Here is a 114,729-nt window from a genome sequence, read left to right as displayed (position 1 = left end):
ACAAGGCGGGCGCGGCCTCGCCGAAGCCCCCCGCCGCCTCCCCGGTCCCCGACCCCGCCGACGCCCCCGCGCCCTCCGGCGCGGCCGTCGCGCCGGACGCCAAACCCTCGGGCCCCGTCCTGCCGGACGCGAAGCTCACCCCGAAGACGGGCAGCTTCAAGGAGAACGAGAAGAAGTACCTCAGCGGTCGCGTCCCCGAGAAGATGGACCCCGCCGCCGTCCTCCAGACCGGCCAGGAGACCTGCCAGCGGGTGGAGCGCACCGCCAAGCGCGACAAGGACGCCGCGGCCGCCTCGATCGCCTCCGGGGAGATCACCGGGGCGAAGGACGCCATCGAGAACCTGTGCCCGGAGCAGAAGCCCGTCCTCGCGATGGCGCAGAAGGGCTTCGGGGACTCCCCGGCCGCCGCCCCGGCCCCCGGCACCTACCGCGCCGTGACCCAGAACCCGGCCTGCGCCTGGGAGGCCAAGGGCAAGGACGGCAACGTCCTCGCCTCGGGCCCCGAGACCCCGGCCAAGCCCGGCGACCGGATCACCGCCACCGTCCCCGCCGGCACCACCGAGTTCCGCTCGACGTCCTGCTACGCCTGGCTCCCCGCGTAGGGCCCGCCCCGACGCGCGAACGCCGCCGCACCCCACGGGGGTACGGCGGCGTTCGCGCGTCGCGCGGTCGGCGGCTTCGGCGCCGCCGACGCCGTCAGCGGCGCGCGGCCTTCCCGTAGACCTCCAGCAGGGTGTCCAACACGGCGTCCATGGAGTAGGAACGCGCCGCCAGTTCGCGGGCGGCCAGCGACGCGGCGGCGTTGGCGGCGGGCTCCAGGAGGGCCAGGACGGCCTCCGCGACCCCGCCGGGACCCGGGTCGACGGCGTGGCCGGCCCCGGCGGCGGCGATGTCGCGGGCCAGCCCGTTGGAGTGCGTCACCACCGCGGGCACGCCTACGGCCAGGGCCTCCAGCACCGACATCGGGAACGGTTCGTCCACCGAGGGCAGTACGTACACGTGGGCCCGGCGCAGCTCCGACAGCACCCCGTCGCCCGACAGGGCCCCGGGCACCGTGAACCGCGCTCCCAGACCCAGCGCGTCGATCCGCGCCCGCACCGCGGCCGACTCGCCCTCGTCGGGGCCCGCCACCACGAAGTGCGCCTCCGGGTGTGCCGCCAGCACCGCCGGCGCGGCGTCGACGAAGTCCACCGGCCGCTTGCGCGACTGGAGCCGGGCCGAGTAGAGGATCCGCGGCGGCCCGCTCGGCGCCGGCCGCGCCTCCTGCGCCGGAGTGCCGTTGACCAGCCGTACCGCCCGCGCCGACGGGCCGCCCACCACCGCCTCCAGCCCCGCCCGCTCGTGCGGGGTCAGGTACAGCAGCGCGTCGGCCCCGCGCAGCAGTCGGCGTACCGCCACCGCGTCCAGCACCTTGGCCAGCGCCCTCCCGCTCGGGTCCACCATCCCGTGGGTCTGGAGCACGAGCGGCTTGCCCGCCCGCAGCGCGGCCAGCGCCACCGGCAGCGTCACCAGGTCCCGCGCGAGGTGGACGTGGACCAGATCGGCCTCCCGCACCAGCCGGCCCGCCGAGGCCAGCAGCGCCGGCGAGGTCATGCCGCTGAAGCCGAGCGGCAGGATCCGCCGGGCCGGGAACAGCTTCGCCGGGACCCCCTCCACGGAGGTCGGCCACGGGTCGAAGTCCTCGCCCAGCGCGAGCAGTCGCGCCTCGTGGCCGCGCTCCCGCAGCCCCTTGGCCAGGTTCAGCGCGACCCGCACCGGCCCGCCGAAGGCGTGCGAGGGGGAGTGCAGGGTGACGGCGTGCAGGACTCTCACTTGGGCTCCTCGACGGGGCGGCGGCGCCCGTCCTGGGTCTGCAGGGTCAGTTCGGGCAGGTCCTTGTGGACCACGGCCCCGGCGCCCGCCACCGCGCACCGGCCGACCGTCACGCCCGCCAGCACGGTCGCCCGTACGGCCACCCACGCGCCGTCCTCGACGGTGATCGGGGCGTTGCGGTAGCGGAAGTCGGCGGCCCGGTGGTCGTGCGAGCCGGTGCACAGCATCGCCTCCTGCGACAGGCAGACGTTCGCCCCGACGCTCACCGGCTCCAGGTTCAGGATCCAGACGCCCTCGCCGATCCAGGCGTGGTCCCCGACGGTCAGCTTCCACGGCCACAGGACCCGCACCCGGTGCCGGATCAGGACGCCCTCGCCGATCTTCGCGCCGAAGGCCCGCAGCAGTGCCACGCGCAGCCGCGCCGGACAACACCAGGCCATGAAGACGGTGTTCATCACGGCGAACCACAGGGCCTGCGTCAACAGCCCCCGCCCCTTGTCGTATCCGGCCAGCGTGAAGGCAGGAAGATCACGCAACAGTCGCCCCTCATCGTCCACCCCGACGCGCCTCCCAGGGCGCGGAACGCTCAGACTAGACTGCGCCCGGATCGCGCACAGGGGTGGGGGCAACATGGCTACGGACGTACGTGGACCGGCCGTTGCGCCCGCGCCGGCGCCGCCCGAGGACGAAGCGCAGTGGGGTCGCGTCACCACGCCGCGCACGCTGCTCTCGCGGGCCCTGTCCGTGCCCCTCGCCCTCGGGTTCACGATCTTCCTGCCGTTCCTCGTCGCCGTCCAGAGCGGGGCCGGCGCCCGCGACGCGGCCTTCCACCTCCAACTCCTGCTGACGACGTACGCGGGCGCCCGACTCTCGGCGATGGTCCTCACCAGCCGCCGCAAGCTCCTCCAGGGCTCCTTCTGGCTGTTCGTCTACATGGCCATGGGCGTGGCCCCCCTGGCCCAGGCCGTCCTCGGGCAGGTCCCGACCCCCGTCGTCGGCCCCCGCTACGACCTCACCCTCGCCATCGGACTGGTCCTGCTGGGCTGCCTCGCCTTCGACGTCGGCGTGCTCCTCGCCCGCCACCGGCCCGCCGGCCGCGCGGGCGGCTCCCAGAAGGAGCCCCGCCCGGTCATGGCCCACCGCCGCCGCCTCCAACTCCTGACCGTCCTCGCCTTCCTGGGCAGCGCGGCCTTCATCGCGAAGCTCGGCGGCCCGGCCGTCTTCTTCTCCAGCCGCCAGGAGATCATCGCGGGCATCGAGGAGGCCGGCGTCTCCAACGGCGACGGCCAGGCGGGCCAGGCCCTGCTGCGCGGCTTCGGCACCGTCCCGGCGCTGCTCGCGCTGCTGCTCTACACGCGCTGGCTGATCACGTCCCGCTTCGCCCGCCGCAAGGTCTCCGTCATCCTCGTGTGGGCCGGCCTCGCCGCCCTGAACGTGGTGGTCAACAACCCGATCTCCAACCCCCGCTACTGGTTCCTCACCGTCATGTTCGCGCTGCTGTTCACCGTCTTCCCGGTGAGCGCCGCGATGTACCGGGTGGCCCTGTCGATGGCCGTCGTGGTCGCCCTGCTCGTCTTCCCCTTCGCGGACCGCTTCCGCTACGACGAGAAGAACTACAAGCCCGTCGAGACGACCTCGTTCCTGGAGCCGATGGCGCTCAAGGACTACGACCAGATCGGCATGTTCGCGAACACCATCACCTTCTCCAACTCCGGCCCCGGCCACTTCTACGGCCGCCAGCTCGCCGGGTCGATCTTCTTCGCGGTGCCCCGCTCGGTGTGGCCCGGCAAGCCCCGCGACACCGGCGTGATGGTCGGCCAGTGGATGGGCACCGTCAACACCAACCTGTCCTCCCCGATCTGGGCCGAGCTGTGGCTCGACTTCGGCCCCCTCGGCATGGGCGCCGGCCTGATGGGCATCGGGTACGCGGCCGCCCGCGTCGACCGCCGCTACGCCCGGCGCGCCACCCGCCGCTCGCCACCGGGCAGCCTCATCTCGGTCGTGGTCCCGCTGGTGGCCGGCTACTCCTTCATCCTCCTGCGCGGCCCGCTCCTCCAGGCCTCGGGCCGGGTCGCCATCGCCGCCCTGTGCCTCGCGCTCGTGGCCACGTACCGCACCGACGCCAAGACCACCCTGCGCTAGGGCCTGTCGGGGCCCTCAGGAGGGGCGGGGGAGGGGCTCCGCGATGCCGGCCCGCTTGTAGGTCCGCATCAGCAGCGCGGTCTCCGTCGAGGTGACCCCTTCGAGCCCGGCGAAGACCCGGGTCGTGAAGGCGTGCAGGTCCCGGATGTCGCGGTGGCTGGAGTAGCCGAGGAGCGCCGCGCCGCCCGTGGTCACCACCAGGTGCCGGACGGCCGGCTCCCGCGCCAGCCGCCGGATCGCCGCGTCCAGCCGGCTGTGCGCGACCCCGAGCCGGAACCGGGCCTCCACCGGGTAGCCCAGCACCGCCGGATCCGCGTGCAGCCGCAGGTGCAGCACGTGCGAGGACATCAGCCGGGTCAGGCGCCGCCGCGCCGTGCTCTCGCCCACCCGCAGCTCACGGGCCAGCCGGGTGGTGGACATCCGGGCGTCCCGGCCCAGCAGCGCGACCAGGGCCCGGTCCAGCTCGTCCACGACCAGGGGTTCGGGCAGCGGCGCGCCCGCCATGACCAGCCGGCGCACCTCGGTGGGCTCGTCGTCGTACGGGGCCCAGTCCGCCGCCGTGAGCAGCAGCCGCAGCACCACGCCGGAGTGGATGTCCACCACCCCGTCCAGCCGCCCGACCACCGTGTCCACCAGGGCCAGCAGCGCCTCGTGGTCGGGCGCGTTCAGCTCGGCGTACACCTCCAGCGCCCCGGTGGCGACCTCCACGGACCGGGTCTCCGGCCGCCGGGCCAGCGCCAGGGCGGTCTCGTGGATCCGGCCCGGGGCGCAGCGCACGGCCAGCTCGGCGGTGAGGCCCTCGCCCTGGTACTCGGGGACCAGCGCGGCGGTGAAGCGGACGTGCCCGGTGGCCGTCATGCGCTCCAGGCGGCGGGCGACCGTCCGTTCGTGGACCCCGATGGCGGCGGCGAGCGGGGCGAACCCGGCGCGCGGGTCGCGGTGCAGGGCGCGCAGCACCCGGTGGTCGACCTCGTCAAGGACCGGAAGGGATGCGGCGCTCACGGCTGTCTCCGGGGATGGGGTGGACGGGGGAGCCCCGCCGTCCGTACGGGGCGGCCGGGCGGCCGGGCGGCCCGCCCGACGGGGCCGGGCCGGGTGGCGGTGGCGGTGGCCGGGCGACCGTGCGGCCGTACGCCGGGGTGACCGTACGCCGGGGTGACCGTACGGCACGGTCGGAGGGCGCCGGTCGGCGTGCCCGAGGAGGGCCCGTGCGGGGCGCCGGCCGCCGGAATCCACCGCGCGGGGGCGCCCGCATGCCTCGTTCACCCGATTATGGGGCCCGGTATTGCCGGGGGCGCGGCGGGCGCCGGACATTGTGATGCGGATGGCGCCGCGCCCCCGGCCGACGACGGGGGCGCGGCGAACCCCTCCGCTCCCTGCCTCGGCCGCCTCGGCCACTCCCGAACAGGTGGTACGTATGACGTCCACGGACGCCCAGGTCGCCCGCCCCTCCAGACCCACCGTGCGCGCGACCCCCGCCACCGCCGTGATCGCCTCCGTCGTGCTCGTGGAGCTCTCCAGCGGCATCACCCAGGGTTTCCTGTCCCCGCTGCTGCGCGGGCTGACGGAGACCCTGCGGGTATCGGCCGCTGACCTGAACTGGATCAGCATCGCCAACCTGCTGGCCAGCGTCGCCTTCACCCCCGTGCTCTCCCGCATGGGCGACCTGTACGGCCACCGCCGGGTGCTGCGCTGGAACCTGGCGATCGTGCTGCTCGGCTCGGTCCTGGTCGGCCTCAGCCGTTCCTTCGGCACCCTGCTCGTGGGCCAGATCCTCCAGGGCGCCTTCGCCGGCTTCTTCCCGCTGCTCGTGGGCATCCTGCGCAACCGCGCCGGCAAGGCCGGGGCCGACGCGGACGGCGAGAGCCGCCGCGGCATCAGCCTCATGGTCGCCGCCCTCGTTGGCGGCATCGCCTTCGGCCTGGTCGCCAGCGGCTTCGTGGCCAAGGCCGTGGACAGCCCGACCGCCGCCCTGTGGGTGCCCGCCGTCGCCACCGCCGTGGCCCTCGCCGTCACGTGGCCGCTGCTGCCCGAGTCCGAGCACCGACCGGGCGGCCGGGTCGACTGGGCGGGCGGCCTGCTGCTCTGCCTGGGCCTGGTCGCGCTGATGCTCGGCCTCGGCCTCGGTGGCACCCCCGGCTGGGAGTGGACCTCGGCGCGCACCCTCGCCGTCCTGGTGGGCGGGACCCTGGTCACCGCGCTGTGGGTCGCGGTGGAACTGCGCACCCCCGAGCCGATGATCGACGTACGGATGTTCCGCCGCCGCAACGTCGTGGTGGTCTCCCTGGTCACCTTGACCTTCACCTTCGGGATGATCGGCCTCCAGGTCGCCAACCCCGTGTTCCTGGGGACCGACCCCGCCGAGAACGGCTACGGCCTGGGCCTGGACCCCTTCGCCATCGGCCTCGCGATGCTGCCCAACATGCTCGCCCTCGCCCTCGGCGCCCTGCTGGCCCCCGCCCTCGCCGCGGCCGTCTCCGACCGGCTCACCCTCGTCGCGGGCTCGCTGCTGATGGCCGCCGGCTACCTGCTGTCCCTCACCTGCCACTCCGACCAGGCGCTGTTCCTGGCGGGCACCGCCGTCGCGGGACTGGGCACCGGCTTCCTCCAGCACTCCACGCGCACCCTCGCGGTGGAATCCGTACCGCACGACCGGACCTCGGTCGGTTCGGGCATCAACGAACTGCTGATCAACGTCGGGGGCTCCGTCGGCGCCGCCGCCGTCCTCACCGTCTTCGCCGCCCGCACCCCCGCCGGGCACGCCCTGCCCGAGCTGGGCGCCTACACCACCTCGTGGACCCTGTGCACCGTCGTCGCCCTCGCGGGCGCGGGCCTGGGCCTGCTCTACCGCGACCCGCGCGCCGGGGAGGCCCGCCGATGAACACCGTCGAGGCGACGCGCGAACGCGCCCGCGCCATCCTCACCACCCGCCAGGACGAGGTCCTCGACCTGAGCCACGCCCTGCACGCCGACCCCGAACTCGCCTACGAGGAACACCGCGCCGCCCGCCGGATCGCCGACCTCCTGGAACGCGCCGGGTTCGCCGTCACCCGGGGCGCGTACGGGCTGCCCACCGCGCTCGACGCGCGCGTCGGCGGCGGGGACCTGGTCATCGGGATCTGCGCGGAGTACGACGCCCTGCCCGGCATCGGCCACGCCTGCGGCCACAACGTCAACGGCGCGGCCTCGGTGGCCGCCGCCCTCGCGCTGGCCCCGCTCGCCGACGAACTGGGCATCACCGTGCGGCTGCTCGGCACCCCGGCCGAGGAGTCCGGCGGCGGCAAGGTGGACATGCTCCGGGCCGGCGCCTTCGACGACGTGGCCGCCGCGATGATGGTGCACGCGGCGCCATCGGACTCGGTCGGCATGAGCTCGCTCGCCATCAGCAGTTGGAAGGTCGCCTACACCGGCCGCGCCGCGCACGCCGCCGCGATGCCGGAGCGCGGGATCAACGCCGCCGACGCCATGATGATCGCCCAGGTGGCCATCGCCGCCCACCGCCAGCAGATGCGGCCCGGCGCGGTCGTCTCGGGCGTGGTGACCGGCGGCGGCGAGGCCGCGAACGTCATCCCCGCCCGCACGGCCGCCGAGTACGACTGCCGGGCCGTCACCAGCGCGGAACTCGCCGAGCTCCAGACCCGCGTCCGCGCCTGCTTCGAGGCCGGGGCGCTGGCCACCGGGGCCGAACTCCTCCTGGAGACCGTCGGGAACGACTACGCGGACCTGCGCCAGGACTTCGACATCGGCCGCCGCTACCTCGCCGCCGCCCGCGACCTCGGACGCCGGGTCCAGGATTGCGACCCGACCCTGCGCGGAGGCTCCACCGACATGGGCAACGTCTCCCACGTCGTGCCCACCATCCACCCGATGATCGGCTACGACTGCGGGGACGCGATCATGCACAACCCGGAGTTCACCCGCCACGGGGTCTCCGCCGGAGCCGACCGCGCGGTCCTGGACGGCGGCCTGGCCATGGCCTGGACCGCGATCGACCTGGCCCGCGACCCCCTGCACCGCCAAGGCCTGCTCACCCGCCTCGCCTCCCGCGCCTCCGGGGCGGCGAGTGCCTGAGCGGGACCGGGGCGCGCGGCGGCCCCCACGGCCGCCGCGCGCCCGCCCCGCACCCGGCGTACGCGCTCACCCGGCGTACGCGCTCACACGGCGACGGGCGCCCCGGCCGGCTCGGCCGGCACCTTCAGCCGGGCCGCGCGCAGCCAACCGGCGGCGGCCTTCGCGGCGGAGCCCAGGGCCAGGCCCCAGGCGGCGCCGGCCACGCCCCACAGCGCGTACCCGCCCAGCAGCAACGCCACCGACAGCAGCGAGAACACCACCTGGAGGGAGAGCGTCGCCCTCGGGTTGAGCACGCGCAGCGTCAGCAGCGCGCAGGTGCCCAGGCCCATCACCGCGTACTGCGCGCCCGTCGCCGGCAGCAGCGCGGACGCGGCCGTCCAGGTGTCGCCCAGCAGGTGCCGGCCCAGCCGCTCCGGCAGGGCGTACAGCACCGCCGCCCAACCGGCGCCCAGCACCGCGAGGGCCGCGCCCATCAGTGCGGTCAGCCGGATCACGCCCCGCTTGCCGGACGCCCGCCCGACCACCGGCGGCCCGAAGGCGTTCGTCGAGTTGAACAGCACGTTCAGCGGCCCGAAGAGGGTGGTCGCGCCGCGCAGCGCGCCGACGGCGAGCGGGGTGGCGAAGACGCCGAGCCCCAGGACGGCGAGCTGGCTCGATCCGTTGCCCACCGCGAACTCGACGACGAACCGCCGGCCCAGGTGGCCCCGGCCGAGGTACGGCCGCAGTTCGGCGCGGGCACCCCGCACGTACGGGCGCAGCAGCCACAGACCGAGCGCCAGCGCGGGCAGCGCGGACAGCCCCCACACCAGCACCAGCCGGCCCGCGGAGGCCCCGGCCGGCTGCGCGGCCAGCGCCACGACCACGCACACCAGCCGCAGCGCGTCCGCCGCCAACGCCCGCTCGGGCGCCCGCAGCGCGGAGAAGCAGTAGCGCAGCCCGTCCTGGACGAGGACGAGAGGCAGGACCGCGCCCAGCGCGAGGAACGCCCCTCCCGCGCCCCGGGGCAGGGCCAGACCGACGCCGGCGAGCACCAGGGCGGCGACCGTCGAGGCGGCGGCGGAGAACAGCACCGAGGAGCGGCACACGACGCCGAGGCGTTCGCCCTTCTCCAGCACCACGGTCTGGCCGACGTAGGCCATGTTCAGCCCGAGGAGCACGCTGAAGGTCACGTACACCATCGAGAAGTCGGCGAAGCCGGACGCGGACGACAGCCGGGCGGCCAGCACCAGGACCAGGATGTTCGTGGCGCTGGAGGCCGCCTGGTCCAGGATCGAGGAGACCGCGGCGAGACCCCGCCGGCTCACCTCTGGCCCGTGCGGACCGTGCGCAGCGCGACGGTGTCGCCAGCGTCCCCCGACGGGGGCCCGTCGGAGCCGTCGCCGCGCGGCGCCGGCCCGTCGGGAGCGCCGCCCGCCGGGGCGGGCGCGGAGCCGCGGGTCGCGCCGCGCTTGTCGCCCGGCTGCGGGGCGTGGAGCACCGCGCCGAGGACGGTGCCGCCGGCGCCGCTGATCAGTTCGCGGATCCGGGCCAGGTCGCTGCGGTACACGGCGCGCGGGTCGCAGACCACCAGTACCCCGTCGACGCGGTCGACGAGCGCGAGCGCGTCGGCGTAGGACAGGACGGGCGGCGCGAGCACCACGACGGTGGAGTTGGGGGAGTCGGCCTCGGAGATCAGCCGGGTGGCGCGCGGGGAGGTCAGGGAGCGGGCGACGTTGCGCACCCGCTCGCCCGGGATCAGGTCGAAGGAGCCCGATTCCCCGGCGTCCACCACGAGCCGGCGGCCCTCGGGCCAGTCGGAGTCACCGGACCGCCCGTCGCCCTCGCCGCCCGCGCCCTGGCTCCAGCGCGGACGTGCGCCCGCCTCGGTCGGCAGCTGGCCGGCGAGGACGGGGGTGCGCAGGTCGGCCTCGATGAGCAGGACGTCCTTGCCGGTCTCGGCGAAGGAGGCGGCCAGGTTCACGGCCACGGCGGCGGCGGCCTCGCTGCTGCCGCGCGGGGCGACGACCAGGAGCCGGCGCCGGTCGGCGAAGCGGGAGTCGTAGGCGAGCCGGAAGGCCACCGAGCGGTATTCCTCGGCGAGCCGGGGATCGGCCTCGCCGGCCGCGAGGAGCGGTCCGCCGCCGGTGCGGTCCCGGGGCAGGGAGCCGAGCACGGGCGCGCGCAGGGCCCGCGACACGTCGCCCTCGGAGCGCGGGGCCGGGTCGAAGACGAGCCGGACCCAGGCGGCCAGCAGGCCGAGGGCCAGCCCCACGGCGGTGCCGAGCGCGAGCGACATCGGCAGGCCCGGCCCGTCGGCGCCCGAGGGAGGGGTGGCGGAGCTGGTGACCCGGCCGGGGGTCATGTCCAGCGCCTCCAGCTTGGTGATCTTGCCGTTGTAGCCGCCGACCTCGCTCTGGAGGTCGGTCTTGGAGGAGGTGGCGGCGTCGCGCGCGGCCCCGGCCGGCATCCGGGCGATCTCCTTGGCCAGCTCGTCGAGCTCCTTGGCCACCGGGTCGCGCTGGTCCTTGTACCCCTTGACCATGCGGTCGCGGGTGGCGTCGAGGGCCTCCTGCCGCTTCAGCAGGTACGCCTCCGACATGGCGTTGGCGCGCTTGGCGGCCTGCGTGGGGGAGGCGGCGGTGTAGGTGAACCGCAGCACCATGGTCTGGGGCGGGTTGGTCACCTGGAGCCCGGCGCGCAGGGCCTTGAAGTCCTTCTCGGCGACGCCGAGCTTCTGCCTGGCCGCCTCCGCGATGGAGCTGGAGAGCGCGACCTGACGCTCCGAGCCGATGTTGATGGCCTTGTCGGGGGCCAGGCTCGGGTTGAACGGGTCGTCGGTGGGCGCGCGCAGCACGACGTCGGCGGAGGCCACGTAGGTGTCCGCGGTGGATATGCCGAGGTAGACGCCGCCCAGCAGACCGATGCCCACGCCCGCGCCGAGGAGCCGGCGGTAGCGCAGGAGCTGCCTGAACTGGTCCCTCAGGAGGTCGGGTTCGTCCTCGGTGGGGACCGCTGCCGGTCGGTTCGTCTCGCTCACGGCCTGTGGCCCCCCAGTGCTTCTTCCATCAGTGCGTCGATGCGGGCCAGGCCCGCCTCACGGCTCAGGTGGGCCGCCACGTGGGCGGGCCCGGCCGAGCCCAGCGCGTCCGCCCCCTCGGGGTCCTCGGCCAGGGCCCGTACGGCCTTCAGCAGGGCCGCGGGGTCCTCCGGCGGTACGAGGACGCCGGCGCCGGAACGTTCCACCTCCTGGGCGGTCCCGCCCCGCGCCGCCACGGAGGCGACGACGGGACGGCCCGCCTGGAAGTAGGAGGTCAGCTTGGACGGCACGCTCATGTCCATCACGGCCGCGTGCTGCGTGACCGCGAGCACGTCCGCCGCGGCGAGGATATCGGGGAACTCTCCGTCCGCGGCAGGGGGGATGATGTCCAGGTTCGGCACGTCCGCCGCCAGGTCGGCGAGGGCCTGGCGCTGACTGCCGTCGCCCATCAGCACGAACCTGACCTCCGGGTCCAACCGGGCCGCCCCGACGAGTACTTCGAGGCCCTGCTTGAGCCCCATGTTCCCGGAGTGCAGCACGACCGTCTGGCCGGGGGCCCAGCCCAGGTGGTGCCGGGTCTCGCCGCGCGGCCTGCTGGGCTGCGGCACGTGCGACCAGTTCGGCACGATCCGGATCCGGCCGGGGTCCACGCCCATGCCGACGACCCGCTCCACGAAGGTCTCGTGGATGACGCCGACCAGCGTGGCGCGCCGCAGCGCGTACGCCTCCGCCCGCCCGGCCAGCGCCGCCGCCTTGTCGCCGCCGCTGATGCCGCTCTGCGCGGCGGCCGCGCCCATCAGGTCCTGGACGACGGGGACGAAGGGCACCTTCCACTTCGCCGCGAGCCGCGCCGCCAGTACGCCGCCCGCCAGGCTCGGCATCTGCGCGAGGATCGCGTGCGGCTTCGGCATCCGGGGCGGGGCCACCGCGCCGTGCAGCAGAATCGATCCTTCGAACAGGGCCCGCTTCACGGCGGTCTGACGCGGCGGCACCGTGTGCGCACGCCGGTGCACGGTCACCCCGCCACGCCGTTCCGTGCGCCGCAGCGCCCCCTTGTACTCCGCTTCGAGCGACCAGGCCGGATAGTGCGGCATGCCGGCGAGTACGTGCGTGTCGTGGCCGGTACTCGCCCAGTGCTCCGCGATCTGGGTGGCGTACGGGCCGATGCCCGCGTGCTCGGGGGCGTAGTTGGTGGAAACCAGCAGCAGCCGCCGGTGACCGGATGTGGACACTGAACGTCCCCTTCTCCCCTGGATGATGCGCACGTCACCCTATGCGTTCACCGGCCGGGTGCGGAACGTCCACGCTATTGTCTGCTCATCCGCCACACCGGGGGGTGTGGTCGCTGGGGGGTAACTGACAATGGAGCACGACATGTCCGAGCCCGCGCCGGTCGCGCGCAGGCCGTACCGGGTCGGGTACGCGCCGGGCGCCTACGACCTCTTCCACATCGGACACCTGAACATCCTTCGGCACGCCCGCAGCCGGTGCGACTACCTGGTGGCCGGCGTGGTCTCCGACGAGATGGCCGAACTCGCCAAGGGGCGCCGCCCGATGATCCCCCTGGTCGAACGACTGGAGATCGTCCGCAGCGTCAAGTACGTCGACGCCGCCTTCGTGGAGACCGTTCCGGACAAGGTCGAGACCTGGAAGCAGGTCCGCTTCGACGTGATCTTCAAGGGCGACGACTGGCGCGGCACGCCCAAGGGCGACCGGCTGGAGAAGGACTTCGCCGCCCACGGGGTCGACGTCGTCTACTTCCCCTACACGGTGCACACCTCCAGCACCCAGCTGCGCCGCGCCCTGGACGCGCTCGCCGCGCCGCCGCCCGAGCAGCTCACCGCCGAACGGCGCTGAGCTCCCGGAACCACTTCGCGAGGAAGGCCGCCAGGAACAGGGCGGCCACCGCGCCCAGCGCCGCGTACGCCCAGGCGAACACCGGCCCGCCGCCCAGGAGAAGGAACACCAGGCAGAACACCCCGTAGTCCACCGGCAGCAGCGCCACCGCCCGCAGCGTCGAGGGCGCGGCGGCGGGACTGCCCGGCGCGGGCTTCGGCCTGAGCTTCTCCGTCAGCAGCCCGCCGAAGAAGGTGACCACGGCGGCGAACTGGAAGCCGAGCGGCACCAGCAGCCAGCCCGGACCGTGCGTCCCGTAGGCGTCGGGGAAGCGGTAGAAGGCGATCAGGACGCAGGAGTGCAGGGCGGTGAGCTTCGCCGCGTCCACGACGTGGTCGAGCCACTCGCCCGCCGCGCTGCCGCCCCCGCGCAGCCGGGCCAACTGCCCGTCGGCGGAGTCGAACGCGAACCCGACCGCGAGCGCGGCCCACACGGCCGCGCCCAGCCACCAGGACGGCGCCGCCAGCGCCACCACCGCCACCGCGGCGAAGCTGAACGCGGCACTGACCAGCGTGACCCCGTTCGGGGTGAGCCCCACCGCGTACGACCCGGCGGCCAGGTACCGCCCGGCGGGCCGGTTGACGAACCGCGAGTAGAGCGACACCCCCTTCGCCGACTTCTGCGCCCCGCGCAGCTCCCCCAGCGCGGTCCCGACTCTGCCCATGCGTACCCCTGTTCGTGTGTCCGTGCGTTCGATGGTCCCCCGGGAAGCCCACATCATCGCAGGACGAACGAAGCCCTCCGCTCCGGATGCGCCCCGACCTCCCCGGGCGCCCTCGCCCGCGCCGCTACGACACCGCCTGCGCGGGCACCGCCCCTACGACACCGCCCCCGAGGGCACCGCCCCTACGACACCACCCGCAACAGCAGCACCGACCGCGCCGGAACCGTCACCGCCCGCCCGCCCCGGTGCACCACCCCCGGAGCCGTCGCCTGGGACTCCCGCGAGGTGTCCAGCACCAGCTCGTACGCCTCCGCCCACGGCGCCCCCGGCAGGACCCACTCCACGGGCCGGTCCCCGGCGTGCAGCAGCGCGAGGAAGCTGTCGTCGTTCACCTGCCGGCCCCGCTCGTCCCGCCCGGGGATGTCCCGCCCCGACAGGTACAGCCCCAGCGCGGCGGCCGGCGCGTACCAGTCCCGCTCGGTCATCTCCGCTCCCGCCGGGGTGAACCAGGCCAGGTCCCGCAGCCCGTCCGCACCCTGCGAGCGCCCCGAGAAGAAGGCCCGCCGGCGCAGCACCGGATGGTCCCGGCGTAGCGCCACCAGCCGCCGGGCCAGCGCGAACAGCTCGCTCCACGCCGGATCCCCCAGCAGCGACCAGTCCACCCATCCCGTCTCGTTGTCCTGGCAGTACGCGTTGTTGTTGCCGCCCTGCGTCCGGCCGAACTCGTCGCCCGCCACCAGCATCGGCACCCCCGTCGACAGCAGCAGCGTCGTCAACAGGTTGCGCAGTTGCCGCCGCCGCAGCGCCCCGATCCGCGGGTCCTCGCTCTCGCCCTCGACCCCGCAGTTCCACGAGCGGTTGTCGTTGGTCCCGTCCCGGCCCGCCTCCCCGTTGGCGTCGTTGTGCTTGCGCTCGTACGTCACCAGGTCGCGCAGGGTGAAGCCGTCGTGCGCCGTCACGAAGTTCACCGAGGCGTACGGCCTGCGCCCGCCCCACGCGTACAGGTCGCTCGACCCCGACAGCCGGTAGCCGAGGTCCCGCACGTCGGGCAGCGCGCCCCGCCAGAAGTCCCGTACGGCGTCCCGGTAGCGGTCGTTCCACTCGGTCCACAGCGGGGGGAAGGCCCCCACCTGGTAGCCGCCCGAGCCCACGTCCCACGGCTCCGCGATCAGCTTCACCCGCCGCAGCACCGGATCCTGCGCGATCACCGCGAGGAACGGCGACAGCATGTCCACGTCGTGCATCGAGCGGGCCAGCGCCGCCGCCAGGTCGAAGCGGAAGCCGTCCACCCCCATCTCCGTCACCCAGTACCGCAGCGAGTCGGTGATCAGGCGCAGCACGTGCGGCCGGCCCGCGTGCAGGGTGTTCCCGCAGCCCGTGTAGTCGGCGTAGCGGCGCTGGTCGGACTGGAGCCGGTAGTAGCCGCGGTTGTCGATCCCGCGCAGCGACAGGGTCGGACCCAGCTCGCCGGACTCCGCCGTGTGGTTGTAGACCACGTCGAGGATGACCTCGATCCCCGCCGCGTGCAGGGCCCGCACCATCCGCTTGAACTCGCCGACCTGCTCGCCCGCCGTCCCGCTGGAGGAGTAGCCGGCGTGCGGGGCGAAGTAGCCGATCGAGTTGTAGCCCCAGTGGTTGCGCAGCCCGCGGCGCAGCAGGTGGTCCTCGTGCGCGAACTGGTGGACCGGGAGCAGCTCCACCGCCGTCACGCCGAGGGAGGTGAGGTGCTCGATCGCCGCCGGATGGGCCAGCCCCGCGTAGGTGCCGCGCAGCTCCTCGGGAATCCCGGGATGGAGCATCGTGAACCCGCGCACGTGCAGCTCGTAGATCACCGAATCGGCCCACGGCGTCTTCGGCCGCACGTCGTCCGCCCAGTCGTCGTCATCGTGGACGACGACCCCCTTCGGGACGAACGGGGCCGAGTCCCGGTCGTCGCGCACGGTGTCCGCGATGTACTGCTGCGGCCAGTCCCGCACGTGCCCGTACACCTCCGGCGGCAGCGTGAAGTCGCCGTCGACGGCGCGCGCGTACGGGTCCAGGAGCAGCTTGGCCGGGTTGTACCGGGCGCCCGTCCAGGGGTCCCAGCGCCCGTGCACCCGGTACCCGTAGCGCCGGCCGGGGCCCACGCCGGGCACGAAGCCGTGCCAGATCTCGTGCGTCAGCTCGGTCAGCGGAGCCCGGGTCTCGGTGCCGTCCTCGTCGAAGAGGCACAGTTCCACCGCCTCCGCACCCTGGGCCCACAGCGCGAAGTTCGTCCCCGCGACACCGCCGGGGCCGACGTGGTACCGCACGCCCAGGGGGTGCGAGGACCCGGGCCACACGGCCGGCGCCGGTGGGGCGACGGCGCGCGGGACCCGCTCGGGGGCCGGGTCGGGGACCCTCCCGGGGACCCGCACGCGCACCGGGTCCGCGAGGTCCGTCCCGCCCGCCGGGTCCGTTCCGTCCGTCCCGCTGTGCGTGGCCCTGCCGTTCCCGGCGGTCACGGTGGCGGCATCCACCGCCTCTTGCTCGGCTGCGCTCGACACTGCCCGCCTCCACGGCTCCTGGGTACCGGCGGGGCGCGCGGCCCGGCGTCCCTGCCCGGCCCGCCCCCGTCTGGTCCTTCCCACTGTTCTGCCCGGACTGTTCTGCCCGGAACGTGGCCGGCCGTCACGTTTCCCCCGGAGGGGCCCGGTCGTTGGACGGTGCGTGACTCTTCTGACGAGGCGGGCAGGGGCGGGCTTGGCCGCCGTGGCGGTGTGGGCGGGCCTGTGGGCGGGCCTGACCGGCTGCACCAAGGACGGCGGCTCCCCGGTGGAGATCGCGCTGCCCGGCAAACCCCGCTCGCCGGACGAGGCCATCCGGGTCACCCCCGAGGACAACGCCAAGGGGGTCCCGGCGGAGGGCCCGCTGCGGGTGTACGTGCCCGAGGGCCGTCTGGAGCGGGTCGTCGTGACGAAGGTGGAGGACGCCCAGGAGGAGCGGGTCGCGGGCTCGATCGCCGCCGACGGGCTCAGCTGGAGCCCCGACCCCTCCGCAGGCCGGCTCGCGCTCGCCGCCAAGTACACCGTCGACGCGGTCGCCGTCGACGGGCACAACCGGCGCCAGGCCCGGCACACCACCTTCACCACCTACGTCCCCGAGGAGCGGTTCATCGGCTACTTCAAGCCCGAGAACCGCTCCACCGTCGGCACCGGCATGATCGTGTCGTTCAAGTTCAGCCGGGGGATCAAGCAGCGCGCCGACGTGGAACGGGCCATCACCGTCACCTCCGACCCGCCGGTGGAGGTCGTCGGCCACTGGTTCGGCGACGAGCGCCTCGACTTCCGGCCCAAGGAGTACTGGAAGGCCGGCACCGAGGTCACCGTGAGGATGAACCTGCGCGACATCGAGGGGGCGCCCGGCTCCTACGGCGTCCAGGACAAGACGATCCGCTTCACCGTCGGCCGCTCCCAGGTCTCCACGGTGGACGCGGAGGCGCACACCATGGAGGTCCGGCGCGAGGGCCGCCTGCTGTCCACGATCCCGATCAGCGCCGGCGCGCCCGAGAACACCACCTACAACGGGAAGATGGTGGTGATGGAGATGTTCGACGTGACCCGGATGAACGGGGCCACCGTCGGCTTCACCGGCGAGGACGGCAAGGGCGAGTACGACATCCCGGACGTTCCGCACGCGATGCGCCTGACCGCCTCCGGGACCTTCCTGCACGGGAACTACTGGGCCAGCCCCGACACCTTCGGCACCACCAACACCAGCCACGGCTGCGTGGGCCTGCGCGACGACAAGGGCGGCGGCTCGGACACCCCCGCCGGCTGGTTCTTCGACCGCACGCTGATCGGCGACGTGGTGGAGGTCGTGAACTCGCAGGACAAGGTGGTCGCCGCCAACAACGGACTGGGCGGCTGGAACATGTCCTGGGCCGACTGGGTCGCGGGCTCCTCGATCACCTGATTCACCCGTCCGGTCGCGCATCCGAGTGATCGTCGTACCGGAATGCCGTAGCGGAAGAGTGTCGTCCGTCCGCCGCGCCGTACCCGCCCCGCAGCCTGTCAGGGCCATCAGCGCGGAAACGGACGGAGCGTCATGTCAGCAAGGAAATGGACCCCGGTGGTCGCGATCGTGGCCGCCCTGGCCACGGCCGCCCCGGCGGCCCTGGCCGCGGTCCCCGGGGCCCAACCCCCGACGGCCCGCACCCTACGGGCCCCGCTGCCCGGCGGGCTCGGTCCGTGCGACCCGGGCGACTGCCCGAGCCCCTTCCCGCCGATCGGCAGCGACGGCAGCGTCAAGGGCCGGGACAAGGCGATCAACATCTTCGTCGGCTCCGAGTTCCGCGTCCGGGGCCGCGCCTCCGAGGCGGAGGGCCGCTCGGTCGTCCTCGGCGGCTTCGACCAGGACAAGGTGGCCGGCGCCGACGCCCGCTACAACGTCGGCGTCGTCGGCGCCGGCTCCCTGGTCCCCCCGCCCGCCGGCGCCGACTTCCTCACCACCGGCGGCAGCGTGCGCGTCGCCGAGGGCGAGACCCTGATCGCCGACACCGGCGTCGTCCGCCACGCGGGGACCGTCACCGGCACCGTGACCGGCACGCTCGAACAGGACGCCAACGCGGTCGCCCCCTACGCGGGCCTGCGCGAGCGGCTCACCGCCGCCAGCCAGTGCTACGCCAAGGTCGACGGCGCCGCCCGCCCGCCGACCGGGACCGTCGTCAACAGCGGCTTCGAGACCGTCTTCACCGGCGACGGCAGCTCCCCGATCCAGGTCTTCAACGTGCCCGCGGACATGAACCTGACCAGCGCCAACGGCGGCGCGCAGGGCATCCGTTTCGCGGGGATCCCGGCCGGGGCGACCATCCTGGTCAACGTGCAGGGCACCGGCACCCGCACCCTCAACACCTACAGCGGCACCCTCGTCGACCCGCCCGGCGTGGGCAGCGACCCGCTCAACGCCTACCGCGAGCGGCTGCTGTGGAACTTCCCGGACGCCTCGACGGTCAACCTGCTCGGCAGCGGCCAGTTCCAGGGCAGCTTCCTGATCGGCGACAACGCCTCCGAGACCCTGGTCACCCTCCCGGGCGTCAACGGCCGCTTCTTCACCACCGGCTCCGTCACCCACGGCAGCGAGACCATCGGGGGCGGCGGCCAGGAGTTCCACGCCTACCCCTTCAACGGCGACCTCCCCGACTGCGGCACCACCCCGCCCGCCACGGGCACCGTCGCCGTGACGAAGGTGGACGGCCAGGGCAACGCGCTGGCCGGCGCGGTCTTCGAGCTGTGGCGGGAGACCAACGGTCAGGAGGGCCTCCAGACCACGGGGACCACTCCCGACACCAAGGTCTCCGACTGCACCACCCCCGCCGCCGGCGAGTGCGTGCGGGAGGACGTCGCGCCGGGCGCCTACTACTGGCGCGAGACGGCGGCCCCGCCCGGGTACGACCTCCCCGCGAACCCGGTCTTCCCGCTCACGCTGACGGCCGAGGACATCGCGGCCGACCGCACTGTCCGCGTCCGCGCGGTCAACACCTCCACCCCGACCCCCACCGGCGCCGTCGCGGTGACCAAGGTGGACGGCGAGGGCAACGCGCTGGCCGGCGCGGTCTTCGAGCTGTGGCGGGAGACCAACGGTCAGGAGGGCCTCCAGACCACGGGGACCACCCCGGACACCAAGGTCTCCGACTGCACCACCCCGGCGAACGGCCGGTGCGAGCGGGCGGACCTCGTCCCGGCGGCCTACTACTGGCGCGAGACGGCCGCCCCGAGCGGCCACGACCTGCCGGCCAACCCGGTCTTCCCGGTCACGCTGACCACGCAGGACGCCACCGAGGGCCGCACCCCCACGGTCCGCGCGGTCAACACGCGGACCCCGGTGACGGGCACCGTCTCCGTCCTGAAGGTGGACGGCGAGGGCAACGCGCTGGCCGGCGCCGTCTTCGAGCTGTGGCGCGAGACGAACGACGTCCCGGGCCTCCAGACCACGGGGACCACCCCGGACACCAAGGTCTCCGACTGCACCACCCCGGCGAACGGCCGGTGCGAGCGCACCGGGACCGAACCGGACACCTACTACTGGCGCGAGACGGCCGCCCCGCCCGGGTACGACCTGCCCGCGAACCCGGTCTTCCCCCTGACGCTGACCCCCGAGAACGCCTCCGCCGGCGTCCAGGTCCGGGCCGTCAACACCGCCACCCCGACCCCCGGCGCCCGCGTCGTGCTCCGCAAGAGCGACCGGGACACGGGAGCCGCCCTCGCGGGGGCCGTGTTCGAGCTGTGGCGCGAGTCCAACGACGTACCGGGCCTCCAGATCGCCGGCCCCGGCGCCGACGAGCGGCTTCCCGGAGGCTGCGTCACCGACGCCCGCGGCACCTGCACCGTGGAACTGCCCACGGGGGAGTCGTACTACTGGCGCGAGACCACCGCGCCCGCCGGCTACGACCTCCCCGCCGACCCGGTGGTCCCCTTCACCCTGGACGAGGGGGACGTCGCGACCGGCATCGTCCTCAACGTCTCCAACCGCAAGCGGGACGAGGACCCGCACGGCTCCATCCACCTGCTGAAGAAGGACGCCAAGACCCACCGCCCGCTGCGCGGCGCCGTCTTCGAGCTCTGGAAGGAGACCAACCGCACGGCCGGGCTCCAGACCCGGGGCATCAACGCCGACACGAAGATCGGCGAGGGCTGCGCCACCGACCGGATCGGCGTCTGTGACTTCGACGGGCTCTCCGACGGTTCCTACTACCTCCTGGAGACGGACGTCCCCGAGGGTTACGTGCTGCCGGCCGACCGGGTCACCGGGCCGCTGAGGCTGGACGCCTCGACCCCGGGCAGGGTGCTGATCGTGACCCTCGACAACGAGCGCGACGGACACGGCAAGCCGGGCAAGCCCGGTAAGCCCGGTAAGCCCGGTAAGCCCGGTAAGCCCGGCAAGCCGGGCAAGGAGCACGGCAAGGACGGCCGCGGCGGCGCCTGACCGACCCCGCCCCCGTCCCGGTGCGCCGGTGGAGTGACGCCCTCACCCCACCGGCGCACCTGCGGGAGCCGCCGCCGGCGGGCCCGGGTTGGCTGGGCCGGGAGGGCCCGGCCGGCGGGCCCGAGGAGGCGCGCCATGGCCGTACGTCGCACCGCACACCGGACCCGGGGACGGGCGGCGACCGCGGTGACCGCGGCGCTCGCCCTCGCCGGCCTGCTCGCCCTGGCGGGCCCGGCGCCCCGGTCCCACGCGGCGGCCCCGGAGCCCGAGACGGCCTGCACCGCCGGGACCGGCCCGTACCAGCGGGAACTGGAGACCCACCTCGGTCTCCCGGTCGACGGGCGGCAGTCCGCCGCCGACTGCGCGGCCATCCGGAGCTTCCAGCGGGCGCACGGCGTCACCCCCGCCGACGGCCGCCCGGCCCTCGCCACCTTCCGCACCATGACCGCCGTCGCCGCCCGCGCCGATCCCAACGCCGCCGGTCACTGTCCGGTCCGCGACCACCGGGTGACCTGCGTCGACCTGGACCGGCAGTTGCTGTGGGTGCAGCGGGGCCGCCGCGTCGTCCTCGCGCCCGTGCCGATCCGTACGGGCCGCGACGAGCAGGAGACCCGGCCCGGCTGGCACGAGATCTACTGGCGGAGCAAGGACCACGTCTCCACCCTCTACGACGACGCCCCGATGCCGTACTCCCAGTTCTTCGACCGGGGTCAGGCCCTGCACGGCCGTCCCGGTTCGCTCTTCGAGGACGGCGGTTCGGCGGGCTGCGTCAACCTCTCCGTGCCGGACGCCGAACGGCTGTGGAACCTGCTGGGGGAGGGCGACGCCGTCTACGTCTGGGGGGTCAAGCCGGGCACGGAGGACTGAGGCCCGCCCCGCGCCCCCGGCCGCGGCCCGGGACCGGGCGGGGCCCGGCGGGGGCACGCCGGCGCTTGGGACGGAACGGTGACAAGACTGTGCCTATTCGTAATCTGCCCGTGTGATTTCCTGTCGACATGCGCGCGACTGTCCGCGCGCGGGGGACATGGGGAGAACACGAGTGAACCTGCAGCCGATTCGCGGCCGCGTCCGCACCGGCCTGCCGGCCCTCCTGCTGGGGGCGGCCCTGCTGTTCACCAGCGCGTGCAGCGGCGGTGGCGAGACCGCGGGCGGCAAGGGCGGGAGCGACAAGGGGGCCGCCGCCGGCAAGACGGGCAACGAGGCCTCCAAGGCCGTCGTGAGCGTCAAGCCCGACGACGGGTCGAAGGAGGTCGCCACGAGCGGCGTCCTGAAGATAACCAGCACCGGCGGGAAGCTGACCACGGTGACGGTCGCCGACACCAAGGGCAACGCCGTCGAGGGCAAGCTCGCCGCCGACGGGCTGAGTTGGGAGCCCGCCCGCCACCTGGCCGCCGCCACCGAGTACAAGGTGCACGCCGTCGCCAAGGACGAGGCCGGCCGGGAGTCCGCCAAGGACTCCACCTTCACCACCCTGACCCCCCAGAACACCTTCGTGGGCCACTACACGCCCGAGGACGGCGCGACCGTCGGCGTGGGCATGCCGGTCTCCATCAACTTCAGCCGCGGCATCACCAACCCCGAGGCCGTCGAGAAGGCCATCACCGTGACGGCCGAGCCGGCCGTGCAGGTCGAGGGCCACTGGTTCGGCAACGACCGACTCGACTTCCGCCCCGAGAAGTACTGGGCCGCCGGCACCAAGGTCACCGTGAAGCTCGCCCTCGACGGGGTCGAGGGACGGCCGGGCGTCTACGGCAAGCAGACCCGTACGGTCACCTTCACCGTCGGCCGCTCGCAGGTCACCACCGTCGACGCGAGTGCCCACACCATGCAGGTCGTCCGTGACGGCCAGGTCCTCAAGGACGTCCCGATCACCGCCGGGGCGCCCTCCACGACCACCTACAACGGGCAGATGGTCATCAGCGAGAAGTACAAGGTGACCCGGATGAACGGCGCCACCGTCGGCTTCGGCGGCGAGTACGACATCTCCGACGTCCCGCACGCGATGCGACTGTCGACCTCCGGCACCTTCGTCCACGGCAACTACTGGGCCTCGTCGAGCACCTTCGGTTCGGAGAACGTCAGCCACGGCTGCGTCGGCCTCCAGGACAAGCGGGGCGCCGGCGACCCCAACACCCCGGCGGCCTGGTTCTTCAACGAGTCCCTGATCGGCGACGTGATCGTCGTGAAGAACTCCAAGGACAAGAACATCGCCCCGGACAACGGGCTCAACGGCTGGAACATGGACTGGGCGGAGTGGATCAAGTAGTCCCGCGCTCCGCGTGACCCGGTGGCCCGGTGCTGTGACCCACAGCACCGGGCCACTTCGCGTTAACCGCCGCTAACCTGGCCGCATGACCCTCTCTCTCGAAGTCTCCGAAGGCGTCGGCACCCTGCGGCTGGACCGGCCCCCCATGAACGCCCTGGACATCGCCACCCAGGACCGGCTGCGCGAGCTGGCGGTGGAGGCGACGGACCGCGACGACGTGCGCGCCGTGATCCTCTGGGGCGGCGAGAAGGTGTTCGCGGCCGGCGCGGACATCAAGGAGATGCAGAACATGGACCACGCGGCCATGGTCGCCCGGTCCCGCGCCCTCCAGGACGCCTTCACCGCGGTCGCCCGGATCCCCAAGCCGGTCGTCGCCGCCATCACCGGATACGCCCTCGGCGGCGGCTGCGAGCTGGCCCTGTGCGCCGACTACCGCATCGCCGCCGACAACGCGAAGCTCGGCCAGCCCGAGATCCTGCTCGGCCTGATCCCGGGGGCCGGCGGCACCCAGCGGCTGTCCCGGCTGATCGGCCCCTCCCGGGCCAAGGACCTCATCTTCACCGGCCGCATGGTCAAGGCCGACGAGGCCCTCTCCCTCGGCCTGGTGGACCGGGTCGTGCCCGCCGACGAGGTCCACGCGCAGGCGCACGCGTGGGCGACCAAGCTCGCGCAGGGCCCCGCGATGGCGCTGCGCGCCGCCAAGGAGTGCGTGGACGCGGGGCTGGAGGCGGACATCGACACCGGCCTGACCATCGAACGCAACTGGTTCGCGGGCCTGTTCGCCACGGAGGACCGCGAGCGCGGGATGCGCAGCTTCGTCGAAGAGGGCCCGGGCAAGGCGAAGTTCGTCTGAGACCGGTTCGGGGCGCCTCCTTCCTGAGGGTGGATTAGCCAGGCCTTAAGGGAGCCTTAAGGGGAACCGGTGATCCACTCTGGGTGATCGCCGCCGATCGGAGGGTCACCGCAGGTCAAGGTGGTCCCGTAGGTATCCGATTGCCTTGCGCATATGCCGCGACCGCCCCTCGGGATCGATGCTCCCGAGGGGCGTTTTCCCGCGGAACGGCCCGGGCGGAGGCGTCGGCCGTCCATGATGGGTGCATGGCGGGCCTGGAGGGTGTGGAACAGCCGCGGCAGCGCAGCAGTGCTTCTGCTTCTGCCGTACGGCTCACGGCGGCGTTCGAGGAAGAACAGGGCCTCAAGGCGCTGGACTTGTACGGGAACCCGGCCGAGTCGGAGGTGACGTTGCCCTCCATGCCGGAATCCGCGAGCACGGCCCGCCGGTTGACGCAGAGCGTGGTGATCCGCTTCTGGGGGCTGTCCCCGCAGATCTCCGAGCACGCGGTCCTGTTGGTCTCGGAACTCGTCGGCAACGCGGTGCGCCACACCGGGGCCCGGTCGTTCGGGTTGCGGATGGTGCGCAGGCGCGGCTGGATCAGGGTCGAGGTGCGCGACCCCTCGCGCGGACTGCCCTGCCTGATGCCGGTGCACGAGATGGACACCACGGGGCGGGGGCTCTTCCTCGTCGACAAGCTCTCCGACCGGTGGGGGGCGGACCTCTTGCCGCGCGGCAAGATCACCTGGTTCGAGATGCGGGTGGCGGACCGCTGATCCCCGGCTCGGCCGGCCGGCGCCGCGCCCCCGGAAACGCCCGAAGCCCCCGGCTCGCCGTGGTGGGGCGTCGTGGGGGCTTCATGGGTGTGCCGAGGATCGAAGGGGGTGTGATCCTCGGCATCGGTGACTTCGCTCGGGTCAAAGGGAAGCCGTGCTTCCGACTATGGCAGACGAGGGCCCAAACGCCAAAAGTCCCGACTCGGACATAAGTGTGCATATCCTAAGAGTTTCTACCTAAATCCTAGGTGAGGTGGGCCACTCACCTCGCTTTCGATGAATAAGTATCGAACGCTCTGCGTAAATCGTTGATCACAGGGTGAACGAAGCCCCGATCGACCCCGGGGCGTCTAAGGTCCCAAATTGGGTCAATCATTACCTTCTCCTCCATCCACCCCTTAAATGGGCAGGTGCTCTCCCCATCCGGCCGCCGCGCGGCCCTGCGCGCGGGCGCCGCGGCCCTGGTCGGCCTCAGCGGCGCCTGCGCCACCGGACGCACCGTCGCCGGACCGCCCGCCGCCACCGCGACCCCCGCCTCCTCGCCCCGGGCGGGCCGCCCCCCGGGCGCCCCGGCGGGCCCCGCCCCCGCGCCCCGCCGGTTCGCGGGACAACCCGTCGAGATCGGCCACGGCCCCCGCGACCGCCCCGCCGTCTCCCTCACCTTCCACGGCAACGGCGACCCCGCCATCGCCCGCTCCGTCCTCGCCGAGGCCGAACGGGCGGGCGCGCGGGTCACCGTACTGGCCATCGGCGCCTGGCTCGACGCCCACCCCGACATGGCCCGCCGCGTCCTCGACGGCGGGCACGAACTCGGCAACCACACCCAGAACCACGTCGCGATCAACTCCCTGTCCGAGGAGGAGGCCCGGGCCGAGATCACCGCCTGCGCCGGGCGCCTCAAGCGGCTCACCGGCTCCATCGGCACCTGGTTCCGACCGTCCCAGACCCGGTACGCCTCCCCGCTCGTGCGCACCCTCGCCCAGCAGGCGGGCTACCCCCACGTCCTCTCCTACGACGTGGACTCCCTCGACTTCACCTCACCCGGCGCCGCGGCCGTCATCCGCACCGTCACCGGGACGATCCAGGGCGGATCGGTGGTGAGCCTGCACTTCGGCTACGCGGACACGGTCGACGCGATGCCGCCCCTCCTCGAAGAACTCGCGCGCCGCAAGCTGCGCGCGGTGACCACCACGGAGCTGCTGACCCCATGACCAACAACCGCCTGCCCCACCGGGCCACCGTGCTCGCCGCCGGACTGGTCCTCGCCGCCCTGGCGGGCTGCGGATCCGGTGGGAAGGACGCGCCCGAGGCGCAGGGCTCCAAGGGCCCGGCCCGCCCGGCCAAGGTCGCGCCGGCCGTCCCGGCCGCCCCGCCCGGGCTGGCGGGCATGCCGCCGCTCCTCGACCCGAACGACGTGTACGCCGCCGACCGGCCCAACCTGCTCTCGCCCGTGGTGAAGGACTTCCCCTCCCGCGTCTACGTGCCGAACACCAACTCCAACACGGTGTCCGTCATCGACCCGGCCACGTACAAGGTCATCGACACCATTCCGGTCGGCGTCCAGCCCCAGCACGTGGTGCCGTCCTGGGACATGAAGACCCTGTGGGTCAACAACAACCGCGGCCATACGCTCACCCCCATCAACCCCGCCACGGGCGAGGCGGGCGAGCCCGTCGAGGTGCACGACCCGTACAACCTGTACTTCACCCCGAACGGGAAGTACGCGGTCGTGATGGCCTCCATGGACCGGGAACTCGTCTTCCGCGATCCGCACACGATGAACCGCGTGAAAACCGTCCCGGTGACCTGTTTCGGCGTCAATCACGCCGACTTCTCCGCGGACGGCCGCTACTTCATCGTGAGCTGCGAGTTCTCCGGTGAACTGCTGAAGGTCGACACCGAGAAGATGGAGGTCGTCGGCCAGCAGAAACTCCCCTTCGAGGGGGCCATGCCGCAGGACGTGAAGATCTCCCCGGACGGAAAGACCTTCTACGTCGCGGACATGATGGCGCACGGCATGTGGGTGCTCAGCGGGGACAAGTTCGACACCCCCAAACTGCTGCCCACCGGCAAGGGGTGTCACGGGCTGTACGTGAGCCGTGACTCGAAGGAGATGTACGTCTCCAACCGGGGCGAGGGCAGCGTCTCCGTCTTCGACTTCAAGCAGAACCGGCTGACGAAGAAGTGGGAACTGCCCGACGGCGGCAGCCCCGACATGGGCGGGGTCTCGGCCGACGGCAAGGTGCTGTGGCTCTCGGGCCGGTACAACTCCGAGGTCTACGCGATCGACACCACCACCGGCGAGCAGCTCGCGAAGGTCCCGGTGGGCGGCGGCCCCCACGGCCTCGCCGTCTACCCGCAGCCCGGCCGCTACTCGCTCGGCCACACCGGCATCTTCCGCTAGCCGGCCGGGGCCGGGGCCGGTTCCGGGCCCCGGTCCTGGTCCCGCCCCCGGTTCGGCCCCGGACGCGACAGTGCCCCGGGAGCTCGCACAGCTCCCGGGACACCGGTCCGCGGTCGTCGCTACCAGGCGACGGGCAGCCGCTCGGGCAGCCGCTTGATGAAACCCGTCCGCCAGACGAGGTTCTCCGCCGGCACCGCCAGGCGCAGTTCGGGCAGTCGCTCCACCAGCACCCCCAGCGCGATCTCGGCGTGCGCCCGGCCCAGCGCGGAGGCCGGGCAGAAGTGCCGGCCGGCGCCGAAGGCGAGGTGGCTGTTGGCGCTCTCGCGCTCCAGGTCCAGCTCGTCCGGCCTCTCGAAGGCCTCCGGGTCGAAGTTGGCGCCCTCCAGCAGGACGAGCACCAGCTCGCCCTCCTTGATCAGCACGTCCCCCACCCGCACGTCCGCCATGGCGATGCGCGGCAGGCCGTCGCCGACGGACAGGTTCCAGCGCAGCAACTCGTCCACGGCCTTGCCGAGCCGCTCGGGGTGGGCGCGCAGGTAGCCGATCAGCTCCGGCCGTTGCAGCAGGGCCAGCACCGCGAGGACCAGGAAGGCGGAGGTGGAGACCGCGCCCGCCCCGAAGAGGGACACGGCGACCGTCGCGAACATCTCGTCCGTCAGATGGGCCGACTCCGGGTCGGCCTCCCGCAGCTCGGCGAAGCGGCCGAGGAGCCCCGTACGCTCCTCGGGAGCCAGGGCGAGCTGGTCCTTCAGCCGGTCGGCGAACCAGCCGACGTCCTTGTACCAGTTGAGCGCCGAGTCGGCGAAGGGCTCGCGGGCGGTCATGAACGCGACGTCCAGCCCCGACATCAACCGCCGCCAGTCCTCGAACGGCACCCCCAGCACCCGGCAGTGCAGAGCCGCCGAGAACGGGTCCGCGAAACCGGCGCGCAGGTCGGCCGGGCCGCCCTCGGCGACGAGGGCGTCGACGAGCTCGTTCGCCGCGGCCCGCAGGTGGTCCTGGAGCCCCTGCTGACGGGGGTTGAGCGCCTTCATGACCGCGCTGCGCAGGCCCGCGCTGTTGATGTTGCCCATGTTGTTGACGACCTCGGGCGGGATCGTCAGCGCGTACTGCCGCGGCACGCCCGCGTTGGCGGTGTCCTTGAGGCTGAACCGCTCGTCCTCCAGCACCTGCTTGGCCAACGCGTAGCTGCTCACCAACCAGGCCGGGTCCCCGGTGAGGGTGCGGACCCGGGCGACCGGGGCCTTCTCGCGCAGCCAGGCGCACTCCTCGGGCAGCACGTCACCGCGCCGCGAGAGAGGGAAGTCGAGGAGCGGCTCCGGCTCCCGGCCGTCCCGGCCCTCAAGCTGCTCGACGCTCATCGACGGTCCTTTCGGTGGGTGCGGGGACGAGGGAGGCGGCCACCTCGGGGCGCACGACGGCGTACGCCTGGTTGCGGGTCGCGCGCAGGCCGCCGCCCCGCGCGAACAGGACGTCGGTCATCGGCATCTTGACGTGGTAGGCCGCCACCGAGGAGGGCACGTCGAGAATGCTCGGGGTGTCCACGAAGAAGGGCAGCTCCGCCGCCATGTAATCGAAACAGACCTGCAACTGGTCCGTCGTGATGGATTCACCCTCGGGCAACTTCGATCCGACAAAGTGGAGGGCCATTTCCTCGCAGCCCTTGCGGAATACGTCGTCGGTCTCGAGGAAATGCAGCACGCGGCGGTGCAGGAGTTGGTACACGGGGTTCGACTGGAACTCGGAAAGCGCCCTCACGCGTATCTCGGCATGCGAAGGTCCTGATTCTTCGACGCCTTTGAGGATCCTTCTCCGGACCGCCTTGATCTCTTTCGTCGCGCGCTTCTCCGCGTGTTCCCGGGTGTAGCCGAAGGCGGCGAACATCCGGTCGACGTGGAGGTCAGCATAGACGAAGTCGACCTGCGCGAAGCGGGTCGTGGCCCATCGGGCAAGACTGGAGATGCGCTCGGAGCTGAAGTAGCTGTTGCCGGGACTGACTCCGATGAGCACATGGTCGCCGTCTTCCCAGATATGGCGGCAGGTGCGGGTGAAGGGCAGAACTTCGAATGATGCGTCAGCTGTGATCGTCACCTGTGTGATCGCCCTTGTTGCCGCTTGTCCCTGGGAGCCCTGCGCTCCTGGTGTGGCGGCAATGCCGTTACGTTATGCCGCGATGTCGGAGCGTGACAAGTGGCAGGCCGATTTGTTGGCCAGAATTATCGCCTCCGGGTTACGGACCGGTAATTCAATTTCTTTCTGCCGATCGAACGGGACCCGCGGGGGAGGCGGGCCCGGGGTGCCGCTACCCTGAGCCGGTCAACAAGCACCGAGAAGGGGTGGACCCAGTGGCGGACATCGAGAGCGCACGGGCGACGTTCGACAGGTTCGACGTCAACGGCGACGGCTTCATCACGGCCGACGAGTACAGCCAGGCCATGAAGGCGATGGGCGACGCGTTCGTCACGCCCGCGGTCGCGGACTCCATCGTCGCCGCCAAGGACGTCAACCACGACGGCCTGCTGAGCTTCGACGAGTTCTGGGCCGACCTGAACAAGTAGTCGTCGCGCCCGCCTCCGCCCCCGCCCGCCGGGGGCGGGGCCGCGTCAGGCCCCGACCGAGGGGTCCCCGTCCCCCCGCGCGTCCCGCGCGCCGGCCTCCGGGCCCTCCATGTCCTCCACCTCGGCGAGCGCCTCCTCCAGCCAGCTCAGCCAGAAGGTCTCCAGGGCGATGCCGCCGCGCAGCACGAGCCGGCGCAGCCGGTCCTGGTCCCCGTCGCGACCCGGCGGGAAGTCCTTGGCCTCGATCGCCTCGTACGTCCGCAACTGTTCCCGGTGCAACCCCAGGTGGCGGCGCAGCTCGCCGCCCAGCCCCCGCGGCCCCACCACGGCCGCCGCGCGGATCCGCAGCAGCAGCGCGTCCCGCTGGGGCTTGGGGTCCTGGCTCTCGTCCACCCAGCGGGCCAGCTCCGCGCTGCCGTCGGGCAGCACCTCGTACTGCTTCTTCTGCCCGCGCACGGGCACCTCGCTGGGCAGGGCCCGGATCAGCCCCGCCTCCTCCAGCCGTCCCAGCTCCCGGTAGATCTGCTGGTGCGTCGCCGACCAGAAGTACCCGATCGACCGGTCGAACCGCCGGGTCAGCTCCAACCCCGACGAGGGCTTCTCGAGCAGGGCGGTGAGGATGGCGTGCGGGAGCGACATGCCGCCATCCTAGGTTCCGCCCCCGGCCGGCCCCCACGGTCACCGCCAGGCGGCCAGGGCCTCCGGTACGCGCGGGCCCGGGGCGTCGGCGGCCAGCAGGCCCCGCGCGCGCAGCAGCGCCGTCACCGCCGGCGCCCAGGCCTGGCGCAGGCCCGCCGAGGCGAGCAGCTCCGGGTCCGACAGGAGCCCCGGCGCCGGGCCGACGCGGATGCCGTCCGGGGTGAGCACGGCGGCGTCGTCCGCCCACCGGACCGCGAGGTCCACGTCGTGCGTGGCCATGACGACGGTGGTGCCGGCCCCGCGCAGCCCCGCGAGGACGTCCAGGAGGCGCTCCTGCCCGTCCGGGTCCAGGCCGGCCGTCGGCTCGTCGAGGATCAGCACCCGCGGGGCCATCGCCACCGCGCCCGCGATGGCCGCCCGCTTGCGCTGCCCGTACGACAGCAGGTGCGTCGGACGGTCGCGCAGCGCTGTGATGTCCAGGGCGGCGAGCGCCGCGTCCACCCGCGAGCGGACCTCCGGGACGGACAGGCCGAGGTTCATCGGACCGAACGAGACGTCCTGTTCGACGGAGGCGGCGAACAGCTGGTCGTCCGGGTCTTGGACCACCAACTGCACCGCGCCGCGCAGCCGGGTCAGTCCGGCCCGGTCGTACGTCACCGCGGTCCCGTCCAGCCGCAGCGCGCCCGAGCCCGGGCGCAGCCCGCCGCTGAGGAGCCGCATCAGCGTGGTCTTGCCGCTGCCGTTGCGGCCGAGCAGGACGAGGGCGCGGCCCTCGGCGATGGCGAAGTCCACGTCGGACAGGACGGCGGGGCCGTCGTCGTACGCGTAGCCCGCGCCGGCCAGTTCCACCAACGGGCTCACAGGTACAGCTCCTTCAGTACGAGGGTCCCCGCGACCAGGGCGGTCAGCAGGGCGGCGGTGGCCGCGAGGAACCGCCGGGACAGCCGCGCCTCGGGGACGAGCACCCGCAGCGCGCCGTCGTAGCCGCGCCCGGCCAGCCCCTCCTGGAGCCGGGCGGCGCGGTCGAAGGCCCGTACGAACGAGGTGGCGGCGAGCCCGGCCAGCGAACGCCACACCGCGGCCCGGCCGGTGTGCCCCAGCCGCGCGGCCTGGGCCCGGCGCACCCGGTCCATCGAGTCGAGCAGCAGGAAACCGATCCGGTACATGACCAGGGCCACGTCCACCACCGGTGCGGGCACCCCCGCCCGCACCAGTCGCGGCAGCACGTCCGACACCGGGGTGGTGAAGGCGAACAGCAGCACCCCCAGCGAGGCCGCCGACGTGCGCAGCAGCAGCTCGCCCGCGTGCCGGGGCCCGTCGGGCGCCAGGGCGAGGAACCCGTCCGGGCCGCCCACCGACACCAACAGCGGTAGGGCCCCGGTCACGCAGAAGCCCAACGGGACCCGGAAGGCCCGCCACAGCTGCCGCCGGCCCACCCCGGCCGGGCCGAGCAGCACGGCCAGGGTGGCGGCGCCCACCAGCGGTCCGCCCGGCCAGGGGGGCAGGGCGACGGCGGTGACCGTCAGCCCGAGCCCCAACAGGGCCTTCTCCAACGGGTGGCGGCCCCGCCAGCGACTGCTGTGGGCCGCCACGTCGATCGGCAGCACCGGCTACGACTCCCGGGCGGCCGCACCGGCCCCGGAGGCCGTCCCGGCCTCGGCCCGCGCCTCGGCCCGTGCCTGCTCCGCTCCCTGGCGACGCCCCTTGCGGACCCCGAAGTAGTAGGCGAGGACGCCCGCGCCGAGCGCCGCCTGGAGGGCGAACAGCGCCGACTCGACCTCCCCCGACGGGGGTTCGTAGAGCGGCGAGAACCACGGCTCGTAGTCCGGCTTCAGCTCGGTGATGGCGGCCTCGGCCTGCGCGTCGGCGCCGGCGAACGGCTCCTCCTTGTGGTCGCCCATGCCGAAGGCGAGCGGGATCACGGCCAGCGCCGCGACCAGGAGCAGCAGCAGCGTGTTGATCTTCGCGTTGCGGGTCATCGGGCCGTCGCCTCCAGGTCGGTCTGTCCGGCGGTCCGGCCGGTGAGCTTGGCGACGCCGAGCCGGACCAGGTCCGACTTGCTGGACTGCATCAGCAGGCGCATCACGAGCACGGTCAGCAGCCCCTCGCTGACGGCCAGCGGGATCTGGGTGAGCGCGAAGATGCCGGCGAACTTCTCCAGCGAGCCCACGAAGCCGCTCGCCGGGTCCGGGAAGGCCAGCGCGAGCTGGACGGAGGTCACGCAGTAGGTGACCAGGTCCGCGAAGAAGGCGCCGAAGAAGACGCCGACCATGAGCGGGGCCCCGTACTTGCGCAGGAGCCGGTAGACGCCGTAGCCCGCCCAGGGGCCGGCGACGGCCATGGAGAAGACGTTGGCGCCCAGGGTGGTGAGGCCGCCGTGGGCCAGCAGCAGCGCCTGGAAGAGCAGGGTGATCGTACCGAGCACCGCCATGATCGGCGGTCGGAAGAGGATGGCCCCGAGCCCCGTTCCCGTCGGGTGGGAGCAGCTGCCCGTCACCGAGGGGATCTTCAGGGCGGACAGGACGAACGTGAACGCTCCGGAGGCCCCGAGCAACAGCGTGCTCTCCGGGTTGGCCTTCACCTCGCGGGTGAGGGCGCGCACGCCGTGGACGACGAACGGGGCGGACGCGGCGCCCCAGGCGACCGCGTGCAAGGGGGGCAGGAACCCCTCGGCTATATGCATGGGTAGAGAGACCTCTCCAGCACCTCGTGGATGGACGACGCGCCTCGGCCGGTCTCCTGGCTGACGGGTACTGATGCCCTGGCTCCGCCTTCCCGGGGCCGCGCGGTTCCCCGCGTGGACCCAGTGGCTTCCCGCAGGAGTGGAGCCGGACTTCCCGATCACAGTGGCGAGGGCCGCTCCGGTTTCCCACCGGCTTCCCGAACACCAAGGCCCGACGACCCTAGTCGGCCGCGCGTACCGTAACAAGCCGGACCGGACGGTAGCCCCGGCCGCGCTCCCGCGGTGCGCGCGGGCGGGATCCCGACGCACGGCGACCGGCGCCCCCCCCGGGGGGACGCCGGTCGCCGTGTCGTCGTACGGTGCGCCGCGGTGTCAGCAGGTGTTCGGGTGCGCGATGTCCACCACGACCCGCTCCGGCGAGTGCAGCACGGTGGTGCCGTAGGCCGGCTTGGTGTCGAAGGCGGCCCCGAGGGTGACGTACCCCTCGAAGTCGCCGGTCAGGGCGAGGCCCTTGAGCTTGCTGAGGTAGATCTTCTGGAGCCGGGGACCCTGGTAGACGTTCTGTCCGGCGTCGTTGTGCGCGGCGGCCGGGTGCAGGCGGATCTCCAGGAAGTACTTCCCCGCCAGCGGGACGGGCTTGCCGGACCCGTCGTACACGAGCTGCGAGACGGGGCTGACGGTGACCTCGGGGACGTAGCCCTGGAGGTCGACCACGATCCGGTCGAACGTGCAGTGACCGCCCCAACGGGCGTTGACGACGAGCGGGGTCTGGGTGGAGGCGGCGGCCGCGGATGCCGGTGCGGCCAGACCGATGCCGACGGTGAGCAGTGCGCCCGTGGCCAGGGCCACGATCTTGCGACGGCGCGAGCGGGGCAGGTGGCGCATGGCGTCCCCCGATTCCTCTTGAGACGGGGATGGCTGTCACCCGGGTAGACGCGGCGGCGCCCCGCGCGGTTGCGGCTCCGGCGGGCCGGGCGCAGGGCGGATCGAGTGGACGGCGGACGGCGGACCGGGCGGACGGCGGACCGGCTGTGCGGCGGGCCGGGCGGCGTACGGCCGGTCCGCGGTCAGTGCGCCAGCAGCGCGCTCAGCTGCGCGTCCAGGTCGTAGTGCCGCCGCTCCTGGCCGCGCGGCACCAGTTCCGTCATGCGCCGGCACAGGGCCCGTACGTCCTTGGCCCGGGCCGACACCACACAGCTGCGGCCGCCGTTGCCGAAGGCCAGGAACACCCGTGGCTCGGTCCCCGCGCGGACGGGCCAGACCTGTATGTCGCCCTCGCCGGTGGCGACGGTCTCCCCCTCGATCAGCAGGTCGCGGGAGAAGACCCAGCGGGCGAGGTGCGTACCGCCGCCCCGGAAGTCGAGGGCCAGCTCGTAGGGCCGGTCCGTGCGGTAGACGAAGGCGCCCTGGAGCGGGACGGTCGGCGGGGCGACCTCCAGCCGGAGGGGCAGGACACGGTGTTCGGTGGTGGCCATGGGCGGCTGCCTTCCTTCGCGCGGGATGGTGCACGGACCCCCCTTCGGCACGCTAGCCCACCCCCACGACCCGGGGCGGGGCCGAAGGTCCCGAGCCGGGCGGGCCGCTGGACCCCACTTGCCCCGCGCGGGGCCCCGTACGCGCGAGGGCCCGTCCTCCGCGCGGAGGACGGGCCCGAAGGGCGCGGCGGGCGGCCGCGCGCCCGCTACGGCAGCGGGTTGTAGACCAGCGAGTCGTGGTCGTTGGACTGGCCGATCGCGGTGAAGCCGGAGCCGTTGGCCTGGGCACCGTTGTTCTGGTTCGACGCCCCGAAGCCGGACGCGACCTGCTGGGCGGTGGAGGAGTTGCCGAGGTTGCTGCCCCCGACTCCGCTGCCGAGGATGCCGGCGAGGGCCGCGTTCGAGGCGGTGCCCGCGGCGCCGGCCCCGTTGTCCGCCTGCGCCACGCCCGACAGGAGCACGGCGGCGAGGGGGAGCGATGCGACAGCCGCCATCACACGGATGCTGCGGATGCTTGCCATGGTGAAGTCCTCCAGTACGCAAAAACCAAGGGGGTCAGGGCGGTTGGCCGGCCGCCCCGGATGAGCCCGACGTCGTGGGACCAGCCTTGCGTACGTGATCATCGAGAAACCAGCCCAGACCGGGTTCTTCCCTCGCAAGCGTGATCAACCCGATCCAAACCTGAAATCGGTGGTCGATTCATCTTTCTTCGAGTCGTCCCTCGTCGGGTCGTCCGTCGTGGAGGGGCCCGGTCGGGGCCGTGCCGTGCCGGGCGACCTCCCGGCCGCCCGGCCCGCCGTCAGCACTCGATGACGTTGACCGCGAGACCGCCGCGGGCGGTCTCCTTGTACTTGATCTTCATGTCGGCGCCGGTCTCCTTCATGGTCTTGATGACCTTGTCGAGGGAGACCTTGTGGCTGCCGTCGCCGCGCATCGCCATCTTCGCGGCGGTGACGGCCTTGACCGCCGCCATGCCGTTGCGCTCGATGCAGGGGATCTGCACCAGGCCGCCGACGGGGTCGCAGGTCAGGCCGAGGTTGTGCTCCATGCCGATCTCGGCCGCGTTCTCGACCTGCTCCGGGGTGCCGCCCAGCACCTCGGCGAGGGCGCCCGCCGCCATGGAGCAGGCGGAGCCCACCTCGCCCTGGCAGCCGACCTCGGCGCCGGAGATGGAGGCGTTCTCCTTGAACAGCATGCCGATCGCGCCCGCGGCGAGGAGGAAGCGGACCACGCCGTCCTCGTCGGCGCCCGGCACGAAGTTCGTGTAGTAGTGCAGGACGGCCGGCAGCACGCCCGCCGCGCCGTTGGTCGGGGCGGTCACCACGCGCCCGCCCGCGGCGTTCTCCTCGTTGACGGCCATCGCGTAGATGGTGGTCCACTCGCTGCGGTGCATCATCGGGTCGCCCTCGGTGCGCAGCTGGCGGGCCGTGGACGCGGCGCGGCGCTTGACGCGCAGGCCGCCCGGGAGGATGCCCTCGCGGGACATGCCGCGCGAGACGCAGGACTGCATGACCCGCCAGATCTCCAGGAGGCCCTCGCGGATCTCCTCCTCCGTGCGCCAGGCCTTCTCGTTCTCCAGCATCAGGGAGGAGATCGACAGGCCGGTCTCGTTGGCGAGGCGCAGCATCTCGTCGCCCGAGCGGAAGGGGTACTTCAGCACCGTGTCGTCTAGCTTGATCCGGTCCTCGCCGACCGCGTCCTCGTCGACGACGAAGCCGCCGCCGACCGAGTAGTAGGTCTTCTCCAGCAGCGGGGCGCCGGAGGCGTCGTAGGCGAAGAGGGTCATGCCGTTCGCGTGGTACGGCAGCGAGCGGCGGCGGTGCAGGATCAGCTGGTTCGGCTCGTCGAAGGCGATCTCGTGGACATCGCCTATCTCGGTGCCCAGCAGGCGCAGGCGCCCGCTCTTGCGGATCCGCTCCACCTCGTCGTCGGCCGTCTCCACGTCGACCGTGCGAGGGGAGTGGCCCTCCAGGCCGAGCAGGACCGCCTTGGGGGTGCCGTGGCCGTGGCCGGTCGCGCCGAGGGAGCCGAAGAGCTCCGCGCGCACGGACGCGGTCTGGGCGAGGACGCCGTCCTTCTTCAGCCGCGTCACGAACATGCGTGCGGCGCGCATCGGGCCGACCGTGTGGGAGGAGGAGGGGCCGATGCCGATGGAGAAGAGGTCGAAGACGGAGATGGCCACTGGCGGACTCCCTTGTCTGCTCGTGGGTGGTGAGGGGCAGGGGTGGTGGTGCTGGCGGTGCGGGCGGTGCTGGTGGTGCGGGCGGTGGATCTGCGGATTTTGTCCGGCAGACGAGCGTATCGCGTGGAAGTGAACGGTTCGGCTGCCGGACGTGGCGGTCAGGCGTGGGTCAGCTCGCGCTCCGGTGCTCCGGCGGGCCGCGCCGGGCCCTCGACCCCGTCCAGGACCGGGTCGGGGCCGGGCAGACCGGCCCGGTGGGCCCGGACGCCGGCCTCGACGGCCCAGAAGTACGTGACGAGCGCCATGCCCGCGACGAGGAGGATGTCGAGGCCGCCGGGGATGGTGCCCCGGCCGCCGAAGTCGGTGGAGCCGAGGTAGGACAGCAGCGACAGGGCGCCCAGGAAGAAGACGATCCACCACGCGGGGGCGAACTGGCGGGCCAGGTTCCGCTCGCCCTTGCGGGAGAGCACCAGCGCGGCGATCGGGGCGGCCAGCAGGGTCAGGGCGGTGACGATGCCGGTGTTCGGCCACTTCGACCAGTACAGGGCGCAGGCGGCGAAGACGAAGGTCAGCGGGCACAGGACGCGTGCGGCGGGAAGTCGGAACGGGCGGGGCAGGTCGGGCTTGGTGCGGCGGAAGACGCCCACCGCGATCGGGCCGATCAGGTACGAGATCACCATCGCGGCCGAGATGATCGGGGCCAGGGTCTTCCAGCTGTGGCCCACGGTCACCAGGAGCAGGACCGAGAAGCCGAGGTTCATCCACATCGCCGGGCGGGCGGTGCCGTAGACGGGGTGCGTCTCCTTGAGCCGCTTGGGGAAGAAGCCGGTCTCGGAGAGGTTCTGCACCATGTAGGCGGCGGAGGCCACGTTGGCGATGTTGGAGCCGGCGGGGGAGATGAAGGCGCCGAACTGGAGCATCACCACCACCCAGTGGATCATCAGGAGCTTGGCGAGCTCGGCGAACGGGGAGTTGAAGTTCACGCCCGACCAGCCGCCGGCCTGCGCCAGGTGCTCCGGCGGTACGGAACCCAGGAAGGCCGCCTGGAGGGCGAGGTAGATGACCAGGCCCAGGGACAGGGCGCCCACCAGGGCGATCGGGATGGCCCGGCCCGGGTTCTTGGCCGCGCCGCCGAGGTTGACCACGGCCTGGAAGCCGTTGAAGGCGAAGACCACGCCGGAGGTGGTGACGGCGGTCAGCACGGCGGTCCAGCCGTTCGGGGCGAAGCCCCCGTGGGCCTGGAAGTTCTCCGTGTGGAAGCCGGAGGCGACCAGCGCGACCACGGCCAGGACCGGAATGGCGAACTTCACCAGGGTCAGGCCCGCGTTGATCTTCGCGAGGAGCTGGACGGACCAGTAGCAGGACAGCCACAGCAGCACGGTCAGCACGAGCGCCACGCCCATGCCGAAGGGGGTCAGCTGGTGCGACCCCGCGTCCACCAGGTCCTTCGCCCAGCCGAAGCTCCAGGAGGACATGTACTGGGTGGCCGCGATCGACTCGATCGGGATGAGCGAGGCGACCGCGATCCACACCGCCCAGCCCGTGACGAAGCCGAGCACGGGACCGTGCGAGATGGCGCCGTAGCGGGCCATGCCGCCGGGGATCGGGTAGGCCGCGCCCACCTCGGCGTAGGACATGGCGATCATGCCGATGAACACCGCGCCGATGACCCAGGCGACCAGTGCGGCCGGACCCGCGACCTGGGCGGCCGTACCGGCCCCGAAGAGCCAGCCGGATCCGAAGATCGAGCCGATGCCGATCATGATCAGCGCGAAGAGACTGAGTCCCTTCCTGTTCGCCGCGCTCATGTCCATGGGTCCGTGTCCGTCCTGCCAGAGGATGCCTTTTATTCGAAGCCTATTTGCCATTTTTTGGATGAATCAGTGGCAATGGGCCGCATCCGCCTGGGGCTTTGGTCATGAAAAGGGCCCGACCCCGTGCACGGCGACGGACGCCGGCGCACGGCGGGTCGGGCCCTTCCCGAGCCCGCGACTAGAGCGACGGGTACAGCGGGTGCTTCGCGGCGAGCGCGGAGACGCGGGCCTTGAGGTCCTCGCTGTCGTACGAGGGCTTCAGGGCCTGGGCGATGATCTCGGCGACCTCGGTGAAGTCCTCGGCGCCGAAACCGCGCGTGGCCAGGGCCGGCGTGCCGATCCGCAGACCCGAGGTGACCATCGGCGGCCGCGGGTCGTTCGGGATGGCGTTGCGGTTGACCGTGATGCCGACCTCGTGGAGGCGGTCCTCGGCCTGCTGGCCGTCCAGCTCCGAGTTGCGCAGGTCGACGAGGACCAGGTGCACGTCGGTGCCGCCGGACAGGACGGAGACGCCGACCTCGGTGACGTCCGGCTGCACCAGACGCTCGGCGATGATCTTCGCGCCCTCCAGGGTGCGCTCCTGGCGCTCCTTGAACTCGGGCGAGGCCGCCACCTTGAAGGAGACCGCCTTGGCCGCGATCACGTGCTCCAGCGGGCCGCCCTGCTGACCCGGGAAGACCGCGGAGTTGATCTTCTTGGCCAGCTCCTGCGTCGACAGGATGACGCCGCCGCGCGGACCACCGAGGGTCTTGTGCGTGGTGGTGGTGACGACGTGGGCGTGCGGCACCGGGTTCGGGTGCAGACCGGCGGCGACCAGGCCCGCGAAGTGCGCCATGTCGACCATCAGGTACGCGCCGACCTCGTCCGCGATGCGGCGGAAGGCGGCGAAGTCCAGCTGGCGCGGGTAGGCGGACCAGCCCGCGACGATCAGCTGCGGCTTGGACTCCTTGGCGAGGCGCTCGACCTCGGCCATGTCGACCTGGCCGGTCTCGTCCACGTGGTACGGGACCACGTTGTAGAGCTTGCCGGAGAAGTTGATCTTCATGCCGTGGGTCAGGTGACCGCCGTGGGCCAGGTTCAGGCCCATGATCGTGTCGCCCGGCTTGAGCAGCGCGAACATCGCGGCGGCGTTGGCCTGCGCACCGGAGTGCGGCTGGACGTTCGCGGCCTCGGCGCCGAACAGCGCCTTGATGCGGTCGATCGCGATCTGCTCGACCACGTCGACGTGCTCGCAACCGCCGTAGTAGCGGCGGCCCGGGTAGCCCTCGGCGTACTTGTTGGTCAGGACCGAGCCCTGGGCCTCCATGACGGCGACGGGAGCGAAGTTCTCCGACGCGATCATTTCCAGGGTCGACTGCTGGCGTACGAGCTCGGCGTCGACGGCGGCGGCGACGTCCGGGTCGAGCTCGTGGAGGGGGGTGTTCAGGACGGACATCAAGTTCCCCTGGGGTCTCAGTTGTCGGAGTGGGTGAGCGCGGCGTACTCGTCGGCCGTCAGGACGTCCTTCGGCTCCTCCGACAGACGCACCTTGAACAGCCAGCCACCCTCGAACGGAGCCGTGTTGACCAGCGCCGGGTCGTCCACGACGTCCTGGTTGGCCTCGACGACCTCGCCGGAGACGGGGGAGTACAGGTCGCTGACCGACTTGGTCGACTCCAGCTCGCCACAGGTCTCGCCCTCGGTGACGCTCTCGCCGACCTCGGGGAGCTGGGCGTAGACGACGTCACCGAGCGCGTTGGCCGCGAACTCCGTGATGCCGACCGTCGCGACGCCGTCCACGGCGTCCGACAGCCACTCGTGCTCCTTGGTGTAACGCAGCTGCTGGGGGTTGCTCATGACCTGATTCTCCTGGATGCGGGGGAGTGGATACGAACAGTGGTCTCGAGTGGTGAGACGCGTACGGGAGCCCCGCCGCACGGCCTGCGCCGTACGACACGGACCCCGCGGGCTACTTCTGCCGCTTGTAGAACGGCAGGGCCACGACCTCGTACGGCTCATGCGTACCGCGAATGTCGACGCCGACGCCGGAGGTGCCGGGCGCGGCGTGCGCCGCGTCGACGTACGCCATGGCGATCGGCTTGCCCAGCGTCGGGGACGGGGCGCCGGAGGTGACCTCGCCGATGACCTTGCCGTCGGCGACGACCGGGAAGCCGGCGCGCGGGACGCGGCGGCCCTCGGCGATCAGGCCGACCAGCTTGCGCGGCGGGTTCGTGGCGGCGCGCTCGGCGGCGGCCTCCAGGGCGGCGCGACCGACGAAGTCGCCCTCCTTCTCGAACTTCACGACCCGGCCCAGACCCGCGTCGAACGGGGTCAGCGAGGTGGTCAGCTCGTGCCCGTACAGCGGCATGCCCGCCTCCAGGCGCAGCGTGTCGCGGCAGGACAGCCCGCACGGGACCAGGCCCACGCCCTCGCCGGCCTTCGTCAGGGCCTGCCACAGCTCGACCGCGTGCTCGGGGGCCACGAACAGCTCGAAGCCGTCCTCGCCCGTGTAGCCGGTGCGGGCGATCAGCGCGGGCACGCCCGCGACGGTGCCCGGCAGACCGGCGTAGTACTTGAGACCGTCCAGGTCGGCGTCGGTCAGGGAGGCCAGGATGCCGGGGGACTCGGGGCCCTGGACGGCGATCAGCGCGTACGCGTCGCGGTCGTCGCGGACCTCGACGTCGAAGCCCGCCGCGCGCTCGGTCAGCGCGTCCAGCACGACCTGGGCGTTCGAGGCGTTGGCGACGACCATGTACTCCGTCTCGCCCAGGCGGTAGACGATCAGGTCGTCCAGGATGCCGCCGTCCTCCACGCAGATGTGCGTGTAGCGGGCTCGGCCGACGCCGACGGTCGAGATGTTGCCGACCAGCGCGTGGTCCAGGGCCTTGACGGCCTCCGGGCCGGTCAGGGTGATCTCGCCCATGTGGGAGAGGTCGAAGAGGCCGGCCTTGGTGCGTACCGCGGTGTGCTCCTCGCGCTCACTGGCGTAGCGCAGCGGCATGTCCCAGCCCGCGAAGTCGGTCATGGTCGCACCGAGCGAACGGTGCAGCGCGTCGAGCGCGGTCAGGCGGGGGGCAGTGCTCATGGGTGTGGCTCCCGGGTCCCAGGGCATGACATGACGAGGACGATCCTCCCCATCTGTCATCGGAACCTGAGAGGTTCGCCGAGAGTTACCGCGGGTACGCGGCGCGCCCTCGACTTGCACCTTGGGTGGAGCGCGCGCCGTCGCCCGTCGGGGGACGGGCGTGTCGCGGCTCGCTTTTCAGATCTGCCTCATCCACGCGGTACGGGGCCTGAGAGATTCAAGGGAGGTACTTGCTCCTTCGGCGCCCGGGCACGGCCTCGCGGCCTGCCGGGACTCTCCCGCGCGGATTCAAGCGGCCGGTATGCAGTTGGTGTCCAGATGGCGCACATCATTGCACGGGTCGCGCGGGAGTGGGCGGTGGGGCCCGCAAGAACGTACGAGCGGAACCGGGCCCGCCGGATTACCGTCTCTTTACACTCAGTGGGCATGGGGCCTTCACGGCCCGATTTCGGGGGGAGAGCACTGTGCGGAGATTCGAAGTGGTGACACCGTCGGGGACCGTGGACGCGGTCCCCACCCAGCGGGGCGTACCGGCCCGCGCGGCGGGCCGCGTGCGGGACCTGCGGGGCACACCGGCCCGCGGCCCCCACCGGCTCGGCTTCGCCGCCGGTGACATCGTCGTGGTCTCGGGCCTGCCGGGGGGCGGCAAGAGCACCCTGATCAAGCGCGCCGCCGAGGGCGGGGGCATCGACTCCCAGGACGTCCGCGAGCGCTGGGAGCGCCGCATGCCGGGCGCCCTGCCCTACGCCGTCTACCGGCCCGCCGTCCGCGTCGCCCACTACTGGGGCCTGTGGCGCCGGCTGAGCTCCGGCGACTCTGTGGTCGTCCACGACTGCGGCACCCAGAGCTGGGTGCGCGCGACCCTGGCCGCCGTCGCCCGCCGCCGCGGCCGCGCCCTGCACCTGCTGCTGCTGGACACCACCGCCGAGGAGGCCCTCTCCGGGCAGGAGGCCCGCGGCCGGCGCGTCTCCGCGTACGCCTTCGCCCGCCACCGCGGCGCCGTGCGCCGGCTGCTGCGCGAGGCCGAGGCCGGCCGGCCGCCGGCGGGCTGCGCCTCGGCCGTCCTGCTCGACCGCCGCTCGGCCGCCGCGGTGACCCGCATCTCGTTCGAGGGCCGAGGGCGGGGCCGGTAGCCTCGGCACGACACATCGCCGAACCTACGGAGGCAACGGCACATGCAGGGCAGCGGCTGGCCGGCGAACGAGGTGGAGCGGGTGCTCGGGGCGGCGCTCGGGCAGGCGGACGCCGGCGAGCGGATCCTGGAGGCGCTCGGCCGCGGCCACGTCTGGGTGCCGCTGCCCGAGGGCGGCGGGCCCGACGGCGACGGCCTCACCCTGCCCACGATGCTGATCGACGGCGAGGCGTACGTCCCCGTCTACAGCTCCGAGGCCCAGTTCCGGGTCGGCGCCGGCACCGGCATGGACTTCGCCGTCGCCCCCGCCGTCGAGTTCGCCCGCGGGCTGCCCCCGCAGCTCGGCATCGCCCTCAACCCCGAGGGCGCCGTCGGCGTGCCGCTGCCGCCCGCCGCCGTCGCCGCCCTGTGCCGCACCGGCCGGACCCCCCTCGACGGACCGGCCACCGGCGGGCGCGTACGGCTCTACGAGCCCGACTGGCAGGACGACCCGGTCGACTTCCTCGCCGCCGCCTCCGAGGAGTTCCGGGCCACCGGGGTCGTCGCCGCCGCGCACCGCTGCCTGGCCAGCGTCGAGGCCGGGGCGCCCGAGCTGTACATCGGTGTCCGACTGGTGGGATGGGATCCCGAGTTCCGAAACGCCCCGCTGGAGGCCCTCGGCCGGGCCCTGGCCCGCGTACCGGCGCCCTGGCCGGTGCAGTTGATCCTCCTCGACGCCGCCGAGGACCCGGTCACGGACTGGATTCGTGAGCGCGTACGCCCCTTCTACCTCCCGTAGCGCCGCTTAAGCTGGTTGGTACGCGTGGACGACGGGCGGACGAAGAGGGGTACCGGGTGAGTGCGTCAGGCACGGCCGCGGCCGGGCAGGTCGAGCACATGCTGCGCCAGGTGACACCCGGGCGCTATGACAGCTACGAGTCATTCCTGCACGCCCTCGCCGAGGGCCGGCTGTGGATGCTGCTGTGGCAGGGGCAACCGGGCTCACCGGACGCCCAGTACGGCGGCATGGAGGTCGAGGGCCTCGGGTACGCGCCCTGCGTGACCTCCCCGCAGGAGCTGGCCGCCGGTGGCTGGAACCGGGGCTACGAGGTGGTCACCGGCCGGGACATCGCCCGCGCCCTCTACCCGGACCGGTGGGGGCTGTGGATCAACCCGCACGACCGCGGCGGCGGCCTCGGCGTGCCCTGGGCCGACCTGCGCCGCGTCGCCACCGGCCTGGACCGGATGCCGGCCGGGCCGCTGCGGCTGTCCGAGCCCGCCCTGGAACTCCCGCAGTTCTACGGACTGCTGACCCAGCACGCGCACCGCACGCCGGCCGTCAGGTCGCTGCGCCGCGCCTGGGTGCAACCCGCGATCGGGTCGGCGTACCTCGCGGTGGGCCTCGACCTCTACGACGCCTCCCCGCCGGCGCTGGAATCCGTCCGGGAGATGATGCGCCAGTCGGTCGGCGCCGTGCCCGAGGGGGTCCCGGTGTGCACGGTCGCACTGGCCGACGAGCACGACCCCGTGGCGATGTGGCTGCGGTCGCAGACGCGGCCGTTCTACGACCGGGAGGGCCAGGCGGCGGCCTACTGAGCCGCTTCCCCCAGGCGTGCTCGAAGCGCGCCGGAGGGTCGCCGGAGGAGTTTCACCGAGCCTCCTACAGGCTTTGCCCGGGTGTGCCCGGAGCATGAGACGGACGCGTCGAGCGGACAACGGGCCGCCGGGAACCATCGTTCCCGGCGGCCTTCGCGTTGTCCGGATTTCGCCGTACCCGTCTGCCCAATAGGCGCACTGATCCTGCGAGTTGGGCGGCATGTCCGTTTGCGTACCGAACGGACGGTCTTGCTCCGCTGAGCCGTGAGCGGAGTCCGGATAACGGGAATCAGATCGTCAGATCACGGTTGCGCATCCATTCATCTGCGGGTCTGGCGGCTGGTCGAGCGACCGATGAAGACTCCCCACCCAAGAGCCGGTCAGTCCTCCAGGACCCGGTTCGGCACGTGGACTTCGCTTGTCGTTTCACACAGCACTTCCCGCACGTCAGCTGCGCCGCCCGGCACCACCGCGGGCGCCGCCGCCCGGCACGGCGCACGCTCCTTCGCACCGCACCGCTTTCGTACCGCAACGCACCGCACGCACCGCCACGCACCGCACGCACCGCACGCACCACACGCACAGCACCGCACGCACCGCAACGCACCTCCGTACAGCGCAGCACCGCACCGAGCACATCCGCACCTCCCGCACCGCGCACACCCGCACCTCAACGCGTTCACGTGTCCCGAGCACTTCGAGCGCCACTCCGCACCAACGCCGCCACAGCGGCGGGCATGGGCCGGCCACCCGTCGGCCGAGAGGGGTCCCCACCACGATGACGGCACCACTGCACGACACGAGCGCGGAAACACCCGCACCCGTGTCCGTAGCCGACGTCCCAGCCAAGGCCATCGAAGGCCGCTCGCCCGGTCGCATCGCATGGATGCGGCTCAAGCGCGACAAGGTCGCGCTGACCGGCGGCGTGGTCGTGATCCTCCTGATCCTGGTGGCCATCTTCGCGCCGCTGATCGTGAACCTGCTGGGCCACCCGCCCAACGAGTTCCACGAGGACATGATCGACCCGGACCTGGGCACGCCGCTCGGCTCCTTCGGTGGCATCAGCTCCGACTTCCTGCTGGGCGTCGAACCGACCAACGGCCGCGACGTGTTCAGCCGGATCGTCTACGGCGCCCGCATCTCCCTGGTCGTCGCCTTCCTGGCGGCCTTCGTGTCGGTCGTCCTCGGCAGCTTCCTGGGCGCCCTCGCCGGCTTCCTCGGCGGCTGGGTCGACGGCGTCATCAGCCGCACGATGGACCTGCTGCTGGCCTTCCCGCAGCTGCTGTTCACCATCGCCCTGGTCTCCGTCGTCCCCAACTCCCTTTGGGGGTTCGAGGGTTCGGGCGTCCGCATGGGCGTGCTGATCCTGGTCATCGGCTTCTTCGGCTGGCCGTACATCGGCCGCATCGTCCGAGGCCAGACGATCTCCCTGCGGGAACGCGAGTACGTCGAGGCCGCCCGCAGCCTCGGCGCCGGCCGCGGCTACATCCTGATCAAGGAGCTGCTGCCGAACCTGGTCGCGCCGATCCTCGTCTACGCGACGCTGATCATCCCGACCAACATCCTGACCGAGGCGGCCCTCAGCTTCCTGGGCGCCGGCGTCAAGCCACCCACCGCCTCCTGGGGAAAGATGCTCTCCGACGCCGTCCCCATCTACCAGGACGACCCCATGTACATGGTGGTCCCCGGTATGACGATCTTCATCACCGTCCTGGCGTTCAACCTCTTCGGGGACGGGCTGCGTGACGCACTCGACCCCAAGGGCAGCTGAACCGCTTCTTCGCTTCACCACCTATGGAGGTTGGACAACCGTGACCCGCAGAAAGCAGGCTCTCGCGATCACCGCCGTGATCGCCGCCCTGTCGATGACCGCCGCGTGCGGTGGCAACGGCGACAAGAAGGACGAGGCCAAGGGCGAGGCCGACGGCGCCAAGGGCTACAGCGGCGCCGCGACCGCCGTCATCAACCCCTCCGACGCCAAGGGCGGCGAGCTCAAGCTCTGGTCCCCGCAGGACGTCGACTACCTCGACCCGGCGCGCGCCTACTACGGCTTCGTCTGGAACATGCAGCGGCTCTACGTCCGCAGCCTGCTGGCCTACGACAGCAAGCCGGGCAAGGACGGCACCAAGGTGGTCCCGGACCTCGCCGAGGCGCTGCCGGTCATCACCAACGACGGCAAGACCTACACGCTCAAGATCAAGGACGGGGTGAAGTTCGAGGACGGTTCGCCGATCACCTCGAAGGACATCAAGTACGGCGTCGAGCGCGTCTTCGCCCAGGACGTCCTGTCCGGCGGTCCGACCTACCTGATCGACCTCCTCGACCAGGGCCAGAAGTACCCCGGCCCCTACAAGGACACCGACCCGAACAAGATGGGTCTGAAGTCCGTCGAGACGCCGGACGACAAGACGATCGTCTTCAACCTGGCGAGCGCGAACTCCGACTTCAGCTACCTGCTGGCCATGCCGTCCTCCTCGCCGGTCCCGGCGGGCAAGGACTCGGGCGCCACGTACACCAACAAGCCGATCTCCACCGGTCCTTACAAGGTCGAGAGCTTCACCGCCGGCAAGGGCGCGACCTTCGTCCGCAACGAGAACTGGGACCCGAAGACGGACCCGATCCGCAAGGGTCTGCCGGACAAGGTCTCCTTCACGGTCACCACCAACCCGGACGACATGGACCAGCGCCTGCTCTCGGGCGACATCGACATGGCCGTCGACGGCACCGGTGTCCAGCAGGCCGCGAAGAACAAGATCCTCAAGGACGCGAACCTCAAGAAGAACGCGGACAACCCCTTCACGGGCTACATCCGCTACTTCGCCTTCCCGCAGTCGGTCGCGCCGTTCGACAACATCGAGTGCCGCAAGGCCGTCATCTACGCCGCCGACCCGAAGTCCCTCCAGACCGCCCGCGGCGGCCCGACCAGCGGTGACCTCGGCGCGAACATGCTGCCGCCCGGCATCCCCGGCTCGGACAAGGACTACGACCCCTTCGGCCTGACGAAGGGCAAGCCGCAGGAGGCCAAGGCCAAGGAGGCCCTCAAGGCCTGTGGCAAGCCCGAGGGCTTCGAGACCGTCATCGCCGTGCGCAACAACCGCGCCCCCGAGGTGAAGACGGCCGAGTCGCTCCAGGCGGCCCTCGCCAAGGTCGGCATCAAGGCGACGATCGACCAGTACGACGGCAAGCTCTCCTCCTCCACGATCGGTTCGCCCGAGAACGTGAAGAAGAAGGGCTACGGCATCATCGTCATGGGCTGGGGCGCCGACTACAACTCCGGCTCCGGCTTCCTCCAGCCGCTGGTCGACGGCTCGTTCATCGCGCCGAACGCCAACAACAACTACACCGAGCTGAACGACGACGAGGTCAACGGCCTCTTCGACAAGGCCGCGGCCGCCGCCACGCCGGAAGCCGCCGCCCCGTTCTACACGGAGATCAACAAGAAGGTCATGGAGAAGGCGCTCTACCTGCCGATCAACTTCGACAAGGCGCTCGTCTACCACAACCCGCGCCTGACGAACGTCTTCTTCAACGAGTCCTACGGCAAGATCGACCTCGCCACGGTGGGCATCAAGCAGTAACAGCGGCTCCGGCCCGAGTTGTCACGTACCACGTAACACACAGGCAAGTGCCTTCACCGCACATGCGCTAGTCCGAAGGGCAGGTGAAGGCCGCAGGCGGTGGCCGCCGTCCCCACGAGGGGCGGCGGCCACCCGCCCCGGGCGGCCGACTGCAGTGCTCGTCTACCTCATACGGCGGCTGTTCAACGTCGCCGCAACGCTGCTGGTGGTCTCCGTGGTCACCTTCGGCATCTTCTTCGCGGTCCCGAAGCTCACCGGCAGCGACCCCGCGCTCATGTACGCCGGACGCGAGACCAACGAGACCGCCCTGGCGGGCATCCGCGTGAAGATGGGCTTCGACAAGCCCATCTCCGAGCAGTACCTGCTCTTCGTCAAGGGCATCTTCGCCGGCCGCGACTACGACGGCGGTGCCGACGTCACCCACTGTGCGGCGCCCTGCTTCGGCTACTCCTTCAAGACCGAGGCGCCCGTCTGGGAGACCATGCTGGACCGGATGCCGGTCACCCTCTCGCTCGCCCTCGGCGCGGCCGTCATCTGGGTGATCGCCGGTGTGGCCACGGGCGTCGTCTCCGCCCTCAAGCGCCGCACGGCCATCGACCGGACCGTCATGGTCGGCGCGCTCGCCGGCGTCTCCCTGCCGATCTTCTTCACCGGCATGGTGGCCCCCGCACTCTTCGTCTACGGCCTCGGCTGGTTGGAGGTCTCCAACTACCAACCGCTCACCGAGGACCCGCTGGCCTGGCTGAACAGCCTGATCCTGCCCTGGATCACGCTCGCCTTCCTCTTCGCCGCGACCTACGCCCGCATCACCCGCGCCACCATGCTGGAGGTCCTCGGCGAGGACTACATCCGCACGGCCCGCGCCAAGGGGCTCAAGGAGGGCGTGGTCATCCGCAAGCACGCCCTGCGCTCCACCCTCACCCCGGTCGTCACGATGTTCGGCCTCGACCTCGGCGGCCTGCTCGGCGGCGCGGTGCTCACCGAGACGACCTTCAACTTCCAGGGCCTCGGCACGGCGGCCGTCGCCGCCATCGGGGCCGGCGACCTCCCCGTGATCATGGGGGTCACCCTGCTCGCCGCGCTGTTCGTGGTGATGGCCAACCTGATCGTGGACCTGCTGTACGCCGTCATCGACCCGCGCGTGAGGCTGACGTGACCAAGAACGTTTCCGACGAGCCCGCGTTCGTCCCCGAGCAGGGCGGCCCGCGCGACGGGTCCCCCTTCCTCTCCGTGCGCGACCTGAAGGTGCACTTCCCGACCGACGACGGCCTGGTCAAGTCCGTCGACGGGCTCTCCTTCGACCTCGAACGCGGCAAGACCCTCGGCATCGTCGGCGAGTCCGGCTCCGGCAAGTCCGTCACCTCGCTGGCCATCATGGGCCTGCACCGCACCGGCAACGCCCGCAGCCGCCCGCACATCTCCGGCTCGGTTGTGCTCGACGGCGAGGACCTCGTCGCCGCCGACGCCGACCACGTACGACGGCTGCGCGGCCACAAGATGGCGATGGTCTTCCAGGACCCGCTGTCCGCGATGCACCCGTACTACTCCGTCGGCAAGCAGATCATCGAGGCGTACCGGACCCACCACCCCGAGGCCGACAAGAAGAAGGCCCGCGCCCGGGCGGTCGAGATGCTCGACCGCGTCGGCATCCCGGAGCCCCACCGACGGGTGGACGCCTACCCGCACGAGTTCTCCGGCGGCATGCGCCAGCGCGCGATGATCGCGATGGCCCTCGTCAACAACCCCGAGCTGCTCATCGCCGACGAGCCGACCACCGCCCTGGACGTCACCGTCCAGGCGCAGATCCTGGACCTGATCCGGGACCTGCAGAAGGAGTTCGGCTCCGCGGTCATCATGATCACGCACGACCTCGGCGTCGTCGCCGAGATGGCCGACGACATCCTCGTGATGTACGGCGGCCGGTGCGTCGAACGCGGTACCGCCGAGAAGGTCTTCTACGAACCCCGCCACCCCTACACCTGGGGGCTGCTCGGCTCCATGCCGCGCATCGACCGCGAGCAGACCGAGCGCCTCATCCCGGTCAAGGGGTCGCCGCCCAGCCTGATCAACATCCCGTCCGGTTGCGCCTTCAACCCCCGGTGCCCCTACGCCGACGTGCCCAAGGGCGGCATCACCCGCACCCAGCGCCCCGAGCTGACTCAGGACGACGGCCGGCACTGGTCCGCCTGCCACATGTCGCAGGAGGAGCGGACCCGGATCTGGACCGAAGAGATTGCGCCGAAGCTGTGACCGACATGAAGAAGACGGACGCGACCGACCCGGCGCGGGCTGCCGCGGACGGTTCGGCGGACGGCCCGTCCGACACGCTGCTCAAGGTGACGGGCCTGGTCAAGCACTTCCCCATCAACAAGGGGCTGCTGCGCAGGCAGACCGCGGCCGTCAAGGCCGTGGACGGCATCGACTTCGACGTCCGCCGCGGTGAGACCCTCGGCGTCGTCGGCGAGTCCGGCTGCGGCAAGTCGACCATGGGCCGACTGATCACCCGCCTCCTCGAACCGACCGGCGGGAAGATCGAGTTCGAGGGCCGGGACATCACGCACCTGGGCGTCGCGGGCATGCGACCGCTGCGCCGCGACGTGCAGATGATCTTCCAGGACCCGTACGGCTCGCTGAACCCGCGCCACACGGTCGGCACCATCGTCGGCGCCCCCTTCAAGCTCCAGGGGGTCACCCCCGAGGGCGGCCTGAAGGCGGAGGTCCAGCGGCTGCTGTCGCTGGTCGGCCTGAACCCGGAGCACTTCAACCGCTATCCGCACGAGTTCTCCGGCGGTCAGCGCCAGCGCATCGGCATCGCCCGGGCGCTGGCCCTCAAGCCGAAGCTCGTGGTCGCGGACGAGCCGGTGTCGGCGCTGGACGTGTCGATCCAGGCCCAGGTGGTGAACCTGCTGGACGACCTCCAGGAGGAGCTCGGCCTGACGTACGTGATCATCGCGCACGACCTGTCGGTCATCCGGCACGTCTCGGACCGCATCGCGGTGATGTACCTCGGCAAGATCGTGGAGCTGGCCGACCGCAACGCGCTGTACTCGGCGCCCATGCACCCGTACACCAACGCGCTGATGTCGGCGGTGCCGGTGCCCGACCCGCGGCGGCGCGGCGCGAAGAGCGGTCGCATCCTGCTGAAGGGCGACGTGCCCTCGCCGATCTCCCCGCCGAGCGGTTGCCGCTTCCACACCCGCTGCTGGAAGGCGACGGCCCTGTGTGCGACGCAGGACCCGCCCCTGGTGGCGCTGAAGACCGGGCACCAGGTGGCCTGCCACCACCCGGAGAACGCCCCCGACCAGGCCCCCGGGGACCCGGCGCTGCCGGGCGCCTCGGACGCGGTGGCGGCGGTCTCGGAGTAGCGGACGAGACCGCCGCCCGGCCCGGCCGGGTGGTACCCCCCTCGGCGTGGCCGCCTCCGGGCGGCCGCGCCGAGGCGCTTTCCGGGCGCGCCCCGGGCGCGCTCGGAACCCCGCTCCGCCCGCGCGGGCGTCCGGCGGGCCCTCGACCTCGGGTGACAATGGCCGGGTGCTCCACGATCTCTTCCCGCCCGGCATCCAGCACGCCCTGGACCTCGCGGGCATTTTTGTCTTCGCCACCGCGGGCGCGCTGCTCGCCGTCCGCAAGAACTTCGACGTCTTCGGCATCGCCGTGCTCGCCCTCGTCACCGCCCTCGGCGGCGGTCTGCTGCGCGACCTGTGCATCGGCGCCGTGCCGCCCGCGGCCTTCGGGGAGCTGAGCTTCTTCGTCACGCCCCTGATCGCCGCCGCGCTCGTCTTCTTCCTGCACCCCGAGGTCCAGCGGATCAACCGGGCCATCAACGTCTTCGACGCCGCCGGCCTCGGCCTCTTCTGCGTGACCGGCACGACCAAGGCCTACGAGTACGGCCTCGGCCTGACCGCCTCGGCCGCCCTGGGTCTGGCCACGGCCGTCGGGGGCGGCGTCCTGCGCGACGTCCTGGCCAACGAGGTGCCGTCGCTGCTGCGCGACCGCGAGATGTACGCCGTGCCCGCCGTCGTGGGCGCCTCGATGGTGGCCGTCTTCATCGGTCTGCACGCCCTCAACGCGGTGACCACCGCCCTCGCCATCGTCACCACCTTCGTGCTGCGGCTGCTCGCGATGCGCTACCACTGGCGGGCGCCGCTGGCCTGGAACCGCCGTTCGGCGGTGGCCGAGGAGCCGTAGGGGGCCGCCGGGGGTGCGTCCGTCCCTTCCCGCAAGCAAAAGCTACCGCTTAGTAAGTTAGCGGTGTACCGTCGTTCCCATGACGCACGCAGCGGCCCAGGCATCCATCGGCGACAGTGAATTCGACCGCGACACCACCCTCACGCCCCGCGCGGGCGAACCCGGTGCGTACGACGCGGAGCTCTCCGCCGGCTGGACGATCATCGCCGCCGTCAACGGCGGCTACCTGCTGGCCCTGGTCGGCCGAGCCCTGTCCGCGGCCCTGCCGCACCCGGACCCCTTCTCCGTCTCCGCGCACTACCTGACCTCCTCCGTGCCCGGTCCCGCCGTGATCCGGACCCAGGTCGTGCGGGTGGGCCGCACCCTCTCCACCGGCCAGGCCTCCCTGTTCCAGTTCGACGAGAACGGCGCCGAGGTCGAGCGCATCCGCGTCCTCGCCTCCTACGGCGATCTCTCCGCGCTCCCCGACGCCGTCCACACCGTCGCCACCCCGCCCGTCATGCCCCCCTACGCCGACTGCATCGGCGCCGAGGCCGGCCCGGCCCCCATCCCCGGCAGCTCCGCCATCGTGGACCGCCTGCGCCTGCGACTGGACCCGGCGACCGCCGGCTGGGCCGTCGGAGCCCCCTCCGGCAAGGGCGAGATGCGGGCCTGGTTCGAACTCGCCGACGGCCGCGACGCCGACCCGCTGTCGCTGCTCCTCGCCGTGGACGCGCTGCCCCCGACCGCCTTCGACCTCGGTCTGGTCGGCTGGGCCCCGACCGTCGAACTCACCACCCACATCCGCTGCCGCCCGGCCCCCGGCCCGCTGCGCGTGTCCATCGTGACCCGCAACCTCGCCGGCGGGTTCCTGGAGGAGGACGCCGAGGTCTGGGACAGCGCCGACCGCCTCGTGGCCCAGTCCCGCCAGCTGGCCCGCGCCCCGCGCTGACGGACACCGCCGACCGCCCGCCGCCGCCCCGCCGGAGATTCCCGGCGGGGCCGCGCGCCGTCGCCGACGGCGGGGACCGGCCGGCGGGGGGAATCCCGGCACGCGCGGACTCGTAGAATCGGGGGATCATGGCCTACCTCGACCACGCCGCGACCACCCCGATGCTGCCGGAAGCCGCCGCGGCGATGACCGCGCAGTTCGCCGCCACCGGCAACGCCTCCTCCCTCCACGCGGCCGGCCGTCGGGCCCGCCGCACCGTCGAGGAGGCCCGCGAATCCCTCGCCGAGGCACTCGGCGCGCGCCCGAGCGAGGTGGTCTTCACCGCGGGCGGCACCGAGGCCGACAACCTCGCCGTCAAGGGCCTCTACTGGTCCCGCCGCGACGCCGACCCCGCCCGCGACCGCATCCTCGCCAGCCCCGTCGAGCACCACGCCGTCCTCGACGCCGTGCACTGGCTCGCCGAGCACGAGGGCGCCCGGGTCGAGTACCTGCCCGTCGACCGGTACGGCCGCGTGCACCCCGAGGCCTTCCGGGAAGCCGTCGAGCGCGCCCCCGACGAGGTGGCCCTCGCCACCGTCATGTGGGCGAACAACGAGATCGGCACCGTCATGCCGGTGCGCGAACTCGCCGGGATCGCCCGCGAACACGGGATCCCGTTGCACTCCGACGCCGTCCAGGCCTTCGGACAGCTCGACGTCCGCTTCGGCGACAGCGGCCTCGCCGCCATGACCGTCAGCGGCCACAAGGTCGGCGGCCCCTACGGCATCGGCGCCCTGCTGCTGGGCCGCGACCAGATCCCCGTCCCCGTCCTGCACGGCGGGGGCCAGGAACGACACGTCCGCTCCGGCACCCTCGACGTACCGGCCATCGCCGCCTTCGCGGTCGCCGCCGAACTCGCCGCCGCGCGGCGCGAGCGCTTCGCGGCGGAGATCGGCGCCCTGCGCGACGAACTCGTCGCCGCCGTCCTCGCCGCCGTCCCCGACGCCGTCCTCGGCGGCGACCCCGAGGACCGCCTCCCGGCCAACGCCCACTTCAGCTTCCCCGGCTGCGAGGGCGACTCCCTGCTGCTCCTCCTCGACGCCCAGGGCATCGAGTGCTCCACCGGCTCCGCCTGCACCGCCGGCGTGGCCCAGCCCAGCCACGTCCTGCTCGCCACCGGCACCGACCCCCGACTCGCCCGCGGCACCCTGCGCTTCTCCCTCGGCCACACCTCCACCAAGGAGGACGTCGCCGCGGTCGCCGCCGCCATCGGCCCGGCCGTGGAACGCGCCCGCACGGCGGGCCTCAGCTAGACGGGGCCGTCCCCTCGGCCCGCGCCAGTTCCGCGCGCACCAGGCCGAGGTAGCGGTCCCAGTCCCACAGGGGACCCGGGTCGGTGTGGTCGGCGCCCGGGACCTCGGAGTGCCCCACGAAGTGCCGCCGGTCCACGGGTATGCCGTACCGGCGGCAGACGTCGGCGGCGAGCCGGGCCGACGCCGCGTACATCGCGTCCGTGAAGTCCTTGGGCCGGTCGACAAAGCCCACGTGCTCGATGCCCACGCTGCGCTCGTTCATCGAGCGGTTGCCCGAGTGGAAGGCCACGTCCAGCTCGCGCACCATCTGCTCCACATGGCCGTCCTGACGCACGATGTAGTGCGCCGACGCCTTGTGGAAGGGGTTTTGGAAGGCCTCCACCGAGGACTGGAAGCCGCCCTGCGTGACGTGCACCACGATCCGGTCCACCCGGTAGTCGTCCGGACGGTCGGCCAGCCGCCAGTTCGCGGGCGAGGCCGCCGTCCACCCCGCGCCCGCGTGGTCGAGCTCGCCCTCCTTGCGGGGCTTGGACACCCCCGGCAACAGCCACCAGGCCCGCCCGATCTCCTCGCGCCCCGCCACCGCCGCGATCCCGAGCACGCCGAGCCCGCCGAAGAGCACGGCTCTGCGGGTCCTGCCGGGCCGCTTCCCGGCCCCGTCCGTCCGCTCCGTCATGTGATCCACCCCCCAGAGCCGACAACGCGCCGTGACCCCGCACGGTTCCCCGTACCCTGGTTGGTGCTATGACTGAGAACCTGCCGCGCACCGCCCGCCCCCTCCGCGTCCTGGCCGCCATGTCGGGCGGAGTCGACTCCGCCGTCGCCGCCGCCCGCGCCGTCGAAGCCGGGCACGACGTCACCGGCGTCCACCTCGCGCTCTCCGCGAACCCGCAGTCCTTCCGGACCGGGGCCCGCGGCTGCTGCACCATCGAGGACTCCCGCGACGCCCGCCGCGCCGCCGACGTCATCGGCATCCCGTTCTACGTCTGGGACCTCGCCGAACGCTTCCGCGAGGACGTCGTCGAGGACTTCATCTCCGAGTACGAGGCCGGCCGTACCCCGAACCCGTGCCTGCGCTGCAACGAGAAGATCAAGTTCGCGGCGCTGCTCGACAAGGCCCTCGCCCTCGGCTTCGACGCCGTCTGCACCGGCCACTACGCCACCGTCGTCCTGAACGAGGACGGCACCCGCGAGCTGCACCGCGCCTCCGACATGGCCAAGGACCAGTCGTACGTGCTCGGCGTCCTCGACGAGAAGCAGCTGGCCCACGCCCTCTTCCCCCTCGGTGACACCCTCACCACCAAGGAGGAGATCCGGGCCGAGGCCGAGGAGCGCGGCCTCGCCGTCGCGAAGAAGCCCGACAGCCACGACATCTGCTTCATCGCCGACGGCGACACCCAGGGCTTCCTCGCGAACCGCCTCGGCAAGGCCGAAGGCGACATCGTCGACGAGACGGGCGAGAAGGTCGGCAGCCACGACGGCGCCTTCGGCTTCACCATCGGCCAGCGCAAGGGCCTGCGCATCGGCCACCCGGCGCCCGACGGCAAGCCCCGCTACGTCCTCGACATCTCCCCGGTGAACAACACCGTCACCGTCGGCCCCGCCGAGGCCCTCGACGTCGGCGCGCTGACGGCGATCCGCCCCCGCTGGTGCGGCTCCACCCCGGCCGCCGCCGGCACCTACACCGCGCAGCTGCGCGCCCACGGCGGCGAGACCGAGGTGCACGCCGAGGTCGTGGACGGCGAGCTGCGCGTCCGCTTCGCGGAACCGGTCCGCGGCGTGGCCCCCGGCCAGGCGATCGTCCTCTACGACGGCACCCGCGTGGTCGGCTCGGCCACCATCGCCACCACCACGCGGGCCACCGCCGCCACCGTCTGACGGATCCGGCGGCGGGGCCGCGCCCGCGGCCGATCCGCGCCGCCGGCCCGCGCCGCCGGCCCGCGCCGCCGGTCCTAGGCCACCGTCAGGACGATCTTGCCGGTGGTCCGGCCGAGTTCGCCGATCCCGTGGGCCTCGGCGGCCCGCTCCAGCGGCAGAACGGTGTCGATCAGCGGCTTCAGCGATCCCGCCTCCACCAGCGCGGCGATCTCGCGCAGCCCCAGGTGGTCGGGCTCCACCAGCACCCAGTCCGCGCGGACGTCGCCGGGTTCGGCCGGCAGGGCGTCCGGGCCGGGCAGGGTGACCAGTCGGCCGCCGGGGCGCAGCACCTTCAGGGAGCGCTCGGCGGTGTCCCCGCCGAGTCCGTCCAGGACCACGTCCACGGCGGAGACGGCGTCCTCGAACGCGACCTCGCGGTAGTCCACCACCTCGTCCGCGCCCAGCGAGCGCAGCAGCTCGTGCTTGCCCGCGCTCGCCGTCCCGATCACGTACGCGCCCCGGGCCTTGGCGATCTGCACGGCGAGGTGCCCGACGCCGCCGGCCGCCGCGTGCACGAGGACCCGCTCGCCCGGGCGCACGTCGGCGGTGTCCACCAGTGCCTGCCACGCGGTGAGTGCGGCCAGCGGCAGGGCCGCCGCCTCCACGTGGCTCAGCGCGGCGGGCTTGGGGGCCAGGTGCCGGGCGGGGGCGACCACGTACTCGGCGTAGCCGCCGGCCTGGCGGGGGAAGAGGGGCATCCCGTAGACCTCGTCGCCCGGCCGGAAGATCGTCACGCCGCCGCCGACGGCCTCGACGGTGCCGGAGACGTCCCAGCCGACGACGGGGACCGCGCCCCACTCGATCAGGCCGCCGCTCTGGCGGGTCTTCCAGTCCACCGGGTTGACCCCGGCCGCGTGCACCCGGACCAGGACCTCGTTCAGGCCCGGCTCGGGCCGGTCGACCTCGCGCTCGACCATCTTCTCGGAGCCGCCGAATTCGGTCACGACCATCGCGCGCATGCTGTTCCGCCTCATTCCATTCCCAACCGTTCGATACCGGGTTCTCCCCGGCAGTAGACCCAGAATCGGGCACCCGGGGCCTCCGTGGTGTTGGCCGGATGGCCACTATGTGACAGGATCTGGCCATGAGCGCGGTGACGAAGGCAGTGCAAACGGAATCCGAAACTCCGATGGAGCCGGCCCTCCACCGCGTCGCCGTCCTCGCCCTGCCCGGCGTGCCCCCGTTCGAGCTCGGCATCCCCTCCCGGGTCCTCGGCAGCGCCCTCGACGAGGAGGGCCGGGCCCTCTACGAGGTCACGGTGTGCACCGCCGACGGCGGCCCCGTGCCCAGCGACGCCGGGTTCACCGTGCAGCCCGCCGCCGGCGCCGAGGCCCTCGCCGCCGCCGACACGGTGATCGTCCCGCCCACCCACGCCATGCCCGAGCTGGCCCACGGCGGTCCGCTGCCCCCCGCCGTCACCGCGGCCGTCGCCCGCATCCGCCCCGGCACCCGCCTCGTCTCCATCTGCACCGGCTCCTACGTGCTCGCCGCCGCCGGGCTCCTCGACGGCCGCCCCGCCACCACCCACTGGAACCTGGCCCCCGAATTCCGTCGGGCCTACCCCCGCGTCGCGGTCGACGAGGACGTCCTCTTCGTCGACGACGGCGACGTCCTGACCTCCGCCGGCGTCGCCGCCGGGGTCGACCTCTGCCTGCACCTGATCCGCCGCGACCACGGCACCACCGTCGCCAACCGCGCCGCCCGCATGTGCGTCGTACCGCCCTGGCGCGACGGGGGACAGGCCCAGTACATCGACCGGCCCGTCCCCACCCCCACGGTCGCCACCACCACCGCCACCCGCGCCTGGGCCCTGGAACGCCTCGGGGAGCCGCTCACCCTCGCAGAACTGGCCGCCCACGCGCGGATGAGCCTGCGCACCTTCACCCGGCGCTTCCGCGACGAGGTCGGCACGACCCCCGTCCAATGGCTCACCGCCCAGCGCCTGGACCTCGCCCGCCAGTTGCTGGAGTCCAGCGACCTGCCCGTCGACCTGGTCGCCCACCGCGCCGGCTTCGGCTCCGCCAACTCCCTGCGCCAGCACATGCGCACCGCCTTCGGCGTCTCCCCGATCGGCTACCGCCGCACCTTCCGGCCGCACGGCCACGAGGCCGCCGCGCCATCCGCCCCCACCCAGGGCACCGCATGACCCCGGAGGTAATCGACCCCGCCGCGTCCACCGGGCATGATCATGGGGACGGCCCGGGAGCACCGGGCAGGCCATGACAGGGGAGACACCATGACCGCGTACGCCTTCGCCCACCTGCGCCCCACCGACCTCCACGAGGACGTCCTGAGCTACATCGAGCGGATCCAGGAGACCCTGGACCCCTTCGGCGGACGCTTCCTCGTCCACGGCAAGGAGGTCGAGGTCCTGGAAGGCCCCTTCCCCGGCACGATCGTCCTCATCGCCTTCCCCGACGTCGACTCGGCCCGCGGCTGGTACGACTCGCCCGCCTACCAGGCCATCCTCCCGCTGCGCACGAAGCACATACCCGGCGAGACTCTCATCGTCGAAGGCGTCCCCGCCGACTACGACGCCGCCGCGACCGCCGCCCGCCTGCGCGCCGAAACCGGCCTCTGATCGACCTCTGACGCCCTCGGCGGACCGGCCCGTCGGCCGGCCCGCCGACCGGATCCCGCCGGGGGAAACCCGCACCCCCGGCGGGGTGCGAGCATGGGCACCATGGCTACTCACCTGATCACCGGCGCCGGATCCGGCATCGGCGCCGCCGTCGCCGCCCGCCTGCACGCCCGGGGCGACGACCTCGTCCTGCTCGCCCGCGACGCCGGCCGCGCCCGGCAGCTCGCCGAGCGCCACCCCGGCGCGCGGACCCTCGTAGGCGACCTCGCGGACCCCGACCGGCTGTCGTGGGCCTTCTCCAAGCAGCCGATGCCCGAGCGGATCGACTCCCTGCTGCACATCGCCGGGATCGTCGACCTCGGCCCCGTCGGCGAGCTGCGCCCCAAGACCTGGCACCAGCAGCTCAACGTCAACCTGATCGCCCCCGCCGAGGTGACCCGGCTCCTGCTGCCGACCCTGCGCGCGTCCCGGTCCACCGTCGTCTTCGTCAACTCCGGCGCCGGCCTGAACGCCCACGCCGAGTGGGGCGCCTACGCCGCCTCCAAGCACGGCCTCAAGGCCCTCGCCGACTCGCTGCGCGCCGAGGAGAAGCCCCACGGCATCCGCGTCACCTCGATCTACCCGGGCCGCACGGCCAGCCCCATGCAGGCCAAGGTGCACTCGCAGGAGGGCAAGGAGTACGACCCGAGCGACTGGATCGACCCCGAGTCCGTCGCGACCACCATCGTGATGGCCGTCGACCTGCCGCGCGACGCCGAGGTCAACGACCTCACCGTCAGGCCCGGCCGATGACCGCGGGCGCCACCGGAGTCGGCTCCCTGCCCGGCGGCGACGCCCGGGAGGCCGCCAAGACCGTGACGGGCTCCTTCGAGGAGTTCCCGTACCTGCCCGAACTGCCCGCGCGCGGCCCCGGCGCCGACATGATCGGCCGCTCCCTGGGCCTGCTCGTCGACCTGTACGCGCACGTCGAACCCAGCGGCTGGCGCGTCAGCGACCGCCCCGGACGCGACACCCGCCGCGCCCGCTCCTGGCTCGGCGAGGACCTCGACGCCCTGGAGGAGTTCACCCAGGGCTACGAGGGCCGGCTGAAGGTGCAGGCCGTCGGCCCGTGGACCCTCGCCTCCACCCTCGAACTGCACGGGGGCGAGGCCGTGCTCCAGGACGCCGGCGCCTGCCGCGACCTGGCCGCCTCCCTCGCCGAGGGCGTGCGCGAGCACCTGGCCGACGTCCGCAAGCGGATCCCCGGCGCCGAGATCGTCCTCCAGTACGACGAGCCCGCGCTCACCGCCGTCCTGCTCGGCCGGGTCCGCTCCGCCAGCGGGTACCGCACCTACCGCGCCGTCGACCGCCAGGTCGTCGAGAGCGCCCTGCGCGAGCTGTTCTCCGTCCACGACGGCGACGTCGTCGTCCACTCCTGCGCCCCCGAGGTCCCCTTCGGTCTGCTGCGCCGGGCCGGCGCCACGGGGGTCTCGTTCGATTTCTCGTTGCTCACCGAGCGCGAGGACGACGCCATCGGCGAGGCCGTCGAGGGCGGCGTGAAACTCTTCGCCGGAGTGGTGCCCGGCACCGACACCGCGTTGTCGGACCCGGGCGGTAGCGTCATGGGTGTCAGGAAGCTCTGGCGCAGGCTGGGCCTGTCCCCGGGGACTCTCGCCGAGTCCGTCGTGGTCACCCCGTCGTGCGGTCTGGCGGGCGCTTCGCCCGCCTACGCGCGCGCGGTGCAGGCGCACTGCGTCAGGGCGGCGAGGTCGCTCGCCGACAACCCTGAGTGACGGTCGAGACGGGGCCACGGGAGGACACGGGCATGGCAGCCGAACAGCGGGACACGGCGGTACCGACGGCGGCGCGCGAGCAGCACGCGCTGTTGGCCGAGCAGGTGGAGGAGCACCGCTTCCGGTACTACGTGAACGACCAGCCGGTCGTGAGCGACGCCGAGTTCGACCGGCTGCTGCGCTCCCTGGAGGCCCTGGAGGAGCAGTTCCCCGAGCTGCGCACCCCCGACTCGCCCACCCAGAAGGTCGCCGGGGCGTACGAGACGGACTTCGCGTCCGTCGAGCACCGCGAGCGGATGCTCTCCCTCGACAACGCCTTCGACGACGAGGAACTGGCGGCCTGGGCCGAGCGCGTGGCGCGGGACGTCAACACCTCCGACTACCACTACCTGTGCGAGCTGAAGGTCGACGGCCTCGCGGTCAACCTCACCTACGAGAACGGCCGCCTGACCCGGGCCGCCACCCGCGGCGACGGCCGCACCGGCGAGGACATCACGCCCAACGTGCGCACCATCGCCGAGATCCCGGACCGCCTGGCCGGCGACCGGATCCCGGCCCTCGTCGAGATCCGCGGCGAGGTGTACTTCCCGATGGAGAAGTTCGAGGAGCTCAACGCCCGCCTCGTCGAGGCCGAGGGCAAGCCCTTCGCCAACCCGCGCAACGCGGCGGCCGGTTCGCTGCGGCAGAAGGACCCCAAGGTCACCGCGAGCCGCCCGCTGCACATGGTCGTGCACGGCATCGGCGCCCGCGAGGGCTTCGACATCGAGCGCCAGTCACAGGCCTACGAGCTGCTGCACGAGTGGGGCCTTCCCACGGCGCGGCACAACGCGGTGGTCTCCACGCTCGCCGAGGTCCGCGAGTTCATCACCCGCTTCGGTCGCGACCGGCACTCGGTGGAGCACGAGATCGACGGCGTCGTCGTCAAGCTCGACGAGATCGCCCTCCAGGGCCGGCTGGGCTCCACGGCCCGCGCCCCGCGCTGGGCCATCGCCTGGAAGTACGCCCCCGAAGAGGTCAACACCAAGTTGATCGACATCAAGGTCGGCGTCGGGCGGACCGGGCGCGTGACCCCGTACGCCCAGGTGGAGCCGGTGACGGTGGCCGGCTCCGAGGTCGAGTTCGCGACCCTGCACAACCAGGAGGTCGTCAAGGCCAAGGGCGTGCTCATCGGGGACACCGTGGTCCTGCGCAAGGCCGGTGACGTGATCCCCGAGATCCTCGGCCCGGTCGTCGACCTGCGCGACGGCACCGAGCGCGAGTTCGAGATGCCGGCCGAGTGCCCCGCCTGCGGGACCGGGCTGCGGCCCATGAAGGAGGGGGACATCGACGTCCGGTGCCCCAACGCCCGGACCTGTCCCGCCCAGCTGCGCGAGCGGGTCTTCTACCTGGTCGGCCGGCAGTGCCTGGACATCGAGAACTTCGGCATGGTGGCGGCGGCCGCGCTCACGGGCCCGCTGGAGCCGGCGCGGCCGCCGCTGCTCGACGAGGGCGACCTCTTCGGGCTGACCGTCGAACAGCTGCTGCCGATCAGGGCGTACGTCCTCGACCAGGACAGCGGACTGCCCAAGCGGGACCCGAAGACCGGCGAGGAGAAGATCGTCACCGTCTTCGCCAACCAGAAGGGCGAGCCGAAGAAGAACGCCCTGGCGATGCTGGAGAACATCGCCGCCGCCAAGGACCGCCCCCTCGCCCGCGTCATCAACGGCCTGTCGATCCGTCACGTCGGCCCCGTCGCCGCCGAGGCCCTGGCCCGCGAGTTCCGTTCGATCGAGCGCATCGAGCAGGCCACGGAGGAGGAGCTGACCGCCACGGACGGGGTCGGCGCCATCATCGCCGCCTCCGTGAAGGAATGGTTCGCCGTCGACTGGCACCGCGAGATCCTGCGCAAGTGGCGCGAGGCCGGCGTGCGCATGGAGGAGGAGGGGTCCGGCGAGGAGGAGGGCCCGCGCCCCCTGGAGGGCCTGACCGTCGTGGTCACGGGCACCCTGGCGAGCCACACCCGGGACGGCGCCAAGGAGGCCCTCCAGAGCCGCGGCGCCAAGGTGACCGGCTCCGTGTCGAAGAAGACCTCCTTCGTGGTGGTCGGCGACAACCCGGGCTCCAAGTACGACAAGGCCGTGCAGCTGAAGCTCCCCGTCCTCGACGACGCCGGCTTCGCCGTGCTGCTGGAACAGGGGCCGGACGCCGCGCGCGAGGCCGCGCTCCCCCTGGACGACGGGGCCGAAGGGGAGTAGTAACCCACACGGGAACCGTCGCGCGGGGATCCTCGGAGGCGAACTGATGCGTGGCGTGCGGCCGTACGGGCGGGCGCACGCCCGGCGCGGTGCCCGGTGGCAAACGGCCGGTACAAGGCTGTTCGAGGGCCGGTGACCTGTCGGATCATCGGAAGGGTGACCGGGGGGTCCTGGTCCAAACTCACCCGTTCGGCGGATACCGTACTGATGAGGATGGCTGGGTCGCATTCGGGCAACCACCGCCGACCGCTGCCCCTGGGAGCCTCTCGCGTCCTACTGTTGTGGGGTGCGCCTGTCGTGCACGGCTGCCTGATGCGCTCCGGCCGTGATGGCATGACATCGGGGCCATCGCGTGACATCGGCATCGCCGGCTGTGAGAGGGACGGGCATGAAACCCACCGAAAGCGCCGACCCGTCACCTGAATTCGGCGGGGACATCCCGTCCATGCGGACGGGCCGGATCGGCGTCCTGGGTGCCAGGACGCCGCGGACGCACCCGCTGGACACGAGAGCGGGCGGCGGCGGGCAGGGGCGGCGCACCGTGCTGCCGCTGATCGTCGTGGGACTGTCCGCCGCGGTGCTCGTCGGCGGCGTCGTCATGGCGCTGATCGAACGTCAGGCCCTGTTCCCCGGCGGCACCGTCGGCTGGGCGCTGGCCCTCCTCACCGGCGTCATCGTCGGCCACCTCGTCGCCCTCGGCCGCGACCGCTGGTGGGGCGGCACCGGATCCGGTGCGGCGCTCACCCTCGGCGTGCTCCTCCTCTACGGGTGGATCCCCGCCGGACTCGTCTCGCTGGCCGTCGTCACCCTCGTCGGGGCCGCCCGCCGGCACCGCTGGCGACAGGGCCTGCTGCACGGCTCCGTCGACCTCCTCGGCATCGCCTCGGGCGCCCTCGTCCTGGCCGCCTTCGGCGACGTACCGACCGTGGCGCGGCCGTGGCTGCCCGTCGACTGGGACCTCGCGGCCGCCCCCGAGATCGCGCTCGTGGCCCTGGCCTACCTCGCCGTCACCCGCCTCCTGCTCTGGTTCTCGCAGAACCCGCGCGGCGCGGGACTGCCCACGGTGGCCCGCACGGCCCTGCTCCGCCAGGCGCTCGTGGCCGCCGCCCTGCTCGGCATCGCCCCGCTGATCTGCGTGGTCGCCGCGGGCATGCCCGTACTGCTGCCGCTGTTCGCCGTACCGCTCATCGCACTCGACTCCACCCTGTGGATCGCTCGCGCACGGGCCGAGGAACAGCTGCGCGACCCGCTGACCGGACTGCCGAACCGGCAGTGGCTGCTGGAGCGCGCCTGGTCCGCGCTGGACGAGGCTGAACGTTTGGGCACCCGCTCCGCGCTCGTGCTGATCGACCTGGACCGCTTCCGCTCCGTCAACGACACCCTCGGCCACCTGGCGGGGGACCGGCTGCTGCTCCAGATCGCCGAACGGCTCCGCCAGGCCCTCCCGCCGGACGCCGAGGCGGCCCGGCTCGGCGGCGACGAGTTCGCCGTCCTGCTGCCCCTCGCCGACTCCACCACCAGCGCCCAGCGCGTCGCCCGCAACCTGGTCGCCGAACTCAGCTCCCCCCTCGACCTCGACGGCCTCACCCTCGTCCTGGAGGCCAGCGCCGGCCTCGCCGTCTTCCCCGACCACGCCCTCGACGCCGAGGGACTGCTGCGGCGGGCCGACGTCGCCATGTACCAGGCGAAGCGGGACCGCACGGGCGTCGAGGTCTACGAGTCCAAGCGCGACAGCAACACCCCCGACCGCCTCGGCCTCCTCGGCGACCTGCGCCGGGCGCTGGACGCGGGCGAGGTGGAACTCCACTACCAGCCCAAGGTCCGCTTCGACGGACAGGTGGCCGGGCTGGAGGCGCTCGTGCGTTGGGTCCACCCCGAACGCGGCCGCGTACCCCCCGACGAGTTCATCGCCATCGCCGAGACCTCCGGGCTGATGCCGCACCTGACGGAGTACGTCCTGGAGACCGCCCTCGCGCAGGTCGCCCGCTGGCGGGCCCAGGGACTGAAGGTCCCGGTCGCCGTCAACGTATCGCCCCGCGACGTCCACACCCCCGGCTTCGCCGGCGCCGTCGCGGCCCGACTGGCCCGGCACGGGGTACCGGCGAGCGGCCTCCAGCTGGAGATAACGGAACACGTGCTGCTGGAGGACCCGCAGCGGGCGGCCGACACCATGGCCGGGCTGACCGGGCACGGGGTGAAGATGTCGCTCGACGACTTCGGGACCGGCTACTCCTCCCTCGTGCACCTGCGCCGCCTGCCGGTCAGCGAGCTGAAGATCGACCGGTCCTTCGTGGCCCGACTGGCCGTCGACGCGCAGGACGCCGAGATCGTCCGCTGCACGGTGGACCTCGCGCACTCCCTCGGCCTGCTGGTCGTCGCGGAGGGCGTCGAGGACGACGAGACGTGGGAGCGCCTGCGGGACCTGGGCTGCGACGCGGTCCAGGGCTGGCTGGTCGCGGCCGCGATGCCGCCCCAGGAGGCCACCGCCTGGCTCCTGGCCCGCGGCGAACGCGGCTGGCGCCGCCCGGCCGACATCAACGCCGAACTGGCCGCGGCGGCCGCGGCGGACACCCCGACCCCGCTGCCCTGACCCCGGCGGGGCCCGCGGACGCGGCCCCGTCGGCGCCGGGCACCTTCCGTAGCGGACGCTATACTCGACGGGATTTCCCCGCCTGAGACGGCACCTTCCAGGGACGCGCCGGGGATGCCCCCGGCGACGGGCCGGACCGGTTCGCGGGCCAACCGTGCTCCCCGCTCACGCGGGGACGGAACAAAGCGCTGCGTCGACAGGTGACGGCGCCCTCTAGGATTGGGCCAAAGCCCGATTCACCAACCCCAGAGGATCGCTGCATGCCTGGCATCACGCGCGAGGAGGTCGTCCACCTCGCTCGGCTGGCGCGCCTTGAGCTGTCCAGCACTGAGCTGGATCACTTCGCAGGACAGCTCGACGACATCATCGGCGCGGTCGCCCGCGTTTCCGAGGTCGCCGACCAAGACGTCCCGCCGACCTCCCACCCGCTGCCGCTGACGAACGTCATGCGCGCGGACGAGGTCCGTCCGTCGCTCACCCCCGAGCAGGCGCTTTCCGGCGCTCCCGCCCAGGAGCAGCAGCGTTTCAAGGTGCCGCAGATCCTGGGGGAGGACTAACAACCATGACCGACCAGATCATCAAGCTCACGGCCGCCCAGACCGCCGAGAAGATCGCCTCCGGCGAGCTCACGGCCGTCGAGGTCACCGAGGCCCACCTGGCCCGCATCGACGCGACCGACGAGAAGGTCCACGCCTTCCTGCACGTCGACCGCGAGGGCGCCCTCGCGCAGGCCCGCGCCGTCGACGCCAAGAAGGCCGCCGGCGAGAAGCTCGGCCCGCTGGCCGGCGTCCCGCTCGCGCTGAAGGACATCTTCACCACCGTCGGGGTTCCGACCACCGTCGGTTCGAAGATCCTCGAAGGCTGGATCCCGCCCTACGACGCCACCCTGACGCGCAAGCTGAAGGAAGCCGACGTCGTCATCCTCGGCAAGACCAACATGGACGAGTTCGCCATGGGGTCCTCCACCGAGAACAGCGCCTACGGCCCCACCGGCAACCCCTGGGACCTCACCCGGATCCCCGGCGGCTCCGGCGGCGGCTCCGCGGCCGCGCTGGCCGCCTTCCAGGCGCCGCTCGCGATCGGCACGGACACCGGCGGTTCCATCCGCCAGCCCGCCGCCGTCACCGGCACCGTCGGCGTGAAGCCCACGTACGGCGGCGTCTCCCGCTACGGCATGGTGGCGTTCTCGTCCTCCCTCGACCAGGGCGGCCCGTGCGCCCGTACGGTCCTGGACGCGGCCCTCCTGCACGAGGTCATCGCCGGCCACGACCCGCTCGACTCCACCTCCATCGACGCCCCGGTCCCGCCGGTCGTCGAGGCGGCCCGCAACGGCTCCGTCGCCGGCATGCGCGTCGGTGTCGTCAAGCAGTTCGCCGGCGAGGGCTACCAGGCCGGCGTCGTCCAGCGCTTCAACGAGTCGGTGGAGCTCCTCAAGGAGCTCGGCGCCGAGATCGTCGAGCTGGACTGCCCGTCCTTCGACCTCGCGATGGCCGCGTACTACCTGATCGCGCCGTCCGAGTGCTCCTCGAACCTGGCCCGTTTCGACGCCATGCGCTACGGCCTGCGCGTCGGCGACGACGGCACCCGGTCGGCCGAGGACGTCACCGCGCTGACCCGCGAGGCCGGCTTCGGCGACGAGGTCAAGCGCCGCGTCATCCTCGGCACGTACGCGCTCAGCTCCGGCTACTACGACGCGTACTACGGCTCCGCCCAGAAGGTCCGCACGCTCATCACGAAGGACTTCGAGAAGTCCTTCGAGCAGGTCGACGTGATCGTCTCCCCGACGACCCCGACCACCGCCTTCGCCATCGGTGAGCGCACCGACGACCCGCTGGCGATGTACCTCGCGGACCTGTGCACCATCCCGACCAACCTGGCCGGCAACTCCGCCATGTCGCTCCCCTGCGGCCTGGCCCCGGAGGACGGTCTCCCGGTCGGACTGCAGATCATCGCCCCGGCGATGAAGGACGACCGCCTGTACAAGGTGGGCGCGGCCGTCGAGGCCGCCTTCGTCGCACGCTGGGGTCACCCGCTGCTTGAGGAGGCACCGTCGCTGTGAGTGGTAGCGCACTGTCCAAGGCCAAGGGCTTCAAGAAGTCCAAGTCCGGTACGTACCTGTCGATCGGCACCACCGCCTTCGGTGCCATCAGCGTGATCAAGCAGGCCCGCAAGGCCCGCACCGAGCAGGACACGCTGCAGCTGGTCGACGCCGTCGTGTCCGCCGCCGCCATCGTGACCGGCCTCGCGATCCTGTACCGCGAGCTGAAGCGCCTGGGCAACGACGACGTCCTGCTGGGCTGAGAGGGAAAGTTTCACCGTGACCACCTTCACCGAACTGCTGTCGTACGAAGACGCCCTCGCGTCGTACGACCCCGTCATGGGCCTCGAGGTCCATGTCGAGCTCGGCACCAAGACCAAGATGTTCTGCGGCTGTTCCACCGAGCTGGGCGCCGAGCCCAACTCGCAGACCTGCCCGACCTGCCTCGGCCTGCCCGGCTCGCTGCCCGTCGTCAACGCGATCGGCGTCGAGTCGGCCATCAAGATCGGTCTCGCGCTGAACTGCGAGATCGCCGAGTGGTGCCGCTTCGCCCGGAAGAACTACTTCTATCCGGACATGCCGAAGAACTTCCAGACCTCCCAGTACGACGAGCCCATCGCCTTCAACGGCTGGCTCGACGTACAGCTGGAGGACGGCGAGATCTTCCGCGTGGAGATCGAGCGCGCCCACATGGAGGAGGACACCGGCAAGTCGCTGCACGTCGGCGGCGCCACCGGCCGCATCCACGGCGCGTCCCACTCCCTGCTGGACTACAACCGTGCCGGCATCCCGCTCATCGAGATCGTCACCAAGCCGATCGAGGGCGCGGGCGAGCGGGCCCCCGAGGTCGCCAAGGCGTACGTCGCCGAGCTGCGCGAGGTCATCAAGGCGCTCGGCGTCTCCGAGGCCCGCATGGACAAGGGCCAGATGCGCTGCGACGTGAACCTGTCGCTGCGCCCGACGCCCGAGTCCGAGTTCGGCACCCGCTCGGAGACGAAGAACGTCAACTCCCTGCGTTCCGTGGAGCGCGCGGCCCGCTTCGAGATCCAGCGCCACGCGGCGGTGCTCTCGTCCGGCGGTTCGATCGTGCAGGAGACCCGGCACTTCCACGAGGAGGACGGCTCCACCACGGCCGGCCGCATCAAGGACAACGCCGAGGACTACCGGTACTTCCCGGAGCCCGACCTGGTGCCCGTCGCCCCGGCCCGCGACTGGGTCGAGGAGCTGCGCGCCGGCCTGCCCGAGATGCCGCGCGTGCGCCGCAACCGTCTCCGCGAGGAGTGGGGCGTCAACGAGCACGACATGCAGTCGATCCTCAACGCGGGCGCGGTGGACTCCATCGTCGCCACGATCGAGGAGGGCGCCGACTCGGCCGCCGCCCGCAAGTGGTGGATGGGCGAACTGGCCCGCAACGCCAACGAGCAGGGCGTCTCCGTCGACGAGCTGCCGATCACCCCGGCGCAGGTCGCGCGCGTCGCGGCCCTGGTCGCGGAGGGTTCGCTCAACGACAAGCTGGCCCGCCAGGTCATCGAGGGCGTCCTCGCCGGCGAGGGCACCCCGGACGAGGTCGTCGACAAGCGCGGCCTGAAGGTCGTCTCGGACGAGGGCGCGCTCGGCGCGGCAGTGGACGAGGCCATCGCCGGCAACGCGGCCATCGCCGACAAGATCCGCGGCGGCAAGATCGCGGCCGTCGGCGCCCTGGTCGGCGCGGTCATGAAGACCACCCGGGGCCAGGCCGACGCGGCCCGCGTGAAGGAGCTCATCCTGGAGCGCCTGGGCGTCTCCGAGGGCTGATCCCTCCCCCCGAACGACCGCAGGCCCCGCACCCTTGGTGCGGGGCCTGCGTCGTGTCCCGCACACTGGGCGGACGAAGCACAGGGGGGAGACTCGGATGGAGATCGGGGCGATGATCATCGCGATCGCGGGCGTGGCGGGCACCCTGGGCGGCGCCCTGCTCACCCAACGCGGTGGCGAGCGCGCGAAACGCCGGGAGATAGAACTCGTACGCGGCCACGAGGAGACCCGCGCGTACCTGACGCTGCGGCGCACCTGCTACGCGGACCTCAACCGGGACGCCCGGCAGTTCACCACGGCCCTCAACCGCCATCTGCACGTCCTGCGCGAGCGCGCGATCGAGGACGCGGACCGGGAGGCGCTCGACCAGGCGAAGGACGCCCAGCGCGACCGCTTCTCCGAGGCGCAGATGATCGCCCCGGACGCCGTCCTCGGCCCCGCCTCCGCCGTCAACCGCGCCCTGAGCGAGGTCTACGGCCAGGTCAAGCGCCTGGAGCGGGGCGCACCCGAGGCGGGCGAGACGCCTGCCACGGTCTCCGAGGCCCAGCACGAGCTGTGGGCCCTGCTCCGGGAGATGCGTTCGGCCATGCGCGCGGACCTCGGGGTGTCGGACGGCTGAGCCCGTCGGGCGCCGCGGGACCGCCGGGGTTCCCCGGCGGTCCGCGGCGGCTGCCGGCGGTTCCTCAGCGGGCGACGGCCGGGGCCTCGAGGAAGGCGAGGCGGGCGGGCTTGGCCGGCAGGTAGACCTCCGGCAGGTCGATCTCGGGGAGTTCGACCTCCGGACCGAGCACGAAGCCGGTGCGCACCAGCCGGGCGATGGCCTTCTCGTTGCGGGCGTCCGGCTCCGCGACCACGCGGCGGGTGCGGCCGTCGGACCAGACGAACCCCATGAACGCCGTCATCAGGGCCGCGCTGAAGCCGTGCTCGACCGCGCCCCGGGAGGGCCCGATCAGCAGGTGCACCCCGATATCGCCGGGCTGGACCTCGTAGCACTCGGAGACCCGGTCCTCGGCGCAGTCGTACGTCTGGAACAGACCGACCGGCTCACCCTCGCGGCTGACGATGAACGCGTGGTGCGTCGTGCGCCGGTCGACGTCCTCGTAGATCTCCTGGACCAGCGCGCGGTCGGCCCCGGCCATGCCCCAGAAGCGGGCCCGCTCCTCGCTGACCCATCCGTGGATCAGGGTCGCGTCGGCGGCGGGGTCGACGGGGGTGATGGTGACCGTGCCGAAGCCCTCGACGAGGTGTTCGTACACGGGCCGGCGGGTCGAGGTGGTCATCCGGAGGTCTCCTTCGTGAGCCGGTCCCAGTCGGTGACGATCGGGATGAGTTCGCAGCGGGCCCAGTGGGGGAGCTGGTCGCGGTGGTGGGGCGAGCCGTGGACGCCGTCGGCGCCCAGGGGGACGGCCCACAGGCCGGCCGCGCGGTCGGAGAGGTCCCACACGTAGCGGGCGGCCGAGGCGCGGGCGAACCGGTCGGTGAAGCCGGGGACGGAGGAGGTGGCGTTCACGCAGTCGTGGTCGCCCCCCAGCCCCGGCCAGTCGTCCTCGGCGTCCGGCGCGGGCAGCGCCTGCCAGGGCGCGAGGCGGTGCACCGAGGACCAGGCGGCCTCGGGGGCGCCGGCGCCGGCCGTCTCCTCCAGGGCCGCGCGGACGTGGCCCGTGCGGTCCAGGTCGGGCAACAGGTCGGTGCCGAGCAGGCCTTCGAGGGCGTAGCCGATCTTGGGTACGAGGTACTGCCAGGGGTGGAAGACCTCCGGGCCGCCCGGGGCGTCCGCCAGGCCCGCGAAGACGGGATCGGCGGCGAAGCGGCGTACCGTCGCCGTCCGGAACGCCGCGAAGACGGTGGCGTCCGTGCTGTCGGCGTCCATGTGCCGGTCCCAGGCCAGGAGCCGGGCGCGCAGGGCGTCGGCGGCGGGGGAGAGGCCGTCGAGGGCGGGCAGCAGGGCCAGGAGCGGTGCGGCCGAGGCCAGGTAGGTGTCGGCGTGGACGTCCGCCATCGCCTTCGGGGTCCAGTCCGCCGAGCCGCTGAGCAGCTCGCGGATCCGGTCGGCGCGGTGCGGCGGCGCGAACTCCACGCCCAGCGGGGAGGCGATGCCGCGCGCGTTCGCCATCACGGCGAAGCCCTGCACGGGCTCGGCGGGGGTCGTCGCCCAACCCCGCCACGCGTAGCGGGAGTCCCAGGCGGGCACGGGGCGCAGCCGGCCGGCCGGGTCGCGCAGCGGGACCACGCCCGCGACGCGGTGCAGGAGACCGCCCTCGGTGTCGGCGGCGTGGACGACGTTGACGGGCTCGGCCCAGCCGTCGAGCGCACGGTCGATGTCGGCGACGGTGCGGGCGCGCAGCAGGGCGGGGAGGGTGGCGAAGCCGAGGTCGCGGCGGACCCGGGGCGGGTAGCGCAGCGAGAGGACCTCCTCCGCCCCGTCGGCCGGCCGCGGGTCGTCGGCGTCGGGGGTGCCCGGGGTGTCGGTGGTGCCCGGGGTGGGCGCTTCCGCGCCGATGACGATCGGGCCGCGGGCCGTCTCCAGGACCTCGACCCGCTCGTCGGGGCCGCCGGCGACGGTGATGGTCTCGGTGTGGCGGGTGACGGGCTCCCAGACGCCGTCCGGGCCCAGGGCTTCGAGGCCGTCGCCGTCGGCGGTGGGCCGCAGCCGCTCCACGTAGAGGTCCTGGTAGTCGGACATCGCGTTGGTGATGGCCCAGGCGGCGCTGCCGGTGTGGCCGAAGTGGGCGAGGCCGGGGACGCCGGGGACGGCGATGCCGAGCACGTCGTACTCGGGGCAGGACAGGCGGATCTGCTGGTAGACGCCCGGGTCCTCGATGAAGCGGTGCGGGTCGCCCGCGATGATCGCCGAGCCGCTCGCGGTCCGATCCCCGGGGACCAGCCAGCCGTTGCTGCCGGCGGTGCCGGGGCCGTCGGTCGCGAAGAGGGTCGCGGCCCGGTCGCCGAGGGCGCGGGCGACGCGCTCGCGCCACAGCTTGGTGGGGAAGCCCGCGAAGAGGATGTGGGTGGCGATCCAGATGGACAGCGGTACCCAGGGCTCCCACGGAGTGGGGACGTGCCCGCTGCGCGCGAAGCGTTCGTCGCGGGCGGCGCCCTCGGCCAGGCCCGAGTTGACGCCGTCGACGTAGGCGGCGACCCAGGCCGCGGTGTCGGGGTCGTCGGCGAGCAGCGCCTCGTGGCAGCGGCGGGCGGTGTCGTCCAGGCGGGCCCGGCGGGCGAATCGGTCCCAGGTGACGGCCTCGGCGCCGAGGAAGGCCGCGCTGGAGCCCTGGGCGCGGTGCCGCTCGACCTCCAACTGCCAGGCCCGGTCCACGGCGGTGACCCGGCCCTGGGCGTGGGCGAGGGCCAAGGGGTCGGACGCACGGAGATGCGGGATGCCCCAGCTGTCGCGGTAGACCTCGTAGGCCTCGGTAGTCACACTGCTCACACTCTTCCCCAAGCGCATTAGGTTAGGCTGGCCTTACTATAAGACGGATTGGCGGAGGGGCGGACATGGCGGTCGGCAAGGGGTGGGAGGGCGTCGTCCTCAAGCTCATGCGGGGCAAGGACTTCACGTTCACGGTGACCGGGGTCGAGGAGGTCACCGAACACTTCCGCAGGGTCCGCTTCAGCGACGGCGGACTCCTCGCGGCGGCCGGGGAATCGCTGCACCCCACCATGTGGGTCCGGGTCTGGTTCCCGGGCGGCCCCCGACCGCACCAGCGGGCCTACACGCTGGTGGACCCCGATCCGGCCACGGGGACCTTCGCCTTCGAGTTCGCCCTGCACGACGGGCTCGCCAGCCGGTGGGCGCGCGGGGCCGAGCCCGGCGACACCGTCGAGGCCACCGTCCAGGGCACCGGCTTCCAGGCGCCGCGACCGCAGCCGCGGCGCCTGCTGGTCATCGGGGATCCGGCCTCCCTGCCCGCCATCAACTCCCTGCTGGACGCCTACCCGCAGACCCCGGCCACCATCTGGTTCGAGACCCAGCACGCCTCCGACGAGGAACTGCCCGTACGCGTCGACGCGGACCGCCACGAGATCCGCCGGGTGCCCCGGGCCGGCACGGCGCTCGCCGAGCGGGTCAGGGCCGAACTCCCCGAGATGCTCGGGAGCGACCCCGAGACGGCCTACGTGTGGCTGGCCTGCGACACGGCGACCACCCGCGGCCTGACGGCGTACCTGCGCAAGGACCTCGGGCTGCCGAAGGAGCGGGTCAACAGCCTGGGGTACTGGCGGGCCGCCTGACGGGCGGTCGGGCGGGCCGGCGGTCGGGCCGGCGGGCGGTCGGGCGGTCGGGCGGTCGGGTGGTCCCGGTCAGGCGGGCGAGCCGCCGGGCCTGCCGGACTCCCGGGCCGCCGCGGCGGCCCGGGAGCCGCCGGCTCAGGCGCCGGTGGACCCGTCGACGGCCTCGCGCAGCAGGTCGGCGTGGCCGTTGTGGCGGGCGTACTCGTGGATCATGTGCAGCATCAACATCCGCAGCGACGCCTCCTTCTCCCACTTCGGTACGAACGTCGCCACCTCCAGCGACGGCGCCGCCTTCTCGACGGAGCGGGAGTGCTCCACCTCCGCCCGCCACGCGGCGAAGGCCTCCGCGCCCGTGGCGGCGTCGACCTCGTAGGCGGCCTGGAAATCGTGCCGGTCGGACCACAGGTGCGGCACGTCCGCCCCGCCGACCGTCCGGCGGAACCAGTGCCGCTCCACCTCCGCCATGTGCCGGAGCAGGCCGAGCAGGGAGAGGGTGGACGGCGGGGTGGCCCGACGGCGCAACTGCTCGTCGGTGAGGCCCTCGCACTTCCAGGCGAGGGTGGCGCGGTGGTAGTCGAGGTAGGCGCTCAGGGTCTCGCGCTCGGTTCCGGTCATGGGCGGTACGGTGCGTTCCATGCCCCCGATCCTGCCGTTTCGTCCGCGTCGGCGGAAGCGGGCAAGCGGCCACCCGACGCCGGCTCAGGTGCCCGGACGCCGCCAGACGTACGGGACCGTCACGCCCAGCACCCCGAAGCCGAGGCGCTCCAGGATGGGACGGCTGTCGTCCGAGGCGTCCACCTGGAGGTAGGGGATCCCGCGCTCGGCCGCCACCCGGGCGCGGTGGGCGACCAGCAGGCGGTAGATGCCGCGACCGCGCCACCGGGGGTCGGTGCCGCCGCCCCACAGTCCGGCGAAGGCGCTGCCCGGCCGCATCTCCATCCGGGCCGCGCTCACCGGCTCGTCCCCGGCCATCGCCACCACGGCCTCGATGGTCCCCGGCTCGTCGCGCAGCAGGGTGAGCATCTGCTCCCTGATCCGGGGCCGCTCGGTGCCGAAGGCGCGGTGGTGCACGTCCATCATCAGGTCCACCCCGGCCTCGTCGCGGACCACCCGCAGGGTGATCCCCTCCGGCGGCTCCACCGACAGGGCGGCGAGGTCCTCCGTCCGCGCGACCAGCAGCGTCTCGGGCGCCTCCGGTACGAAGCCCGCCGCGCGCAGCCGGTCCCCGAGGTCCGCGGGGCGGTCGTGGGAGTAGAGCTTCCACTCGAACTCCGCGCCGTCCCCGTCGTCCTCGCGCGCGCCGAAGTACGCCACCTGCGCGGCGATCTCCGCGTCCGCCGTCCCGGTGTCGAGGTCCGACCAGAGCACGCCGTTCCAGCCGAGACCGGGCACGGTCTGCCGTACCACCCGACCGACCCGCTCCACGCGGGCGTTCGGCGCGTCGGGCACCGCGTCCCGGCGCATCTCGGCGTCGTAGCGGTCGCGCACCTTCAGGAGTTCGTCAAGATCCATCGTCATGGCCCGCAGCTCACCAGCCCGCCGAGGCCCCCCACAACTGGATTAGCCTCGTGCCGTGAGCGACGAACCGATCATCCACACCGGCAGGGCCACCCCCGACGCCGCCGCCGACCGGGGCTGGCTGCTCGGCCACTTCAAGGAACCCGGCGACCCCCGGCACAGCGAGGACGTGGAGATCAAGTGGGGCGTCCACCCGAAGGGCGAGGAACGCGAGCGGTGGGTGACCGGAGAGGACCGCACCGCGCTCCAGGTGCTCATCAGCGGGCGCTTCCGGCTGGAGTTCCGCGACCGCACCGTGATCCTCGCCGAACAGGGCGACTACGTGGTCTGGGGGCGGGGCGTCGACCACTCCTGGCACGCCGAGGAGGACACGGTGGTCCTCACCGTCCGCTGGCCCTCGCTGCCCGGCTACCGGGCCGACGAGCCCGTGTGACGATCCCCACGAAAGCGGCCAACGATCACGAAACGCTGAGATCGTGGCATTGAGGTGTAGACCGGCCCGGGCCGCTCCATGACCTCCCGGGCCACACCCCCACCCGGGACCACGAGTTCAAGAGCAAGCGTCAAGCGTTCAAGCGTTCTTTGCGTCGGGCCATCCCCGGTGAAGATCCGAACCACCAGGGAGCACGTCCGTTGGCAGCAATCGCACGGTGGTGCATGCGGCATCGACTCGTCACCGTCCTGATCTGGCTGCTCGCCCTCTTCGGCACGGCCGCGGCGGCCACGGCCGCCGGCAACGCGTTCTCCAACGACTACGAGGTCCCCGGCACCGAGTCGGCCAAGGCCCACGCCCTGCTGCGCGAAGGCTTCCACGGCCAGGGCGGCGACACCGACACCATCGTGTGGCGGACCCCGGACCACCAGAGCGCCCGCACGCCCGACGTGGAACGACGCATGACCCGCGCGCTGGAAGAGGTCGCCGCCCTCCCCGGCGTGGGATCCGTCAGGAGCCCCTACGAGCCCGGCCCCGCGGGCGCCGCGCAGATCAGCCGCGACGGCCGCACCGCCTACGCCGTCGTCACCTTCGACCGCCCGGCCGACGCGGTCCCCAAGGACCGGGCCAAGGCCGTGGTCGACGCGGCACGCAATCCCGCCACCCTGGTCGACGGCCTCCAGGTCGAACTCGGCGGACGCGCCATCGGCCTGACGGAGGCGCCCAGCGCCCACCTCGCCGAGGTCATCGGCGTCGCCATCGCCGCGCTCGTCCTCTTCCTCGCCTTCGGCTCGCTCGCCGCGAGCCTGCTGCCCATCGCGACCGCGCTCGTCAGCGTCGGCAGCGCCTACTTCGGCATCACCCTCCTCGGGCACGCCATGCCCGTCGCCGACTTCGCCCCCATGCTCGGCACCCTCGTCGGACTGGGCGTCGGCATCGACTACGCCCTCTTCATCGTCACCCGGCACCGCAAGGGCCTGGCCCGGGGCCTGACGGTCGAGGAGGCCGCCGAGAACGCCGTCGCCACCACCGGGCGGGCCGTCGTGTTCGCCGGCGCCACGGTCTGCATCGCCCTGCTCGGCATGCTCGTGCTGCGCCTGAACTTCCTGAACGGCGTCGCGATAGCCGCCTCCCTCACCGTCGTCCTCACCGTGGCCGCCTCGGTCACCCTCCTCCCGGCCCTCCTCGCCTACATCGGCACGCGCGCCCTCTCGCGCCGCGAGCGCCGCCGGCTCGCCGCCGAGGGACCCCGCCCCGAGACGCCGACCGGGTTCGCCGCACGCTGGTCGGCCTTCGTCGAACGACGCCCCAAGCTGCTCGGCCTCCTCGCCACCGCGGTCATGGTCGTCCTCGCCCTGCCCACCTTCTTCCTCCACCTCGGCACCTCCGACCAGGGCAACAACCCGGCCGGTTCCACCACCCGCAAGGCCTACGACCTCCTCGCCGACGGCTTCGGCCCGGGCATGAACGGCCCCCTCACCGTCGTGGCCCGCCTCGACGGCGCCGACGACCGCGCCGCCCTCGACCGGCTCGCCGAAACGCTGCGCACCACCGAGGGCGTCGCCTCGGCCGGTCCCGCCGTCCTCAACGGGGGCGGGGACACCGCCGTCCTGACCGTCGTCCCCGAGTCCTCGCCGCAGTCCCGGGCCACCAGCGAACTCGTCGACCGGCTGCGCGAGGAGGTCATCCCGGCCGCCACCCGGGGCGGCCCCGAGCAGGTCCACGTCGGCGGGGTCACGGCCGGCTACGACGACTTCGCCGAGGTGATCATCGGGAAGCTGCCCCTGTTCGTCGGCGTGGTCATCGCCCTGGGCTGCGTCCTGCTGCTGTTGGCCTTTCGCTCCATAGGCATCCCGGTCAAGGCCGCCGCCATGAACGTCGCCGCCGTCGCCTCCTCCTTCGGAGTGATCGTCGCCGTCTTCCAGTGGGGCTGGGGGAGCGAACCCCTGGGGCTGGGCAGCGCCGGCCCGATCGAACCCTTCCTCCCGGTCATCATGGTCTCGGTCCTCTTCGGGCTCTCCATGGACTACCAGGTCTTCCTGGTCAGCCGGATGTACGAGGAGTGGTTGGAGACGGGCGACAACAAGCGGGCCGTCCGCGTCGGCCTCGCCGAGACCAGCCGCGTGATCAACTCGGCGGCGGTCATCATGATCTCCGTCTTCCTGGCCTTCGTCCTCAGCGGGGACCGGCTCATCGCGATGTTCGGGATCGCGCTCGCCGTCGCCGTGGCCCTCGACGCCTTCGTCCTGCGGACCCTGCTCGTGCCCGCCCTCATGCACCTGCTCGGCGGCGCGAACTGGTGGATCCCCCGCTGGCTCGACCGCAGACTGCCCCGCATCAGCATCGAGCCCCCCGAGTGCCGCACCCGCCCCACGCTCCCGGCGCCCCGACCCGCCGCCGACCAGGCGGAACCGGCCCCGCTGCCTCGGTGACCCGCCGGTTCGCGGGCGCCGGCCCGGACCGGTGACCCACCACCGCGCGCCCGCCGCGCGGACTCTCAGGAACCTCTCAGAAACGCCGCCTACGGTGCCCCGCATGGACACCAAGAAGACCCTCGCCCCGACCGCCCCCGAGGCGGACGGCGTCGAGGACGCGTCGACCGCCACACCCGCACCCGCCGCCGCTGCCGCCGAGACCGCCGTGACCGAAGGGTCCGCCGCGACCGACGAGGCCGCCCCGGCCGCCCCGGCCGCCCCGGTCGAGGAAGCGGGCGCGGCGAAAGCCGACGCCGACGCCGTCTCCGCCGACGACCTCGACGAGGACGCCGACGAGGACCTCGACGCCGCCGCGTCGGGTTCGGGCGTGGGATCCGGCGCCGCCGCCGTCGTCTCCGCCGGCCTGGGCCTCGTCGCCCTCAGCGGTACCTGGGTGTCCCGGGTGATCGCCGAACGCCAGACGCTCATCGGCCAGATCGAGTCCGTCAGCGCCACCACCGCCAAGGAGAAGATCGCCGCCCTGTACGGCGACGCCTGGCACATGACCGCCCTGGTCAACGGAGTCGTCTCCACCCTCGCCCTCCTCATCGCCGTCTTCGTCCTGGCCCGCCCCGCCTTCGGTGCCCCCGGCCGGACCCTGCCCACCTGGGTCCGCGCCGTCTCCTGGGCCGGCGTGGCGCTCGGCCTCCTCGGCGTCCTGATCTTCGGCCTCATGTACTTCGACCTCCTCGTCCCCCTCCCGACGGCCGCCGAGTAGGCACCGCCTTAGACCGATCCGGTCCTCGGGCGGGGACCGGGGGCCCCGCCTAAGGACCCCCGGCCCGCGGACATGCGGCATGCGCCCGATGTGGCGGACCCCTCTGGGAAGCGAATCTTGGATCACACCGAACGAGGTGCCCGAGAAACACCACCAGGGAGTACGAGATGTTCGAGTACGAGATGGCCACCGCCCGCCGCGCCGACCTCATCCGCGAGGCCGACCGGTACCGGATGGTCCGCGAGGCCCGCAAGGCCCGCCGCGCCACCCCTCGCGGACAGGAACCCGAAAGCGCGGTGAGAGGGAACCGCGGCCGCTTCGCCCGGGCCGCGTGACCCGCCCCGTCGCGCCCGTCGACTGACGCGTGATGAGGAGCGCAGCGATAACGAGTGCCGTCGGGGCGCACCCCTGTGCGATGCTCGGCGACGTGGAAACCAGATCTGTCAGCCCGGTGTTCGTCGGCCGAGCCGACGAACTGGCCGTACTCGTCGACGCACTGACCCGCGCCGAGGCCGGGGAGCCGCAGGCCCTGCTCATCGGGGGAGAGGCAGGGGTCGGCAAGACCCGCCTCACCGAGGAGTTCCTCGGCGAGGCCGACCGTCGCGGCGCCGTCGTGGTCGTCGGAGGCTGTGTGGAGATCGGGGCGGAGGGACTTCCCTTCGCCCCCTTCTCCACCGCCCTGCGCAGCCTGCTCCGCCGGCTCCCCGACGAACTCGCCGCGGCCGCCGCCGGCCAGGAGGGCGAACTCGCCCGGATCCTCCCCGAACTCGGCGAGACCCCGCGCGGTCCGCACGACGAGGAGAGCACCGCGCGCCTCTTCGAGCTGACGGCCCGGATGCTGGAACGGCTCGCAGCCGACCGCACCGTCGTCCTCGTCCTCGAAGACCTCCACTGGGCGGACACCTCTACCCGGCACCTGCTCGCCTACCTCTTCCGCACCCTCGCCGGCGGGCGCCTGGTCGTCGTGGCCACCTACCGCGCCGACGACGTCCACCGACGCCACCCGCTGCGCCCCCTGCTCGCCGAACTCGACCGCCTGCGCACCGTCCGGCGCATCGAACTGCCCCGCTTCAACCGGGCCGAGGTTCGCCGCCAACTCGTCGGGATCCTCGCCTCGCAGCCCGAGGAGTCCTTCGTCGACTCCGTCTTCGACCGCTCCGACGGCAACGCCTTCTTCGTCGAGGAACTCGTCGCCTCCCGCGAGAACGGCTGCCGCACCGGCCTCACCGAATCCCTGCGCGACCTGCTCCTCGTCCGTGTCGAGGTCCTCCCCGACGCCGCCCAGCGCGTCGTGCGCATCGTCGCCGAGGGCGGCTCCACCGTCGAGTACCCACTGCTGCGCGCCGTCGGCCGGCTCGGCGAGGACGAACTCATCGAGGCGCTGCGCGCCGCCGTCGGCGCCAACATCCTCCTCGCCACCGCGGACGGCGACGGCTACCGCTTCCGCCACTCCCTCGTCCGCGAGGCCGTCAGCGACGACCTCCTGCCCGGCGAACGCGCCCGCGTCAACCGCCGCTACGCCGAGGCCATGGAGGAGGACGGGACCCTCGTCCGCGCCGAGGAACGGGTCATCCGACTGGCCAACTACTGGTACGCCGCCAACGACCCCGCCAAGGCCCTGCCCGCCGTCCTCGCCGCGTCCGTGACCGCCCGGCGCCGGCACGCCTACTCCGAACAGCTGAGCCTGCTGGAACGGGCCATGGAGCTGTGGGACGCGGTCCCCGACGGCGTGCGCGAGGGCCTGCGCCCGGCGGACTACACCGAGGCCTACCCGCCCTGCGGCTGCGATCCCACGACCACCCCGCTGCACCGCCTCGACCTGCTTGCCGAGGCGACCGTCGCCGCCCGCTTCGGCGGCGAACGCGAACGCGCCCTCAAGCTCACCAAACTCGCCCTGCGCATGCTCGACGACGACGGCGGGGACCCGCTGCGCGCGGCCTGGTTCTGGATCGAGCGCTCCCGGCTGGTCGCCGGCCTCGGGCGCGGCGACGGTTGGCAGGAGATCGCCACCGCGCAGGAACTGGTCAAGGGGCTGCCCCCGTCCCAGGTGCACGCCGACGTCCTCGTCCGCGCCGCCGGCTGGGGGATGCTCCACGAACCCGGCCCCGACAACATGGCCGCCGCGCAACGCGCCGTCGCCTACGCGCGGATGGTCGGCGCCGAGGAGACCGAACTCAACGCCAGGATCACCGTCGCCTGCCTCATGTCCGACGCCGGGACCCCGGAAGCCGGCTTCGCCGAACTCCGTGCCGTGAGCGAACGGGCCACCGAGCTCGGACTCGTCGTGATCGCGGGACGCGCACACATCAACCTCAGCTCTCAACTCGAAGGAACGGGCCGGTCCCACGAGGCCGTCGAAGCGGCCGGACACGGGGCCGATCTCGTCTGTGAGGCCCGGCTGCTGGACACCGAGGCCTGGATCCGGGGCAACATGGCCGAGAGCCTCTACAGCCTCGGCCGCTGGGACGAAGCCGCCGAAGCGGCCCGCCGCACCCTGCGCGTCGGCCAGAGCGCGGCGCCCCGGGGAGCCGCCGCCGCACGTCTGGCCTACCTGGCCCTGGCCCGCGGCGAACTCACCGAGGCCGCGCAGCAACTCGCCGCCGCCCACGACCACTTCGGCAACCACGACAGCCAGCCCCAGCACCGCCTGCCGCTGTTCCGACTCGCCATCGGCGTCGCCGAGGGCGAGGGCCGCATCGCGGACGTCCGCACCGAGACCGCCGACGCCGTCGCCTACGGCTTCGCCCTCGGCCAACACCGCTACGCCTGGCCCCTCCTGCTCGCCGCGGCCTCCGCCGAGGCGGACGCCCGAGGCCTGCCGGCCGCCGACGCGGGACGCGACGCCGCCCTGGAGGTGCTCCGCGCCGCAGCCCGCGGCCTGTCGGCGCCGCTCCCGGTGTGGGCGGCCCACGCCGAGTACCTACGGGCCGAGCTGCTGCGCGCCGAGGCCCGCGACACCATCGCCGACTGGACCTCGGTCGAGGCCGCCGTACGCCCCCTGGACCGCCCCTATCTGCTGGCCCGGGCCCGCCACCGGCTGGCCGAGGCCCTGCTCGCCGCCGGCGGCGACCGGGACGCGGCGGCCCGCCTGCTCCGCGACGCCCACGCCACCGCGGACCGACTCGGCGCCCGCCGGCTGCGCGAGGACCTCGCCCTGCTCGCCCAACGCGCCCGGATCCCCCTGGTCCCCGAGGCCGATCGCGCGGACCCCCCGGCGGCGGAGAGCGACCCCGCCGAATCCCTGGGCCTGACCGGTCGCGAGCGGGAGGTCCTCTGCCTGGTCGCGGCCGGCAGCACCAACCGCCGGATCGCGGAGGAACTCTTCATCTCCCCGAAGACGGCCAGCGTGCACGTCTCGAACATCCTGGCCAAGCTCGGCGTGGCCGGACGGGGTGAGGCGGCCGCCCTCGCCCACCGCCTGCGCCTGTTCGCCCCGCTCCCGCCCCAGGCCGCCGCGGACCTCGCATCCCCGGGTACCCCCGGCCCCGCCGCGCCGCGGACGGCCCGCAGGGGTTAGCCGGCGGAGTCGCCCTCGGGGTCCTCGGCGGGGCGTATGAGGACCCTGCCGGAGTCCAGGTCTATCGGGCCGCGTCCCGGATCGCCGTCGTTGACGTCGGTCCGGGACAGCTCCAGCCTCTTCTTCTCCTCGGCGGTGTGCTTGCTTCCCGGGTTGAACAGCTCGTCGATCATGTTGAACACCGCGTCCACCATGCCTCTCGTCCCCTCGCGGGGCGTCGCCCGTCGCCGATCGCCGTCACCGCACGGTCAGGGTCAGGATCCTGTCGTCGTCCGCCTGCGCGGAGCCGCGCCCGTCCGTCTCGCTCGTGACCAGCAACATCCGGTCACCACCGAGCGGGACCACCGTGCGCAGCCGCCCGTACTTCCCCTCCAGGAAGGCCTCCGGCTCCGCCGCGGGCACCGCCCCGTTCAAGGGGACCCGCCACAGCCGCTCGCCCTTCAGCCCGGCCACCCAGATCGACCCCTGCGCCCAGGCGATCCCGCTGGGCGAGGCCTCGTCCGGTCTCCAGACCGCGACCGGATCACGGAACCCGGCTCTGCCGGCCTTGCCCTCCACCTCCGGCCAGCCGTAGTTCCCGCCGGGCTCGATCAGGTTCAGCTCGTCCCAGGTGTTCTGACCGAACTCGGCCGCCCACAGCCGCTTGTCCTTGTCCCAGGCCAGACCCTGCACATTGCGGTGCCCCGTCGAGTAGACGACGGAGTCCGCCTCGGGATTGCCGTGCACCGGCCGGCCGTCGGGGGTCATCCGCAGGATCTTCCCGCCCAGGGACTTCGGGTCCTGGGCCAGAGCGGTGTCACCGGTCTCGCCCGTCCCGACGTAGAGCATCCGGTCGGGGCCGAAGGCGATCCGACCGCCGTTGTGGATCAGCCCCTTCGGGATGCCGCGCAACACCGTGTCGGGTGCGCCCAGTTGCTGTCCGGCGGCCCGCTGCTCGTCGTAGCGCAGTCGGGCGACGCGGTTGTCGGACTCGGTCGTGAAGTACGCGTACACCAGGCGGTCCGAGGCGAAGTTCGGCGAGAGGGCCAGGCCGAGCAGACCGCCCTCACCGCCGGGTGCCACCCCGGGCACGTCGCCGATCCGCGTCACCGCGCCGGAGCCCGCCGCGACCCGACTGACGCTTCCCTCGTCCCGGGAGGCGACCAGCAGGTCCCCGCCCGGCAGGACGGCGACACCCCACGGGGACTTCAGCCCCTTGGCCTGCTCCCCGGCCACCGTGACCGACCCCTTCGCGGGAGGCGCCGACGCTCCGGCGCCCGCCGTCCCCGAAGCCGTCGGGGAGGCCGCGCCGGGGGGCGACGAACCCGGCGGGGACGCCCCCGAGCCTGCCCCGGCCGAGCACCCCGTCGCCCACAGGGCCCAGCACCCCGCGAGCGCGAGCACCGCCGGCCCGCCCCGCACCCGGGACCCGTACCGCCCGCGACCGCGCTCCGCCGCCTGCCCGCCGGCCGGCCGCTCCCCGGCCCCGCGGAACCCGTACTGCCGTTCGTACCCCATCGCCCTCTTCCCCCGTCCGATCCGCCGATCCTCCGATGCCCGCCTTCACCCGGATCAACAGTCCGGGACCCTCACCGAGTTCCACCGCTCGTACACTCGATCGAGTGGTTGTCGGGCTCAGTCCCAGGCTCCCACCGCCGACCGCAACTCCGCTATCTCGGCCAGCTCCGCCGCCGACAGCCGCACCTCCGCCGCCCGGGCGTTCTCCTCCGCCCAGCACGCCCGCTCCGCCCCCGGCACCGGCACCACGTGCGGACCCTGCGCCAGCACCCACGCCAGCGCCACCTGCGCCGCCGTGACCCGCGGCCCGTGCCGCCGCGCCACCCGGCGCAGCCCCGCCGGCAGCACCTGGTGGGAGGCCATCGCGTCCGCCGTGAACCGGGGGTGGCGCGCCCGTACGTCCGCGTCCTCGAACCCCTGCCCCGGAGTCAGGGTCCCGGTCAGGAAGCCGCTGCCGAGCGGCATCGCCGCCAGCACCCCCACCCCCCGCGCCGCGCACCACGGCAGCAGCTGCCACGCCGCCTGCGGGGACCACACCGACAGCTCCGCCTGCACCGCCGTCACCGGGAACACCTGCTGGACCCGCTCCAGCTGCCGCAACGTCGACCGGTACGCCCGGTCACCGCGCCGCCCCGCCCCCGGCCCGGCCCCCGCGCCCAGCGTGCAGAACCCGAGCGCCCGCACCTTCCCCGCACCCACCAGCTCCGCCATCGCCCCCCAGGTCTCCTCGACCGGCACGTCCGGATCGACCCGGTGCAACTGGTACAGGTCGATCACATCGGTCCGCAGCCGCCGCAGCGAGGCGTCACAGGCCCGCCGCACGTACCCCGGCCGCCCGTCGGCCACCACGTGCTGCTCCCCGGCCCGCAGCCCCACCTTGGCGCAGACGAAGGCCTCGGAGCGCCGCTCCCGCAGCACCCGCCCCACCATCAGCTCGTTGGTGAAGGGTCCGTACAGATCGGCCGTGTCCAGCAGGTTCGACCCCAGGTCCAGCGCCCGGTGCAGCGTGCGCAGCGACTCCTCGCCCCGGCGGCGGGACGGTGCGTAGGCCCAGCTCATCGGCATGCAGCCGAGCCCTATGGCACCCACCGTCAGCGGTCCCGACCCGATAGACCTGCGCTCCACCCCTGCGTCCCCCTTCCGCTCCGGCCCTCAAACTAACGGCTTGATCCAGTTCCCCCGGCATCCCTTCGCATAGCCTCGTGATCATGACTGCAACGACCGGGGACGTGTGGCTCCCCTTCCCCGCCGCGGAGATCGACGGCCTCCCCGACTCCTTCCGCTACCGGCAGTGGGACGGCGAGGACGCCTTCCCGGCCGATCCGGCCGACTGCGTCTTCTACGTCACGCCGTACATGAAGTCCCCCGCGGTGACCGTCCGCCCGCTCCAGAAGATGCCGGCCCTGCGCATCGTCCAGACCCTCACCGCGGGCATCGACCACGTCCTCGGCGGCCTCGCCGACCTGGCCCCCGGCGTCCGCCTGTGCAACGCCCGGGGCGTCCACGAGGCCAGCACCGCCGAACTCGCCCTCGCCCTGACGCTCGCCTCCCTGCGCGGCATCCCGCGCATGGTCCGCGGCCAGGACCGCGAGGAGTGGCACGGCGGCTTCTACGAGGCCCTCGCCGACCGCTCCGTCCTGATCGTCGGCTACGGATCGATCGGCGCGGCCGTCGAGGACAGGCTCATCCCCTTCGAGTGCGGGCGGATCACCCGCGTCGCCCGCTCCGCGCGCACCGCCCCCCACGGCCCCGTCCACGCCCTCGCCGACCTGCCGGGGCTCCTCCCGGACGCCGACGTGGTCGTCCTGTGCACCCCGCTCACCGAGGACACCCGGGGGCTCGTCGGGGCGGACTTCCTCGGCCGGATGAAAGACGGCGCCCTCCTCGTGAACGTCGCCCGCGGCCCCGTCGTCGACACGCCCGCCCTGCTGACGGAACTGGACTCGGGCCGGCTGCACGCCGCGCTGGACGTCACCGACCCCGAACCGCTGCCCGCCGGCCATCCCCTCTGGCACGCGCCGAACGTCCTCGTCACGCCCCATGTGGGCGGCAGCAGCTCGGCGTTCGCCCCGCGGGCCAAGCGCCTGGTGGCCCGCCAACTCACCCGTTTCGCCGCAGGGGAGCCGGTGGAGAACACGGTGCTCGTCACCGGCTGAGACGGGGGCGCACACGCTGTGCGACGGCGCGTACGCGAACGGTCGCCGCGCCCCCTTCCGTGGTGACGGAGCGTAGAGATGCTATGTCGCTGAGTGACGAAAGTGGTGTATCGTCCGGAACAAGGGGCTGCGCCACGTACGTCTGGCGCTGGGGTGATCGGACACTTTGGGGGGCGACGGGCGATGCACGGCCAATGGACGAAGGACCCGAAGCGGCGAAGCCGCCGCAGGCGACGGTGGAGTGCGCCGGAACGAGCCGGCGAGGGGGACCGGTGAGTGCCCCGGGGGCGGCGCTCCTGACCCGGTCGCCGGCCTCCGGCGGCGGCAGGGGCCTGGCGGCGCAGCTCCTCCTCGCGGTGGTGAGCGGCGGATACGCCGTCGGCGCGGCGCTCGGCTGGGGTTCCGACGAACTCGCCGAGGTGATGGGCGACTTCGGACTCAGCGCGGCCGGATTGCTGGCCGCCGTCTCCTGCTACCACTACGCCCGCACGATCGACCGGCGGGAACGCCCCGCCTGGCTGATGTTCGCGTTCTCCTCGCTCATGGGGGCCCTCGGCAACGCGATCTGGGGATGGTACGAGGTCGTCCTCGACCAGGACGTCCCGGAGCCCTCGCTCGCCGACTTCACCTTCCTCTGCTTCGCCCCGCCCGCCATCGTGGGTCTGCTCGTCCTCGCCAAACGGCCCGTCACGCGTGCGGGTTGGGTCTGCCTCGGGCTCGACTCCTGGCTCATCGGCGGCTCCCTGCTGACCCTCTCGTGGAGCCTGGCCCTCGCCAACGCCGCCCGCACCGCCCAGTCGGGCGCCACCGGCAGCGTCCCGCGCACGGCCCTCTCGCTCGCCTACCCGCTCCTCGACATCGCGCTCGTCTCGATGGTGCTGGTGCTGCACTTCCGCCGCTCGGCGAACAACCGCTCGGCCGTGAACACCGCCATCGCCGCCCTCGCCCTGACCGTCCTGAGCGACGCCCTCTTCACCTCCCCGCTGCTCAACACCACCTACCGCTCGGGGGAGATCCTCGACGCCGGCTGGTTCGCCGGCTCGCTCCTCCTCGCCTACGCCCCGTGGGGCGCCCTGCGCGCCGACCCCGACGGCAGAGCCGCGCCCCCGCGCGTCGACCGGCCGCACAGCCGCCCCATCACCGGCTCGCTGCCCGCCCTCACCCCGTACCTCGCCGCCGCCGTCTGCACCCTCGGGATCCTCTACAACGTCGTGGACGGCAGGAAGGTCGACCGGATGGTCGTCTTCACCGGGTGCACGGTCGTGCTCGCCCTGGTCATCAGGCAGGGCATCATGCTGCTCGACAACATCGCGCTGACCCAGGAACTGGCCCAGAAGGAGAACCACTTCCGCTCCCTGGTCCAGGGCTCCAGCGACGTGATCATGATCGCGGCCCCCACCGGCACCCTGCGCTACGTCAGCCCCGCCGCCGCCGGGGTCTACGGTCGCGACGCGGAGGAACTGGTGGGCACCGAACTGGCCGCCCTCATCCATCCGGACGACCTCGGCCGCGTGGTCCACGAAGTGCGCAGGTTCCTCGCCGCGCCACCCGCCGAGGAGCCCACCACCCGGATCGAATGCCGCTTCCAGTCGGGCGGCGGCGAGTGGCTCAACGTGGAGTCCACCGTCAACCGCCACCAGGGCGGCCTCATCCTCAACAGCCGCGACGTCACCGAGCGCGTGCGCCTCCAGGCCCAGCTCCAGCACAGCGCCGAACACGACCCCCTCACGGACCTGCCCAACCGGGCCCTGTTCACCCGCCGGGTCCGCCAGGCCCTGACCGGCCGCCGGGCGGGCGACCACAGCACCGCCGTGCTCTTCATCGACCTCGACGGCTTCAAGGCGGTCAACGACACCATCGGCCACCAGGCCGGCGACGAGCTGCTCGTCGAGGCCGCCCGACGCCTCCAGGAGGCCGTCCGCGCGGGGGACACCGCCGCCCGGCTCGGCGGCGACGAGTTCGCGGCCCTGATCGCGGGCGACGGCAGCCGGGACCGCAGCGCCCGCGAGCACCAGGTGCACGAGATCGCCGAGCGGCTGCGCACCACGCTCTCCCAGCCCTACCGCATCGCCGGCAGCGACGTCCGCGTGGCCGCCAGCATCGGCGTCGCCTTCGCCGATCCCGGCATCACCCCCTCGGACCTGATGCGCAACGCCGATCTCGCCATGTACCGGGCCAAGGCCGGCGGCAAGGACCGCGTCGAGCTGTACGACCCCCGGATGCAGGCCGCGGCGGCGGCCCGGAAGGCCGAGCCCGCGGGCCGGCCGCGCACCGCGCTCCAGGAGGGCGAGTTCGTCCTGCTCCACCAGCCCGTGGTGTCCCTGGAGGGTGGGGAGGTCACGGCGGTCGCCGCGCAGCCCCGCTGGCGCTCCGCCCAGGGCATCCTCTTCACCCCGGCCGAGTTCCTGCGGGTGGCCGAGCAGGGCGAGGGCGGCCCGTCCCGACAGGACGCCGCGCGCGCCGCGGAACCGGGCCGTTGGCTCCTGGAAGAGGCCCTGGAGCAGGCCGCCGAGCGCCTGCGCGCCGGACACGAGGTGCCGGTGGCCGTGCGGATGACCGCCCGGAGGCTGTTGGACCGCTCCCTGCCGAGCGGGTCCGTGGAGGCGCTCCTGAACGGCCTGGGACTGCCCTCCGGGAGCCTGGTGCTGGAGATCTCCGCCTCCGACCCCAGAGTGCCCTTCGACGAGCTGGAGCGCCGCCTGACGGCCCTGCACCGCCTCGGCGTGCGGATCGCCCTCGACGGCTTCGGCAGCGGCTACGCGGCCATCAGCGCCCTCCGGCGGCTCCCCGTCGACCTGCTCAAGCTGGACCGGGGGCTGGTGGAGGGCCTGGTCGAGTCGGCCAGACTCCGCAAGATCACCGCAGGATTGTTGCGCATCGCAAACGATTTGGGCATGCAGTCCGTCGCCGAGGGCGTCGACCTGCCCGAGCAGGTCCTCGCCCTGCGCGCCATGGGCTGCACGCACGGCCAGGGAATGGCGTTTTCCGGCCCCCTCGACGAATACAGGCTGCGGCGCACGCTCGTGCGCGGTACGTTCCCAGTACCGGGCGGTTCCGCCCTGCCCGCCTTGGCGGGAGGCGCGTCCGGCGGCTCGATGGTCATCCGTAGGGGCTCAAATAATGAGACGCCCGTCCCACCCGCTTGACATCCACCTCCCGCCGGAGGGAGGGTCAGTGCCATGCGCACCCGAATTCTCGTACTTGGAAAGCGCGTCGGCTGAAGCTGGGACCCACACGTCCCCGCTCGACCCCACCGACGCGCTCCCCTCGCTTGCCACCTGGCACGAGGGGTTTTTTGTTGCACTGGCACACGCCCCGGGCCCTGAACCGGGACACCCCCGCTCCTCGTAAAACCCTCAGCTTCGAGAAGAGAATGCCGATGACCGAGCAGGCCTCCGGGGCCCACCATCCGCAGCCGCGGCCCCGTACGGGTGGGCAGCAGCCCACCGCAGTTGAGCACGTCACGGGTGCGCAGTCCCTCATCCGCTCTCTCGAAGAGGTGGGGTGCGACACCGTCTTCGGCATCCCGGGCGGCTGCATCCTCCCCGCGTACGACCCGATGATGGACAGCAAGAAGGTCCGTCACATCCTCGTCCGCCACGAGCAGGGGGCCGGACACGCCGCCACCGGCTACGCCCAGGCGACCGGCAAGGTCGGCGTCTGCATGGCCACCTCCGGCCCGGGTGCCACCAACCTGGTCACGCCGATCGCCGACGCGCACATGGACTCCGTCCCGCTGGTCGCCATCACCGGCCAGGTCTCCTCCAAGGCGATCGGCACGGACGCCTTCCAGGAGGCGGACATCGTCGGCATCACCATGCCGATCACCAAGCACAACTTCCTGGTCACCAAGGCCGAGGACATCGCGAAGACCATCGCCGAGGCCTTCCACATCGCGGCCAGCGGCCGCCCCGGCCCGGTGCTCGTCGACATCGCCAAGGACGCCCTCCAGTCGAAGACGACGTTCTCCTGGCCGCCGGCCATGGACCTGCCGGGCTACCGGCCGGTCACCAAGCCGCACGCCAAGCAGATCCGCGAGGCCGCCAAGCTCATCGCCGCGGCCAAGCGCCCGGTCCTGTACGTCGGCGGCGGCGTCATGAAGTCCGGCGCCACGGCCGAGCTGAAGGTCCTCGCCGAGCTGACCGGTGTCCCCGTCTGTACCACCCTGATGGCCCTGGGCTCCTTCCCCGACAGCCACCCGCTGCACGTCGGCATGCCGGGCATGCACGGCAGCGTCACCGGCGTCACCGCGCTCCAGAAGTCGGACCTGCTGATCGCCCTCGGCACCCGCTTCGACGACCGCGTCACCGGCAAGCTCGACAGCTTCGCCCCCTTCGCCAAGGTCATCCACGCGGACATCGACCCGGCGGAGATCGGCAAGAACCGCGAGGTCGACGTCCCGATCGTCGGTGACGCCCGCGAGGTCATCGCCGACCTGATCCAGGCCATCCAGGCGGAGCACAACGACGGCAACGCCGGCGACTACAGCGCCTGGTGGAACGACCTCAACCGCTGGCGCGAGACCTACCCCCTGGGCTACGACCTGCCCGAGGACGGTTCGCTCTCCCCGCAGCAGGTCATCGAGCGCATCGGCGAGCTCGCGCCGCAGGGCACGATCTTCACGGCCGGCGTCGGCCAGCACCAGATGTGGGCCTCCCACTTCGTCAAGTACGAGGAGCCCCGCACCTGGCTGAACTCCGGCGGCGCCGGAACCATGGGCTACGCGGTCCCCGCCGCGATGGGCGCCAAGGTCGGCATGCCGGACCGCCCCGTCTGGGCGATCGACGGCGACGGCTGCTTCCAGATGACCAATCAGGAACTGGCCACCTGCGCGCTGAACAACATCCCGATCAAGGTCGCGATCATCAACAACGGCGCCCTGGGCATGGTCCGCCAGTGGCAGACCCTGTTCTACAACCAGCGCTACTCCAACACCGTGCTGCACGCCGACGAGACCGGGCACGACACGGTGGGCTCCCAGCTCGGCGAGTCCAGCGCCCCCCGCCAGGGCACCCGCGTCCCGGACTTCGTCAAGCTGTCCGAGGCCATGGGCTGCGTCGCGCTGCGCTGCGAGGACCCGGCGGACCTGGACAAGGTCATCGCCGAGGCCAACGCGATCAACGACCGCACCGTCGTGATCGACTTCATCGTCCACGAGGACGCCATGGTGTGGCCGATGGTCGCCGCCGGCACCTCCAACGACGAGGTCATGGCAGCCCGGGGCGTCCGCCCCGACTTCGGCGACAACGAAGACGACTGAGCCGAGAGAGCCGAAGAGAGAGAACGACTCACATGTCCAAGCACACGCTCTCCGTCCTGGTCGAGAACACGCCCGGCATCCTCGCCCGGATCGCCGCGCTGTTCTCCCGCCGCGGATTCAACATCGACTCCCTCGCGGTCGGCGTCACCGAGCACCCCGACATCTCCCGCATCACCATCGTCGTGAACGTCGAGGACCTCCCGCTGGAGCAGGTGACCAAGCAGCTCAACAAGCTGGTCAACGTCCTCAAGATCGTCGAGCTGGAGCCGCACAACGCCATCGAGCGCGAGCTCGTCCTCGTGAAGGTCCGCGCCGACAACGAGACGCGCTCCCAGATCGTCGAGATCGTCCAGCTCTTCCGCGCCAAGACGGTCGACGTCTCCCCGGAGGCCGTCACCATCGAGGCCACCGGCGGCAGCGACAAGCTCGGCGCCATGCTCAAGATGCTGGAGCCCTTCGGCATCAAGGAGCTCGTGCAGTCCGGCACGATCGCCATAGGGCGTGGCGGACGGTCCATCACGGACCGCAGCCTGCGCTCGCTCGACCGCAGCGCCTGACACGCCGGTTCGCATAGCGAGACCGGGAAACCCATCTTCCGTTCCCCGCCGTACGGTGGGAGCAACACCAGCGCACCAAGGAGATATCCCAGTGGCCGAGCTGTTCTACGAGAACGACGCCGACCTGTCCATCATCCAGGGCCGCAAGGTCGCGGTCATCGGCTACGGCAGCCAGGGCCACGCCCACGCGCTGTCGCTCCGTGACTCGGGCGTCGACGTCGTCGTCGGTCTGAAGGAGGGCTCGAAGTCCAAGGCCAAGGCCGAGGAGCAGGGTCTGAAGGTCGTCTCCGTCTCGGAGGCCGCCGAGTGGGCGAACGTCATCATGATCCTGACCCCGGACCCGCTCCAGGCCGAGATCTACGAGGAGTCCATCAAGGACCACCTCAAGGAGGGCGACGCGCTCTTCTTCGGCCACGGCTTCAACGTCCGCTACGGCTTCATCAAGCCCCCGGCCAACGTGGACGTCGCCCTCGTCGCCCCGAAGGGCCCGGGCCACCTGGTCCGCCGCCAGTACGAGGAAGGCCGCGGCGTGCCCTGCATCGCCGCCGTCGAGCAGGACTTCACCGGCAGTGCCTTCGACCTCGCGCTGTCCTACGCGGCCGGCATCGGCGGCACGCGCGCCGGCGTCATCAAGACCACCTTCACCGAGGAGACCGAGACCGACCTGTTCGGTGAGCAGGCCGTCCTCTGCGGTGGCGCCTCCGCCCTGGTCAAGGCCGGTTTCGAGACCCTGACCGAGGCCGGCTACCAGCCGGAGATCGCCTACTTCGAGTGCCTGCACGAGCTGAAGCTCATCGTCGACCTCATGTACGAGGGCGGCCTGGAGAAGATGCGCTGGTCGGTCTCCGAGACCGCCGAGTGGGGCGACTACATCACCGGCCCCCGCGTCATCACCGACGCCACCAAGGCCGAGATGAAGAAGGTCCTGGCCGAGATCCAGAGCGGCGAGTTCGCCAACACCTGGATGGCCGAGTACAAGGCCGGTCTGCCGAAGTACAACGAGTACAAGAAGGCCGACTCCGAGCACCTGCTGGAGACCACCGGCAAGAAGCTGCGCAAGCTGATGAGCTGGGTCGACAACGACGAGAGCTGATCGCGCGGACGGTGGGGCCGCGGCGTGCGCGCCGCGGCCCCACCGGTCGGTCGCCCGGGCCCGAGTCGGCCGGAATGTAGACGTCCCGTAGTGCGGATTGTCCACCCCGGCCAATCACGGACGGGTGATCCTTCCGTACAGGCGGAATTCCGTTCCGGATCCGCCACTACACTGCTCAACACAACGCGTCAGGCCCACAGTGTCGTGCGTCTTCCACGCGGCTACCCCCTCCACCGCCTGCGGCCGTCGGGACGGCCGTCCGCACTGGACTTGTGAGGACCCACGTGAGCTCGAAACCTGTCGTACTCATCGCCGAAGAGCTGTCGCCCGCCACGGTGGACGCACTCGGTCCGGACTTCGAGATCCGGCACGTCAACGGAGCCGACCGCGCGGAGCTGCTGCCCGCGATCGTCGACGTGGACGCCATCCTCGTCCGCTCCGCCACCAAGGTGGACGCCGAGGCGATCGCCGCCGCCAAGAAGCTCAAGGTCGTCGCGCGCGCCGGTGTCGGCCTCGACAACGTCGACGTGTCCGCCGCCACCAAGGCCGGCGTGATGGTCGTGAACGCCCCGACCTCCAACATCGTCACCGCCGCCGAGCTCGCCTGCGGCCTGCTCGTCGCCACCGCCCGCAACATCCCGCAGGCCAACACCGCCCTGAAGAACGGCGAGTGGAAGCGGAACAAGTACACGGGCGTCGAGCTGAGCGAGAAGACCCTCGGCGTCGTCGGCCTCGGCCGCATCGGCGTCCTGGTCGCCCAGCGCATGTCGGCCTTCGGCATGAAGATCGTCGCGTACGACCCCTACGTGCAGCCCGCGCGCGCCGCCCAGATGGGCGTCAAGATGCTCACGCTGGACGAGCTGCTGGAGGTCGCGGACTTCATCACCGTGCACCTGCCCAAGACCCCCGAGACCCTCGGTCTCATCGGGGACGAGGCCCTGCACAAGGTCAAGCCGTCCGTCCGCATCGTCAACGCCGCCCGCGGAGGGATCGTGGACGAGGCCGCGCTGTACTCGGCGATCAAGGAGGGCCGCGTCGCCGGCGCCGGCCTCGACGTGTACGCGAAGGAGCCCTGCACGGACTCCCCGCTCTTCGAGCTCGACCAGGTCGTGTGCACCCCGCACCTCGGCGCCTCCACGGACGAGGCCCAGGAGAAGGCCGGCATCGCCGTCGCCAAGTCGGTGCGCCTGGCCCTCGCCGGTGAGCTCGTGCCGGACGCGGTCAACGTCCAGGGCGGCGTCATCGCCGAGGACGTCCGTCCCGGTCTGCCCCTCGCCGAGAAGCTCGGCCGCATCTTCACCGCCCTGGCGGGCGAGGTCGCGGTCCGTCTCGACGTCGAGGTCTGCGGCGAGATCACCCAGCACGACGTGAAGGTGCTCGAACTCTCCGCCCTCAAGGGCGTCTTCGAGGACGTCGTCGACGAGACGGTCTCCTACGTCAACGCCCCCCTGTTCGCGCAGGAGCGCGGCGTCGAGGTGCGGCTGACCACCAGCTCGGAGTCCCCGGACCACCGCAACGTGGTGACCGTGCGCGGCACCCTGTCGGACGGTCAGGAGGTGTCGGTCTCCGGCACCCTGGCGGGCCCGAAGCACCTTCAGAAGATCGTGGGCGTCGGCGAGTACGACGTGGACCTGGCCCTGGCCGACCACATGATCGTGCTCCGCTACACCGACCGTCCGGGCGTGGTCGGCAAGGTCGGCCACCTGCTCGGCGAGGCCGGCCTCAACATCGCCGGCATGCAGGTCGCCCGCGCCGAGGAGGGTGGCGAGGCGCTCGTCGTCCTCACCGTCGACGCGGAGGTTCCGGTGGACGTCCTCGCGGCCATCTCGGCCGAGATCGGCGCCGCTTCGGCCCGTACGGTCAACCTGGGCTGATCGCGGCGCCGCGAGCGCCGCGCGACGCGGGAAGGGCCCGGGGAGTGGACCCCGGGCCCTTTCGCCTGCCCGCCGCCCCACAGGGGCATGAACGGTTGTCTATGACGGATGTATGGAACTTCTGTCTGAGACGGTTGTCTTGCTACCGTGGCGGCATGGGACATCGTGAAGACCTGCTCGAAGGCGCCAAGAAGTGCCTGGCCGAGAAGGGGTTCGTGCGGACCACCGCGCGCGACATCGTCAGCGCGTCCGGTACGAACCTCGCCTCGATCGGCTACCACTACGGCTCCAAGGACGCCCTGCTCACGCAGGCGTTCATCGCGCTGATGGAGGAGTGGGGCGACGGCTTCCAGGCCGGCCTGGCGGGGGAGCCGGGCACCCTGGAGCGGTTCCGGTCCGTCTGGGAGGGCGTCCTCGCCCGGCACGAGGCGTCCAGCCCCGTCTGGTCGGCCAGCCTGGAGGTGGCGCTGGGCCGGGACACCCGCCCCGAACTGCGGGCCATGCTCGCCGCCTCGCAGTCCGAGGGCCGCCGGGGCCTCGTCTCCATGGTGACCGGGACCCCGGAGGAGCAGATCACCGAGCGCGAGGAGCGGACGGTCGGCGCCGTCTACCAGGCGCTCCTCAACGGCCTGATGATCCAGTGGCTCTTCGACCCCGAGAGCGCCGCCACCGCCGAGGAGTTCACCGAGGGCATGCGGCGGATCGCGGGGGAGCTCGGCGGCGCGCCGACGCCGCAGGCGTAGCCGTCCCGACGGGCGTACGGGTCCCCGCGCGCCCCGCGCGAGCGGAACGGGAACCGCCGCCGCGCGGCCCCCGTCCCAGCGGCGACCGAAGCGAACCGGACCGGGTCGAGGGGGCGTCGTGGCGGCGAGGCGGACACGAACGTACGGAGGGTCGGGGCGCGCCGCCCGGGCCCGGGCGGCCGGGGTGGCCCTGGCGGCACTCACGGCTCTCGGGGCGGGCTGCGGCCGGGGCGACGGGCCGCCGCGCGGCGGCCCCGATGAGACCCTGTCGCGCCGGGAACGGGTGGCCGCCGCCTGGCAGGACCCGCAGGCGCTGCGCCAATGGCGTTCGGGGTTCCACCCGTTGGGCACCCAGGACTGGCAGCCGGCCGGCGGCTTCCGCTCGGGGGCCGACAAGGCCGCCCACGCGGCGGGGAACTTCACGCTGCGCGCCGAGCTGCCCGCGGCCCCGCCGCCCGCCGTGCCCGTACGCTTCCCCGACGGCGGCGAGGTGGCCGTCGGACTGCTGACCGCGGGGGAGGCGTACGCCGAACTGGACCGCGCCCCGGACGGGGACCCCACCCTCCCCGCCCTCACCGTCACCGCCGTCCGCTTCGCGACGACCCCCGCGCGCACCGGCCGGGGCCCCGCCGAAGTGCCCGCGTGGCTGTTCACCGTGGAGGGCTACGACACCCCGCTCGCCCGGTTCGCGGTCCGCCCCGAGGCGCTGCCGAAACCGCCGATCGAGCCCCTGGCCCCCTTCGAGGGGGGAGCGGCCCCCCTGTGGGGGTACGTCGCCGTCCCGCCCGGGGCGACCTCCTTCGAGGTGACCGCCGGCCACGGCGCCTGCGACGACGGAGTCGCCGTCGACGTCCTGGAGGGCGCCGACACCGTCGTCCTGGCCGGGCGGATCCTGCCCTCGAAGGACCCGCGGGGCCCGCGGGGGGCGCACGGGGAGAGCGGGTGCGACATGAGCCTGCGCGCGGCGAAGGTGCTCGTCACCCTGTCCCGCCCGCTGGGGGAGCGGATCCTCCTCGACTCCCTGAGCGGCGCCCCGTTGGAGGCCGCCGCCCCGCGCTGAGCCGGGTCAGGCGTGCAGCCGGGCCGCCTTCAGGGCCATGTGCAGCAGCAGCCGGTCCTCGCCCTCGTCCAGGTCGAGGCCGGTCAGTTGCTCCACCCGGCCGAGCCGGTAGTACAGGGTCTGGCGGTGGATCCCCAGCGCCGCCGCCGCGCGGCCCGCCTGGCCCGCGCAGTCGAGGAACACCTCCGCCGTACGGGCGAGTTCGCGGTGGGCCGGACCCAGCAGGGCGCCCGTCGCCGGGTCGTCGTCGGGACGCGCGGCCAGGGTGGCCAGCATCCGGTACGGGCCGATCCCCGACCACCGGGCCACCGGCCCGAGCCGGGGCTGCGCCGAGGCCGCCCGCGCCGCGGCGGTGGCCTGCGCCCAGGCGGCGGGCAGCTGCGACAGCGCCCGGACCGGCTCGGAGAGCCCGGCGGTCACCCCGGCCCCCACCCCGGCCGCGGCCTTCCCGTCCGCCGCGCCCGTACCGCTCGCCGCGCTCGTACCGCCCTTGCCGGCGGCCCCGCCGACCCCGGCCGCCGCGCCCGTACCGCCCTTGCCCGCCGCCCCGCCCGCCGGGGAGGCCGTGCCCACCGCGCGCGGCAGCAACCGGCCCACCGCCGTCAGCGCGGGCGCCAGCGCGTCGGCCGTGCGCAGCCGCACCAGCACCGCCAGCCGCCCCGGATCCGCCGTGTCCTGCCCGGGCACCACGCACACCGCGGCCGCGCCCGGGACCTGGGCCGGCGCCTCCCCGACCCACGGCGCCACGCACACCGCCGCGTGCAGGCCGTCCGCCCCGGGCCCCAGGGCGACCCGCAGCGCGGCCACGGCCATGTCGGCCTGCCAGCCCCGCGCGGCCGTCAGCACCGCGAGGAACTCCCGCGAGAGGTCGGCGCCCGCCCTGGCCTCCTCGGCGAGCAGCACCCCGATCCGCTGGGCGGCCTCCATGGCCGCGGCGAGGGCCTCCGGCGCGGGGCCCGGATCCTGGTCCAGGAGCCACACGTAGCCCTGTACGACGCCGCGGTAGCGCACCGGCAGGCAGATCCGTCCCGTCAGGACGCCCGCGTCGGGGGCCGCCGGGATGCGGACGGGGCCGGTGGCGCGGGCGATGCCGAAGCCCTCGAACCAGCTGCGCACCGCGGCCGTCGACTGGCGGGTCAGGATCGAGCGGGTGCGCACCGGATCCAGGACGAGCTCGCCGCCGTCGCCGTCGCTGTCGTGCGCGCCGAAGGCGATCAGACGGAAGTCCCGGTTCTCCAGCGTCGCCGGGGCGTCCAGCAGCGCCGAGATCTCGTCCACCAGGTCCTGGTATTCGCCCTTCACCCGGACATTCTCCCACCCCCGAGCAGGCCCTTCAGACAGATGTATGAGATCCGGGCCACGGATGCGTGACAGCTGTCGATGGCAGAGGATCGTGGAGATCCTTAGGTTTCACGGTGGTTTTACTTGCGTTTTCCCTACGGCCGCAGCACACCCCCGCGGCGGACCGTACGTCCGCTTCTGCCACCCGTTGGAGGTGCCCCGTGCTGGGTCCCGCGATCCTCGCCGCTTCGCGCAGCGACAAGATGCGCCGAATCGTCTCTGCCGCCCCGGTGACCAAGCCGGTGGTCAACCGGTTCATCCCCGGCGAGACGGTCGACCAGGTCATTCCGATCGTCGTGGACCTCACGGGCAAGGGCCTGGAGGTCACCCTCGACGTCGTCGGTGAGGACATCACCGCCGTGGAGCAGTCCTACGCCGCCCGCGACGCCTACCTCCTGCTCATCGAGCGCCTCGCGGACCTCGGTCTCGGCGAGACCGTCGAGATGTCGGTCAAGCTCTCCATGTTCGGCCAGGCCCTGGAGGGCGGCCACGAGCTGGCGCTCGCGAACGTCCGCCCGGTCGTCGAGGCCGCCGCCGCCATCGGCACCACCGTCACCCTGGACGCCGAGGACCACACCACCCTCGACTCGATGTTCGCCATCCACGAGGAGCTGCGCCGGGACTTCCCGCAGACCGGCTGCGTGATCCAGGCGTACCTCTTCCGCACCGAGGCCGACGCCCGCCGCCTGGCCGCCGCCGGCAGCCGCGTCCGGATCGTGAAGGGCGCCTACAAGGAGCCCGCCGAGGTCGCGTACCAGGACAAGGGCGAGATCGACAAGGCGTACGTCCGGATCATGAAGATCCTCATGGAGGGCGACGGCTACCCCATGATCGGGTCCCACGACCCGCGCCTGATCGCCATCGCGCAGGAGCTGGGCCGGCAGGCCGGGCGCAAGCTCGACGAGTACGAGTTCCAGATGCTGTACGGCATCCGCGGCGAGGAGCACCTGCGGCTCGCCGCCGAGGGCCACCGCATGCGCGTCTACACGGCCTACGGCACCGACTGGTACGGATACTTCATGCGCCGCCTCGCGGAGAAGCCGGCCAACCTGCTGTTCTTCCTCCGCTCGATGATCACCAAGAACTAGGTCCACGAAACCAAGGTCAAGGAGTTACCCGCCCCATGGATGCTGTGACCCAGGTCCCCGCGCCGGTCAACGAGCCGGTCCACTCGTACGCCCCCGGCAGCCCGGAGCGCGCGCGCCTCGAGATCCAGCTCAAGCAGCTGTCCGAGAACCCGATCGACCTCCCGATGACGATCGACGGCGTCAAGCGGATGGGCGGCGGCGAGCGCTTCGACGTCGTGCAGCCGCACGACCACAAGTCCGTCATCGGCACCTACGCGAACGCCACCGAGGCCGACGCCCAGGAGGCCGTCGACGCCGCCCTGGCCGCCGCCCCGGCCTGGCGCGCGATGTCCTTCGACGACCGCGCCGCGATCCTCCTGCGCGCCGCCGAGCTGCTGGCCGGCCCGTGGCGCGAGAAGCTGGCCGCCTCCACCATGCTGGGCCAGTCGAAGACCGCTCAGCAGGCCGAGATCGACACCCCGTGCGAGCTCGTCGACTTCTGGCGCTTCAACGTGCACTTCGCCCGGCAGATCCTCGCCGAGCAGCCCGCCGCGAACAGCGCCGGCGTGTGGAACCGCAGCGACCACCGCCCGCTGGAGGGCTTCGTCTACGCGATCACGCCGTTCAACTTCACGGCCATCGCCGGCAACCTGCCGACCGCCCCGGCCCTCATGGGCAACGTGGTCGTGTGGAAGCCGTCCCCGACGCAGACGCACTCCGCCGTCCTGCTGATGGAGCTCCTGGAGGCCGCGGGCCTGCCCAAGGGCGTCATCAACCTGGTGACCGGTGACGGCATCGCGGTCTCCGAGGTGGCGCTGAACCACCCCGAGCTGGCCGGCATCCACTTCACCGGCTCGACCAAGACCTTCCAGTACCTGTGGAAGACGGTCGGCAACAACATCGAGAACTACCGGTCCTACCCGCGCCTGGTCGGCGAGACCGGCGGCAAGGACTTCGTCGTCGCGCACCCCTCCGCGGACCGCGCGATCCTGAAGACCGCCCTGACCCGCGGCTCCTTCGAGTTCCAGGGCCAGAAGTGCTCCGCGTCCTCCCGCGCCTACGTTCCGGCCTCCATCTGGAACGACGGCTTCAAGGAGCAGTTCGCGGCCGAGGTCGACGGCATCACCATGGGTGACGTCCGCGACCTGGACAACTTCATCGGCGCCGTCATCGACGAGCGCTCGTTCGCCAAGAACAAGGCCGCGATCGACCGTGCGAAGGCCGACCCGACCTGCACCGTCGTCGCCGGCGGCACCTACGACGACTCGGAGGGCTACTTCGTCCGCCCGACCGTCATCGAGTGCACCGACCCGGAGAACGAGGTCTTCACGACCGAGTACTTCGGCCCGATCCTCGCGATCCACGTCTACGAGGACGACAAGTACGACGAGATGCTCGCCCAGATGGAGAGCGTCTCGGCGTACGCCCTGACCGGCGCCGTCATCGCGCAGGACCGCTACGCGGCCGCCGACACGATGGAGAAGCTCCGCTTCGCGGCGGGCAACTTCTACATCAACGACAAGTCGACCGGTGCCGTCGTCGGCCAGCAGCCCTTCGGTGGCGGCCGTGCCTCGGGCACCAACGACAAGGCGGGCGCCGCGTCCAACCTGCTGCGCTGGACCTCGACCCGCTCCATCAAGGAGACCCTGGTACCGCCGACCGAGTACGGCTACCCCCACATGGGCTGATCGAGGCCCGGCCCCGAACCCCGCCCCCGCTCCGGTACCCCCAAGTCCGGAGCGGGGGCGGTCCGGTTCCCGGGGCGGGACGGCGTGGCGCGCAGTGACCCCGAGGGCCCCTCAGACCTCGACCATGACCTGGTTCAGGGACTTGCGGACCAGGTCCGGGACCTCGCAGTCGTCCGCGGGATAGCCCACCGGGACCACGGCGAAGGCCTTCTCGTTCTCCGGGCGGCCCAGCACGTGGCCGAGGAAACGCATCGGGCTCGGCGTGTGGATCAGGGCCGCGAGACCGCTCAGGTGGAGCGCGGACAGCAGCATGCCCACCGCGATGCCCACCGACTCGTCGACGTAGTAGTGCTTGCGCTTCGTGCCGTCCGGGCCGAGCCAGTAGCGCTGCTGGAAGACCACGATCAGCGCGGGCGCGTCCGTGAGGTGCGTCTTGACCGCGTCCGTGCCCAGCGGGCGCAGGGCCGCGAGCCACTCGTCGCCCAGCCGGCCGTCGTAGGAGATCTGCTCCTCCTGCTCGGCGGCGGCCCGGATCTGCTGCCGGATGCCGGGGTCCTTCACCAGGACGAACGTCCACGGCTGCTGGTGCGCGCCGGAGGGGGCGGTCGCCGCACAGGCGATCGCGTCGCGGACGACCTGATCGGGCACGGGGTCGGGGGAGAAGCTGCGGACGGTCCGCCGCTCGTCCATCCGCGCGCGCAACTCGGCCGCGCGCGCGAGGGATTCGGGCGCGGGCATGCGCGCGGGCCGGTAGGCGACGGGACGGTAGGGGTGGCCGTGGGTGGGGGACCACTGCTGCGTTTCAGGCGACATGGGCAGATCTTCACGCGGCGCAACCGCCGGGGCCAGAGCCGCGTCAGGAACAACTGTCCGTTGTGTACTGACAGGGGGGCTATGACCGTGGCGAACGTCGGTCGATTCCTGGACCTGGAGGGCTGCTTCAACGCCCGCGACCCCGGCGGGAACGGAGCGCTCGTGCCGGGCGCGCTCGTGCGCGCCGACAGCCTGGACGCGCTCACCGCGCACGGTTGGACCACGCTGGTCGCGCACGGCGTGCGGACCGTCATCGACCTGCGCAACGACGACGAGCGGGGGGTGGACCACGCCCCGCGCCCGCCGGTCCTCACGACGCTGTCGATCCCCCTCGACGGGATCGAGCACCGCGACTTCTGGGATGTCTGGTGGGACACTCCGGGTTTCGGAACCCCCGCGTATTTCCGGCCTTTCCTGGACCGCTTCCCCGACCGCGTCGCGGCCGTGGCCCGCGCCGTGGCGCAGGCCCCTCCGGGCGGGGTCGCCTTCCACTGCGGCCTGGGCCGCGACCGCACGGGCATCATCGCCCTCGTCCTGCTGCGCCTGGCCGGCGCGACCCCCGCCGAGGTCGCCGACGACCACGCCCTGAGCGAGCCGCGGGTGAGGGCGATGCACGCGGCGCGGGGGAGGGAGTACGACGCCACGGAGATCGAGGAGTACGTCGCGGGACTGGGCACCACGGTCCACGCCCTCGCCCACGCCGCGGCGGCGAACCTCGACGCCGGACCGTACCTGAGCCGGGCCGGGCTGGACGCGCCCACGCTGGAGAAACTGGAACGCCGCCTGCGCGGGCGTTGATACCGTCGACGGGTGAACGCCACCGTGAACGTGAACGTCGTGCTGCGCCATACCGGCGAGCTCGGGCGGGGGGAACTCGGCGCGGTGCGCTCCCTGCTCGACGCGGCCTTCGAGGGGGACTTCGGCGACGAGGACTTCGAGCACGCGCTCGGCGGGATGCACGCCCTGGTGTACGAGGGCGGGGAGCCCGTCGCGCACGGCAGTGTGGTCCAGCGGCGGGTGCTGCACCGGGGGAGGGCGCTGCGGACCGGGTACGTGGAGGGCGTGGCCGTGCGGGCGGACCGTCGGCGGCGCGGGCTCGCCGGTGCGGTGATGGCCTCCCTGGAGGGGGTCATCGGCCGGGCCTACGTCCTGGGGGCGCTGTCGGCCTCCGAGGCGGGAGCCGCCCTGTACGCGGGCCGGGGCTGGCGCCCGCACCCCGGGCCGATCGGCGTCCTCGGGCCGGGCGGTCCCGAGCGGCTGCCCGAGGAGGAGGGTTCGACCTGGGTGTGGACGCCGCCCGGTGGGGTCCCGCTGGACCCGGCCGGGAGGCTCGACTTCGACTGGCGCGACGGGGACGTGCTGTAGCGGCCGTCCGGCCGGACGCCGTCCGGACGGGGCCGCGCCCGGTCAGGATCCGGAGACCGTCGGGGCCCCCGTCTCGATGTGGCCGGTGTAGCGGCGCGACCAGGTGCCGTCGGAGTCCGCCAGGATCGTGAAGTCGTACCAACCCTTGTGGTAGGCGACGGCGTTGAAGAAGTCCTCGCGCGAGGAGTTCGCCGGGACCGTGTACGTCCACGGGCCGTCCGAGCGGTAGGCGTTCGAGCGGATCGTGAACGTGACCGGGGAGGCGGAGGCGTTCGTCATCCGGAACCAGATCGCCGTCTTGCCGGTGCCCGGCTCCACGGCGAAGCGGGCGGCGACCTCCAGGGCCTTGCCGGCCTTGTTCGCGTCGCCGATGAACCGGCGCAGGAAGCGGTTCGGGCCGTACATCGAGATGTCGTACTTCCCGGCGCCGTTGCCGAGCCCGATGTGGAACCAGTCCGTCGCGGTGCCTTCCGGATCCACCGTGTACTGCCAGGCGGCCGTGTCCCGGTGCTGGTGCGGGTGGATCGAGAAGTGTGCCGGCCGCTTCGCCTGCGGACCCTGGTTGGTCATCGAGAACCAGGCCAGGATCTGACCGCCCGCCCGGAACTCCAACCGGTCCAGGTTCCCGTTGACCTGGTACGGCAGCGCCCGCGCCGGGCGCGTCCCCGGCTCCTGCGCCGGCAGGGCGTTGTCCTGGGGCGCCGGGTTCGGCAGGGGGCCGCAGGTCGACTGGCCGATGACCTTCGCCGTCGAGGGGAGGCCGGCGGGGACCCCGTAGACCGGGTGGGCGAAGTCGAAGACGCCGGTCAGGTCGCCGACGACCCGGCGGCGCCAGGCGCTGATGTTAGGGCAGACGGCGGGGGTGCCGAGGGCGGCCGTCCAGGTCTCCATGAAGCGCAGCACCGAGGTGTGGTCGAAGACCTCGGAGCTGACCCAGCCGCCCCGGGTCCACGGGGACATGACGAGCATCGGCACGCGGAAGCCGAGGCCGATCGGGAGGCCGTCGAGGTACTCGTCGGGGGTGCCGGGCGGGGCGGTCGGCGGCGCGACGTGGTCGAAGAAGCCGTCGTTCTCGTCGTAGTTGAGGAAGAGGACGGTGGAGTCGAAGACCTCGGGGTTCGCCGCCAGCGCACGGTGGACCAGGTCGACGAAGTGCGCGCCGTCGCCGGGCGGGGCGTAGGGGTGCTCCGAGAAGGCCTCGTTCGCCACGACCCAGGAGACCTGCGGCAGCGTGCCCGCGAGGGCGTCGGCGCGGAGGGCGGCGGCGATGTCGTCCGGGGTGGAGCCGGTCACCTTCGGGACCGAGCCCATGCCGCGGTCCCACAGGGGGTCGCCGGGGCCCGCGTCGGTGAACCGCTTGAAGTAGGCCAGGCCGTTGTCACCGTAGTTGTCCTGGGCGTTCTGGTAGACCTTCCAGCTCACGCCGGCCCGCTGGAGGGCCTCGGCGTACGTCTCCCAGGTCAGTCCGGACTCGTCGCCGCCGTCCTTGCTGCCCGCGTCGATCCGCCCGCTCCACAGGAAGGTGCGGTTGGGGCCGGTGGCGCTCAGCGCCGAGCAGAAGTAGGCGTCGCAGACGGTGTAGTGGTCGGCGAGCGCGTAGTGGAAGGGGATGTCGCCCCGGTCCAGGTGGCCGAGGGTGCGGTTGTTGCCGACGCCGGTGACCCAGTTGTCCATCCGGCCCCGGTTCCACGCGGCGTGCTGCGAGGTCCAGCTGTGCGGCAGGTCGCCGGTGCACTGCGCCAGGGTCGCGCCGTCCACCCCGCCCGCCGGCGGGGTGGAGGACAGCTTCCACGGGTACCGGCGACCGCCCCAGTCGGGTTGGTTGAACGTGCCCCAGCCGCCCGGGATGTTCCCGGCCGCGCGGTCCCCGAAGCCGCGGACCCCCTTCAGCCTGCCGAAGTAGTGGTCGAAACTGCGGTTCTCCTGCATCAGGATCACCACGTGCCGCACGTCGGTGATGGTGCCGGTCGCCGCGGCCGCGGCCGCCGTCGTCGGCGTGATCGCGGGCAGGGTCGCCCCCGCCACGAGTCCGGCGCCGATGCCCACGAAACCTCTTCGGCTGATGGGTGTCACTGGCTGCTCGCCTCCCACTCGGGTGCCCCTCCGGCACGTCGCCCGCAAGAGTGGCGGCACCCGTGCCAAAGGTCCACAGCCGTGCAGTAATCAATCGGTGAACATCCGGTCGGCCGGTTTCAGTCGGTGAGACGGACCAGCATCTTGCCCAGGTTCTCTCCCCGGAGCATGCCCAGGAAGGCGTCGACGGTGTGCTCGAACCCCTGGACAACGGTGGTGTCGGTGCCCACGGCGCCGCTGCGCAGGTGCGGTACGAGGAACTCCTCCAGCTCCTCCTGGAGATTGGTGTGGTGGCGAACCAATACCCCTTCCACACGCAGGGACTTGTGGACCACCTCGAAGAGGTTGCGGGGCGCGGCGGGGGCGCGGTCGGCGTTGTACGTCGAGATGGCGCCGACCCAGGCGATGCGCCCGAACTCGCGCAGGGAGTCGATCGCGCCCTCCAGGTGGTCCCCGCCGACGTTGTCCACGTAGACGTCGATGCCGTCCGGCGCGGCCTGCGCCAACTGCTCGCCCACCGGCCCGTCGTGGTAGTCGAAGGCGGCGTCGAAGCCGAGCGCCCCGGTGAGCCGGCGCACCTTCTCCGCCGAACCGGCGCTGCCGATGATCCGGCGGGCTCCGAGCAGCCGGGCGATGTGCCCGGTCGCCGTGCCGACGCCGCCGGCCGCGGCGGAGACGAAGAGGTCCTCGCCCTCGCGCAGGGCGGCGGTGCGGGTGAGGGCGGCGTACGCCGTCAGGCCCGTCCCGCCCAGGATGGACAGGTACGCCTCCAGGGGGACGCCCTCGTGCGCGGGCAGCGGGCGGGTCCCGTCCACGCCCCGGGTCACCAGGGCGTGCGTGCGCCAGCCGGAGCGGTGGAAGACGAGGTCGCCCTCGGCCAGCCCCGGATCGCGGGAGGCCAGCACCCGGCCCACCGAGCGGCCCTCCAACGGGGCGTGCAGGTCGAAGCCGCCCTCGCCGCCGTCCATGAGCCCCCGGTGGTAAGGGTCGACGGACAGCAGCAGGTTCTCCACCAGGGCGGTGCCCGGGGCGGGCTCGGGGACGGGGAAGGAGACGCGGGCGAACCGTCGGGGGTGGGGAAACCGGAGGGCCGGGCGGTCAGGTGGACGGCGTGAGCGGTGCGCGTGGTCATGGCGACGACCGTAGGAAGGAATCCGAAGGCCGGGCAGGGGGTTGCGTTCATGGAAGCCGCCCGACCATGAACGCGGCTCATACATCGAGGTGGGAACCCCCGTGACCGAGCTCGCCCCCCCAGGAACTGCGGGTCCTGGTCGCCGTCGCCGAGACCGGCTCCTTCTCCGCGGCGGCCCGCGTCCTCGACGTCGGCCAGTCGGCCGTGTCGCACTCCGTGCGCGGCAGCGAGGTCAAGCTGGGGGCGGTGCTCTTCGAGCGCGGGCGTGGCGGCGCCCGTCCCACCCCCGCCGGCCTGCGGGTCGTCGCCCTGGGCCGGCGCATCCTGCGGCTCTACGAGGTGCTGGGCGCCGAGGCGCGCGCCGCGGGCCGGGCCGCCCCCGGCCGGGAGGAGCCGGCAGGGGTGCTGCGCGTGGCGGCCTTCCGCAGCGCGGCCCTGCACCTGCTGCCGCCCGCGCTGGAGCGGCTGACGGCCCGCCACCCCGGGATCCGCCCGGAGGTGCGCGTGGTGCGCGAGATCGGGGCCGGCACGGCGGGGGAGGTGGCCGAGGGGCGCGCGGACCTCGGCATCGCCACCCTGGGCGCCGCCGACGGCGTACCGCCCGGCCTGTTGTCCGGGGAGCTGACGGTGGAGGCGTACTCCCTGGTGCACCCGGCCGGACACCGCGAGCCGAAGGGGTTGCCGCTGTTGGACTGGGACGAGAACTGCGGCTCCTACACCCGGGCGTGGTGGCGGGCCCAGGACTGGATCCCCCGGGCGACGGTGAAGGCGGAGGACGACGCGATGGTGCTGACCATGGTCGGCCGGGGCCTGGGCATGGCGATCATGCCCGCGCTGTCGCTGCGCGAGGCCACGGACGCCGTGGAGATCGCCTCGCTGGGCCCGGACGGGCCGGTGCGACGCGTGGGATACGTCACCACACCGGAATTGGCCTCCAGCCTGGCCGTTAGGGCTCTGATCAGGGAACTCAGGGCTGAGAAGGCCTGAAATCGGAACGTTGTGGGGGCCCTTCCGGGCGGTTTTGCGTCTCAGATACTAGGAAGTCCGAGTAATTGCGGAGACATACAGCCGGACCTGCCCTAGCTTTGTAGGAGCCGAACGTCTCGCCGATCCGGCGAATGGCGGTCGAGAGCGCGTGCCCCGTGCAGGCAACCCCTGCGGCCGCAGCTCCCCGCCTCTTCCGGCGCCTTGAAGGAACCCCTCATCCGTGGCCCCGCCACGCCGTGATCTCAAGGAGTCGATCACCATGACCCCCACCTCCGCCGCTTCCCGCCGCGTCCGCCACGTCTCCCCGGCCGACGAGGACCGCAAGAACGCCGCCGCCGCCCTCCAGCGCGCCCTGGACCGCCGCGACAACGGCGGCTCGACCGGCCACTGACCGCCCCGGCCCGCTCCGAGGCCCCACCCGGCCCCGGAGCCGGCCCCGCGGCCGGTCGCCGCACGTCCCACCACCCGCACCACGCCGGCCCCGACATGTCGCGCCCACCGGTCGCGCCGCACGCGCGTCCATATGGTGGACGCGATATGTCTGAGGGCTGGGACACGGAGTACGGTTCCGTCATGTCGACCAGCATCAATCTCGCAGTGATCCCCGGTGATGGCATCGGCCAGGAAGTCGTGGCTCAGGGCCTCAAGGTCCTTACCGCGGTCCTGCCCCAGGATGTGAAGCTGGAGACCAAGGAATACGACCTCGGTGCCCGGCGGTGGCACCGCACCGGTGAGACCCTCCCGGACGCCGAACTCGAAGCCCTCAAGCACCACGACGCGATCCTCCTCGGCGCCATCGGCGACCCGTCGGTCCCGTCCGGCGTGCTGGAGCGCGGTCTGCTGCTGAAGCTCCGCTTCGCCTTCGACCACTTCATCAACCTGCGCCCCTCGAAGCTGTTCCCGAACACCGCCACCCCGCTGGCCGGCCGTCCGGAGATCGACTTCGTCGTGGTCCGCGAGGGCACCGAAGGCCCGTACACCGGCAACGGCGGCAGCCTGCGCACCGGCACCCCCGCCGAGGTGGCCACCGAGGTCAGCGTCAACACCGCGTACGGCGTGGAGCGCGTGGTGCGGGACGCGTACGAGCGGGCCAACGCCCGCCCGCGCAAGAAGCTGACGCTGGTCCACAAGAACAACGTCCTCGTGTACGCGGGCCACCTGTGGAAGAACACCTTCGACGCGGTCGGCCGCGAGTACCCCGAGGTCACCACCGACTACCTGCACGTCGACGCCGCGACGATCTTCTTCGTCACCCAGCCCGAGCGCTTCGACGTCATCGTCACGGACAACCTCTTCGGTGACATCCTCACCGACCTGGCCGCCGCCGTGACCGGCGGGATCGGCCTCGCCGCCTCCGGGAACATCAACCCGACCGGCGCCTTCCCGTCGATGTTCGAGCCCGTCCACGGCTCGGCCCCGGACATCGCCGGCACCGGAAAGGCCGACCCGACCGCGACGATCCTCTCCGTCGCCCTCCTGCTGCGCCACCTCGGCTACGAGGACCAGGCCGCCCGCATCGAGGACGCGGTCTCGGCCGACCTGGCCGAGCGCGACGGGACCTTCCGCTCCACCGACGCGATCGGCGACGCCCTCGCCGCGCGAGTAGCCGGCTGACCCGGCAGCGCCACCTCGACAGGAAGCCGCCAGGTCACAAAGGGACCTGGCGGCTTCACCTGTGCGGCCCCGGGTGCCACCATCTCCCCTGGACCGTACACACCCCGTTTCACCGAAGGCTGCCCGCGGGCGATAATCGAACGCGAGGCCGCGGAATACGGGCAAGCTCGGACGTCGTAGTACGCCGTGAGCGCGGTCCGCCCTACCCAACGGTGAAGGACAAGCACTCATGACGACGCCCACGATCGAGCTGAAGCCCTCCTCGAACCCCCTGTCGGACGCGGAGCGCAACGCGATCCTGGCCAGCCCCGGATTCGGCCGCCACTTCACCGATCACATGGTGACGATCAAGTGGACCGAGGGTCGCGGTTGGCACGACGCGGAGCTGGTCCCGTACGCCCCGCTGTCGATCGACCCGGCGAACATGACCCTGCACTACGCGCAGACGATCTTCGAGGGCCTCAAGGCGTACAAGCAGCCCGACGGCACCGTCGCCACCTTCCGCCCGCGGGCGAACGCCGAGCGCTTCCAGGCCTCCGCCCGCCGCATGGCGATGCCCGAGCTGCCGACCGAGCTGTTCATCGAGGCCTGCGACGCGCTCATCAAGCAGGACCGCGCCTGGGTGCCGGACTCCGGTGAGGCCTCGCTGTACCTGCGTCCCTTCATGTTCGCCTCCGAGGTCGGCCTGGGCGTCCGCCCCGCCAACGAGTTCCTCTTCATGGTGATCGCCTCGCCCGCCGGCGCCTACTTCCCCGGCGGCGTCAAGCCCGTCTCCGTCTGGCTCTCCGAGGAGTACGTGCGCGCCGTCAAGGGCGGCACCGGCGCCGCCAAGACCGGTGGCAACTACGCCGCCTCCCTCGTCGCCCAGGCGGAGGCCGCCTCGCACGGCTGCGACCAGGTCGTCTGGCTGGACGCCGTCGAGCACCGCTGGATCGAGGAGATGGGCGGCATGAACCTGTACTTCGTGTACGGCGACCGCATCGTCACCCCGGAGCTCACCGGCTCGCTCCTGCCCGGCATCACCCGCGACTCCCTCCTCACCATCGCCCGCGACCTCGGCTACACCGCCGAGGAGGGCCGCATCACCACCGAGGACTGGAAGCGCGACAACGAGAACGGCACCCTGACCGAGGTCTTCGCCTGCGGCACCGCCGCCGTCATCACCCCGGTCGGCTCCGTGAAGTCCGAGCGCGCCAACTGGACCCAGGGCGACGGCGAGCCCGGCGAGGTCACCATGAAGCTCCGCAAGGCGCTCCTCGACCTCCAGACCGGCCACACCGCCGACGCCCACGGCTGGATGCACCCGCTCGGCTGAGCCGCGCCCCGAACGACCCGAAGGCCCCCGCTCGACGAGCGGGGGCCTTCGGCGCGTCCGGACCGGGCGTGGTCCGGACCGGGGCGGGCGGAGCGGCGGCGACAGGGGCGGCGGCGGTCAGCGCTCCTCGTCCGCCCCGTCCTCGCCCTTGCCCTTCTTCCCGCGGTCGTCGGCCGCGCCCGGCTCCAACAGCCCGTCGCCGAACACGTACGCCAGGCCCGCGATCCCCTTGACGATCTTCCCCGCCACATAAGCGAGCTCTTCCACGACGCCTCCCCGGGTCGTTCACCGCGGCGGCCCCACCGGATGGTCTAGTCGGCCGCCACCGTCACCGTGCCCGTCGGATCGGCGGCGGGAGCCGCCTTCGGCCGGACCGTCAGCGCGGCGTACACCGCGCCGCCGACCAGCCCCGACAGGATGAAACTGCAGTCCACTCCGTTGGTGAGGGCCAGCAGCGGGCCCTCGTACACCGGTGTCGACACGGCGGCCAGACCCACGGCCGCGCCCGCCGCCCAGGAGGCGGTGGCGCGGACGTTCCAACCCCCGCTGAACCAGTAGACGCCGCCGCGGGCCCCACGGTTGAACACCTGGAGGGCGTCGGGGTCGTAGACCCCCCGGCAGCGGACGTGGCCGATCAGGGTGATCACGGCCCAGGGGGTGCCGATCGAGGTCAGCAGCAGCACGAAGGAGGTCATCGCGGACTGCACGTCCCACTCGAAGGAGCCGAAGAAGACGAAGGCGGTCGCCACGACGGCGGCGATCACGGTGGCCGTGGTGCGGGTGGCCCGGGGGACGATCGCGTCGAGGTCCAGGCCCATGGAGTAGAGCATCAGCCCGGCGTTGCCCACCGAGCCGGCCGCGGCCGCGACCAGCAGCGGGACCAGGTACCAGAACGGCGCGGCCTCGACGAGCGGGCCGGCGTAGTCCAGCCCGGCCCGGGCGGCGAGGGCGGTGTAGGTGCCGAACAGCTGCGGGACCAGCAGGCCGACGAGGAGGCCGAGGGCGGTCGACCACAGGACCTTGCGGGAGCCGTGCCGGCGGGGGGAGATGTAGCGGGTGTAGTCGCCGAGCAGGGTGATGAAGGCGACGGGCCCGCTGAGCCCGGCCGCGACGGCGGCCAGCACCCACGTCGGCCAGAAGGAGCCGAGGAGGTACGCCGTGTCCGGCGGGGCGGCGGTGGTGAAGTCGGGGGCGTAGGCGACGACGCCGACGGCCAGCAGGACCACCATGGCGACGGACAGCACCTTGCTCATGCGCAGCAGCAGCCGGTAGCCGAAGACGGCGGCGACGACCGTGAACGCGGCCAGGACGCCGTACATCGCGGCCCGCGTGACACCGGTGTCCGGGAGCCCGGTGAGGCGCGCGAGGGTGCCGACCATCACGTCGCCGCCGATCCACAGGGTCAGCGCGGTGTAGCCGAGGGAGAGCAGCAGACCCACGACCGAGCCGACCAGCCGGCCGCGTACGCCGAACTGCGCGCCGCTGGAGGTGGAGAGGTTGGTGGCGGTCCGCAGGGAGACCAGCGCGAGCGGCGCGGTGAAGGCGATGCCGACGAGGGTGCCGGTCACGACGGCGGTGACCGAGGGCCACAGGCCCAGTCCGAAGGACGGGGGCAGCCAGCCGAAGACGATCACGCCGAGGCAGAGGTTGGAGCCGAGCAGGATCGAGATCAGGTCACGAGGCCCGCTGGTCCGCTCCTCCTCCGGGATGGTGTCGACTCCGCGCTGTTCGATGGGCATGGGGGGACTCCCTTGGCAGGGCGGGGGGTGGTCGCAGGTGTTTGAGCGACACTCAATGTGACTCAGGCCTGGCTGGTAGGTCAATGATTCCCAGCAAGGAAATGAAGAGTTAGAGTGATGCTCTAATCCATCGATTCAAAAGGTGGTGGATCGGCGTGCGCCTGACCCCTACGGGGCGTGACCGACCGCGCCGCGCGGCGCGGCGGAACCGGCCAGGGCCCTCGACCGCCCGTACCTCCTGTGAGCCGGCCCGGCTCGCGAGCCCCTAAGGACCCCGCCATGACCGCACAGCCCGAGACCCCCACGACGCCCGCGGCCCGCGGCTTCCGGATGCCCGCCGAGTGGACCCCCCACGAGCGCACCTGGATGGCCTGGCCCAGCCCCAACCCCACCTTCACCGACGAGCGCGAGCTGGCCGAGGCCCGCGAGGCCTGGGGCGCCGTCGCCCGCGCCGTGCGCGCGTACGAGCCCGTGACCCTGGTGGTCTCCCCGGGGGACGCCGAGGGCGCCCGCGCCGTCGTCGGCGAGGACGTCGAGCTGGTCGAGCGCGACCTCGACGACGCCTGGATGCGCGACATCGGCCCCACCTTCGTCACCAACGACGCCGGTGAACTGGCCGCCGTCGACTGGACCTTCAACGGCTGGGGCGCCCAGGAATGGGCCCGCTGGGACCACGACTCCAAGATCGCCCGGCACGTCTCCGACATCGTCGGCACCCGCACCTACAGCACCCGCCTGGTCAACGAGGGCGGAGCCATCCACGTGGACGGCGAGGGCACCGTCCTGCTGACCGACACCGTCCAGCTCGGCGAGGGACGCAACCCCGGCTGGACCCGCCAGGAGGTCGAGGCCGAGATCCACGCCCACCTCGGCACCACCAAGGCCATCTGGCTCCCCTACGGCCTCGCCGGCGACTACGGCACCTACGGCACCCAGGGCCACGTCGACATCGTCGCCGCCTTCGCCCGCCCCGGCGTGGTCCTCGTCCACACCCAGCCCGACCCGGCCCACCCGGACCACGAGCGCTGCAAGACCATCGCCGCCATCCTGCGCGCCTCCCCCGACGCGCGGGGCAGGCAGCTGGAGGTCGTCGAGGTGCCCGCGCCCACCGTCCTGGAGGAGGACGGCGAATGGGTGGACTACTCGTACATCAACCACTACCTCTGCAACGGCGGCGTGGTGCTCTGCGCCTTCGACGACCCGCGCGACGAGGAGGCCGCCGAGATCTTCCGGGGCCTGTTCCCCGAGCGCACCGTGACCCTCGTCGACGCACGTACGATTTTCGCCGGGGGTGGCGGCATCCACTGCATCACCCAGCAGCAGCCGAAGGTCTGAGACCGGACCCGGCGGACCACGTGAGGGAGTGACCATGGTGGCGGGCGGAGTACCGGTACGGGCGGCGCGCAAGAACGCGCCCCCGCGCGAGGACGTACTCGTCGCCGCCATGGCCATGATCGCCGAGCGGGGCCTGGACGGCCTGACCATGGCCGGCCTGGGCCGCGAGGTCGGCATGAGCAGCGGCCACCTCCTCTACTACTTCGGCAGCAAGGACGAGCTCCTGCTGCGGACCCTGGAGTGGAGCGAGGCCGCCCTCGGCGACCGCCGCCGCGCCCTGCTGGCCCGCCCCGGCCCCGCCCGCGAGCGCGTCCGCGCGTACGTCGACCTCTACGTGCCCGACGGCCCCCGGGACCCCCACTGGACCCTGTGGCTGGAGGTCTGGAACCGCTCCCAGAACGCGGGACCCGAGGAACGCGAACGCCAGGCGGCCATCGAGGGGGCCTGGCACCGCGACCTCGTCGCCCTGATCGCCGAGGGGATCTCGCGCGGCGAGTTCCGCCCCGTGGACCCCGACCGCTTCGCCGCCCGCGTCCGCGCGCTGCTCGACGGCTTCAGCATCCAGCTCGCCGTCGGCCTGCCGGGCACGGGGCGCGCGGACATCCTGGAACACGTGGGCGAGTTCCTCGCCGACACCCTCGTCGCCCGGTGAGCACCCGCCCGTGTCCACGGGAGAGCGCCCCGGTGACCGCATGCTGAGATTCGCGTCCACGGTCGGCGGGGCGTGTGAAAGACTGCGCGCGTGTCTGCTCGGCTCATGATTATGGACAGCAGCGCGCCGGTCCTCAGTGACCGCTGAACCGTGGAAGACCTTCGCGGAAGCGGCCACCGTGCCCCAGACCCGCGCGCAGACCTCTCGCACCCGCGAGGGGTCTTTTCGTTTCCCGGCTCGAAATCATGCCGGGGCCGGTGGCGCGCGATGATGGGGGCAGTGGGATCCCCGGTCTCCGGAACCACTCATCCGACAGGAGTCAGATCAGCATGACGACGACAGAGGCGACTGAGCCGACAGCGGCACTCGACGACGGCTTCCACGTCTTCGACACCACCCTGCGCGACGGCGCCCAGCGTGAGGGCATCAACCTCACGGTCGCGGACAAGCTGACCATCGCGCGGCACCTGGACGACTTCGGAGTCGGCTTCATCGAGGGCGGTTGGCCCGGCGCCAACCCCCGCGACACCGAGTTCTTCGCCCGCGCCCGCGCCGAGATCGACTTCAAGAACGCGCGCCTCGTCGCCTTCGGCGCCACCCGCCGCGCGGGCGGCTCCGCGGCCGAGGACCCCCAGGTCCGCGCCCTGCTGGAATCCGGCGCCCCCGTCATCACCCTGGTGGCCAAGTCCCACGACCGCCACGTCGAACTCGCGCTGCGCACCACCCTCGAAGAGAACCTGGAGATGGTCCGCGACACCGTCTCCCACCTCGTCGCGCAGGGCCGCCGCGTCTTCGTCGACTGCGAGCACTTCTTCGACGGCTACCGCGCCAACCCGGAGTACGCCAAGTCCGTCGTCCGCGTCGCGCACGAGGCCGGCGCCGACGTCGTCATCCTGTGCGACACCAACGGCGGCATGCTGCCCGCGCAGATCACCGCCGTCGTCTCCACCGTGCTGGCCGACACCGGGGCCCGCCTGGGCATCCACGCCCAGGACGACACCGGCTGCGCCGTCGCCAACACCCTGGCCGCCGTCGACGCGGGCGCCACCCACGTCCAGTGCACCGCCAACGGCTACGGCGAGCGCGTCGGGAACGCCAACCTCTTCCCGGTCGTCGCCGCGCTGGAGATCAAGTACGGCCGCAAGGTGCTCCCGGACGGCGCCCTCGCCGAGATGACCCGGATCTCCCACGCCATCGCCGAGGTCGTCAACCTCACCCCCTCCACGCACCAGCCCTACGTCGGCGTCTCCGCCTTCGCGCACAAGGCGGGCCTGCACGCCTCGGCCATCAAGGTCGACCCGGACCTCTACCAGCACATCGACCCCGAGCGCGTCGGCAACACCATGCGCATGCTGGTCTCCGACATGGCCGGCCGCGCCTCCATCGAGCTCAAGGGCAAGGAGCTGGGCGTCGACCTCGGCGGGGACCGGGCCCTGATCGCCCGCGTCGTCGAGCGGGTCAAGGAGCGCGAGCTGGCCGGCTACACCTACGAGGCCGCCGACGCCTCCTTCGAGCTGCTGCTGCGCGCCGAGGTCGAGGGCCGGGCGCGCAGGTACTTCCGTACCGAGTCCTGGCGGGCCATCGTCGAGGACCGCCCCGACGGCACCCACGCCAACGAGG

The 114,729-nt window shown here is 72.7% G+C and carries 99 protein-coding genes, 1 pseudogene and 2 riboswitches (2 of these 102 running past the window's edge); of the genes and pseudogenes, 62 read left to right on the top strand and 38 right to left on the bottom strand.

Annotated features, from left to right (window positions below; translation table 11 throughout):
* Positions 1–602: the 3' portion of a hypothetical protein gene (locus ACZ6ZI_RS14645; protein WP_469520071.1), read on the top strand. The gene continues 106 nt to the left of window position 1, outside the view; 602 of the gene's 708 nt are visible here — the last part of the coding sequence; the start codon falls outside the window, past its left edge; it ends in the stop codon at positions 600–602.
* A 94-nt stretch (positions 603–696) separates the two neighbouring features.
* On the opposite strand, the gene ACZ6ZI_RS14640 is transcribed toward ACZ6ZI_RS14645, so the two are convergent.
* Positions 697–1,812, bottom strand: coding sequence for a glycosyltransferase (locus ACZ6ZI_RS14640; protein ID WP_469520068.1), 1,116 nt, complete (start codon positions 1,810–1,812; stop codon positions 697–699).
* A complete protein-coding gene (locus tag ACZ6ZI_RS14635; RefSeq protein ID WP_363053374.1) occupies positions 1,809–2,348 on the bottom strand; it encodes a WcaF family extracellular polysaccharide biosynthesis acetyltransferase in 540 nt (179 codons plus the stop codon). Before ACZ6ZI_RS14635 ends, ACZ6ZI_RS14640 begins: the two co-directional genes overlap by 4 nt.
* A 94-nt stretch (positions 2,349–2,442) precedes the next feature.
* On the opposite strand from ACZ6ZI_RS14635, the gene ACZ6ZI_RS14630 reads away from it, so the two are divergent.
* On the top strand, positions 2,443–3,954 hold the full coding sequence (locus ACZ6ZI_RS14630) for a hypothetical protein (protein WP_363053375.1): 1,512 nt from the start codon (positions 2,443–2,445) through the stop codon (positions 3,952–3,954).
* 15 nt (positions 3,955–3,969) lie between these two features.
* Here the strand turns inward: ACZ6ZI_RS14630 and ACZ6ZI_RS14625 are convergent, their stop codons facing one another.
* Positions 3,970–4,956: an Lrp/AsnC family transcriptional regulator gene (locus ACZ6ZI_RS14625; protein WP_469520064.1), complete on the bottom strand. Its 987-nt coding sequence runs from the start codon at positions 4,954–4,956 to the stop codon at positions 3,970–3,972.
* 415 nt (positions 4,957–5,371) lie between these two features.
* Here ACZ6ZI_RS14625 and ACZ6ZI_RS14620 point away from each other — a divergent pair, with 415 nt between their 5' ends.
* Entirely contained in the window at positions 5,372–6,835 is a 1,464-nt protein-coding gene (locus ACZ6ZI_RS14620; RefSeq protein WP_469520061.1) for an MFS transporter, read from the top strand.
* The gene (locus tag ACZ6ZI_RS14615) at positions 6,832–8,025 is read left to right on the top strand and encodes an amidohydrolase (RefSeq protein WP_469520058.1); all 1,194 of its coding nucleotides are present in this window, start codon (positions 6,832–6,834) and stop codon (positions 8,023–8,025) included. The genes ACZ6ZI_RS14620 and ACZ6ZI_RS14615 overlap by 4 nt, the downstream gene beginning before the upstream one ends.
* A gap of 83 nt (positions 8,026–8,108) precedes the next feature.
* Here the strand turns inward: ACZ6ZI_RS14615 and ACZ6ZI_RS14610 are convergent, their stop codons facing one another.
* The 3 genes from ACZ6ZI_RS14610 to ACZ6ZI_RS14600 are packed head-to-tail and all read right to left on the bottom strand — an operon-like array spanning position 8,109 to position 12,243.
* On the bottom strand, positions 8,109–9,329 hold the full coding sequence (locus tag ACZ6ZI_RS14610) for an MATE family efflux transporter (RefSeq protein WP_469520056.1): 1,221 nt from the start codon (positions 9,327–9,329) through the stop codon (positions 8,109–8,111).
* Positions 9,326–11,041: a lipopolysaccharide biosynthesis protein gene (locus ACZ6ZI_RS14605; protein ID WP_469520053.1), complete on the bottom strand. Its 1,716-nt coding sequence runs from the start codon at positions 11,039–11,041 to the stop codon at positions 9,326–9,328. The genes ACZ6ZI_RS14610 and ACZ6ZI_RS14605 overlap by 4 nt, the downstream gene beginning before the upstream one ends.
* Positions 11,038–12,243 carry a glycosyltransferase family 4 protein gene (locus tag ACZ6ZI_RS14600; protein ID WP_469520584.1) on the bottom strand — a complete coding sequence of 402 codons (1,206 nt, stop codon included), beginning with the start codon at positions 12,241–12,243 and terminating at the stop codon, positions 11,038–11,040. The genes ACZ6ZI_RS14605 and ACZ6ZI_RS14600 overlap by 4 nt, the downstream gene beginning before the upstream one ends.
* Before the next feature lie 172 nt (positions 12,244–12,415).
* Between ACZ6ZI_RS14600 and ACZ6ZI_RS14595 the strand changes: the two genes are divergently transcribed.
* On the top strand, positions 12,416–12,898 hold the full coding sequence (locus ACZ6ZI_RS14595) for an FAD synthase family protein (RefSeq protein WP_469520050.1): 483 nt from the start codon (positions 12,416–12,418) through the stop codon (positions 12,896–12,898).
* On the opposite strand, the gene ACZ6ZI_RS14590 is transcribed toward ACZ6ZI_RS14595, so the two are convergent.
* Both ACZ6ZI_RS14590 and glgX read right to left on the bottom strand, forming a co-directional pair.
* Positions 12,879–13,601 carry a CDP-alcohol phosphatidyltransferase family protein gene (locus ACZ6ZI_RS14590; RefSeq protein WP_469520047.1) on the bottom strand — a complete coding sequence of 241 codons (723 nt, stop codon included), beginning with the start codon at positions 13,599–13,601 and terminating at the stop codon, positions 12,879–12,881. The two genes, ACZ6ZI_RS14595 and ACZ6ZI_RS14590, sit on opposite strands and share 20 nt — an antisense overlap.
* A 182-nt stretch (positions 13,602–13,783) precedes the next feature.
* Positions 13,784–16,126 (bottom strand): glycogen debranching protein GlgX, encoded by a 2,343-nt coding sequence (gene glgX / locus ACZ6ZI_RS14585; RefSeq protein ID WP_469520044.1) that lies wholly within the window; start codon positions 16,124–16,126, stop codon positions 13,784–13,786.
* 196 nt (positions 16,127–16,322) lie between these two features.
* Between glgX and ACZ6ZI_RS14580 the strand changes: the two genes are divergently transcribed.
* From ACZ6ZI_RS14580 to ACZ6ZI_RS14545, 8 genes are all read left to right on the top strand, one after another.
* Positions 16,323–17,534, top strand: coding sequence for a L,D-transpeptidase (locus tag ACZ6ZI_RS14580; protein WP_469520041.1), 1,212 nt, complete (start codon positions 16,323–16,325; stop codon positions 17,532–17,534).
* Positions 17,535–17,666: 132 nt separating this feature from the next.
* Positions 17,667–20,543, top strand: a complete 2,877-nt coding sequence (locus tag ACZ6ZI_RS14575) for a SpaA isopeptide-forming pilin-related protein (protein WP_469520038.1) — start codon at positions 17,667–17,669, stop codon at positions 20,541–20,543.
* Between the two features lie 135 nt (positions 20,544–20,678).
* Positions 20,679–21,410 carry a L,D-transpeptidase family protein gene (locus tag ACZ6ZI_RS14570; RefSeq protein ID WP_469520035.1) on the top strand — a complete coding sequence of 244 codons (732 nt, stop codon included), beginning with the start codon at positions 20,679–20,681 and terminating at the stop codon, positions 21,408–21,410.
* Between the two features lie 172 nt (positions 21,411–21,582).
* Positions 21,583–22,809 (top strand): L,D-transpeptidase, encoded by a 1,227-nt coding sequence (locus tag ACZ6ZI_RS14565; protein ID WP_469520032.1) that lies wholly within the window; start codon positions 21,583–21,585, stop codon positions 22,807–22,809.
* Positions 22,810–22,894: 85 nt separating this feature from the next.
* The gene (locus tag ACZ6ZI_RS14560) at positions 22,895–23,662 is read left to right on the top strand and encodes an enoyl-CoA hydratase/isomerase family protein (protein ID WP_469520029.1); all 768 of its coding nucleotides are present in this window, start codon (positions 22,895–22,897) and stop codon (positions 23,660–23,662) included.
* 140 nt (positions 23,663–23,802) lie between these two features.
* A complete protein-coding gene (locus tag ACZ6ZI_RS14555; protein ID WP_469520028.1) occupies positions 23,803–24,417 on the top strand; it encodes an ATP-binding protein in 615 nt (204 codons plus the stop codon).
* 410 nt (positions 24,418–24,827) lie between these two features.
* Complete coding sequence (locus tag ACZ6ZI_RS14550) at positions 24,828–25,628, top strand: polysaccharide deacetylase family protein (RefSeq protein WP_469520027.1); 801 nt, start codon at positions 24,828–24,830, stop codon at positions 25,626–25,628.
* Complete coding sequence (locus ACZ6ZI_RS14545) at positions 25,625–26,821, top strand: YncE family protein (RefSeq protein WP_469520024.1); 1,197 nt, start codon at positions 25,625–25,627, stop codon at positions 26,819–26,821. The genes ACZ6ZI_RS14550 and ACZ6ZI_RS14545 overlap by 4 nt, the downstream gene beginning before the upstream one ends.
* A 119-nt stretch (positions 26,822–26,940) precedes the next feature.
* Here ACZ6ZI_RS14545 and ACZ6ZI_RS14540 read toward each other — a convergent pair whose 3' ends face one another.
* Complete coding sequence (locus tag ACZ6ZI_RS14540) at positions 26,941–28,182, bottom strand: cytochrome P450 (protein WP_469520022.1); 1,242 nt, start codon at positions 28,180–28,182, stop codon at positions 26,941–26,943.
* Positions 28,163–28,912, bottom strand: coding sequence for a tRNA-dependent cyclodipeptide synthase (locus ACZ6ZI_RS14535; RefSeq protein ID WP_469520020.1), 750 nt, complete (start codon positions 28,910–28,912; stop codon positions 28,163–28,165). Before ACZ6ZI_RS14535 ends, ACZ6ZI_RS14540 begins: the two co-directional genes overlap by 20 nt.
* A 254-nt stretch (positions 28,913–29,166) precedes the next feature.
* Here ACZ6ZI_RS14535 and ACZ6ZI_RS14530 point away from each other — a divergent pair, with 254 nt between their 5' ends.
* Positions 29,167–29,379: an EF-hand domain-containing protein gene (locus tag ACZ6ZI_RS14530; RefSeq protein ID WP_363053391.1), complete on the top strand. Its 213-nt coding sequence runs from the start codon at positions 29,167–29,169 to the stop codon at positions 29,377–29,379.
* Positions 29,380–29,424: 45 nt separating this feature from the next.
* On the opposite strand, the gene ACZ6ZI_RS14525 is transcribed toward ACZ6ZI_RS14530, so the two are convergent.
* The 13 genes from ACZ6ZI_RS14525 to gcvT all read right to left on the bottom strand — a co-directional run bounded on the left by ACZ6ZI_RS14525 (position 29,425) and on the right by gcvT (position 41,236).
* On the bottom strand, positions 29,425–30,018 hold the full coding sequence (locus ACZ6ZI_RS14525) for a PadR family transcriptional regulator (RefSeq protein WP_469520018.1): 594 nt from the start codon (positions 30,016–30,018) through the stop codon (positions 29,425–29,427).
* A 39-nt stretch (positions 30,019–30,057) separates the two neighbouring features.
* Positions 30,058–30,879, bottom strand: coding sequence for an energy-coupling factor ABC transporter ATP-binding protein (locus ACZ6ZI_RS14520; RefSeq protein WP_469520016.1), 822 nt, complete (start codon positions 30,877–30,879; stop codon positions 30,058–30,060).
* Positions 30,876–31,625 (bottom strand): cobalt ECF transporter T component CbiQ, encoded by a 750-nt coding sequence (cbiQ, locus tag ACZ6ZI_RS14515; protein WP_469520014.1) that lies wholly within the window; start codon positions 31,623–31,625, stop codon positions 30,876–30,878. The genes ACZ6ZI_RS14520 and cbiQ overlap by 4 nt, the downstream gene beginning before the upstream one ends.
* Positions 31,626–31,628: 3 nt before the next feature.
* A complete protein-coding gene (locus ACZ6ZI_RS14510) occupies positions 31,629–31,997 on the bottom strand; it encodes an energy-coupling factor ABC transporter substrate-binding protein (protein ID WP_469520012.1) in 369 nt (122 codons plus the stop codon).
* Positions 31,994–32,701, bottom strand: coding sequence for an energy-coupling factor ABC transporter permease (locus ACZ6ZI_RS14505; RefSeq protein WP_469520010.1), 708 nt, complete (start codon positions 32,699–32,701; stop codon positions 31,994–31,996). Before ACZ6ZI_RS14505 ends, ACZ6ZI_RS14510 begins: the two co-directional genes overlap by 4 nt.
* 29 nt (positions 32,702–32,730) lie before the next feature.
* Positions 32,731–32,925, bottom strand: a riboswitch (cobalamin riboswitch).
* Positions 32,926–33,073: 148 nt separating this feature from the next.
* A complete protein-coding gene (locus ACZ6ZI_RS14500) occupies positions 33,074–33,586 on the bottom strand; it encodes an AMIN-like domain-containing (lipo)protein (RefSeq protein ID WP_363053397.1) in 513 nt (170 codons plus the stop codon).
* A 182-nt stretch (positions 33,587–33,768) separates the two neighbouring features.
* Positions 33,769–34,176, bottom strand: coding sequence for an SsgA family sporulation/cell division regulator (locus ACZ6ZI_RS14495; protein ID WP_469520007.1), 408 nt, complete (start codon positions 34,174–34,176; stop codon positions 33,769–33,771).
* A 206-nt stretch (positions 34,177–34,382) separates the two neighbouring features.
* Complete coding sequence (locus tag ACZ6ZI_RS14490; protein WP_469520004.1) at positions 34,383–34,697, bottom strand: hypothetical protein; 315 nt, start codon at positions 34,695–34,697, stop codon at positions 34,383–34,385.
* Between the two features lie 278 nt (positions 34,698–34,975).
* Positions 34,976–36,358, bottom strand: coding sequence for an L-serine ammonia-lyase (locus tag ACZ6ZI_RS14485; RefSeq protein WP_469520002.1), 1,383 nt, complete (start codon positions 36,356–36,358; stop codon positions 34,976–34,978).
* 158 nt (positions 36,359–36,516) lie between these two features.
* A complete protein-coding gene (locus tag ACZ6ZI_RS14480; RefSeq protein ID WP_469519999.1) occupies positions 36,517–38,172 on the bottom strand; it encodes an APC family permease in 1,656 nt (551 codons plus the stop codon).
* 178 nt (positions 38,173–38,350) lie between these two features.
* On the bottom strand, positions 38,351–39,607 hold the full coding sequence (glyA, locus tag ACZ6ZI_RS14475) for a serine hydroxymethyltransferase (protein ID WP_363053402.1): 1,257 nt from the start codon (positions 39,605–39,607) through the stop codon (positions 38,351–38,353).
* A 17-nt stretch (positions 39,608–39,624) separates the two neighbouring features.
* The gene (gene gcvH, locus ACZ6ZI_RS14470; RefSeq protein ID WP_363053403.1) at positions 39,625–40,008 is read right to left on the bottom strand and encodes a glycine cleavage system protein GcvH; all 384 of its coding nucleotides are present in this window, start codon (positions 40,006–40,008) and stop codon (positions 39,625–39,627) included.
* Between the two features lie 112 nt (positions 40,009–40,120).
* The gene (gene gcvT, locus ACZ6ZI_RS14465) at positions 40,121–41,236 is read right to left on the bottom strand and encodes a glycine cleavage system aminomethyltransferase GcvT (protein WP_363053404.1); all 1,116 of its coding nucleotides are present in this window, start codon (positions 41,234–41,236) and stop codon (positions 40,121–40,123) included.
* 187 nt (positions 41,237–41,423) lie between these two features.
* Positions 41,424–41,527: riboswitch (glycine riboswitch) on the bottom strand.
* Between the two features lie 173 nt (positions 41,528–41,700).
* On the opposite strand from gcvT, the gene ACZ6ZI_RS14460 reads away from it, so the two are divergent.
* The 11 genes from ACZ6ZI_RS14460 (at position 41,701) to ACZ6ZI_RS14410 (ending at position 53,932) form a co-directional block, all read left to right on the top strand.
* Positions 41,701–42,369: an AAA family ATPase gene (locus ACZ6ZI_RS14460; RefSeq protein ID WP_469519993.1), complete on the top strand. Its 669-nt coding sequence runs from the start codon at positions 41,701–41,703 to the stop codon at positions 42,367–42,369.
* 42 nt (positions 42,370–42,411) lie between these two features.
* Positions 42,412–43,146, top strand: a complete 735-nt coding sequence (locus tag ACZ6ZI_RS14455; RefSeq protein ID WP_469519990.1) for an enhanced serine sensitivity protein SseB — start codon at positions 42,412–42,414, stop codon at positions 43,144–43,146.
* A 56-nt stretch (positions 43,147–43,202) separates the two neighbouring features.
* Entirely contained in the window at positions 43,203–43,943 is a 741-nt protein-coding gene (locus ACZ6ZI_RS14450; protein ID WP_469519987.1) for an enhanced serine sensitivity protein SseB C-terminal domain-containing protein, read from the top strand.
* Between the two features lie 778 nt (positions 43,944–44,721).
* Positions 44,722–45,714: an ABC transporter permease gene (locus ACZ6ZI_RS14445; protein ID WP_363053407.1), complete on the top strand. Its 993-nt coding sequence runs from the start codon at positions 44,722–44,724 to the stop codon at positions 45,712–45,714.
* A gap of 94 nt (positions 45,715–45,808) precedes the next feature.
* Positions 45,809–47,521 (top strand): ABC transporter substrate-binding protein, encoded by a 1,713-nt coding sequence (locus tag ACZ6ZI_RS14440; protein ID WP_469520581.1) that lies wholly within the window; start codon positions 45,809–45,811, stop codon positions 47,519–47,521.
* A 154-nt stretch (positions 47,522–47,675) separates the two neighbouring features.
* On the top strand, positions 47,676–48,677 hold the full coding sequence (locus ACZ6ZI_RS14435; RefSeq protein ID WP_469519984.1) for an ABC transporter permease: 1,002 nt from the start codon (positions 47,676–47,678) through the stop codon (positions 48,675–48,677).
* Positions 48,678–48,751: 74 nt separating this feature from the next.
* Entirely contained in the window at positions 48,752–49,771 is a 1,020-nt protein-coding gene (locus ACZ6ZI_RS14430) for an ABC transporter ATP-binding protein (protein ID WP_469520579.1), read from the top strand.
* Positions 49,772–49,776: 5 nt separating this feature from the next.
* Positions 49,777–50,886, top strand: coding sequence for an ABC transporter ATP-binding protein (locus ACZ6ZI_RS14425; RefSeq protein WP_469519982.1), 1,110 nt, complete (start codon positions 49,777–49,779; stop codon positions 50,884–50,886).
* Between the two features lie 166 nt (positions 50,887–51,052).
* The gene (locus ACZ6ZI_RS14420; protein WP_363062318.1) at positions 51,053–51,709 is read left to right on the top strand and encodes a trimeric intracellular cation channel family protein; all 657 of its coding nucleotides are present in this window, start codon (positions 51,053–51,055) and stop codon (positions 51,707–51,709) included.
* Between the two features lie 79 nt (positions 51,710–51,788).
* Positions 51,789–52,640: a thioesterase family protein gene (locus ACZ6ZI_RS14415; RefSeq protein WP_469519978.1), complete on the top strand. Its 852-nt coding sequence runs from the start codon at positions 51,789–51,791 to the stop codon at positions 52,638–52,640.
* Between the two features lie 128 nt (positions 52,641–52,768).
* A complete protein-coding gene (locus ACZ6ZI_RS14410) occupies positions 52,769–53,932 on the top strand; it encodes a cysteine desulfurase family protein (protein WP_469519975.1) in 1,164 nt (387 codons plus the stop codon).
* Here the strand turns inward: ACZ6ZI_RS14410 and ACZ6ZI_RS14405 are convergent.
* Complete coding sequence (locus ACZ6ZI_RS14405; protein WP_469519973.1) at positions 53,925–54,608, bottom strand: N-acetylmuramoyl-L-alanine amidase; 684 nt, start codon at positions 54,606–54,608, stop codon at positions 53,925–53,927. The genes ACZ6ZI_RS14410 and ACZ6ZI_RS14405 overlap by 8 nt on opposite strands.
* A 68-nt stretch (positions 54,609–54,676) precedes the next feature.
* Here ACZ6ZI_RS14405 and mnmA point away from each other — a divergent pair, with 68 nt between their 5' ends.
* Positions 54,677–55,810: a tRNA 2-thiouridine(34) synthase MnmA gene (mnmA, locus tag ACZ6ZI_RS14400; RefSeq protein WP_469519970.1), complete on the top strand. Its 1,134-nt coding sequence runs from the start codon at positions 54,677–54,679 to the stop codon at positions 55,808–55,810.
* A 74-nt stretch (positions 55,811–55,884) separates the two neighbouring features.
* On the opposite strand, the gene ACZ6ZI_RS14395 is transcribed toward mnmA, so the two are convergent.
* Complete coding sequence (locus ACZ6ZI_RS14395) at positions 55,885–56,808, bottom strand: NADP-dependent oxidoreductase (protein ID WP_469519967.1); 924 nt, start codon at positions 56,806–56,808, stop codon at positions 55,885–55,887.
* Between the two features lie 170 nt (positions 56,809–56,978).
* Here ACZ6ZI_RS14395 and ACZ6ZI_RS14390 point away from each other — a divergent pair, with 170 nt between their 5' ends.
* The 11 genes from ACZ6ZI_RS14390 to ACZ6ZI_RS14340 all read left to right on the top strand — a co-directional run bounded on the left by ACZ6ZI_RS14390 (position 56,979) and on the right by ACZ6ZI_RS14340 (position 69,477).
* Complete coding sequence (locus tag ACZ6ZI_RS14390; protein ID WP_469519963.1) at positions 56,979–57,995, top strand: GlxA family transcriptional regulator; 1,017 nt, start codon at positions 56,979–56,981, stop codon at positions 57,993–57,995.
* 90 nt (positions 57,996–58,085) lie between these two features.
* On the top strand, positions 58,086–58,430 hold the full coding sequence (locus ACZ6ZI_RS14385; RefSeq protein ID WP_469519960.1) for a DUF1330 domain-containing protein: 345 nt from the start codon (positions 58,086–58,088) through the stop codon (positions 58,428–58,430).
* A 93-nt stretch (positions 58,431–58,523) separates the two neighbouring features.
* Entirely contained in the window at positions 58,524–59,222 is a 699-nt protein-coding gene (locus ACZ6ZI_RS14380) for an SDR family oxidoreductase (RefSeq protein ID WP_469519957.1), read from the top strand.
* Positions 59,219–60,202 (top strand): methionine synthase, encoded by a 984-nt coding sequence (locus tag ACZ6ZI_RS14375; protein WP_469519955.1) that lies wholly within the window; start codon positions 59,219–59,221, stop codon positions 60,200–60,202. The genes ACZ6ZI_RS14380 and ACZ6ZI_RS14375 overlap by 4 nt, the downstream gene beginning before the upstream one ends.
* 32 nt (positions 60,203–60,234) lie before the next feature.
* The gene (ligA, locus tag ACZ6ZI_RS14370; protein WP_469519952.1) at positions 60,235–62,436 is read left to right on the top strand and encodes an NAD-dependent DNA ligase LigA; all 2,202 of its coding nucleotides are present in this window, start codon (positions 60,235–60,237) and stop codon (positions 62,434–62,436) included.
* Positions 62,437–62,824: 388 nt separating this feature from the next.
* Positions 62,825–65,026, top strand: a complete 2,202-nt coding sequence (locus tag ACZ6ZI_RS14365; protein WP_363062358.1) for a putative bifunctional diguanylate cyclase/phosphodiesterase — start codon at positions 62,825–62,827, stop codon at positions 65,024–65,026.
* 260 nt (positions 65,027–65,286) lie between these two features.
* Positions 65,287–65,583 (top strand): Asp-tRNA(Asn)/Glu-tRNA(Gln) amidotransferase subunit GatC, encoded by a 297-nt coding sequence (gene gatC / locus ACZ6ZI_RS14360; RefSeq protein ID WP_267012058.1) that lies wholly within the window; start codon positions 65,287–65,289, stop codon positions 65,581–65,583.
* Positions 65,584–65,588: 5 nt separating this feature from the next.
* Entirely contained in the window at positions 65,589–67,085 is a 1,497-nt protein-coding gene (gatA, locus tag ACZ6ZI_RS14355; RefSeq protein WP_469519949.1) for an Asp-tRNA(Asn)/Glu-tRNA(Gln) amidotransferase subunit GatA, read from the top strand.
* The gene (locus tag ACZ6ZI_RS14350) at positions 67,082–67,327 is read left to right on the top strand and encodes a hypothetical protein (RefSeq protein ID WP_363062363.1); all 246 of its coding nucleotides are present in this window, start codon (positions 67,082–67,084) and stop codon (positions 67,325–67,327) included. The genes gatA and ACZ6ZI_RS14350 overlap by 4 nt, the downstream gene beginning before the upstream one ends.
* Before the next feature lie 16 nt (positions 67,328–67,343).
* Positions 67,344–68,858, top strand: a complete 1,515-nt coding sequence (gene gatB / locus ACZ6ZI_RS14345) for an Asp-tRNA(Asn)/Glu-tRNA(Gln) amidotransferase subunit GatB (RefSeq protein WP_363062365.1) — start codon at positions 67,344–67,346, stop codon at positions 68,856–68,858.
* 97 nt (positions 68,859–68,955) lie between these two features.
* The gene (locus ACZ6ZI_RS14340) at positions 68,956–69,477 is read left to right on the top strand and encodes a hypothetical protein (protein ID WP_469519947.1); all 522 of its coding nucleotides are present in this window, start codon (positions 68,956–68,958) and stop codon (positions 69,475–69,477) included.
* Positions 69,478–69,541: 64 nt separating this feature from the next.
* Here ACZ6ZI_RS14340 and ACZ6ZI_RS14335 read toward each other — a convergent pair whose 3' ends face one another.
* Complete coding sequence (locus ACZ6ZI_RS14335) at positions 69,542–70,138, bottom strand: GNAT family N-acetyltransferase (RefSeq protein WP_469519944.1); 597 nt, start codon at positions 70,136–70,138, stop codon at positions 69,542–69,544.
* Positions 70,135–72,288, bottom strand: coding sequence for a penicillin acylase family protein (locus ACZ6ZI_RS14330; RefSeq protein ID WP_469519942.1), 2,154 nt, complete (start codon positions 72,286–72,288; stop codon positions 70,135–70,137). The genes ACZ6ZI_RS14335 and ACZ6ZI_RS14330 overlap by 4 nt, the downstream gene beginning before the upstream one ends.
* A gap of 65 nt (positions 72,289–72,353) precedes the next feature.
* Here ACZ6ZI_RS14330 and ACZ6ZI_RS14325 point away from each other — a divergent pair, with 65 nt between their 5' ends.
* Positions 72,354–73,088, top strand: a complete 735-nt coding sequence (locus ACZ6ZI_RS14325; protein ID WP_469519939.1) for a siderophore-interacting protein — start codon at positions 72,354–72,356, stop codon at positions 73,086–73,088.
* Between the two features lie 135 nt (positions 73,089–73,223).
* Here ACZ6ZI_RS14325 and ACZ6ZI_RS14320 read toward each other — a convergent pair whose 3' ends face one another.
* Together ACZ6ZI_RS14320 and ACZ6ZI_RS14315 are read right to left on the bottom strand one after the other, a co-directional pair.
* Positions 73,224–73,724: a DinB family protein gene (locus ACZ6ZI_RS14320; protein ID WP_363062375.1), complete on the bottom strand. Its 501-nt coding sequence runs from the start codon at positions 73,722–73,724 to the stop codon at positions 73,224–73,226.
* 63 nt (positions 73,725–73,787) lie between these two features.
* On the bottom strand, positions 73,788–74,600 hold the full coding sequence (locus ACZ6ZI_RS14315; RefSeq protein WP_469520577.1) for a GNAT family N-acetyltransferase: 813 nt from the start codon (positions 74,598–74,600) through the stop codon (positions 73,788–73,790).
* 61 nt (positions 74,601–74,661) lie between these two features.
* Between ACZ6ZI_RS14315 and ACZ6ZI_RS14310 the strand changes: the two genes are divergently transcribed.
* From ACZ6ZI_RS14310 to ACZ6ZI_RS14290, 5 genes are all read left to right on the top strand, one after another.
* A complete protein-coding gene (locus ACZ6ZI_RS14310) occupies positions 74,662–75,039 on the top strand; it encodes a cupin domain-containing protein (RefSeq protein WP_363062377.1) in 378 nt (125 codons plus the stop codon).
* 200 nt (positions 75,040–75,239) lie between these two features.
* On the top strand, positions 75,240–77,471 hold the full coding sequence (locus ACZ6ZI_RS14305) for an MMPL family transporter (RefSeq protein ID WP_469519934.1): 2,232 nt from the start codon (positions 75,240–75,242) through the stop codon (positions 77,469–77,471).
* 103 nt (positions 77,472–77,574) lie between these two features.
* On the top strand, positions 77,575–78,231 hold the full coding sequence (locus tag ACZ6ZI_RS14300) for a hypothetical protein (protein ID WP_469519931.1): 657 nt from the start codon (positions 77,575–77,577) through the stop codon (positions 78,229–78,231).
* Between the two features lie 167 nt (positions 78,232–78,398).
* Positions 78,399–78,566 (top strand): hypothetical protein, encoded by a 168-nt coding sequence (locus ACZ6ZI_RS14295; protein WP_469519928.1) that lies wholly within the window; start codon positions 78,399–78,401, stop codon positions 78,564–78,566.
* A gap of 80 nt (positions 78,567–78,646) precedes the next feature.
* The gene (locus ACZ6ZI_RS14290) at positions 78,647–81,748 is read left to right on the top strand and encodes a helix-turn-helix transcriptional regulator (RefSeq protein WP_469519925.1); all 3,102 of its coding nucleotides are present in this window, start codon (positions 78,647–78,649) and stop codon (positions 81,746–81,748) included.
* On the opposite strand, the gene ACZ6ZI_RS14285 is transcribed toward ACZ6ZI_RS14290, so the two are convergent.
* The 3 genes from ACZ6ZI_RS14285 to ACZ6ZI_RS14275 form a co-directional block, all read right to left on the bottom strand.
* Positions 81,745–81,942: a DUF6191 domain-containing protein gene (locus tag ACZ6ZI_RS14285; protein ID WP_469519923.1), complete on the bottom strand. Its 198-nt coding sequence runs from the start codon at positions 81,940–81,942 to the stop codon at positions 81,745–81,747. The genes ACZ6ZI_RS14290 and ACZ6ZI_RS14285 overlap by 4 nt on opposite strands.
* Before the next feature lie 43 nt (positions 81,943–81,985).
* Positions 81,986–83,245 (bottom strand): PQQ-dependent sugar dehydrogenase, encoded by a 1,260-nt coding sequence (locus ACZ6ZI_RS14280; RefSeq protein ID WP_469519920.1) that lies wholly within the window; start codon positions 83,243–83,245, stop codon positions 81,986–81,988.
* Between the two features lie 117 nt (positions 83,246–83,362).
* Positions 83,363–84,370 (bottom strand): aldo/keto reductase, encoded by a 1,008-nt coding sequence (locus ACZ6ZI_RS14275; RefSeq protein WP_363062389.1) that lies wholly within the window; start codon positions 84,368–84,370, stop codon positions 83,363–83,365.
* Positions 84,371–84,453: 83 nt separating this feature from the next.
* On the opposite strand from ACZ6ZI_RS14275, the gene ACZ6ZI_RS14270 reads away from it, so the two are divergent.
* The 8 genes from ACZ6ZI_RS14270 to ACZ6ZI_RS14235 all read left to right on the top strand — a co-directional run bounded on the left by ACZ6ZI_RS14270 (position 84,454) and on the right by ACZ6ZI_RS14235 (position 95,988).
* On the top strand, positions 84,454–85,401 hold the full coding sequence (locus tag ACZ6ZI_RS14270) for a 2-hydroxyacid dehydrogenase (protein WP_469519915.1): 948 nt from the start codon (positions 84,454–84,456) through the stop codon (positions 85,399–85,401).
* A 272-nt stretch (positions 85,402–85,673) separates the two neighbouring features.
* Positions 85,674–88,547: a putative bifunctional diguanylate cyclase/phosphodiesterase gene (locus tag ACZ6ZI_RS14265; RefSeq protein WP_469519913.1), complete on the top strand. Its 2,874-nt coding sequence runs from the start codon at positions 85,674–85,676 to the stop codon at positions 88,545–88,547.
* A 227-nt stretch (positions 88,548–88,774) separates the two neighbouring features.
* Positions 88,775–90,661, top strand: coding sequence for an acetolactate synthase large subunit (locus tag ACZ6ZI_RS14260; RefSeq protein ID WP_469519911.1), 1,887 nt, complete (start codon positions 88,775–88,777; stop codon positions 90,659–90,661).
* Positions 90,662–90,693: 32 nt separating this feature from the next.
* Complete coding sequence (ilvN, locus tag ACZ6ZI_RS14255) at positions 90,694–91,218, top strand: acetolactate synthase small subunit (RefSeq protein ID WP_363062397.1); 525 nt, start codon at positions 90,694–90,696, stop codon at positions 91,216–91,218.
* A 91-nt stretch (positions 91,219–91,309) separates the two neighbouring features.
* Positions 91,310–92,311 (top strand): ketol-acid reductoisomerase, encoded by a 1,002-nt coding sequence (ilvC, locus tag ACZ6ZI_RS14250; protein WP_469519907.1) that lies wholly within the window; start codon positions 91,310–91,312, stop codon positions 92,309–92,311.
* Positions 92,312–92,595: 284 nt separating this feature from the next.
* Positions 92,596–94,185 carry a phosphoglycerate dehydrogenase gene (gene serA, locus ACZ6ZI_RS14245; protein WP_363062401.1) on the top strand — a complete coding sequence of 530 codons (1,590 nt, stop codon included), beginning with the start codon at positions 92,596–92,598 and terminating at the stop codon, positions 94,183–94,185.
* A 155-nt stretch (positions 94,186–94,340) separates the two neighbouring features.
* Positions 94,341–94,928, top strand: coding sequence for a TetR/AcrR family transcriptional regulator (locus ACZ6ZI_RS14240; RefSeq protein ID WP_469519904.1), 588 nt, complete (start codon positions 94,341–94,343; stop codon positions 94,926–94,928).
* Between the two features lie 184 nt (positions 94,929–95,112).
* On the top strand, positions 95,113–95,988 hold the full coding sequence (locus tag ACZ6ZI_RS14235; RefSeq protein ID WP_469519902.1) for a hypothetical protein: 876 nt from the start codon (positions 95,113–95,115) through the stop codon (positions 95,986–95,988).
* A 6-nt stretch (positions 95,989–95,994) separates the two neighbouring features.
* Here ACZ6ZI_RS14235 and ACZ6ZI_RS14230 read toward each other — a convergent pair whose 3' ends face one another.
* Positions 95,995–97,290 (bottom strand): helix-turn-helix domain-containing protein, encoded by a 1,296-nt coding sequence (locus tag ACZ6ZI_RS14230; RefSeq protein ID WP_469519899.1) that lies wholly within the window; start codon positions 97,288–97,290, stop codon positions 95,995–95,997.
* Positions 97,291–97,490: 200 nt separating this feature from the next.
* Between ACZ6ZI_RS14230 and ACZ6ZI_RS14225 the strand changes: the two genes are divergently transcribed.
* Positions 97,491–98,417: a proline dehydrogenase family protein gene (locus tag ACZ6ZI_RS14225; protein ID WP_363063473.1), complete on the top strand. Its 927-nt coding sequence runs from the start codon at positions 97,491–97,493 to the stop codon at positions 98,415–98,417.
* A gap of 35 nt (positions 98,418–98,452) precedes the next feature.
* Positions 98,453–100,084, top strand: a complete 1,632-nt coding sequence (gene pruA, locus ACZ6ZI_RS14220; RefSeq protein WP_469519897.1) for an L-glutamate gamma-semialdehyde dehydrogenase — start codon at positions 98,453–98,455, stop codon at positions 100,082–100,084.
* A 111-nt stretch (positions 100,085–100,195) separates the two neighbouring features.
* Here the strand turns inward: pruA and ACZ6ZI_RS14215 are convergent, their stop codons facing one another.
* Entirely contained in the window at positions 100,196–100,897 is a 702-nt protein-coding gene (locus ACZ6ZI_RS14215) for a nitroreductase family protein (protein ID WP_363063477.1), read from the bottom strand.
* 81 nt (positions 100,898–100,978) lie between these two features.
* Between ACZ6ZI_RS14215 and ACZ6ZI_RS14210 the strand changes: the two genes are divergently transcribed.
* Together ACZ6ZI_RS14210 and ACZ6ZI_RS14205 are read left to right on the top strand one after the other, a co-directional pair.
* On the top strand, positions 100,979–101,695 hold the full coding sequence (locus ACZ6ZI_RS14210; protein WP_469519892.1) for a tyrosine-protein phosphatase: 717 nt from the start codon (positions 100,979–100,981) through the stop codon (positions 101,693–101,695).
* 12 nt (positions 101,696–101,707) lie between these two features.
* Entirely contained in the window at positions 101,708–102,262 is a 555-nt protein-coding gene (locus tag ACZ6ZI_RS14205) for a GNAT family N-acetyltransferase (protein WP_469519890.1), read from the top strand.
* A 42-nt stretch (positions 102,263–102,304) separates the two neighbouring features.
* Here the strand turns inward: ACZ6ZI_RS14205 and ACZ6ZI_RS14200 are convergent, their stop codons facing one another.
* A complete protein-coding gene (locus tag ACZ6ZI_RS14200) occupies positions 102,305–104,335 on the bottom strand; it encodes a phosphocholine-specific phospholipase C (protein WP_469519888.1) in 2,031 nt (676 codons plus the stop codon).
* A gap of 119 nt (positions 104,336–104,454) precedes the next feature.
* Positions 104,455–105,467 (bottom strand): annotated as a pseudogene (locus ACZ6ZI_RS14195) (NADP-dependent oxidoreductase).
* Positions 105,468–105,593: 126 nt separating this feature from the next.
* On the opposite strand from ACZ6ZI_RS14195, the gene ACZ6ZI_RS14190 reads away from it, so the two are divergent.
* The 4 genes from ACZ6ZI_RS14190 to ACZ6ZI_RS14175 all read left to right on the top strand — a co-directional run bounded on the left by ACZ6ZI_RS14190 (position 105,594) and on the right by ACZ6ZI_RS14175 (position 109,383).
* A complete protein-coding gene (locus ACZ6ZI_RS14190) occupies positions 105,594–106,454 on the top strand; it encodes a LysR family transcriptional regulator (RefSeq protein ID WP_469520575.1) in 861 nt (286 codons plus the stop codon).
* A gap of 259 nt (positions 106,455–106,713) precedes the next feature.
* Positions 106,714–106,845, top strand: coding sequence for a hypothetical protein (locus ACZ6ZI_RS14185; protein ID WP_363063489.1), 132 nt, complete (start codon positions 106,714–106,716; stop codon positions 106,843–106,845).
* A 182-nt stretch (positions 106,846–107,027) separates the two neighbouring features.
* Positions 107,028–108,068 carry a 3-isopropylmalate dehydrogenase gene (locus ACZ6ZI_RS14180; RefSeq protein ID WP_469519884.1) on the top strand — a complete coding sequence of 347 codons (1,041 nt, stop codon included), beginning with the start codon at positions 107,028–107,030 and terminating at the stop codon, positions 108,066–108,068.
* A gap of 229 nt (positions 108,069–108,297) precedes the next feature.
* Positions 108,298–109,383 carry a branched-chain amino acid aminotransferase gene (locus ACZ6ZI_RS14175; protein ID WP_363063493.1) on the top strand — a complete coding sequence of 362 codons (1,086 nt, stop codon included), beginning with the start codon at positions 108,298–108,300 and terminating at the stop codon, positions 109,381–109,383.
* 117 nt (positions 109,384–109,500) lie between these two features.
* Here the strand turns inward: ACZ6ZI_RS14175 and ACZ6ZI_RS14170 are convergent, their stop codons facing one another.
* Entirely contained in the window at positions 109,501–109,650 is a 150-nt protein-coding gene (locus tag ACZ6ZI_RS14170) for a hypothetical protein (RefSeq protein ID WP_469519881.1), read from the bottom strand.
* A gap of 44 nt (positions 109,651–109,694) precedes the next feature.
* Complete coding sequence (locus ACZ6ZI_RS14165; protein WP_469519878.1) at positions 109,695–111,122, bottom strand: cytosine permease; 1,428 nt, start codon at positions 111,120–111,122, stop codon at positions 109,695–109,697.
* Positions 111,123–111,401: 279 nt separating this feature from the next.
* On the opposite strand from ACZ6ZI_RS14165, the gene ACZ6ZI_RS14160 reads away from it, so the two are divergent.
* The 3 genes from ACZ6ZI_RS14160 to cimA form a co-directional block, all read left to right on the top strand.
* The gene (locus ACZ6ZI_RS14160) at positions 111,402–112,457 is read left to right on the top strand and encodes an agmatine deiminase family protein (RefSeq protein ID WP_469519875.1); all 1,056 of its coding nucleotides are present in this window, start codon (positions 111,402–111,404) and stop codon (positions 112,455–112,457) included.
* Positions 112,458–112,491: 34 nt separating this feature from the next.
* On the top strand, positions 112,492–113,109 hold the full coding sequence (locus tag ACZ6ZI_RS14155; protein WP_469519872.1) for a TetR/AcrR family transcriptional regulator: 618 nt from the start codon (positions 112,492–112,494) through the stop codon (positions 113,107–113,109).
* Between the two features lie 329 nt (positions 113,110–113,438).
* Positions 113,439–114,729 carry the 5' portion of a citramalate synthase gene (gene cimA / locus ACZ6ZI_RS14150; RefSeq protein ID WP_469519869.1) on the top strand. It continues 332 nt past the right edge of the window, so 1,291 of the gene's 1,623 nt are visible here — the first part of the coding sequence; it begins with the start codon at positions 113,439–113,441; its stop codon lies beyond the right edge, outside the window.

Source organism: Streptomyces sp. NPDC103540, assembly GCF_055584445.1.
Note: the sequence above shows the minus strand (reverse complement) of the source record. Positions and strands in the feature narration are given on the sequence as shown.

What these genes read in the sequence shown, in the direction of transcription:
- ACZ6ZI_RS14495 (WP_469520007.1), bottom strand. Translation starts at nt 34,176, where the DNA reads ATGGCCACCACCGAACACCGTGTCCTGCCCCTCCGGCTGGAGGTCGCC.
- ACZ6ZI_RS14560 (WP_469520029.1), top strand. Translation starts at nt 22,895, where the DNA reads ATGACCCTCTCTCTCGAAGTCTCCGAAGGCGTCGGCACCCTGCGGCTG.
- ACZ6ZI_RS14340 (WP_469519947.1), top strand. Translation starts at nt 68,956, where the DNA reads ATGGAGATCGGGGCGATGATCATCGCGATCGCGGGCGTGGCGGGCACC.
- ACZ6ZI_RS14165 (WP_469519878.1), bottom strand. Translation starts at nt 111,122, where the DNA reads ATGCCCATCGAACAGCGCGGAGTCGACACCATCCCGGAGGAGGAGCGG.
- ACZ6ZI_RS14445 (WP_363053407.1), top strand. Translation starts at nt 44,722, where the DNA reads ATGACGGCACCACTGCACGACACGAGCGCGGAAACACCCGCACCCGTG.
- ACZ6ZI_RS14575 (WP_469520038.1), top strand. Translation starts at nt 17,667, where the DNA reads ATGTCAGCAAGGAAATGGACCCCGGTGGTCGCGATCGTGGCCGCCCTG.
- ACZ6ZI_RS14240 (WP_469519904.1), top strand. Translation starts at nt 94,341, where the DNA reads ATGGGACATCGTGAAGACCTGCTCGAAGGCGCCAAGAAGTGCCTGGCC.
- ACZ6ZI_RS14440 (WP_469520581.1), top strand. Translation starts at nt 45,809, where the DNA reads ATGACCGCCGCGTGCGGTGGCAACGGCGACAAGAAGGACGAGGCCAAG.
- ACZ6ZI_RS14425 (WP_469519982.1), top strand. Translation starts at nt 49,777, where the DNA reads ATGAAGAAGACGGACGCGACCGACCCGGCGCGGGCTGCCGCGGACGGT.
- ACZ6ZI_RS14595 (WP_469520050.1), top strand. Translation starts at nt 12,416, where the DNA reads ATGTCCGAGCCCGCGCCGGTCGCGCGCAGGCCGTACCGGGTCGGGTAC.
- ACZ6ZI_RS14615 (WP_469520058.1), top strand. Translation starts at nt 6,832, where the DNA reads ATGAACACCGTCGAGGCGACGCGCGAACGCGCCCGCGCCATCCTCACC.
- ACZ6ZI_RS14525 (WP_469520018.1), bottom strand. Translation starts at nt 30,018, where the DNA reads ATGTCGCTCCCGCACGCCATCCTCACCGCCCTGCTCGAGAAGCCCTCG.
- ACZ6ZI_RS14540 (WP_469520022.1), bottom strand. Translation starts at nt 28,182, where the DNA reads ATGAGCGTCGAGCAGCTTGAGGGCCGGGACGGCCGGGAGCCGGAGCCG.
- ACZ6ZI_RS14215 (WP_363063477.1), bottom strand. Translation starts at nt 100,897, where the DNA reads ATGTCGCCTGAAACGCAGCAGTGGTCCCCCACCCACGGCCACCCCTAC.
- ACZ6ZI_RS14300 (WP_469519931.1), top strand. Translation starts at nt 77,575, where the DNA reads ATGGACACCAAGAAGACCCTCGCCCCGACCGCCCCCGAGGCGGACGGC.
- ACZ6ZI_RS14320 (WP_363062375.1), bottom strand. Translation starts at nt 73,724, where the DNA reads ATGGAACGCACCGTACCGCCCATGACCGGAACCGAGCGCGAGACCCTG.
- ACZ6ZI_RS14315 (WP_469520577.1), bottom strand. Translation starts at nt 74,600, where the DNA reads ATGGATCTTGACGAACTCCTGAAGGTGCGCGACCGCTACGACGCCGAG.
- ACZ6ZI_RS14185 (WP_363063489.1), top strand. Translation starts at nt 106,714, where the DNA reads ATGACCCCCACCTCCGCCGCTTCCCGCCGCGTCCGCCACGTCTCCCCG.
- ACZ6ZI_RS14385 (WP_469519960.1), top strand. Translation starts at nt 58,086, where the DNA reads ATGACCGCGTACGCCTTCGCCCACCTGCGCCCCACCGACCTCCACGAG.
- ligA (WP_469519952.1), top strand. Translation starts at nt 60,235, where the DNA reads ATGGCAGCCGAACAGCGGGACACGGCGGTACCGACGGCGGCGCGCGAG.
- ACZ6ZI_RS14570 (WP_469520035.1), top strand. Translation starts at nt 20,679, where the DNA reads ATGGCCGTACGTCGCACCGCACACCGGACCCGGGGACGGGCGGCGACC.
- ACZ6ZI_RS14365 (WP_363062358.1), top strand. Translation starts at nt 62,825, where the DNA reads ATGAAACCCACCGAAAGCGCCGACCCGTCACCTGAATTCGGCGGGGAC.
- ACZ6ZI_RS14510 (WP_469520012.1), bottom strand. Translation starts at nt 31,997, where the DNA reads ATGACCCGCAACGCGAAGATCAACACGCTGCTGCTGCTCCTGGTCGCG.
- ACZ6ZI_RS14630 (WP_363053375.1), top strand. Translation starts at nt 2,443, where the DNA reads ATGGCTACGGACGTACGTGGACCGGCCGTTGCGCCCGCGCCGGCGCCG.
- ACZ6ZI_RS14395 (WP_469519967.1), bottom strand. Translation starts at nt 56,808, where the DNA reads ATGCGCGCGATGGTCGTGACCGAATTCGGCGGCTCCGAGAAGATGGTC.
- ACZ6ZI_RS14380 (WP_469519957.1), top strand. Translation starts at nt 58,524, where the DNA reads ATGGGCACCATGGCTACTCACCTGATCACCGGCGCCGGATCCGGCATC.
- gcvT (WP_363053404.1), bottom strand. Translation starts at nt 41,236, where the DNA reads ATGAGCACTGCCCCCCGCCTGACCGCGCTCGACGCGCTGCACCGTTCG.
- ACZ6ZI_RS14590 (WP_469520047.1), bottom strand. Translation starts at nt 13,601, where the DNA reads ATGGGCAGAGTCGGGACCGCGCTGGGGGAGCTGCGCGGGGCGCAGAAG.
- ACZ6ZI_RS14620 (WP_469520061.1), top strand. Translation starts at nt 5,372, where the DNA reads ATGACGTCCACGGACGCCCAGGTCGCCCGCCCCTCCAGACCCACCGTG.
- ACZ6ZI_RS14280 (WP_469519920.1), bottom strand. Translation starts at nt 83,245, where the DNA reads ATGGGGTACGAACGGCAGTACGGGTTCCGCGGGGCCGGGGAGCGGCCG.
- ACZ6ZI_RS14260 (WP_469519911.1), top strand. Translation starts at nt 88,775, where the DNA reads ATGCCGATGACCGAGCAGGCCTCCGGGGCCCACCATCCGCAGCCGCGG.
- ACZ6ZI_RS14415 (WP_469519978.1), top strand. Translation starts at nt 51,789, where the DNA reads ATGACGCACGCAGCGGCCCAGGCATCCATCGGCGACAGTGAATTCGAC.
- ACZ6ZI_RS14455 (WP_469519990.1), top strand. Translation starts at nt 42,412, where the DNA reads ATGCAGGGCAGCGGCTGGCCGGCGAACGAGGTGGAGCGGGTGCTCGGG.
- ACZ6ZI_RS14270 (WP_469519915.1), top strand. Translation starts at nt 84,454, where the DNA reads ATGACTGCAACGACCGGGGACGTGTGGCTCCCCTTCCCCGCCGCGGAG.
- ACZ6ZI_RS14490 (WP_469520004.1), bottom strand. Translation starts at nt 34,697, where the DNA reads ATGGCAAGCATCCGCAGCATCCGTGTGATGGCGGCTGTCGCATCGCTC.
- ACZ6ZI_RS14285 (WP_469519923.1), bottom strand. Translation starts at nt 81,942, where the DNA reads ATGGTGGACGCGGTGTTCAACATGATCGACGAGCTGTTCAACCCGGGA.
- ACZ6ZI_RS14500 (WP_363053397.1), bottom strand. Translation starts at nt 33,586, where the DNA reads ATGCGCCACCTGCCCCGCTCGCGCCGTCGCAAGATCGTGGCCCTGGCC.
- ilvN (WP_363062397.1), top strand. Translation starts at nt 90,694, where the DNA reads ATGTCCAAGCACACGCTCTCCGTCCTGGTCGAGAACACGCCCGGCATC.
- ACZ6ZI_RS14410 (WP_469519975.1), top strand. Translation starts at nt 52,769, where the DNA reads ATGGCCTACCTCGACCACGCCGCGACCACCCCGATGCTGCCGGAAGCC.
- ACZ6ZI_RS14295 (WP_469519928.1), top strand. Translation starts at nt 78,399, where the DNA reads ATGTTCGAGTACGAGATGGCCACCGCCCGCCGCGCCGACCTCATCCGC.
- pruA (WP_469519897.1), top strand. Translation starts at nt 98,453, where the DNA reads ATGGATGCTGTGACCCAGGTCCCCGCGCCGGTCAACGAGCCGGTCCAC.
- ACZ6ZI_RS14505 (WP_469520010.1), bottom strand. Translation starts at nt 32,701, where the DNA reads ATGCATATAGCCGAGGGGTTCCTGCCCCCCTTGCACGCGGTCGCCTGG.
- ACZ6ZI_RS14405 (WP_469519973.1), bottom strand. Translation starts at nt 54,608, where the DNA reads ATGACGGAGCGGACGGACGGGGCCGGGAAGCGGCCCGGCAGGACCCGC.
- mnmA (WP_469519970.1), top strand. Translation starts at nt 54,677, where the DNA reads ATGACTGAGAACCTGCCGCGCACCGCCCGCCCCCTCCGCGTCCTGGCC.
- ACZ6ZI_RS14160 (WP_469519875.1), top strand. Translation starts at nt 111,402, where the DNA reads ATGACCGCACAGCCCGAGACCCCCACGACGCCCGCGGCCCGCGGCTTC.
- ACZ6ZI_RS14480 (WP_469519999.1), bottom strand. Translation starts at nt 38,172, where the DNA reads ATGGACATGAGCGCGGCGAACAGGAAGGGACTCAGTCTCTTCGCGCTG.
- ACZ6ZI_RS14335 (WP_469519944.1), bottom strand. Translation starts at nt 70,138, where the DNA reads ATGACCACCTCGACCCGCCGGCCCGTGTACGAACACCTCGTCGAGGGC.
- ACZ6ZI_RS14210 (WP_469519892.1), top strand. Translation starts at nt 100,979, where the DNA reads ATGACCGTGGCGAACGTCGGTCGATTCCTGGACCTGGAGGGCTGCTTC.
- gatC (WP_267012058.1), top strand. Translation starts at nt 65,287, where the DNA reads ATGCCTGGCATCACGCGCGAGGAGGTCGTCCACCTCGCTCGGCTGGCG.
- ACZ6ZI_RS14375 (WP_469519955.1), top strand. Translation starts at nt 59,219, where the DNA reads ATGACCGCGGGCGCCACCGGAGTCGGCTCCCTGCCCGGCGGCGACGCC.
- ACZ6ZI_RS14545 (WP_469520024.1), top strand. Translation starts at nt 25,625, where the DNA reads ATGACCAACAACCGCCTGCCCCACCGGGCCACCGTGCTCGCCGCCGGA.
- ACZ6ZI_RS14390 (WP_469519963.1), top strand. Translation starts at nt 56,979, where the DNA reads ATGGAGCCGGCCCTCCACCGCGTCGCCGTCCTCGCCCTGCCCGGCGTG.
- ACZ6ZI_RS14325 (WP_469519939.1), top strand. Translation starts at nt 72,354, where the DNA reads ATGGCGGTCGGCAAGGGGTGGGAGGGCGTCGTCCTCAAGCTCATGCGG.
- glyA (WP_363053402.1), bottom strand. Translation starts at nt 39,607, where the DNA reads ATGTCCGTCCTGAACACCCCCCTCCACGAGCTCGACCCGGACGTCGCC.
- ACZ6ZI_RS14155 (WP_469519872.1), top strand. Translation starts at nt 112,492, where the DNA reads ATGGTGGCGGGCGGAGTACCGGTACGGGCGGCGCGCAAGAACGCGCCC.
- ACZ6ZI_RS14175 (WP_363063493.1), top strand. Translation starts at nt 108,298, where the DNA reads ATGACGACGCCCACGATCGAGCTGAAGCCCTCCTCGAACCCCCTGTCG.
- gatA (WP_469519949.1), top strand. Translation starts at nt 65,589, where the DNA reads ATGACCGACCAGATCATCAAGCTCACGGCCGCCCAGACCGCCGAGAAG.
- ACZ6ZI_RS14180 (WP_469519884.1), top strand. Translation starts at nt 107,028, where the DNA reads ATGTCGACCAGCATCAATCTCGCAGTGATCCCCGGTGATGGCATCGGC.
- gcvH (WP_363053403.1), bottom strand. Translation starts at nt 40,008, where the DNA reads ATGAGCAACCCCCAGCAGCTGCGTTACACCAAGGAGCACGAGTGGCTG.
- ACZ6ZI_RS14290 (WP_469519925.1), top strand. Translation starts at nt 78,647, where the DNA reads ATGCTCGGCGACGTGGAAACCAGATCTGTCAGCCCGGTGTTCGTCGGC.